This is a genomic window from Paenibacillus montaniterrae, assembly GCF_018403185.1.
Taxonomy (GTDB): Bacteria; Bacillota; Bacilli; order Paenibacillales; family Paenibacillaceae; genus Pristimantibacillus; species Pristimantibacillus montaniterrae.
Genome location: NZ_BOSE01000001.1, coordinates 54,994 through 170,336, shown reverse-complemented (window position 1 = coordinate 170,336; position 115,343 = coordinate 54,994). Strand labels below are relative to the sequence as shown.

General features: G+C 48.2%; 107 protein-coding genes, 1 riboswitch and 1 other annotated feature (2 of these 109 only partly in view). Of the genes, 16 read left to right on the top strand and 91 right to left on the bottom strand.

Annotated elements, in window-relative coordinates; genetic code table 11:
* The 3 genes from dprA to sucC all read right to left on the bottom strand — a co-directional run.
* Positions 1–722, bottom strand: partial view of a DNA-processing protein DprA gene (dprA, locus tag KJS52_RS00875; protein ID WP_213512753.1) — the 5' portion only. Its footprint begins 406 nt before the window's first position; only the first 722 of its 1,128 coding nucleotides appear in the window; its start codon is at positions 720–722; its stop codon lies beyond the left edge, outside the window.
* Between the two features lie 176 nt (positions 723–898).
* Positions 899–1,831 carry a succinate--CoA ligase subunit alpha gene (gene sucD / locus KJS52_RS00870; RefSeq protein ID WP_213512752.1) on the bottom strand — a complete coding sequence of 311 codons (933 nt, stop codon included), beginning with the start codon at positions 1,829–1,831 and terminating at the stop codon, positions 899–901.
* Positions 1,832–1,881: 50 nt separating this feature from the next.
* Positions 1,882–3,042 carry an ADP-forming succinate--CoA ligase subunit beta gene (sucC, locus tag KJS52_RS00865; RefSeq protein ID WP_213512751.1) on the bottom strand — a complete coding sequence of 387 codons (1,161 nt, stop codon included), beginning with the start codon at positions 3,040–3,042 and terminating at the stop codon, positions 1,882–1,884.
* Between the two features lie 379 nt (positions 3,043–3,421).
* Between sucC and KJS52_RS00860 the strand changes: the two genes are divergently transcribed.
* A complete protein-coding gene (locus tag KJS52_RS00860; RefSeq protein ID WP_213512750.1) occupies positions 3,422–4,948 on the top strand; it encodes a YifB family Mg chelatase-like AAA ATPase in 1,527 nt (508 codons plus the stop codon).
* A gap of 82 nt (positions 4,949–5,030) precedes the next feature.
* On the opposite strand, the gene KJS52_RS00855 is transcribed toward KJS52_RS00860, so the two are convergent.
* The 25 genes from KJS52_RS00855 to KJS52_RS00735 all read right to left on the bottom strand — a co-directional run bounded on the left by KJS52_RS00855 (position 5,031) and on the right by KJS52_RS00735 (position 28,255).
* On the bottom strand, positions 5,031–5,396 hold the full coding sequence (locus KJS52_RS00855) for a YraN family protein (protein WP_213512749.1): 366 nt from the start codon (positions 5,394–5,396) through the stop codon (positions 5,031–5,033).
* A complete protein-coding gene (locus KJS52_RS00850) occupies positions 5,393–5,683 on the bottom strand; it encodes an EscU/YscU/HrcU family type III secretion system export apparatus switch protein (RefSeq protein ID WP_213512748.1) in 291 nt (96 codons plus the stop codon). Before KJS52_RS00850 ends, KJS52_RS00855 begins: the two co-directional genes overlap by 4 nt.
* Positions 5,680–7,830 (bottom strand): TP0910 N-terminal domain-containing protein, encoded by a 2,151-nt coding sequence (locus KJS52_RS00845; RefSeq protein ID WP_213512747.1) that lies wholly within the window; start codon positions 7,828–7,830, stop codon positions 5,680–5,682. Before KJS52_RS00845 ends, KJS52_RS00850 begins: the two co-directional genes overlap by 4 nt.
* Before the next feature lie 140 nt (positions 7,831–7,970).
* Positions 7,971–8,630 (bottom strand): ribonuclease HII, encoded by a 660-nt coding sequence (rnhB, locus tag KJS52_RS00840; RefSeq protein ID WP_213512746.1) that lies wholly within the window; start codon positions 8,628–8,630, stop codon positions 7,971–7,973.
* On the bottom strand, positions 8,631–9,521 hold the full coding sequence (ylqF, locus tag KJS52_RS00835) for a ribosome biogenesis GTPase YlqF (RefSeq protein ID WP_213512745.1): 891 nt from the start codon (positions 9,519–9,521) through the stop codon (positions 8,631–8,633). It lies immediately after the preceding gene.
* A gap of 13 nt (positions 9,522–9,534) precedes the next feature.
* The gene (lepB, locus tag KJS52_RS00830; RefSeq protein WP_246563017.1) at positions 9,535–10,245 is read right to left on the bottom strand and encodes a signal peptidase I; all 711 of its coding nucleotides are present in this window, start codon (positions 10,243–10,245) and stop codon (positions 9,535–9,537) included.
* Positions 10,246–10,565: 320 nt separating this feature from the next.
* Positions 10,566–10,907 (bottom strand): 50S ribosomal protein L19, encoded by a 342-nt coding sequence (gene rplS / locus KJS52_RS00825; protein WP_213512744.1) that lies wholly within the window; start codon positions 10,905–10,907, stop codon positions 10,566–10,568.
* 153 nt (positions 10,908–11,060) lie between these two features.
* Positions 11,061–11,804: a tRNA (guanosine(37)-N1)-methyltransferase TrmD gene (trmD, locus tag KJS52_RS00820; RefSeq protein ID WP_213512743.1), complete on the bottom strand. Its 744-nt coding sequence runs from the start codon at positions 11,802–11,804 to the stop codon at positions 11,061–11,063.
* Position 11,805: 1 nt separating this feature from the next.
* Positions 11,806–12,330, bottom strand: a complete 525-nt coding sequence (rimM, locus tag KJS52_RS00815; protein WP_213512742.1) for a ribosome maturation factor RimM — start codon at positions 12,328–12,330, stop codon at positions 11,806–11,808.
* Positions 12,331–12,459: 129 nt separating this feature from the next.
* Positions 12,460–12,690, bottom strand: coding sequence for a KH domain-containing protein (locus tag KJS52_RS00810; RefSeq protein WP_213512741.1), 231 nt, complete (start codon positions 12,688–12,690; stop codon positions 12,460–12,462).
* Between the two features lie 42 nt (positions 12,691–12,732).
* Positions 12,733–13,005 carry a 30S ribosomal protein S16 gene (rpsP, locus tag KJS52_RS00805; protein WP_213512740.1) on the bottom strand — a complete coding sequence of 91 codons (273 nt, stop codon included), beginning with the start codon at positions 13,003–13,005 and terminating at the stop codon, positions 12,733–12,735.
* Between the two features lie 255 nt (positions 13,006–13,260).
* The gene (ffh, locus tag KJS52_RS00800) at positions 13,261–14,658 is read right to left on the bottom strand and encodes a signal recognition particle protein (RefSeq protein ID WP_213512739.1); all 1,398 of its coding nucleotides are present in this window, start codon (positions 14,656–14,658) and stop codon (positions 13,261–13,263) included.
* On the bottom strand, positions 14,645–15,046 hold the full coding sequence (gene ylxM, locus KJS52_RS00795; RefSeq protein WP_246563015.1) for a YlxM family DNA-binding protein: 402 nt from the start codon (positions 15,044–15,046) through the stop codon (positions 14,645–14,647). Before ylxM ends, ffh begins: the two co-directional genes overlap by 14 nt.
* A gap of 220 nt (positions 15,047–15,266) precedes the next feature.
* Entirely contained in the window at positions 15,267–16,265 is a 999-nt protein-coding gene (gene ftsY, locus KJS52_RS00790; RefSeq protein ID WP_213512738.1) for a signal recognition particle-docking protein FtsY, read from the bottom strand.
* A gap of 519 nt (positions 16,266–16,784) precedes the next feature.
* Positions 16,785–20,357, bottom strand: coding sequence for a chromosome segregation protein SMC (gene smc, locus KJS52_RS00785; protein WP_213512737.1), 3,573 nt, complete (start codon positions 20,355–20,357; stop codon positions 16,785–16,787).
* Between the two features lie 153 nt (positions 20,358–20,510).
* Complete coding sequence (rnc, locus tag KJS52_RS00780; RefSeq protein ID WP_213512736.1) at positions 20,511–21,224, bottom strand: ribonuclease III; 714 nt, start codon at positions 21,222–21,224, stop codon at positions 20,511–20,513.
* Entirely contained in the window at positions 21,214–22,455 is a 1,242-nt protein-coding gene (gene fabF / locus KJS52_RS00775; RefSeq protein ID WP_213512735.1) for a beta-ketoacyl-ACP synthase II, read from the bottom strand. The genes rnc and fabF overlap by 11 nt, the downstream gene beginning before the upstream one ends.
* A gap of 169 nt (positions 22,456–22,624) precedes the next feature.
* Entirely contained in the window at positions 22,625–22,858 is a 234-nt protein-coding gene (gene acpP / locus KJS52_RS00770; RefSeq protein ID WP_213512734.1) for an acyl carrier protein, read from the bottom strand.
* Positions 22,859–22,953: 95 nt separating this feature from the next.
* A complete protein-coding gene (fabG, locus tag KJS52_RS00765) occupies positions 22,954–23,703 on the bottom strand; it encodes a 3-oxoacyl-[acyl-carrier-protein] reductase (protein ID WP_213513751.1) in 750 nt (249 codons plus the stop codon).
* A gap of 39 nt (positions 23,704–23,742) precedes the next feature.
* Positions 23,743–24,681 (bottom strand): ACP S-malonyltransferase, encoded by a 939-nt coding sequence (gene fabD / locus KJS52_RS00760; RefSeq protein ID WP_213512733.1) that lies wholly within the window; start codon positions 24,679–24,681, stop codon positions 23,743–23,745.
* Between the two features lie 54 nt (positions 24,682–24,735).
* The gene (locus KJS52_RS00755) at positions 24,736–25,719 is read right to left on the bottom strand and encodes a beta-ketoacyl-ACP synthase III (protein WP_281425529.1); all 984 of its coding nucleotides are present in this window, start codon (positions 25,717–25,719) and stop codon (positions 24,736–24,738) included.
* A gap of 8 nt (positions 25,720–25,727) precedes the next feature.
* Complete coding sequence (gene plsX / locus KJS52_RS00750) at positions 25,728–26,717, bottom strand: phosphate acyltransferase PlsX (protein WP_213512732.1); 990 nt, start codon at positions 26,715–26,717, stop codon at positions 25,728–25,730.
* A 1-nt stretch (position 26,718) separates the two neighbouring features.
* On the bottom strand, positions 26,719–27,303 hold the full coding sequence (fapR, locus tag KJS52_RS00745; protein WP_213512731.1) for a transcription factor FapR: 585 nt from the start codon (positions 27,301–27,303) through the stop codon (positions 26,719–26,721).
* Between the two features lie 176 nt (positions 27,304–27,479).
* The gene (gene rpmF, locus KJS52_RS00740) at positions 27,480–27,653 is read right to left on the bottom strand and encodes a 50S ribosomal protein L32 (protein ID WP_015845071.1); all 174 of its coding nucleotides are present in this window, start codon (positions 27,651–27,653) and stop codon (positions 27,480–27,482) included.
* A gap of 62 nt (positions 27,654–27,715) precedes the next feature.
* Positions 27,716–28,255: a YceD family protein gene (locus KJS52_RS00735; protein WP_246563013.1), complete on the bottom strand. Its 540-nt coding sequence runs from the start codon at positions 28,253–28,255 to the stop codon at positions 27,716–27,718.
* A 135-nt stretch (positions 28,256–28,390) separates the two neighbouring features.
* On the opposite strand from KJS52_RS00735, the gene KJS52_RS00730 reads away from it, so the two are divergent.
* Positions 28,391–29,635, top strand: coding sequence for a nucleotidyltransferase (locus KJS52_RS00730; protein ID WP_213512730.1), 1,245 nt, complete (start codon positions 28,391–28,393; stop codon positions 29,633–29,635).
* Positions 29,636–29,720: 85 nt separating this feature from the next.
* Here the strand turns inward: KJS52_RS00730 and KJS52_RS00725 are convergent, their stop codons facing one another.
* Positions 29,721–30,812 carry a S16 family serine protease gene (locus KJS52_RS00725; RefSeq protein ID WP_213512729.1) on the bottom strand — a complete coding sequence of 364 codons (1,092 nt, stop codon included), beginning with the start codon at positions 30,810–30,812 and terminating at the stop codon, positions 29,721–29,723.
* 96 nt (positions 30,813–30,908) lie between these two features.
* Here KJS52_RS00725 and KJS52_RS00720 point away from each other — a divergent pair, with 96 nt between their 5' ends.
* A complete protein-coding gene (locus tag KJS52_RS00720; protein WP_213512728.1) occupies positions 30,909–32,069 on the top strand; it encodes a hypothetical protein in 1,161 nt (386 codons plus the stop codon).
* An 85-nt stretch (positions 32,070–32,154) separates the two neighbouring features.
* On the opposite strand, the gene coaD is transcribed toward KJS52_RS00720, so the two are convergent.
* The 9 genes from coaD to KJS52_RS00675 form a co-directional block, all read right to left on the bottom strand.
* A complete protein-coding gene (gene coaD / locus KJS52_RS00715) occupies positions 32,155–32,673 on the bottom strand; it encodes a pantetheine-phosphate adenylyltransferase (RefSeq protein ID WP_213512727.1) in 519 nt (172 codons plus the stop codon).
* A gap of 53 nt (positions 32,674–32,726) precedes the next feature.
* Entirely contained in the window at positions 32,727–33,281 is a 555-nt protein-coding gene (gene rsmD, locus KJS52_RS00710; protein ID WP_213512726.1) for a 16S rRNA (guanine(966)-N(2))-methyltransferase RsmD, read from the bottom strand.
* A 329-nt stretch (positions 33,282–33,610) separates the two neighbouring features.
* Complete coding sequence (locus KJS52_RS00705) at positions 33,611–34,345, bottom strand: peptidoglycan recognition protein family protein (RefSeq protein WP_213512725.1); 735 nt, start codon at positions 34,343–34,345, stop codon at positions 33,611–33,613.
* A 37-nt stretch (positions 34,346–34,382) separates the two neighbouring features.
* Positions 34,383–35,153 (bottom strand): glycoside hydrolase family 73 protein, encoded by a 771-nt coding sequence (locus KJS52_RS00700; RefSeq protein ID WP_213512724.1) that lies wholly within the window; start codon positions 35,151–35,153, stop codon positions 34,383–34,385.
* Positions 35,154–35,409: 256 nt separating this feature from the next.
* Positions 35,410–36,204, bottom strand: coding sequence for a TatD family hydrolase (locus tag KJS52_RS00695; RefSeq protein WP_213512723.1), 795 nt, complete (start codon positions 36,202–36,204; stop codon positions 35,410–35,412).
* Between the two features lie 250 nt (positions 36,205–36,454).
* Positions 36,455–37,201, bottom strand: a complete 747-nt coding sequence (locus KJS52_RS00690; protein ID WP_213512722.1) for an ABC transporter ATP-binding protein — start codon at positions 37,199–37,201, stop codon at positions 36,455–36,457.
* A complete protein-coding gene (locus tag KJS52_RS00685) occupies positions 37,201–37,974 on the bottom strand; it encodes an ABC transporter permease (protein ID WP_213512721.1) in 774 nt (257 codons plus the stop codon). Before KJS52_RS00685 ends, KJS52_RS00690 begins: the two co-directional genes overlap by 1 nt.
* Positions 37,964–38,263, bottom strand: coding sequence for a thiamine-binding protein (locus KJS52_RS00680; RefSeq protein ID WP_213512720.1), 300 nt, complete (start codon positions 38,261–38,263; stop codon positions 37,964–37,966). Before KJS52_RS00680 ends, KJS52_RS00685 begins: the two co-directional genes overlap by 11 nt.
* Positions 38,264–39,360: 1,097 nt before the next feature.
* On the bottom strand, positions 39,361–40,434 hold the full coding sequence (locus KJS52_RS00675; protein ID WP_213512719.1) for an ABC transporter substrate-binding protein: 1,074 nt from the start codon (positions 40,432–40,434) through the stop codon (positions 39,361–39,363).
* 236 nt (positions 40,435–40,670) lie between these two features.
* Positions 40,671–40,780: riboswitch (TPP riboswitch) on the bottom strand.
* Between the two features lie 238 nt (positions 40,781–41,018).
* Here KJS52_RS00675 and KJS52_RS00670 point away from each other — a divergent pair.
* Positions 41,019–42,071 carry a glycosyltransferase family 2 protein gene (locus KJS52_RS00670; RefSeq protein WP_373871315.1) on the top strand — a complete coding sequence of 351 codons (1,053 nt, stop codon included), beginning with the start codon at positions 41,019–41,021 and terminating at the stop codon, positions 42,069–42,071.
* A gap of 102 nt (positions 42,072–42,173) precedes the next feature.
* On the opposite strand, the gene KJS52_RS00665 is transcribed toward KJS52_RS00670, so the two are convergent.
* Positions 42,174–43,706, bottom strand: a complete 1,533-nt coding sequence (locus tag KJS52_RS00665) for a 2-isopropylmalate synthase (protein WP_213512717.1) — start codon at positions 43,704–43,706, stop codon at positions 42,174–42,176.
* Positions 43,707–43,809: 103 nt separating this feature from the next.
* Positions 43,810–44,044 (bottom strand) — a binding site (T-box leader).
* 168 nt (positions 44,045–44,212) lie between these two features.
* Between KJS52_RS00665 and KJS52_RS00660 the strand changes: the two genes are divergently transcribed.
* On the top strand, positions 44,213–45,547 hold the full coding sequence (locus KJS52_RS00660) for a stalk domain-containing protein (protein WP_213512716.1): 1,335 nt from the start codon (positions 44,213–44,215) through the stop codon (positions 45,545–45,547).
* Between the two features lie 206 nt (positions 45,548–45,753).
* Here the strand turns inward: KJS52_RS00660 and aroC are convergent, their stop codons facing one another.
* A complete protein-coding gene (gene aroC / locus KJS52_RS00655; protein ID WP_213512715.1) occupies positions 45,754–46,815 on the bottom strand; it encodes a chorismate synthase in 1,062 nt (353 codons plus the stop codon).
* Positions 46,816–46,921: 106 nt separating this feature from the next.
* Between aroC and KJS52_RS00650 the strand changes: the two genes are divergently transcribed.
* Positions 46,922–47,797, top strand: coding sequence for a LysR family transcriptional regulator (locus tag KJS52_RS00650; RefSeq protein ID WP_213512714.1), 876 nt, complete (start codon positions 46,922–46,924; stop codon positions 47,795–47,797).
* 111 nt (positions 47,798–47,908) lie between these two features.
* On the opposite strand, the gene KJS52_RS00645 is transcribed toward KJS52_RS00650, so the two are convergent.
* From KJS52_RS00645 to KJS52_RS00625, 5 genes are all read right to left on the bottom strand, one after another.
* Entirely contained in the window at positions 47,909–48,196 is a 288-nt protein-coding gene (locus tag KJS52_RS00645; protein ID WP_213512713.1) for a stage VI sporulation protein F, read from the bottom strand.
* Between the two features lie 66 nt (positions 48,197–48,262).
* Positions 48,263–50,320, bottom strand: coding sequence for an ATP-dependent DNA helicase RecG (recG, locus tag KJS52_RS00640; protein WP_213512712.1), 2,058 nt, complete (start codon positions 50,318–50,320; stop codon positions 48,263–48,265).
* 7 nt (positions 50,321–50,327) lie between these two features.
* Positions 50,328–51,185 carry a DegV family protein gene (fakB, locus tag KJS52_RS00635; RefSeq protein ID WP_213512711.1) on the bottom strand — a complete coding sequence of 286 codons (858 nt, stop codon included), beginning with the start codon at positions 51,183–51,185 and terminating at the stop codon, positions 50,328–50,330.
* A 38-nt stretch (positions 51,186–51,223) separates the two neighbouring features.
* On the bottom strand, positions 51,224–52,963 hold the full coding sequence (gene fakA / locus KJS52_RS00630) for a DAK2 domain-containing protein (RefSeq protein WP_213512710.1): 1,740 nt from the start codon (positions 52,961–52,963) through the stop codon (positions 51,224–51,226).
* 17 nt (positions 52,964–52,980) lie between these two features.
* Positions 52,981–53,340, bottom strand: coding sequence for an Asp23/Gls24 family envelope stress response protein (locus tag KJS52_RS00625; protein WP_213512709.1), 360 nt, complete (start codon positions 53,338–53,340; stop codon positions 52,981–52,983).
* Between the two features lie 244 nt (positions 53,341–53,584).
* On the opposite strand from KJS52_RS00625, the gene rpmB reads away from it, so the two are divergent.
* Positions 53,585–53,773: a 50S ribosomal protein L28 gene (rpmB, locus tag KJS52_RS00620; protein WP_213512708.1), complete on the top strand. Its 189-nt coding sequence runs from the start codon at positions 53,585–53,587 to the stop codon at positions 53,771–53,773.
* Positions 53,774–53,870: 97 nt separating this feature from the next.
* Here the strand turns inward: rpmB and spoVM are convergent, their stop codons facing one another.
* The 19 genes from spoVM to KJS52_RS00525 all read right to left on the bottom strand — a co-directional run bounded on the left by spoVM (position 53,871) and on the right by KJS52_RS00525 (position 76,526).
* Positions 53,871–53,951, bottom strand: coding sequence for a stage V sporulation protein SpoVM (gene spoVM / locus KJS52_RS00615; RefSeq protein ID WP_123039970.1), 81 nt, complete (start codon positions 53,949–53,951; stop codon positions 53,871–53,873).
* A 122-nt stretch (positions 53,952–54,073) separates the two neighbouring features.
* Positions 54,074–54,355: a hypothetical protein gene (locus KJS52_RS00610; RefSeq protein WP_213512707.1), complete on the bottom strand. Its 282-nt coding sequence runs from the start codon at positions 54,353–54,355 to the stop codon at positions 54,074–54,076.
* Positions 54,356–54,428: 73 nt separating this feature from the next.
* Positions 54,429–55,073: a ribulose-phosphate 3-epimerase gene (gene rpe / locus KJS52_RS00605; protein WP_213512706.1), complete on the bottom strand. Its 645-nt coding sequence runs from the start codon at positions 55,071–55,073 to the stop codon at positions 54,429–54,431.
* A 5-nt stretch (positions 55,074–55,078) separates the two neighbouring features.
* On the bottom strand, positions 55,079–56,071 hold the full coding sequence (gene rsgA / locus KJS52_RS00600) for a ribosome small subunit-dependent GTPase A (RefSeq protein ID WP_213512705.1): 993 nt from the start codon (positions 56,069–56,071) through the stop codon (positions 55,079–55,081).
* Entirely contained in the window at positions 56,031–58,190 is a 2,160-nt protein-coding gene (gene pknB / locus KJS52_RS00595) for a Stk1 family PASTA domain-containing Ser/Thr kinase (RefSeq protein WP_213512704.1), read from the bottom strand. The genes rsgA and pknB overlap by 41 nt, the downstream gene beginning before the upstream one ends.
* A complete protein-coding gene (locus KJS52_RS00590; RefSeq protein WP_213512703.1) occupies positions 58,190–58,948 on the bottom strand; it encodes a Stp1/IreP family PP2C-type Ser/Thr phosphatase in 759 nt (252 codons plus the stop codon). Before KJS52_RS00590 ends, pknB begins: the two co-directional genes overlap by 1 nt.
* A 12-nt stretch (positions 58,949–58,960) precedes the next feature.
* The gene (gene rlmN, locus KJS52_RS00585; protein ID WP_213512702.1) at positions 58,961–60,007 is read right to left on the bottom strand and encodes a dual-specificity RNA methyltransferase RlmN; all 1,047 of its coding nucleotides are present in this window, start codon (positions 60,005–60,007) and stop codon (positions 58,961–58,963) included.
* Between the two features lie 1,171 nt (positions 60,008–61,178).
* Positions 61,179–62,642, bottom strand: a complete 1,464-nt coding sequence (rsmB, locus tag KJS52_RS00580; protein WP_213512701.1) for a 16S rRNA (cytosine(967)-C(5))-methyltransferase RsmB — start codon at positions 62,640–62,642, stop codon at positions 61,179–61,181.
* Positions 62,639–63,583: a methionyl-tRNA formyltransferase gene (gene fmt, locus KJS52_RS00575; RefSeq protein WP_213512700.1), complete on the bottom strand. Its 945-nt coding sequence runs from the start codon at positions 63,581–63,583 to the stop codon at positions 62,639–62,641. Before fmt ends, rsmB begins: the two co-directional genes overlap by 4 nt.
* 2 nt (positions 63,584–63,585) lie before the next feature.
* Positions 63,586–64,074: a peptide deformylase gene (gene def, locus KJS52_RS00570; RefSeq protein ID WP_213512699.1), complete on the bottom strand. Its 489-nt coding sequence runs from the start codon at positions 64,072–64,074 to the stop codon at positions 63,586–63,588.
* A 444-nt stretch (positions 64,075–64,518) separates the two neighbouring features.
* Positions 64,519–67,008, bottom strand: coding sequence for a primosomal protein N' (gene priA, locus KJS52_RS00565; protein ID WP_246563161.1), 2,490 nt, complete (start codon positions 67,006–67,008; stop codon positions 64,519–64,521).
* Positions 67,009–67,021: 13 nt separating this feature from the next.
* Entirely contained in the window at positions 67,022–68,215 is a 1,194-nt protein-coding gene (gene coaBC / locus KJS52_RS00560; protein ID WP_213512698.1) for a bifunctional phosphopantothenoylcysteine decarboxylase/phosphopantothenate--cysteine ligase CoaBC, read from the bottom strand.
* Positions 68,216–68,258: 43 nt separating this feature from the next.
* Complete coding sequence (locus tag KJS52_RS00555; RefSeq protein ID WP_213512697.1) at positions 68,259–68,783, bottom strand: YfiT family bacillithiol transferase; 525 nt, start codon at positions 68,781–68,783, stop codon at positions 68,259–68,261.
* A gap of 228 nt (positions 68,784–69,011) precedes the next feature.
* Entirely contained in the window at positions 69,012–69,257 is a 246-nt protein-coding gene (gene rpoZ / locus KJS52_RS00550) for a DNA-directed RNA polymerase subunit omega (protein WP_213512696.1), read from the bottom strand.
* Positions 69,258–69,274: 17 nt separating this feature from the next.
* A complete protein-coding gene (gene gmk, locus KJS52_RS00545; protein WP_213512695.1) occupies positions 69,275–69,886 on the bottom strand; it encodes a guanylate kinase in 612 nt (203 codons plus the stop codon).
* A gap of 18 nt (positions 69,887–69,904) precedes the next feature.
* Positions 69,905–70,165: an extracellular matrix/biofilm regulator RemA gene (remA, locus tag KJS52_RS00540; RefSeq protein WP_005548256.1), complete on the bottom strand. Its 261-nt coding sequence runs from the start codon at positions 70,163–70,165 to the stop codon at positions 69,905–69,907.
* 775 nt (positions 70,166–70,940) lie between these two features.
* Positions 70,941–72,803 carry a bifunctional homocysteine S-methyltransferase/methylenetetrahydrofolate reductase gene (locus tag KJS52_RS00535; RefSeq protein ID WP_213512694.1) on the bottom strand — a complete coding sequence of 621 codons (1,863 nt, stop codon included), beginning with the start codon at positions 72,801–72,803 and terminating at the stop codon, positions 70,941–70,943.
* Positions 72,804–72,827: 24 nt separating this feature from the next.
* Positions 72,828–73,661 carry a diaminopimelate epimerase gene (gene dapF, locus KJS52_RS00530; protein WP_213512693.1) on the bottom strand — a complete coding sequence of 278 codons (834 nt, stop codon included), beginning with the start codon at positions 73,659–73,661 and terminating at the stop codon, positions 72,828–72,830.
* A gap of 108 nt (positions 73,662–73,769) precedes the next feature.
* Positions 73,770–76,526 carry a calcium-translocating P-type ATPase, SERCA-type gene (locus KJS52_RS00525; RefSeq protein WP_213512692.1) on the bottom strand — a complete coding sequence of 919 codons (2,757 nt, stop codon included), beginning with the start codon at positions 76,524–76,526 and terminating at the stop codon, positions 73,770–73,772.
* Between the two features lie 156 nt (positions 76,527–76,682).
* On the opposite strand from KJS52_RS00525, the gene KJS52_RS00520 reads away from it, so the two are divergent.
* Positions 76,683–78,479: an Rqc2 family fibronectin-binding protein gene (locus KJS52_RS00520; protein WP_213512691.1), complete on the top strand. Its 1,797-nt coding sequence runs from the start codon at positions 76,683–76,685 to the stop codon at positions 78,477–78,479.
* An 81-nt stretch (positions 78,480–78,560) separates the two neighbouring features.
* Here the strand turns inward: KJS52_RS00520 and KJS52_RS00515 are convergent, their stop codons facing one another.
* The 7 genes from KJS52_RS00515 to KJS52_RS00485 form a co-directional block, all read right to left on the bottom strand.
* Positions 78,561–79,418, bottom strand: coding sequence for a PHP domain-containing protein (locus KJS52_RS00515; protein ID WP_213512690.1), 858 nt, complete (start codon positions 79,416–79,418; stop codon positions 78,561–78,563).
* A complete protein-coding gene (locus tag KJS52_RS00510; protein ID WP_213513747.1) occupies positions 79,409–80,320 on the bottom strand; it encodes a selenium metabolism-associated LysR family transcriptional regulator in 912 nt (303 codons plus the stop codon). Before KJS52_RS00510 ends, KJS52_RS00515 begins: the two co-directional genes overlap by 10 nt.
* 52 nt (positions 80,321–80,372) lie before the next feature.
* A complete protein-coding gene (locus tag KJS52_RS00505; protein WP_213512689.1) occupies positions 80,373–80,810 on the bottom strand; it encodes a hypothetical protein in 438 nt (145 codons plus the stop codon).
* A gap of 187 nt (positions 80,811–80,997) precedes the next feature.
* Positions 80,998–81,261, bottom strand: a complete 264-nt coding sequence (locus tag KJS52_RS00500; RefSeq protein WP_213512688.1) for a YlbG family protein — start codon at positions 81,259–81,261, stop codon at positions 80,998–81,000.
* 32 nt (positions 81,262–81,293) lie between these two features.
* Positions 81,294–81,770, bottom strand: coding sequence for a YlbF/YmcA family competence regulator (locus KJS52_RS00495; RefSeq protein ID WP_213512687.1), 477 nt, complete (start codon positions 81,768–81,770; stop codon positions 81,294–81,296).
* Between the two features lie 67 nt (positions 81,771–81,837).
* Entirely contained in the window at positions 81,838–83,601 is a 1,764-nt protein-coding gene (locus tag KJS52_RS00490; protein ID WP_213512678.1) for a hypothetical protein, read from the bottom strand.
* Entirely contained in the window at positions 83,601–85,268 is a 1,668-nt protein-coding gene (locus tag KJS52_RS00485) for a DNA repair helicase XPB (RefSeq protein ID WP_213512676.1), read from the bottom strand. The genes KJS52_RS00490 and KJS52_RS00485 overlap by 1 nt, the downstream gene beginning before the upstream one ends.
* Before the next feature lie 179 nt (positions 85,269–85,447).
* Here KJS52_RS00485 and KJS52_RS00480 point away from each other — a divergent pair, with 179 nt between their 5' ends.
* Positions 85,448–86,278 (top strand): lamin tail domain-containing protein, encoded by an 831-nt coding sequence (locus tag KJS52_RS00480; protein ID WP_213512674.1) that lies wholly within the window; start codon positions 85,448–85,450, stop codon positions 86,276–86,278.
* A 45-nt stretch (positions 86,279–86,323) separates the two neighbouring features.
* On the opposite strand, the gene KJS52_RS00475 is transcribed toward KJS52_RS00480, so the two are convergent.
* Complete coding sequence (locus KJS52_RS00475; RefSeq protein WP_213512672.1) at positions 86,324–87,529, bottom strand: amidohydrolase; 1,206 nt, start codon at positions 87,527–87,529, stop codon at positions 86,324–86,326.
* Positions 87,530–87,799: 270 nt separating this feature from the next.
* Here KJS52_RS00475 and KJS52_RS00470 point away from each other — a divergent pair, with 270 nt between their 5' ends.
* Entirely contained in the window at positions 87,800–88,144 is a 345-nt protein-coding gene (locus tag KJS52_RS00470) for a YugN family protein (RefSeq protein ID WP_213512670.1), read from the top strand.
* Positions 88,145–88,160: 16 nt separating this feature from the next.
* On the top strand, positions 88,161–89,363 hold the full coding sequence (gene ftsW, locus KJS52_RS00465; protein ID WP_213512668.1) for a putative lipid II flippase FtsW: 1,203 nt from the start codon (positions 88,161–88,163) through the stop codon (positions 89,361–89,363).
* A gap of 33 nt (positions 89,364–89,396) precedes the next feature.
* On the opposite strand, the gene KJS52_RS00460 is transcribed toward ftsW, so the two are convergent.
* The 6 genes from KJS52_RS00460 to KJS52_RS00435 all read right to left on the bottom strand — a co-directional run bounded on the left by KJS52_RS00460 (position 89,397) and on the right by KJS52_RS00435 (position 94,563).
* The gene (locus KJS52_RS00460; RefSeq protein WP_213512666.1) at positions 89,397–89,777 is read right to left on the bottom strand and encodes an Asp23/Gls24 family envelope stress response protein; all 381 of its coding nucleotides are present in this window, start codon (positions 89,775–89,777) and stop codon (positions 89,397–89,399) included.
* 116 nt (positions 89,778–89,893) lie between these two features.
* Positions 89,894–90,190: an Fpa/YlaN family protein gene (locus KJS52_RS00455; RefSeq protein ID WP_213512664.1), complete on the bottom strand. Its 297-nt coding sequence runs from the start codon at positions 90,188–90,190 to the stop codon at positions 89,894–89,896.
* A gap of 138 nt (positions 90,191–90,328) precedes the next feature.
* Entirely contained in the window at positions 90,329–90,571 is a 243-nt protein-coding gene (locus KJS52_RS00450; RefSeq protein WP_213512662.1) for an HPr family phosphocarrier protein, read from the bottom strand.
* A 91-nt stretch (positions 90,572–90,662) separates the two neighbouring features.
* Positions 90,663–91,784 carry an aminopeptidase gene (locus KJS52_RS00445; RefSeq protein WP_213512655.1) on the bottom strand — a complete coding sequence of 374 codons (1,122 nt, stop codon included), beginning with the start codon at positions 91,782–91,784 and terminating at the stop codon, positions 90,663–90,665.
* A gap of 37 nt (positions 91,785–91,821) precedes the next feature.
* Positions 91,822–92,472: a hypothetical protein gene (locus tag KJS52_RS00440; RefSeq protein WP_213512653.1), complete on the bottom strand. Its 651-nt coding sequence runs from the start codon at positions 92,470–92,472 to the stop codon at positions 91,822–91,824.
* 195 nt (positions 92,473–92,667) lie between these two features.
* A complete protein-coding gene (locus tag KJS52_RS00435) occupies positions 92,668–94,563 on the bottom strand; it encodes a sensor domain-containing diguanylate cyclase (RefSeq protein WP_213512651.1) in 1,896 nt (631 codons plus the stop codon).
* Positions 94,564–94,934: 371 nt separating this feature from the next.
* Between KJS52_RS00435 and rpsD the strand changes: the two genes are divergently transcribed.
* Positions 94,935–95,534: a 30S ribosomal protein S4 gene (gene rpsD, locus KJS52_RS00430; protein WP_213512649.1), complete on the top strand. Its 600-nt coding sequence runs from the start codon at positions 94,935–94,937 to the stop codon at positions 95,532–95,534.
* Positions 95,535–95,641: 107 nt separating this feature from the next.
* On the opposite strand, the gene floT is transcribed toward rpsD, so the two are convergent.
* Positions 95,642–97,180, bottom strand: coding sequence for a flotillin lipid rafts scaffold protein FloT (gene floT / locus KJS52_RS00425; protein WP_281425528.1), 1,539 nt, complete (start codon positions 97,178–97,180; stop codon positions 95,642–95,644).
* Positions 97,181–97,194: 14 nt separating this feature from the next.
* On the bottom strand, positions 97,195–97,725 hold the full coding sequence (locus tag KJS52_RS00420; protein WP_213512642.1) for an NfeD family membrane protein: 531 nt from the start codon (positions 97,723–97,725) through the stop codon (positions 97,195–97,197).
* Positions 97,726–97,992: 267 nt separating this feature from the next.
* On the opposite strand from KJS52_RS00420, the gene KJS52_RS00415 reads away from it, so the two are divergent.
* Complete coding sequence (locus tag KJS52_RS00415) at positions 97,993–101,187, top strand: transglycosylase domain-containing protein (protein ID WP_246563010.1); 3,195 nt, start codon at positions 97,993–97,995, stop codon at positions 101,185–101,187.
* 112 nt (positions 101,188–101,299) lie between these two features.
* Here KJS52_RS00415 and KJS52_RS00410 read toward each other — a convergent pair whose 3' ends face one another.
* The gene (locus KJS52_RS00410; protein WP_213512640.1) at positions 101,300–101,815 is read right to left on the bottom strand and encodes a GNAT family N-acetyltransferase; all 516 of its coding nucleotides are present in this window, start codon (positions 101,813–101,815) and stop codon (positions 101,300–101,302) included.
* Between the two features lie 99 nt (positions 101,816–101,914).
* Positions 101,915–103,639, bottom strand: a complete 1,725-nt coding sequence (gene acsA, locus KJS52_RS00405) for an acetate--CoA ligase (RefSeq protein WP_213512638.1) — start codon at positions 103,637–103,639, stop codon at positions 101,915–101,917.
* A 153-nt stretch (positions 103,640–103,792) separates the two neighbouring features.
* Here acsA and KJS52_RS00400 point away from each other — a divergent pair, with 153 nt between their 5' ends.
* Positions 103,793–104,431 (top strand): GNAT family N-acetyltransferase, encoded by a 639-nt coding sequence (locus KJS52_RS00400; protein ID WP_213512636.1) that lies wholly within the window; start codon positions 103,793–103,795, stop codon positions 104,429–104,431.
* 36 nt (positions 104,432–104,467) lie between these two features.
* Positions 104,468–105,661, top strand: a complete 1,194-nt coding sequence (locus tag KJS52_RS00395) for an acetoin utilization protein AcuC (RefSeq protein WP_213512634.1) — start codon at positions 104,468–104,470, stop codon at positions 105,659–105,661.
* 90 nt (positions 105,662–105,751) lie between these two features.
* Here the strand turns inward: KJS52_RS00395 and KJS52_RS00390 are convergent, their stop codons facing one another.
* From KJS52_RS00390 to KJS52_RS00375, 4 genes are all read right to left on the bottom strand, one after another.
* Complete coding sequence (locus KJS52_RS00390; protein ID WP_213512632.1) at positions 105,752–106,459, bottom strand: 5'-methylthioadenosine/adenosylhomocysteine nucleosidase; 708 nt, start codon at positions 106,457–106,459, stop codon at positions 105,752–105,754.
* The gene (gene ccpA, locus KJS52_RS00385) at positions 106,456–107,466 is read right to left on the bottom strand and encodes a catabolite control protein A (protein WP_213512630.1); all 1,011 of its coding nucleotides are present in this window, start codon (positions 107,464–107,466) and stop codon (positions 106,456–106,458) included. Before ccpA ends, KJS52_RS00390 begins: the two co-directional genes overlap by 4 nt.
* Positions 107,467–107,608: 142 nt before the next feature.
* Complete coding sequence (locus KJS52_RS00380; RefSeq protein WP_246563008.1) at positions 107,609–107,890, bottom strand: cell division protein ZapD; 282 nt, start codon at positions 107,888–107,890, stop codon at positions 107,609–107,611.
* A 224-nt stretch (positions 107,891–108,114) separates the two neighbouring features.
* Positions 108,115–108,582 carry a VanZ family protein gene (locus KJS52_RS00375; protein ID WP_213512627.1) on the bottom strand — a complete coding sequence of 156 codons (468 nt, stop codon included), beginning with the start codon at positions 108,580–108,582 and terminating at the stop codon, positions 108,115–108,117.
* A 63-nt stretch (positions 108,583–108,645) separates the two neighbouring features.
* Between KJS52_RS00375 and KJS52_RS00370 the strand changes: the two genes are divergently transcribed.
* Positions 108,646–109,176, top strand: a complete 531-nt coding sequence (locus KJS52_RS00370; RefSeq protein ID WP_213512625.1) for a type 1 glutamine amidotransferase domain-containing protein — start codon at positions 108,646–108,648, stop codon at positions 109,174–109,176.
* Here the strand turns inward: KJS52_RS00370 and ptsP are convergent.
* The 5 genes from ptsP to KJS52_RS00345 form a co-directional block, all read right to left on the bottom strand.
* A complete protein-coding gene (gene ptsP, locus KJS52_RS00365) occupies positions 109,173–110,912 on the bottom strand; it encodes a phosphoenolpyruvate--protein phosphotransferase (protein ID WP_213512623.1) in 1,740 nt (579 codons plus the stop codon). The genes KJS52_RS00370 and ptsP overlap by 4 nt on opposite strands.
* Positions 110,909–112,795: a glucose PTS transporter subunit IIA gene (locus KJS52_RS00360; protein WP_213512621.1), complete on the bottom strand. Its 1,887-nt coding sequence runs from the start codon at positions 112,793–112,795 to the stop codon at positions 110,909–110,911. Before KJS52_RS00360 ends, ptsP begins: the two co-directional genes overlap by 4 nt.
* 171 nt (positions 112,796–112,966) lie before the next feature.
* A complete protein-coding gene (locus KJS52_RS00355) occupies positions 112,967–113,404 on the bottom strand; it encodes a CoA-binding protein (protein ID WP_213512619.1) in 438 nt (145 codons plus the stop codon).
* A 91-nt stretch (positions 113,405–113,495) separates the two neighbouring features.
* A complete protein-coding gene (gene aroA / locus KJS52_RS00350; RefSeq protein ID WP_213512617.1) occupies positions 113,496–114,791 on the bottom strand; it encodes a 3-phosphoshikimate 1-carboxyvinyltransferase in 1,296 nt (431 codons plus the stop codon).
* Between the two features lie 44 nt (positions 114,792–114,835).
* Positions 114,836–115,343: the 3' portion of a shikimate kinase gene (locus tag KJS52_RS00345; RefSeq protein WP_213512615.1), read on the bottom strand. 29 nt of this gene lie beyond the right edge of the window; the window shows 508 of its 537 coding nt (coding positions 30–537); its start codon lies beyond the right edge, outside the window; the stop codon is at positions 114,836–114,838.

Below are 115,343 nucleotides of genomic sequence, written 5' to 3'. Positions count from 1 at the left end.
ATTGATCCGCTTTTCCGCTCCCCTTCTATAATAACAGTGGCACGGCTTAAGCCTGCGATTATGCGATTGCGGGCATGAAACTGGCCTGGATGAACCGGCATCCACTGCGCGCTCTCAGACAGCAGCAGACCGTCGCTGGCAAGCCGCTCATACAGCGCGTAATTATTGGCGGGATAACAATGCGTAATCGCGCTCGGCAATACTGCAATCGTACTGGCCGGAAGCGCGACAGCCTCCTGATGGGCAATCGTGTCTACGCCATTGGCAAAGCCGCTCACGATCGTCAAGCCTTCGCCTGCAAAATGCTTGGCAAATTGCTTTGTGCATTGCTTGCCATAGCTCGTTGGATATCTTGTGCCAACAATCGCAACCGCATCTCGCTTCAGCAGCTCAAGCCTGCCGATCGCGAATAGTAACCACGGAGGCTGGGCAATTTGCTTCAACGGCTCCGGATACAGCTCATCCCAACAGGATATCGCTGTATAGCGGCTGCGATGTTCTCGCTCATATAACTCATCTAGCGTTGGATATGAATATTGATTATGAAACTGGCAAAGCTGCTGAGCTGTTTTCTTGGGAAAGCCCAGCTCCTGCAGCTGCTCCAGTGTCCACAGCCTTTGGCTGTACAGCTCATTGCTAATGATTCGATCAATACTATGCCAGCCAACGCCTAGGATGCTGGATGCTTCTATAATATAATGCTTTAATTGTAGCTTTTCCATTGATTCACCCCTAAAAAGAGCAAATCTTGCAAGCATACTCTTTCATTTTGCCTTATTTCTGCTGTTGTTTGCAAGTATTGCTCTTAAATTAGAAAATATTTAATGAGAAATTGATCGTTTATAATAAAAAAGAAGCCTTACCCTCCACATGGAAGATAAGGCTTCTTGCCCAACCATTACTTAATTGTTTTTACTTTTTCAAGCAATCCTTTTTCTTCAAGCAAGCTTACCAAGGTAGATCCCATTTCCGCAGGAGTAGGAGCTACGCGAATGCCGCATTTTTCCATTGTCGCGATTTTTTCTGCTGCAGTTCCTTTGCCGCCTGAAATGATCGCGCCCGCATGACCCATCCGTTTTCCTGGAGGCGCGGTAGCACCGCCAATGAAGCCTACGACAGGTTTTGTCATGTTCGCTTTAATCCATTCTGCTGCTTCTTCCTCCGCTGTACCGCCAATTTCACCGATCATAATGACAGCATACGTGTCCGGATCATCGTTAAAGCGACGCAAAATGTCAATGAATTCGGAGCCTTTTACAGGGTCTCCGCCAATTCCTACTGCAGTCGATTGACCGATGCCGCGAGTCGTCAATTGATGAACCGCTTCATAGGTCAATGTACCAGAGCGGGAAACAACGCCTACATGGCCTGGAGCATGGATATAGCCAGGCATAATGCCGATTTTGCACTCTCCTGGTGTAATAACGCCCGGACAGTTCGGACCGATCAATACAGAGTCCTTACCTTCCATATAGCGTTTTACTTTTACCATATCCAGTACTGGAATACCTTCTGTAATACAAATAACAAGCTCTATGCCTGCATCAACCGCTTCAATAATCGCTTCCGCAGCAAATGCTGGCGGTACGTAAATAACAGAAGCTGTTGCACCTGTTGCATCTACCGCCTGCTGAACGGTATTGAAAACTGGCAATGAAACGACTGAACCGTTTTCAAGTGTAATGTCGACATTAGTGCCGCCTTTGCCTGGTGTCACGCCACCAACCATTTGTGTGCCGTAGTCTAGTGCGCCTTTCGCGTGGAATAAGCCAGTAGCACCTGTAATTCCTTGCGTAATTACCTTTGTATCTTTATTAACCAAAATTGCCACTTATCTCACATCCTCTGAATGTTTTCGTGTATGAGCCATGTCTTTAGCAACTACTTCACTAATTGGACAATTTTCTGAGCACCGTCAGCCATTGAATCAGCCGCAACAATGTTAAGTCCAGATTCATTCAAAATTTGCTTTCCTAGCTCAACATTTGTTCCTTCCAAGCGAACTACAAGCGGACGATCCAGGCCAACCTGCTTAGCAGCCTCAACAACACCATTAGCGATTACGTCACAACGCATAATGCCGCCAAAGATGTTCACGAAAATCCCTTTAACTTTTTCATCAGATAGAATAATTTTGAACGCTTCAGTTACTTTCTCAGTTGTAGCGCCGCCCCCTACATCAAGGAAGTTAGCGGGCTCTCCACCGTAGTATTTAATAATATCCATCGTTGCCATTGCCAATCCGGCGCCATTAACCATACAGCCGATGTTGCCGTCAAGCGCAATATAGCTCAAATCGAATTTGGATGCTTCGATTTCTTTTGGATCCTCTTCGTCCAGGTCGCGCAGCTCCTGAATGTCTTTATGGCGATACAATGCATTTGAATCGAAATTCAATTTGGCATCAAGCGCCATAACTTGTCCATCGCCAGTTACTACAAGCGGGTTGATTTCTGCTACAGAGCAGTCCTTCTCGACAAATGCAGCATACAGGCTAAGGATGAATTTGGCAGCCTTATTAATCAATTCATTCGGAATGTTGATCGCATAGGCAAGCTTGCGCGCTTGATAAGCCTGCAAGCCGATTGCAGGATCAACCACTTCCTTGAAGATTTTTTCAGGTGTTGCTTCAGCAACCTCTTCAATTTCTGTGCCGCCTTCTTCAGACGCCATAATCGTTACACGACCAGTTGCACGGTCAAGCACGACCCCAATGTAGTATTCCTTCTTAATGTCGCAGCCTTGCTCGATAAGAAGGCGCTTTACTTCCTTGCCTTCTGGACCTGTTTGATGAGTAACTAGCGTTTTGCCCAAAATTTCAGAGGCATATGCGCGAACCTCATCAAGATTTTTTGCTACTTTAACTCCTCCGGCTTTACCTCGACCACCAGCATGAATTTGGGCTTTAACAACGACAACGCCTGAACCAAGCTCCTCTGCGGCCTTTACTGCTTCATCAACTGTAAATGCCACTTTGCCCTCCGGCACAACGACGCCGTATTGTTTTAGTACAGCCTTACCTTGATACTCATGGATGTTCATGTTGAAATCCTCCATTTCGCTGACTTATTGCAGTCATATGTACAAAGAAACTGCTTACATTGTATCATTTTTTGCTCACTTTATCTCCTCTTTTATCGAAAAATAGTGAGCTAACTTTGCTATCATACTAATCTCAAAATGAGATTGTATGCGCAATCCATTTCTTAGTATGACATATTTCACAGCCAATAACCAGATGTTAATTGAAGATCATGGCTGACGCAGCTTCCTGCTTCCTGCTCGCGACAGCCAGACGTTATTGCATTCATATTTAATGATGCCATGATATTCGCTTTATGGTAATATAATGGATATCAATATCTTTCATAATATTGAATCATGTGAGGAAGCACCTCCTGCAAAATGGAGGTGCTTTTTTGTGTTTGCTACAGTTCATAGTGCGATTGTCGTCGGAGTTGAAGGCACTGGCATAACGGTTGAGGTCGATATTACAAGCGGCATTCCGCAAATTTCAGTTGTCGGCCTACCCGATTCAGCCGTGCGCGAATCGGTGGAGCGAGTACGCTCCGCGATCCGCAACAGCGGCTTTCGCTTTCCGCTTGAACGGATTACGATCAATCTCGCGCCTGCTGCTCTGCGCAAGCAAGGCAGCGGTCTCGACCTGGCCATTGCAACTGGCTTGCTGCAGGCATCAGCTCAGCTCCAGCACGATTTCGAGCATACGCTGCTGGTGGGCGAACTGGCACTGGACGGTCATGTGCGGCCGATTAATGGCATGCTGGCACTGCTGCAATATGCCAAGCAGGCGGGCTGCAGCAAAGTAATTATCCCCCAGGACAACGCCGCTGAGGCCGGATTAATATCCGATCTGCACATTTATCCGATTGCTCATTTGAATCAGCTGCAGCAATTAAACTTTCAAGCGTCCGCACAATTCAGAAGTCTGTCTGCTCCTGCGCCTGCCGACAAGGAAGAGCTTGATCTTGCCGATATCGTCGGTCAGCAAGAGGCGAAGCGGGCGCTGCTCATTGCCGCCGCAGGCAGGCATAACATCATTGTGTGCGGACCGCCGGGCGTAGGCAAAACGATGCTGATGCGCCGCCTGCCCACACTGCTACCGCAATTGGCGGAAGCCGAGGCGCTAGAGGTAATGAAAATTTACAGCGTAGCGGGCAAGCTGCAGGCTGCTTCGTCTCAGCTGCAAAAAAATCCGCCGTTTCGCGCGCCGCATCATTCCATCTCTTATGCAGGGCTGATTGGCGGCGGTGGCATTCCGCAGCCCGGCGAAATTACACTCGCCCATCATGGCGTGCTGTTTCTGGATGAGCTGCCGGAGTTTTCCCGCCAAGTGCTTGAGCTGCTGCGCCAGCCGCTTGAGGAGCGCACCGTCACAATCTCTCGGGCGCGCAATCATATTACGTTCCCTGCTTCATTTATGCTTGCCGCTTCCTATAACCCTTGTCCGTGCGGCTATTACGGCTTTGAAACGGAGCATAACAGCTGCGGCTGCAGCCAGCTCATGATCCAGCGCTATCGCTCCAAGCTTTCGGGCCCGCTGCTTGACCGCATTGATATTCAGCTCGATATGGCTCGTCCGCTCACCCTTGCTGGCGAACCGAACGATATGCAATACGGCACAGAAAAGCTTAAAGCAAAGGTGCTGCAGGCTATTTCAGTCCAGCAGGAACGGTATCGCGAGCAGCGCTATCGCTATAATAGCGAGCTGCCCGCTTCAGCATTAAGCCGCTATGCAGCCATTCCGAAGGAGGCTGCCCAGCTGCTGGAGCATGCCTTTACGAAGCTTGGATTAAGCATGCGCGGCTATGAGCGGATTATTAAAATTGCCAGAACGATAGCGGATTTGGAGCTGTCCGAGCATATTCAGCTGGAGCATGTAGCCGAAGCGGTGCAATATCGCAAGCTTGATATGGCCTTCGCTCCGTAACGAGCCGCTCGTATTATCCATAAGTCGCTCATTCTCCATTAAGTCGCTCAGATATGCAAATAAGGCGGAGCCGCTGCTCCGCCTAAAACGCGTGGGGAATATGGGTGGCTTTCATTAAATCGTCTTCGCGTTCGATTAAAACAACATCAAAGCGAACAGCCTGATCAGCCAGCTTTTTTTGATATAAATAGATTTCCGCCAATTTTCTAATTTGCTGCTGCTTGTAAGGAGTAACCGCCTCCAGCACCGAGCCGTAACGTGCTTTATTATTCATATAAACCGTTCTTGTCCGCACCTCGACAAAAACAAGCACCTTTCGATCATACGCAATTAAATCCAGCTCACCCGAGGCACAGCGCCAATTGCGCGCGACGATGCGCATGCCCTGCTTCTGCAAGTAATCAGCAGCGAACTGTTCGCCCAGCTGTCCCAATTGCTTGCGGTTCATGGCAGCTCCAGCTTCTGAGCTCTGCTGTCCGCTCGATAGACTAAGCTCAATATTTCAGCAACAACTGCAAAAAGCTCTGGCGGAATTTCTTGATCAACATCAAGCTTTGACAGCACCTCTACCAATGATTGATCCTCTTGAATCGGTACGCCGCTTTCCTTGGCCTTCTCTAATATTTTTTCGGCAAGGTCTCCTTGTCCTTTCGCCACTACTACAGGAGCGGTATTGGTGAGCGGATCATATTTCATTGCAACTGCTTTTTTAAGCCTGGACATTTTCTCGCTCATATTTTGAAGTCAACTCCTTTGTAGCGGGTGGAGTTCAATTGTTCAATATCTGGCGGGATGATGACCGCCTTGCCTTCCTCCAGCTTGGCGGACTCTTCTTCCTTAAGCGGAATCGCGCTGGCACGCACTGAGGACAGCATATAACCATGACTATTCAGCGCCTCCTGCACCTCCGGCTTTAAAGTGTCAAGGATCGGTGCAATCGCGGGATGATCATTCCAAAGATTCAAGCTTACAATCTTATTGACAATATTCATATCAACCAAGGTTGGGCCAAGCGTCTTCATCTGCAGATCAAACACGATGCGGCAGTTGTCGGAATCCAGCTCACCCTTGCGGTTTCGTCTCGTTTGTACATGAACAGACGCAGTCTGGCCCTTTTCTCCGTCATGTATCGGGATAAATAGAGTGACATGCGAAAAAACGGAATGATTGCGCTCTGGCGACAGCATAAGCTGCTGGCCTGTAATCGCATGCAGCAGCTGCTGCGCCGTTTCTTTAACCTGACCAGTAACGTCAGCAGCTTGCAACAGCTGAATGATGCTCGCTTTCAAGCTTTCCTGAACGCTATGCTGCTGGCTTGCAGCATGGGATTGCAGCTGAGTATGCGACCCATCTGCCGCCGCTGACAACGCAGACTGTGACGTCGCCGTCGCAACAGCTGCTGGCAGACTCGGCGCTGCTTGGCCTTGCGCTGGCTGAGCTTGCCCATGTGTCTGGCCCTGTGCAGGCTGAGCCTGACCTTGTGCTGGCGCAGCAGCAGTTGTTGGCGAGCTGTTCGTCGTTGCCCCCATCTGAGCAGCACCATCCGCTAATTGCTGTGCAAAAGCAGTCTGCTGTGGCGTCGCTTGAATGTTGCTCGCTATAGATTGCGTTGACGCTCCACCACCAATATTGACCGCAGTTGCCTGCGATTGAGGCAGTACGCTCTGCTGAGCAGCTTGACTGGCGGCAGGCATTGCCGGCTGCGGCTGTCCGCCTTGAGCAGCTGACCTTGCTGCGGCTGCTGAATTGGCTTGCGCTTGCGCCGCAGCGTCGCTAGGTAGCGGCTGTGCAGACTGCTGCAGGGCAGTTGAGCCGTTGCTCTGCATTGCTGACGTGCCTGCTGCAGGCGCCCCGCTTAGCATATGCTTGGCGAACAACGCTTCATGACTAACGCCCAGCCACTTCATAAGCTGCGGCAGTAGACTGCTCGATGCCGCTCCTTGGCTGCCTTGGGCTGTTGCGGCCTGACTGGCAGCTGCAGAACTGGCTGCACCTGCTGCCGGCTGATGAGCTCCCCCTTGCTGCAAAGGGGCAGGGACAGTCGCCTGTACTGTCTGATTTGGCTGGCTCGAGCCTGCATTGGCAGCTTGTGAGGCCAGTGTCGCGGCAGCTTGAGCTAACGGATTAGCAATTGCTGCACCGGGTGCCGCCTGCGGCAAGCTGTTCGCTTGAGCCTGCTGCTGCATAGAACTGTTGCTGCCAGTCGTAGTTCCAGAAAGCAAGCGCAGCAACTCCGCCCCCTGCTCTAATTGCGCCATTAGCTGTGTAAGCAACTGCTTACTCTGCCCATTTCCCCCTTGCTGCAGCATTTGAGCAAGCTGACTATGGAGCTGGGAAATCAGGCTGTGAATCGGCGTGCCGCTTTGCAGCTGATGCATCGCTGAAATCGTCGCTTCCGTCATCGGCAAGCCTCTTTTAAAAGCAGCGGCAGCGGCATTCATCCACTGCTCCTGGCTAACTCCTGGAGGCTGCAGCTGCGCGGCGCGCTGAAACGCTGCCGCAGTCTCCTTATTAAGCGCAAACCCTTCACGTCTCAAATCTTTAATGATATCTTGCGCCCAGCTTTTATCCGGCAAATTGAGTGCCTTCAATATATCCTTCATCGGGTCCTGCATTCCAAGAGCTGCAGGATCGACCTGCTTTAAATGAATTTGTCCGTTTTTAGAATCTGGCTGCACCTGCAGCAGCGACGCTTGCCCTTCCATTAGCGGGATTTCAAGCTTCGCCCGTACCTGCACGCCATTGATCGAAACCGTAGCTTCATTGTTTGGGAATTGCTGCAGAACAACGCCACGGACAACTTGACCGACTCGCAGCTCTAACGTTCTTACTTCATTGCTGACCGCATCGCCAAACATACCTTTAATATTATTTATGTTCATGAACGTTGCTCCTCTCTTTCATTACTACTATTTTAATATCGGCTGAGCCAGCACCATAAATGAAGAGCGAATTTATATTTTTGAAGCGGAGCGGGCAAAGTTGAGCGCATAAAAAATAGCGATAAATAGGCTAATGCCTACTAATCGCTATACTTTAACGACATATTTTCCCATGCGGAGTCAAGCTGGTCTCCCAGCAGCTTGCGTAAAAATGTTTTTCGATGCATCGGCGACGGCCCATGCTGTAAAATCATTTCATTATGTAGCTTTGTAGCATAGCCTTTATGCTTCGCCAGCTCATATTGCGGGAAGCGCTCATGCCAATCGGTTTGACATAGGCGATCTCGCGTTACCTTGGCTAATATCGAGGCAGCACCAATTGACTGGCTTCTTGCATCGCCTTTAATAATCGCCTGCTGCGGCTGAGGCAGCTCCAATGTTTCTGCATCAACCAGAATATGTTTAGGCTGCTCGCTCAAGCCTTCGACAGCAAGCTTCATTGCCAGCCTCGCCGCCTGCTTAATATTGATCTGATCTATTACTTTAGCGGGGATCGCCGTAATATGGTAAGCCACCGCAGTTTCTGTTATATATTGAAACAGCTGCTCGCGTTTTTTCTCTGTCAGCTTTTTCGAATCATCAATTCCTTCAATCACACAGCCCCGCGGCAAAATTACAGCGGCGGCAACAACGTCGCCGAACAAGCAGCCGCGACCTACTTCATCCACACCTGCAACCAGCTCGACGCCTTGCTGCCACTGCTCTTTCTCAAAAGCAAGCTGATCGGTTACTTCATTCATCTATTCTACCTCTCTTACAGGCATATCATCGTACGGAGCCTCAAGCGTAATTCGCCCAAGCTTGCCGGCACGAAGATCACGCAAAATAATACTGGACGCTTTTTCAAGATCCACTCTGCCGCCGCTCATCAAGCAGCCGCGCTTGCGTCCAACTTCCTCCATAATGCGTACAATTTCCATATTGTCCTCGCAGTCAGCAGGCGGCTCGCTAAGCTCATAGCGTTCAGCAAGCGTCGTCCAATAGCGCTGGCAAAGCATTTTCATTGCATAATAACCGATATCATCCAAATTCAAAATTTGCTCGCGGATAGCGCCTGTTATCGCCAGTCGGTAACCAACCATCTGATCCTCGAATTTGGGCCATAATATGCCTGGCGTATCGAGCAGTTCGAAATCAGCTCCAGCTTTAATCCATTGCTGGCCTTTCGTGACTCCCGGCTTATCGCCCGTAATCGCTACACTTCTGCCAGCCAAACGATTGATCAGCGTCGATTTGCCTACATTGGGAATGCCGACAATTAAGCTTCGGATCGCTCTCGGGCGCATTCCTTTGGCAATTTGCTTATCTATTTTTTCCTTCAAAATCTCTTTGGCAAGCGTGGAGATGCTTTGCACACCTGTTCCTGTATTGGAATCGACAATTGCGCAGGTATGCCCTTCATGCTCAAAATATTGCTTCCACTGCTCGTTCATTCTTGGATCGGCAAGATCGGATTTATTTAGAATAATCAATCTCGGCTTGCCAAGCAAAATTTCATCAACCATTGGGTTGCGGCTGGAAATCGGCACTCGAGCATCCAGCAATTCGATAGCGATGTCGATTAATTTCAGCTTTTCTTGAATTTGGCGTTTCGCACGGGTCATATGCCCTGGAAACCATTGAATAGCCATTTGTTCACCTCATCTAGTTGTAATGCTTGATTAATTTCAACTCAGCTAATGGCCACATGACGATATCTGCGCGGCCAATAATCTCATCCTCTGATACATAGCCAATTGCGCGACTATCCTTACTGTCGCTTCGATTATCGCCCATTACAAAGTAATGTCCCTCAGGCACAACATTATCCTGGTAGTAGTCATTGGGAAAGCTGAAATAATCGCTTTGGCCATTATAGGTTTCGCCTCTTTCATGGCTTTCTGCAATAGCTTCCTCCAAATAAGGCTCTTCAATTCGCTCGCCATTTACATAAACATCATCGCCATGCACTTCGATCGTATCGCCCGGAACACCAATCACTCGCTTAATAAAGCGGCGGCCTTCCTCTGGAACATCAAATACGACGACATCCCCATAGCTTGGCTTGCTTATTTTATAAATGAGCAGATTGACAATAACGCGTTCTTTCGTATGAAAGTTCGGTTCCATTGACGCTCCATCTACAATAAAAGGCGAGAAAAGAAAGGTTCTTACAATAAAAACGAGCACCACGGCAATGGCAATCGCTTTAATCCACTCAACAGTTTCACGGTAGGCTTTTTTTTGTCGAGCGTCCTTACGGCTCGGAATAGGAGTAGAGTCAGCTAGTTCATTGGATTGAGCTTGATCTGCTTCTGATACATCATTGACCTCTGGATTAATCGTACTATTAGTCATTTTATCGTTAGGCTCCATTCCTATACCTCCTACAACTTTTCATATTACTTCCTGTTCTACTTCTCTGCATATGAAAAGTACCTCGGAAGCACGATCTTACTTTTCATATTACTCCCTATTCTACTTCTCTGCATATGAAAAGTAATTCGGAAGCATTGTGTATTGCTACATATCGTTAGACTTGCTTTCACTGCGAAAAGTTGCTTTGAAAGCATGCTCTATTACCTTTCATCTTACATCCTGTCTCGCCTCTCTGCATAGCAAAAATTTTGTGAGGCAAGCTTGTCCTAAAACACGAAAAGGAGCTTGATAAAACAAGCTCCTCCTGATAGTTCATTTTAGCGAATTTCCTTGATTCTTGCTGCTTTACCACGCAAGTTGCGAAGGTAGTACAATTTCGCGCGACGAACTTTACCGCGACGTGCTACTTCGATTCTATCAACCTTTGGCGAATGAAGCGGGAATGTTCTTTCCACGCCAACACCGTAAGAGATTTTACGAACTGTAAAAGTCTCACTAATTCCGCCACCGCGACGTTTAATTACAACGCCTTCGAATAGCTGAATACGTTCACGAGAACCCTCGATAACTTTTACATACACTTTCAATGTATCACCAGGACGGAAATTCGGTACGTCTTGACGAAGTTGCTCTTGAGTAATTGCTTGTACGATATTCATTACACTCAACTCCTTTCACCATAGATGTTCTTATAAGCTCCTTAATCCTCCAGATTAGCTCATCACTTATAGCGGACCATCCGTTATACGAAAAACAACATTATCAAATATATCATAAAACAAAAGATAATACAATGAGTCGTGAAGCAAATTTTACTCAATATTGTTCATTTTTTTGTAGTCGGCAAGCCATTTTCGTTCTGCTTCCGTCAACTCGGCCGTTTCCAGCAGATCAGGGCGGCGCTCCAGCGTACGAACAAGCGACTGCTGACGTCTCCATTTTTCAATATTGCCGTGATGTCCGGACAACAGCTCATCGGGCACCTTCATATCGCGAAATACGGCTGGACGGGTATAGTGCGGGTATTCAAGCAAGCCAGTGCTGTACGAATCCGTCACAGCGCTCGTCTCATTACCGAGCACGCCTGGCAGCAGGCGCACAACGCTGTCAATTACGGTCATTGCCGGCAGCTCTCCGCCCGTCAGCACATAATCGCCCACCGATATTTCATCTGTCACCAAATGCTTGCGAATCCGCTCATCATAGCCTTCATAATGCCCGCAAATGAAAACGAGATGCTTTGCAGCGCTCAGCTCCTCAGCTTTGCGCTGCGTATAGCGCTCGCCCTGGGGACACATTAAAATAACGCGCGGCGCCTCCTCAGCCTGCTCACAGAGCGCCTCAACAGCTGCAAACACTGGCTCCGGCTTAAGCACCATGCCTCCGCCGCCGCCATACGGGTAATCATCCACTGTATGATGCTTATTGTTGGCATAGCTGCGAAAGTTAATCGCTTGCAGCTTGACGATTCCTTTTTCCTGGGCTTTGCCCAAAATACTGCTATTAAACACGCCAGTAAACATTTCCGGAAACAACGTCAGTACATCAATTTTCATTTTAGATCAGCCCTTCAAGCAAATGAACGGTAATTCGGCGCTCAGCAATATCAACGTTAAGTATGACGGGATCGATCACCGGCAGCAAAATCGGCTTTGCTTTGCTGTTGGACGGTGCAACAACCCACACATCATTTGCCCCGGGCGATAATATTTCAGTTATCGATCCCAGCAGCTCGCCATCTTCCGTATAGACGCTGCAGCCAATAATTTGATGGTAAAAATATTCGCCTTCATCCAGCGTTCCCTGCTCCTCGCCAGCAACACGAATAACCCAGCCCTTATACTTTTCCACTTCATTAATATTGCTAAAGCCTTTCAGCTTAACAATGTACATCCCTTTATGTTCACGAGCCTGTTCGATTTCAATAGGCTGTGATTGTCCGGTAGCATCATCAAACATGGTCAGCTTGCTGCCTTTTGCAAAACGTTCTTCAGGGAAATCTGTTTTGGACAGCACCTTAATATCGCCACGAATGCCATGCGTATTGACAATAACACCTACATTAAACCAGTTTCCACTCATTGTATCATCCTTTGCTTGCATCTTAATTGTAATAAATCGAGACTTCTCTATTTACTTTGCCCAAGCGTTGCAGCTTAACAATGTTAAAAAAGGGGCAGGATTTTCATCCCAGCCCCTGATGTGCATGCATTACGATTGAATATCGACAATGACACGCTTATTCGATTTTGTAGCAGCCGAGTTCACCACTGTACGCATCGCTTTAGCAATACGTCCTTGCTTACCGATAATTTTACCGACATCAGATGGATGAACCGAAAGCTCATAAATCGTACTGCGCTCGTCTTCTCTTTCGTGAACGCGCACATCTTCCGGATGATCCACTAAAGCCTTCGCAATGACAAGAATTAACTCCTTCATGACAAAGCCCTCCGCTTCTCAACAGCAATCAGCAGCTGCCGATTACTTTTGTTGTTTAAGCTCATGGAATTTTTTCATTACACCCGCTTTAGATAGCAAGTCGCGCACAGTGTCAGATGCTTGAGCACCTGTTTGTAGCCATTTCAATGCTTTCTCTTCGTTGATAGACACTTGAGCTGGTTGCGCAACAGGATTATAAGTACCGATTTCTTCGATAAAACGTCCATCACGTGGAGAACGAGAATCAGATACAACGACACGGTAGAATGGAGCTTTGTGAGCACCCATGCGTTTCAAACGAATACGTACTGCCATAATCATTCACCTCCTTCAAAATAATACGGTATTTAGATCGAAGTTTAATCGTAGAGCTTTCAGCTCGGAGATTAAACATCCTTCTAAGATTTTAGACTTTCAGCACCGAAAAGATCGCATGAAGCTAGTGACGCGAAGCGCGCAGCGTACGTTATTTGGTACGTGAGCACCGCGGGCTTCCGATGAATGTCATATTCGATGTCGAATACGCTGCAACGCAATACTTCGTGATCAAAGCTCGGAGATTAAACATCCTTAAAATGGGAACTTCATGTTTTTGCCCATAAGCCCCTTTAACCCCTTCTTCCCGCCCTTAAGACCTTTCATCCCTTTCGGTCCGTTTGGTCCCATCATCGAGCTGAACTGCTTCATCATTTTGCGCATATCGTCAAATTGCTTAATAAGGCGGTTTACTTCAACGACGGTAACTCCGCTCCCCGCAGCAACGCGTTTGCGCCGGCTATGATTCAACAAATCAGGGTTTTGCTTTTCTTCCTTGGTCATCGACTTGACGATTGCCTCAACGCGTGCAAGCTGACGCTCATCAACCTTCATATCCTTCATATTGCCTTTAAGCTTGCCCATACCAGGCAACATGTCCATAATTTGATCAAGTGGGCCAAGCTTGCGTACTTGCTCCATTTGCTCGAGAAAATCGTCGAACGTAAACTCTGCATTGCGCATTTTACGTTCCATCTCGGCCGCTTTTTCCGCATCAATGCCAGCCTGAGCTTTCTCGATAAGCGAAAGCATATCGCCCATGCCAAGAATACGTGAAGCCATACGCTCTGGATGAAACGGCTCAAGCGAATCAATTTTCTCGCCCATTGCTGCAAATTTAATCGGCTTGCCTGTCACCGCTTTAACCGACAGCGCCGCACCACCGCGCGTATCGCCGTCAAGCTTGGTCAATACAACCCCGGTCAGCTCAAGCTGCTCATGGAAGCTTTGCGCAACATTAACAGCATCCTGACCTGTCATTGCGTCAACAACGAGCAGAACCTCGTCCGGATTGACAATTGCGTGAATTTGCTTCAATTCATCCATTAACGCTTCATCGATATGTAATCGACCCGCTGTATCAAAAATAATATAGTCATGTCCGTTGTCTTTGGCGAATTGCAAGCCATTGCGTGCAATTTCAACCGGAGAAACCTGATCTCCCATTGCAAATACCGGCGCCTTGATTTGCTCGCCAAGCACTTGCAGCTGCTTGATCGCTGCCGGGCGGTAAATATCGCAGGCTACCAGCAACGGTTTATGGTTGCTTTTTTGCAGCAGTCGCGCCAATTTACCGGAGGACGTCGTTTTACCTGCCCCCTGCAAGCCCACCATCATAATGACCGTTGGCGGCTTGTTGGCTTTGGCAAGCTTTGCTTGCGTGCCTCCCATCAGCTCGGTTAATTCCTTATTGACTATATCAATAATAACCATACCAGGTGTAAAGCTCTTTGAAACCTCTAAGCCAATTGCTTGCTCTTTAACCTTGGCTATAAAGTCCTTCACGACCTTGAAGTTAACATCGGCTTCAAGCAAAGCCAAGCGAACTTCGCGCATCGCTTCAGTGACATCATTTTCCGTGACCTTTCCTTTGCCCTTCAGCTTGCTGAAAACACTTTGCAGCCTGCTGGTCAAGCTTTCAAATGCTGCCATCCTTTATCGCCTCCATTCCTGCCATTATATCGATTGAACGCAATTTCTCAACAATCTCCTGAAGCTCTTGACGCTGATTCGTTTCAAGCTTCAACGTATTCAAGCTAGCTTCAAGCTGCTCAGTCAAGGCAAGAGTCTGCTCATGTCGCGCAAGCAGCTCCAGCTTCGCTTCATACATTTCCAGCGCCTGCTGAGCTCGTTTTATATTATCATACACTGCTTGACGACTAATGCCAAATTCAGAGGCAATTTCGCCAAGAGAAAAATCATCTCGGTAATAAAAAGTAAGTATCGTTCGCTGCTTTTCCGTCAATAGCTCTTCATAAAAATCAAGCAGCATATTGATGCGAGTCGTCTTGGTCAGGGCATCTGGCTCCATTCGATCCATACTAATCCCTCCCAGCCAGCGTTATGCTGTCAAGGTTTGAGCCTTTACATAACAGCAACATTAATCATCATATACGATCTCAAACAGTGTGTCAAGTATTTCACCTTGTCACATGAGTTAAAATTTCAAGGTACAACAGTCCACTATGTCTTGTCCCAGCTTTTAAAAAGAATAGCCGCCCAATAGTTATTTATGGAGCGGCTTACTTATATATGGATTGTTAATTATTTTCCGCCTGCTCTTCCTTCTGAATGAGGCCGGCAAATAGCGCATGAACGAATTGCTCGGAATCAAACTCCTGCAAATCTCCCATTTTCTCACCTAGTCCAACCAGCTTCACCGGCAAATTCAGCTCATTGCGGATCGCGATGACGATGCCGCCTTTCGCTGTGCCATCTAGCTTGGTGAGCACGAGTCCTGTAACACCGCTTTTCTCGCCAAACAGCTTCGCTTGACTTAGCGCATTTTGACCAGTAGTCGCATCTAGCACAAGCAGCACCTCATGCGGCGCAGAAGGGAGCTCGCGTTGAATGACGCGGAAGATTTTGTTCAATTCCTCCATCAAATTGGTCTTGTTCTGCAAGCGGCCGGCAGTATCGCATATCAACACATCGACCTTGCGCTGCTTTGCCGCCTGCACAGCATCATAAATGACTGCGGCCGGATCAGAGCCGGAAGACTGCTTAATAACATCGACGCCAACACGTTCGCCCCACACTTCAAGCTGCTCAATTGCACCGGCACGGAAGGTATCGCCAGCAGCAAGCAGTACATTTTTCCCTTCGCTTTTCAGCTTATGAGCCAGCTTGCCAATCGTCGTCGTTTTCCCGACGCCATTAACGCCAACGAACAAATAAACCGTAATTTCACCTTCCGGCGCATAAGCAAGCTTAGGATTATCTTCACCCTTAAGCATCGCAACCAGCTTCTCCGATAAAACAGGCTGCAGCTCAGCTGCATCTTCAATTTTGCGCTTCTTCACCTCATCACGCAGCTCATCAATCAGCTGCATAACCGTCGTAACCCCGACATCCGCGCCAATTAAAATTTCCTCAAGCTCCTCATAAAACTCCTCGTCGATTTTTTTACGGCGAGTAATGAGCTCCTCCACCTTTTCCACAAGAGCAGTTCTCGTTTTGGCCAAGCCTTCCTTAAACACATTCGTGACCGCTTCCGTCTTGGCCGCAATACTTTCCTTCAGCTTTTTAAAAAAACTCATACGCACCCTCCGCATAAAAAATTGCTAACTTTTAAACACACTTTTCAGCGCTCCGGAACAATGCATCCTCCAGTCGCTTTTTAAATCGTAATGCCCTCTTATTGGAATTTTTAAGGTTGCATTACGATGTTAAAGGCGACCCTCTTCGTTTTTCGGATGCTTTGCTCCTCCGCTGGAGTCCTCTTTGCGGCCATGCCCAAGAAGCATGCTCGCTAGTAGAAAACGAGGAGCGCAGCGTAGAGCAGAGCTACGTGAGCACCGCAGTTTTCGCTAGCGTTCAAGATTCGCCGCCGAATCCACTCCAACGCCCAGCATCGTCATCAAAGTCCAACTTTTTAAACCACCTATTCCAATGAGAGTTTAAAAATTGTGCTTTCAGGACCAAGAAGCTTGGACGCTAGTAGAAAACGAGGAGCGCAGCGTAGGCACTTGCTACGTGAGCACCGCAGTTTTCGCTAGCGTTCAAGATTCGCCGCCGACTACGCTACAACGCAATACATCGTCATCAAAGTCCAATTTTTAAACTACCTCTTCTTCTTCTTCGAGTCTTACTGATACCAGCTTTGACACCCCGCCCTCCTCCATCGTCACCCCGTACAGCACGTCTGCTTCCTCCATCGTCCCTTTACGGTGAGTAACAACGATAAACTGCGTAAGCGTAGAAAACTCGCGCAAATATTGCGCAAAGCGCGTTACATTCGCTTCATCCAGCGCGGCCTCTACCTCATCAAGCACGCAGAACGGCACCGGTTTAACCTGCAGAATCGCGAATAGCAGCGCGATTGCGGTCAAGGCTCGCTCACCACCAGAAAGCAGCTGCAGGTTTTGCAGCTTTTTGCCTGGCGGCTGCGCTACGATGTCTATGCCGGTTTCCAATATATTAGATGGCTCTACAAGAATAAGATCCGCTCGACCACCACCAAACAGCTTGCCGAATACGACGATAAAATGCTTGCGAATTTCTTCGAATGTCGTTTTAAAGCGCTTGGACATTTCCTCGTCCATCTCTCTAATGACTTCGTATAAAGTTGCCTTCGCTTCCATCAAATCGTTTTTCTGCTCAGTAAGGAAATCATAGCGTTCCTTTACTCGCTCATATTCCTCAATCGCGCCAAGATTAATTTCCCCAAGCGAGCTGATTTTGCGCTTCAGCTCACGCACATCAAGCTGGATCGCATTAATATCGTCCGCAGGCGGATATTGCTGCTTAGCCAGCTCAAAGCTGTAGCCATATTCCTCCGACAGCTTTTTAATCGTATGATCAAGCTCAACATCTTGACGGTTGAGTACAATTTCTGTTTGCCGCAGCTGCTCTTCAATGTTGCGCAGCGCGATTCTTTGCTCTTTAGTCTCGCTTTCGCCCTGTTCAAGGCCGCTAAGCTTTTCAACCCGCTTCAACCGGTACGCATCCGTACGATCGCTGCAAGCCTGCTTGCTTTCCCGCAGCTGCGCGAGACGAGTCGCCTGATCCGCAGCTTCCTGCGCAAGGCTCGCAGCTTGCTCCTGCAGCTGCTGTTCCTGCTGCTGCTGAGTTTTCAGCTCCTGCTTGGCACGATTGATGTCATCGCGCAGGCGGGCCGCTTGATCCTCATAATTGCTATATTCCTGGTCAAGCTTGGCTGCATTGATTTTCAAATCAGTCAGCTGTGTTTGCAGCTCTTCCTTTTCGCTTTCATTCGATTTGCGCCGCTGCTCCGCCAGCTTAATTGCTTCCTGCAAGGCTGCTTCTTTCTCGGCATGCTCCGCCAATTGAACCTCAGCATCGGCAATGCGTTTAGCTGCGGCCTGCTGCTCGGCAGCTTGAGCTTGCTTATCCGAGCTGGACAATGCCTGCTGCTCGTTGAGAAACTTCATTTCCTGCTGCAGCTGCTGCAGCTCGCCCTTCAGGCTCTGCTCCTCAATCCGCTTTTGCTCCAGCTTTTCCCGAGCCTGCTCGGCGTTTTGCGTGCGGATCGACACTTCCTTGCGCAAATCAGCCAGCTTCAAGCGCTCCTGCTCGATTTGCTGCCTGGAAGCAGCAATTACTTCGTCAAGCTGTTCAATTTGCCGATGGCGTCCCAGCAGGTTAGCTCCTTTTTTCTGCTGACTTCCGCCTGTCATTGAGCCGCCAGCGTTAACGATATCGCCTTCCAGCGTTACAACCCGGTAACGGTACTGGCAGCGGGCAGCAATCCGGTTGGCCTGCTCCAAATTTTCCGCCAATAGCACGTTGCCAAGCAAATTAAAAACGATTTCTTTATATTTGTCCTCAGTCTGCACCAGCTCGGCAGCAATTCCGACAAAGCCGTCAAGCTCGGACACAATGCGCTTGTCCATCTCGTTCAAACGGCGTCCGCGAATAACATCAAGCGGCAAAAAAGTCGCTCGACCAAGCTGACGCTGCTTTAAATAGCTAATTGCTGCACGGGAAGTGCGTTCATTCTCCATCACAATATGCTGCAGCGCTCCGCCAAGCGCTGTTTCAACGGCCAGCTCAATGCGCTGCGGCACTACAATCAGCTCAGCTACAGCGCCATGAACACCCTCAATGCCTGCTTGTGGACGGCGCGCTGCCTTCAAAATTTCTTTAACGCCCAGCATAAAGCCATCCATTGCATCCTGCATTTCCTTAAGCGTATCGCGTCTCGATAAATCGCTGTCCAGCTTTTGCTCATAACGGCGCAGCTGATTGGTCGTCTGCTCAATCACTCCATTAAGCTTGCGCGCTTCGTCAGCCTCCTGCAGCATTCTGGTGCGCAGCTTGTCATGCTCTTTGACCAGCTCGTTTAATTGCAGCTCAAGCCCATGCTTTTTCGCTTCAAGCGCCCGCTGCTGCTGCGTCCATTTCGCTTCTTCCTCATCAATTCGCTCCATGCGCCGCTGCAGCGCTTCCTGCTGCTGCTGCGTATAGCGAATCTCATTGCGCAGCTGGGCTGCCGAGCTTAATACGGTTAACAGCTCGCCTTTCAAGCGCTCTTCCTCATCCTGGGTGCTTCCAGTTGCAACGCCTTGCATGCGCTGCTCCTCAGCAGCTAATGTCAAGCGCAAGCTTTTTAAACGCTCTTCCAGCTCAGCCGCTTTGCTGCGTATCGCGACCTCTTCCTTGGACAAGCTCATGATCCGCTCATCAGTGGCCGCTATCGTCTGCTTTACAGCAAGCGAGGTTTCCTCATTATGGCGAATTCTTTCCTTGATGACCTCGCTATAGCCCTCGCATTTTTCAACCTCTTCACTTATTTGCAGCATCGATTGATGCAAGGAATCAAGCTCTTTTTCGATTTCGCGAAGCTGCAATCGATCGCTTTCCAGCAAAGCATCATGCTTGCTCACGACAGAAGACAGCTTCAGCTGCTCCTGATTCAGCGACTCAAGCTTGGCAGTCGATTCCGACCACGCTTTATGTAACGTTTCAATCTGGTGCACATAAAGGGATATTTCCTTCGATTTCAGCAGCTCTTTAAGCTCCTTGTAATGCAGCGCAACCTCGGATTGCTTGCGCAGCGGCTCAACCTGATCCTCAAGCTCTGTTACAAGGTCATGGATGCGCAGCAAATTTTGCTCGGTATCATCCAGCTTTCGTCTAGCTTCCTTTTTGCGAGATTTATATTTTACAATGCCGGACGCTTCTTCAAATATGCCGCGGCGGTCCTCTGAGCGCGTACTTAATATTTCCTCGATGCGGCCCTGACCGATAATCGAATACGCTTCTTTCCCGATCCCCGTATCCATAAACAGCTCAGTAATATCCTTTAGCCGGCACGACTGCTTGTTAATCATATATTCACTATCGCCACTTCGATGCACGCGACGTGTAACCGTAACTTCGTTGTACTCCAGTGGCAGGGAGCCGTCGGAATTATCCAGCGTCAGCGACACTTCGCCGTAGTTGACTGCACGACGCGCGTCACTTCCCGCAAAAATGACATCCTCCATTTTGCCACCACGCAGGCTTTTCGCACTTTGCTCGCCAAGAACCCAGCGAATGCCATCAGAAATATTGCTTTTGCCTGAGCCGTTCGGTCCAACAACAGCGGTAATGCCGTTGACAAATTCCAGCTCAGTTTTATCTGCAAAAGATTTGAAGCCTGCTAATTCAATTCTTTTTAAATACATAGTTTGGCTTTCACCTCACAAAACATTGTACCATAGATTGCCCAAGCTCGGCATGACTTCCTATTATCACACATACAAAAAGCATCTCTTTGGACAACTTGTCCACTGAAATGCTTTTTGTATGTTCGAGAGTAGGTCGCTAATCCTAATAAACTATATGTTTCTCAGCTCATGTCCTGCAAGCTTTCCCCAAGCTTCTGCAGCCGCACGCTGCTCAGCTTCTTTCTTCGAACGACCAATCCCAACACCATAACAGGTTTGATCCAGAACGACCTCGATCACAAACTCACGGTCATGGGCAGGGCCTCTTTCCTCGATTATGCGATATTCAATTGCGCCAAGTCCCGCATGCTGGGCTCGCTCCTGCAGCTTTGATTTGGCATCCTTCATTAGCAAGCCATAATTGTTGGAATCGATAAACGGGAACATATGCTGCTCCAGAAACTGACGAGTTTTTTCAACGCCTGCATCCAAATAAAGCGCGCCAACAAAGGATTCGAACAAATCTGCCAATAGTGCCTGACGATGCCGTCCGCCAAGCTGCTCTTCTCCGCGGCCGAGCAGTACATATTGACCAAACTCCAAGCGTTCTGCAAAATGAGCTAACGATGGCTCACATACAACAGAGGCGCGCATCCGCGTCAGCTCGCCTTCCGGACGCTTCGGATACGTTTTATACAAGTACTCCGATACGAGAAGCTGCAATACAGCATCTCCTAAAAATTCAAGACGCTCATTATCCTGTACAGAGCCGCGTTTATGCTCATTCACATAGGAAGTATGCGTAAACGCCTGGCGTAGAAGCTTTATCCTTGTAAAATTGAGCTGCAGCTTTTGCTGCAGCTCATCAAATGCCTCATGCTTCATATTTTCTCATCATGATGGACGCGTTGTGCCCACCAAAGCCAAATGAATTGGACAGAGCAACCTTGACATCTGCTTGACGCGCTTTATTTGGTACGTAATCAAGATCAAGCTCAGGATCTTGATTGTCAAGGTTAATCGTTGGAGCGATAACTCCATTTTTCAAGGTAAGCGCAAGGATTACAGCTTCTACACCACCAGCAGCACCTAACAGGTGGCCGGTCATTGATTTGGTCGAGCTAACCGCAAGCTTATAGGCATGCTCGCCGAATGTTTTCTTAATGGCAGTCGTTTCCGAAGCATCTCCCACAGGAGTAGATGTTCCGTGAGCATTAATATAATCAATCGCTGTCGGCTCCAGCCCGGAGTCCTTCAAGGCGCTGACCATGCAGCGAGCCGCTCCGTCAGGATCAGGATCCGTCATATGATGCGCATCGCCACTCATGCCGTAGCCGATTACTTCTGCATAAATTTTCGCACCGCGAGCTTTCGCATGCTCAAGCTCTTCCAAAATAAGCACGCCTGAGCCTTCGCCCATCACAAAGCCATCGCGAGCGATGTCAAACGGCCGACTTGCTTTTTCCGGCTCCTCGTTGTTGGTAGACATAGCACGCATCGAGCAGAAGCCAGCCATGCCAGTAGGACGAATTGTTGCTTCTGCGCCGCCGGCGATCATGACCTCAGCATCACCGCGCTGAATAATTTTGAAGGAATCACCAATCGAATGCGTTCCTGTCGCACAAGCGGTCACTGCAGTTGTGTTCGGCCCCTTTGCACCAGCAATCATGGACACTTGGCCGGAGGCCATATTGGCGATCATCATCGGAATAAAAAACGGACTGACGCGCTTCGGACCTTTCTCCAGCAAAATGCGATGCTGATCCTCCCATGTGCCAAGGCCGCCAATGCCTGAGCCTACCATTACGCCCGTGCGCTCAGCGGGTACATTTTCACCAATTTTCAAGCCGGAATCTTCAATTGCTTTCAGGCTTGCCGCTACAGCAAATTGAACGAAGCGATCCATGCGGCGCGATTCTTTTTTATCTATTCCATACGCTACAGGGTCAAAATCTTTTACTTCAGCAGCAATGCGCGTTGGAAATTCAGATACATCAAAGGCTTCAATTAGCGAAACACCGGATTTCCCTTCCAACAGATTGCCCCAAAATTGCTCAAGCTCCGAGCCAAGCGAAGTTAAAACGCCCATTCCCGTAACTACTACTCTGCGCTTCATACTGTTCACCCCTACTATGTTTCTTGTTTTATATCTATATCCAAAAGAATTGCTCGCCAATTCTTAACTCATCTTCATCATCGGCAGCATAGCTGCAATCTTGGCCTAAGCCAATGCAAGGAAAATAAGGAGTGAGTCCCGTTAGCTAGGCAACGGGACTCGACCATCTTTAGGTATGAGATTGTATGTAATTTACAACTTCTCCTACCGTAGAGATCTTTTCTGCATCTTCATCAGAAATTTCAAGGTTGAACTCGTCTTCAAGTTCCATGATAAGCTCAACAACATCAAGTGAGTCAGCGTTTAAATCTTCTTTGAAAGAAGCTTCAAGCGTCACCTTTTCTGCATCTACACCTAGGCGGTCAACAATAATACTTGTAACGCGTTCTAGTACATCGGACATCCGATTCACCTCCTCTACGTATTATACGAAAACGATAAAAAAATAGCTATCTTTCCTCTGCAACTTCTATCAAAAGTTTAACGATGAAAGTCCATTTACATGTACATGCCGCCATCGACATGAATCGTTTGGCCCGTCATATAGGCAGCAGCATCAGAAGCAAGGAAACGCACCGCATTGGCAATATCGGACGCTTCTCCAAGCTTGGCGAGCGGAATTTGTCCCGATAGCGAATCCTTAAGCTCGTCAGGAAGCTTGTCGGTCATTTCCGTCTGAATAAAGCCTGGCGCCACACAATTCACTGTAATATTGCGCGAAGCCAGCTCGCGCGCACTAGCCTTGGTCAAGCCAATCACACCAGCCTTGGCAGCTACGTAATTAGCTTGGCCCGGGTTCCCCAGCACACCTACCACTGAGGAAATATTGATGATTTTACCAGAGCGCTGCTTCATCATAGGACGAGTAACTGCCTTAATTCCGTTAAACACGCCCTTCAAATTCGTTTCGATGACCTGGTCAAATTCCTCTTCCTTCATGCGCATAATCAGATTATCTCGCGTGATGCCGGCATTGTTGACCAAAATATCAATCGCCCCAAGCTGTTCAACGACCTGCTTCACCATATCCTCAAACTCGGCTGCCTTGCCTACATTTGCTTTTATGATGATCGCCTCGCGCCCTAAAGCACGAATCGCATCAGCCGTTTCTGCGGCTGCCTGCTCACTGCCAGAGTAGTTTACCGCCACATCCGCTCCCGCTTCCGCCAATGCAATAGCAATCGCACGGCCAATGCCGCGGGAAGCACCAGTAACAAGCGCCTTTTTGCCTTCCAGGCTTGCGAACATATGCTTTACCTCCCCATTTTTTATATTCATAACGCTATACTAGACTTGAGTAGCTTCAGATAATGATTGCAAAGCGTCCAGCTTATTGATCGTAATCGTCGTCACCTGTTTGTCGATCTTTTTGATCAAGCCTGTCAGCACAGAGCCTGAACCAATTTCGACAAACGTATCGACTCCAAGCTCAATCAGCTTTTTGACGCTATCCTCCCAAAGAACCGGAGCGCATACTTGGCGCTCAAGCAGCTCTTTTATTTCGCTGGCGGAGGTTACTGGCTCAGCTGTTACATTGGCGATAACCGGAATTGCAGCATCCTGCATCGCAATATGCTGCAGCTCGCCGCCAAGTGCTGATGCAGCATTTCCCATTAAAGAGGAGTGGAATGGACCGCTCACCTCTAACGGTATAACGCGCTTGGCACCAATCTCCTTGCCGCGTGCCACGACCTCATTGACGCCAGCCACCGAGCCAGAAACGACAATTTGTCCCGGACAATTTACGTTAGCCAGCTCTACCACTGAGCCTTGACCACTAATTTCATCGCAAAGCTGCTGCAGCGCCTCTCGCTCCGCACCGAGCACAGCGGCCATTGAGCCTTGTCCATTCGGCACTGCCTGCTCCATAAACTGGCCACGCGCACGCACGGTGCGAACCGCATCCTCAAAGCTCAACACGTTAGCAGCAACAAGCGCGCTATATTCACCCAGGCTGTGACCAGCTACATAATCGGCCTTAATTCCAGCTTTTTCAACCAGCTTCAGAAATGCAACGCTTGCCGTTAATAGTGCCGGCTGTGTATTGACCGTTTGCTTAAGCGCATCGTCAGGTCCTTCAAACATAATCTCTGTCAGCGAAAAGCCGAGCGCTTCATTCGCCTGCTCAAAAATTGCGCGTGCATCGCTGTCATGCTTATAAATATCTTTGCCCATGCCTACAGCCTGAGCGCCTTGTCCAGGAAATACAAATGCAATTTTACCCACTGAATATGTCCTCCAAACGTTATAGCATATATTGTTGTCGAGCTTGCAAGCCTTCTACCACTTTAACACTGTCGAGCCCCAGGTTAGCCCGCCGCCAAAGCCGACAAGACAAAGTGCGTCGCCTTCCTTAACTCTTCCTTGCTCAACTGCCTCTGCCAATGCTACCGGGATGGAAGCTGCCGACATATTGCCGTACTGGTCAATATTAATGAGCGCTTTATCCTCAGTCAGCTCCAGACGGTTCAGTGCCGATTGAATGATGCGAATATTGGCTTGATGCGGAACGAGCAGATCAATATCCTTTTTGCTCAAGCCAGCCTTTTCAATTGCTTCCTCTGCAGCGCTGCCCATAATCCGCACTGCAAATTTAAATACTTCGTTGCCGGCCATATAGATCGAATGCTCGCGATTCGTTACCGTTTCAACCGTTGCCGGTTTGCGCGAGCCGCCGCCTGCAACCTTCAACAGCTCGCCGCCTTTTCCATCTGCGCCAAGCACAAAGGATTGGAAGCCGCGGCCAGCAGGCACCTCGCCGATTACGACAGCGCCAGCGCCGTCGCCAAACAATATGCATGTATTGCGATCTGTATAATCTGTAATGCGGGACAGCGTCTCAGCGCCGATTACGAGCGCATTTTTATACAGTCCGCTTTGAATAAGTCCATTCGCCGTTGCCAAGCTGTATATAAAGCCTGAGCATGCAGCGGACAGGTCAAAAGCAGGGCAGGTTGCTCCCAGCTTCTCCTGAACGATGCAGGCTGTCGAAGGGAACAGCATATCTGGCGTGATCGTCGCGACAATAATAAGCTCGATATCCTCTACTGTTAAGCCTGCATTGACAATCGCCTGCTGCGCTGCCTTATAGGCCAGATCAGAGGTTGCCTCCTCACTTGCCGCCAGCCTTCTTTCCTTAATTCCGGTTCGCGTTACAATCCACTCGTCGTTCGTGTCTACCATTTGCTCAAGCTGCTGATTTGTTAATACTCGCTCTGGTACATATTTGCCAGTACCTAAAATACCTACGGGAATGGCATTCATACGTTTGATCACTCCTTGTTGATTTCTGCTGTAATCGACTCAATTAATTTGCCTGATACGGCAGTCTTCGCTTGCTTCACTGCCGCCTGCACAGCACGTGCATCTGATGAACCATGTATTTTCAAAACGAGCCCATTGATTCCAAGCAATGGTGCTCCGCCAAATTCATTTGGATCAAGTGTCTTCTTCAAGCCCTTCAAATGAGGCAGCATAATGGCCGCTGCCAGCTTCGTCAAAATATTCAGCTTGAATGCCTTCTTAACTTCATTGAAGATGACAGATGCCGCGCCTTCATATGATTTAAGCATAATATTTCCCGAAAATCCATCGCAGACGAGCACGTCGCAAGGACGCTCCAGCACATGCTTGGACTCGACGTTGCCAATAAAGTTCAAGCCGCTTCCTTTCAGCAGCTCATATGCTGCCTTGGTTGCCTCGTTGCCCTTCATCTCCTCTGTGCCGACATTAAGCAGGGCTATTCTTGGCGCCTTCATGCCCTGCACCCGCTCGCGATAAATGCTGCCCATTACTGCATATTGCAGAAGCTGCTCAGGCGTTGCATCCATATTAGCGCCCAAGTCAAGTGCCAGCATGCCTGTCCCATCTAGCGATGGCAGCAGCGGCGCAAGCGCAGGCCGCTCAATGCCCGGAATCCGTCCGACAATGAGCAGACCTGTCGTCATCAGAGCGCCGGTGTTGCCCGCCGACAGCATCGCATCAGCCTGCTTGTCTTTAACAAGACGGCCAGCGACAACCATTGATGAATCCTTCTTGCGGCGAACCGCACGGACAGGCTCATCCTCCGACTCAATCACTTCAGCGGCATGCACAATCGAAACATTGCCTGGCAAAGCCTCCGCCAAATTGGCTTTGATCTGTTCTTCATGTCCGACGAGTAAAATTTGAATATCTCCATGCTCTTTGGCAGCAGCAATTGCTCCTGCTACGATTTCCTTCGGTGCGTAGTCTCCACCCATTGCATCAATTGCGATTCTCACGTTATTCTCCTCCCTGGGCGCTTGTAGCGTCAGAACGGTAGATGACGAAATTGCCCTGGAAGACAAGCTCATCTCCTACATATGTATTCAATTCTACTCGAGATTTATTCCGCTCTTCATCGTTGCTGCGAACATAAGCTTTCGCTATACATTTCTCTCCAAGCTGAACCGGTCTTATAAATCGGATGTCCGCACTGGCTGTTAACGCGATCGGACAATCAATGACAGCTACCGCCAAGGAATTAGCTTGCGCGAACAAGTGATGACCGCGTGCAATTCCAGTACGAGTAAAGACATGCTCCTCGCGAATTTCAAACAATGAAATGCCGCTATGATCAAGCTGCAAGTCAACGATTTCACCGATCACCTCATCCAGCTGCAAGGAGCGCACTGAATCGTAGGATCGTTCAGCCATTTCCTTCATCCGCTCGCGCAGCTCGGGAATGCCAAGCTCCATGCGGTCGAGCCTGATCGTCTGTATGCTCACCTTTAATGCTCGAGTCAGCTCGCGATCAGTAACGAATGGGTTGTCCTTAATATATTGGATCAGCAGCTGATGCCGCTCACGCTTAGTTAATTTCGCCATGTCGGCATCACTCTCCTGTTCAAGTCTAGAACCATTTTAAACTGATAGTTAGTATCTAAGATTAATACCTGGTACTAATTCAGTATAGTTGATATTGTCTGCTATCGCAATCTTTTATTATCGGATAAAAATAAAATAGCATCTTATCAGCTAGATAAGATGCTATACATGCGACATTATTGAGAAATAATCTCTTTAGTTTTGTAATATCCACAAACTTTGCATACGTGGTGACCTAGTTTAAGCTCTCCACATTGCTCACATTTCACCATGCCTGGAACTGCTAGCTTGAAATGCGTACGACGTTTGTCGCGGCGAGTCTTGGATGTTCTACGTTGAGGTACTGCCATGTTTCCCACCTCCTTCACATATTCAAGAAATAAAATTCCTTGAGAAACCTTGTTAAACATTCCTATTTGCTAAAAAAATCTTTCAGCGCTTCTAGGCGCGGATCAATCTTTTCATTACTGCACTGACAGGTTTGCTCATTGAGATTCGAGCCGCATTGCTGACAAAGACCTTTGCAATCTGCCTTGCAAAGCGGAGCAAAAGGCATAAATAATTGCACATACTCCTCCACGAAAGGTTTCAGATCCAAATGATCATCGGCAATCTCGATCAAATCATCTTCTTCTTCGTCTTCAGCCTCTTCTTCACGCACGGAATCAACAGGCTTGAATTGCTCAGCGAATGGAATGCTTGAGTGTACTTTAGTAGGCTCAAGACAACGAGAGCAGGCTAGTTCCATATCAACGTCAAGCGTACCCTCTACAGCTACGATTCCACCTTCAGGCTGTACCTTTAGCTGTATATGTACAGGAGTAGTGGAAATTACATCTTGACGACGTCGAAATAGCTCCGATACATCCAGTTGCTCATTCACGATCACTGTTTGACCTTTTGACAACAATTGTTGCAAACGAAATTGCATAGTATCACCCCAAACAGACAAAGTTTATTATATCCATCCTGCTCATGTTTTGTCAAGAATAATCACGAACGTTTTACAGCTGCAGCTCAGCTTTGTCCAGTCTGGCAGTGATATGCTATAGTGTTGACTAGAACCATGCAGAAAGGACGATAGATAATGAAAGCTGTCGGTCTTATTGTTGAATATAATCCTTTTCATAACGGGCATTTACATCATTTGCAGCAGTCGAAAGTGATAACCGGACGTGAAGCTGTTGTCGCCGTTATGAGCGGGCATTTTTTGCAGCGCGGCGAGCCTGCTCTGCTTGATAAATGGACAAGAACAGAAATGGCTCTGGCTGGAGGCTGCGATCTTGTGCTTGAGCTTCCGACCGCCTATGCCACCTCGTCAGCCGAATGGTTTGCGTACGGGGCTGCAGCAACTTTGCAGGCGACTGGCGTTGTCGATGCGATATGCTTCGGCACCGAAAGCGGCATGCTGGAGCCGCTGCAAGCCGCTGCCAAGCTTGTTGCCGGACAGCCGGATGAGCTGCGGCTGGAGCTTGGCAAGCAGCTGCAGCACGGCGACAGCTATCCTCGCGCCTTTAGCCGAGCTCTTGCCAATTTGCTGCAGCAAGATCCATTATGGCAGCAAAACCCGATTGCACTGGATCAGCCCAACCACACGCTTGGGCTGCACTATTTAATTGCGCTGGAACGCTTGAACAGCATGATCGTCCCGTACACCATTCCACGCCGCCAGGCACAATATCACGATGCTGCACCATCCCATCCTTCTATCGCAAGCGCAACCGCGATTCGCAAAATGCTGCAGACCGATCATCAGCTGGAGCATATTGCGTCTTATGTGCCTGACTCAACCTACTCGATTTTGCAGCGCTGCTTGTTACATGAGCAGCGTCAAGCGATGGATTGGGAGCAATTTGCCAAGCTGCTTTACTACCAGCTAGGCATGCAGCCGCCGGCGCAGCTCGCGCAATATCGTGAAATCGAGGAAGGGCTGGAGCATCGGCTCATCACTTGCGCAAATAATGTGGAGCATTACTCCATCAATGAACTGCTGGAAGCTGTAAAAACGAAGCGCTATACGAGAACAAAGCTGCAGCGGGCGTTGCTCGCCATTATGCTGCAGCATCGCAAGCAGGACTTTACAAGAGAAAAGCTCGCCAATGGAGTGGCCTACTTGCGTGTGCTTGGCTTTTCCGCGAAAGGACAACAGCTGCTGAAAGCGATGAAAAAGCGGGCAACGCTGCCGATCATCCATACGCCGGCGCAATATCAAGGCCATTCCGCTTACTTGCAGCTCGATATAGCAGCTACCAGCTGCTATATGTCGGCCCTAGCGCCAGCTGAGCCCAAGCTCCGGCTAGCAGATTTTCATAGAGCTCCGATTCGCGTATAATCGCTAAAGCACGCTTGTGCTGAGCAGCTTGTTGTTAGCGCCGTAGCTTTCTTGTCAGTGCTAGTATGCGCCATTGTATGTCAAACTATTGGAGGGAAGAGATGATCGCTATCGCTTCCTCCAGGCTTGACACTCCGGCTATTTCCATTTTGCTGCCGATTCGCTTCACCGTTCGCTTCGCCTCCTGTTCATTTCCTTTCGGAACAATGAACAGATGGGCACCCTGCTTGCTCGTTGCATATACCTTCTGCACTACTCCTCCGATCAAGCCTACCTTGCCCTCGGCATTAATCGTCCCAGTAACAGCAATCCTTTTGCCTTTTGTCAGATCGCCTTCGGTCAGCTTGTCAATTATGGTCAGTGCGAGCACCAGGCCTGCTGACGGCCCGCCAATATTATCGGTAGCAATTTCAAGCTTGTAGCGCTCGTCCTCTGGAATAACAGCACGCTGCTCAATAAAGCTTGCAACATCAAGCACTTCTGTAGCCAGCCGCTCATCAGACAGTGCTTTATCGAGCTTGGCAAGCGATATATCCAGCTGCCGCTCGGTTTGATCGCGCTCAATCACTAATGCTGCTTGGTTCTGGCCCTCCAGCAGCCTTAGCCACTGCGCCAGCTGCTCGATGCTGTTAATGCTTGTGCGTTCTCCATCTGCATGTACGCCCGCGACAATTTTATCTCCTGCCTTCAGTGCTGCCGTTGACAATATACGAGACTTGCTTTGCTGTACAATAACAGCCTGCGGTTCAATCGAATACGGAATATGCAAATAACGATAGGCTGCTTCCAATGCATTATGATGCGAGTTCTGCATAATAGTCGTAACATGCTCTACATATTCCTCCAGCGACGCCCCGCCTAGTACATCTCGCTTCAGCTTAACATCCTTGCTGGGAGCAAACAATGCCCCCAGACTTTTCCAAATGCTAGGTGTTTCCAGCATAACAGCCGTCAGCAGCAGCTCCCCTTCGCCATTAGCTCCTTGCTGCCCTTGCCCGAAGCTGCCGCTTGGCGGCTGACTGCTGGCAGCAAGCTGAATATAGCTATTCGTTGGGACAGCAATACCCGGCTTCGTAACAACGAAAGGAGAAGGAGCATATAGCAATACGAGCATAATTGCGAATGTAAGCAGAGACGTTATAATAACTGCGCGGTAATGTATATAGGAGCGTTTCATCCACCATTCCCCCCTGCTTGTTCTATTTTTTCCATTAGCTGCGTAACATTAAACGACGAGAGTTGTCCATCTTCATTCGCTAAAGGAGAGATTAAGTTGCACAAAACAATACTCATCGCTGTTACGATGCTATTTCTCGTGCTGTCTGTTGTGCTCTCCCCTGATGTTGCGCTGCAAGCCTCCTTGTCAGGCATCACGATATGGTGGGATCTTGTCTTTCCTGGACTGCTCCCATTTTTTATCCTGTATGAGTTTATGCTCGCCTTTGGACTTATTCACGGCTTCAATGCGCTGCTTGCGCCATTTATAACCCGCTTTCTCAAGCTGCCGCCAGATGCGGGCATCCCTTTGCTAATGAGCATGAGCAGCGGCTTTCCGACAGGTGTTGAGCCTGCAATCAAGCTGCTGCAGGATGGTCGACTGAGCCTGCAGCAAACTCAGCGTCTGCTCGCATACAGCCATTTGCCGAATCCAGTGTTCATTATTGTCATTATCGGTGCCGGCTTGTTTCATTTGCAGCATTACGGTTATATTATTTTGCTGGCGATTTGGCTTGCAGCCTTCGCTATTATGTTCGTTCATGCGCAGCTGAATTCCCACGACTCTGCCACAGGGAAATTCCAAGCGACGAACAGACCATATTTTATCGAAGCAATGAGACTAGGGCAGCAGCTTGATGGAAGAAGCTTCGGGCGAGTACTCGGCGACAGTGTTTACAGCAGTGTGCAAAAGCTGTTTATCGTTGGCGGCTTTATCATTTTTGCTTCTGTTATCGCAGCTTTCATCCATCCGTTAATTAACAAGCTGCTTCCCGGCTTGCCTTTTGTTGAACAAGCACTGCTGGAGCAGCATATCGGCAGCATTGCCATTGCCAACTGGGCAATCGAGCAGCATCATATCATTGCCGCGCTCGCTTTGATCGCTGCATGCTTAAGCTTTACAGGGGTGAGCGGCATGCTGCAGGTTAGTTATTACAGCTACAGTCACGGCATTCGCCTGGCGCCTTTTCTTCGCTACCGAATTGTTCATGCAGCGGCCAGCTTTGTTGTACTGCTTATTATATGGAAGCCGCTTTCCTGGATCTTTGGCCAGCTGCTCGGAATGCCGGAGGAAACCGCATTTGTCCAACGAACTGCTCATGCCCTGGCAGATGATCAACAGCTTAATCTTTGGCTGCCCAGCATCTTGCTTTGCTCGTCGGCCGCATTGCTTATCGCGCTTACCCATCTGTGGTATATGCGCCGTCACAAAAGCTAGCTGCATCACGCCACTAAATATAAAAAGGAACTGCCCGATTGCATAATAGCATGCAGCATAATGCGGGCAATTCCTTTTTCCACTTCTATTGCCTCAGCGGCCGCTCCGGGCCACATTTTTCACGCAGACGCTTCTCCACCTCTGGCGGCACCATTTGTGAAACATCGCCTTGAAAATTTGCAATTTCCTTTACAATGCTTGAGCTCAAATAAGAATATTTCGGATGCGTCATCATAAAAACGGTATCTATGCCTTCGTCCAGCATATGATTGGTTGACGCCAGCTGCAGCTCGTATTCAAAATCGGTCACCGAGCGAATTCCTCTAATGATGACGCTCGCATTTTTCATCCGCATAAAGCGCACGAGCAAGTCTCGAAAGCTCTCCACCTCTACGTTCGGAAAATCCTTTGTTACTTTATGCAATATATCCTTGCGCTCCTCCACAGAAAACATCGGATTTTTGCTTGTATTGTTCAGCACAGCTACAATAATCCGATCATACTGTCTTGCGGCGCGCTGGATAATATCCAAATGTCCGTATGTAACAGGGTCAAAGCTGCCAGGGTATACAGCTACTCGCTGCTGTTGGTTTGTACTGTTCATGAATATCTCTCCTAATCCTTTGCGCGTCAGCTGCTGGCAAATGCGTCCAGCTGTTAATTGATGTTCTTGTAGATCGTTACTGCAATTTCCCCATATTGGGCATGCCGCTGCTGTATCAATGCTCTGATAGACTCCGGATACTCGATTTTGGCGTCATGCTCGACTACGACAAGCGCCTCATCTGCTAAAAGCTTCAGCTCAAGCATTTGCTCAAGCCATTGATCCATGTCTTGCATGCGATAAGGCGGGTCCAAAAAAATCAAATTAAACGCCAGCTCCCGTTTGGCTAGCGCCTTTAATGCTCTGGCCGCATCATTTCGATAAATTTCAAACGCATCTTCAGCTCCAACTGTATGTACATTACTGCGAATGACGTCGATGCTGATTTTTTCCTTGTCTATGCAGATAACCTTCTCTATGCCGCGGCTCCACGCCTCTATGCCAAGTCCGCCTGTCCCGGCAAATAAATCAAGCGCAGCTCCCCCGTCAAAATAAGGTCCGATCATGCTAAATATAGCTTCCTTAACTTTATCGGTTGTCGGTCGCGTACCTTGTCCAGGTACAGCCTTCAAAGCTCTCCCCTTGGCTTTGCCTGCAATTACTCTCACACGATGCCTCCTAAAACAATTGATGTTACTTGGTTGACTGCGCTTCTATTGCACAGAGCTGCACATCAGAAGCATAAGCCGATACTCATCTTTTTAATCGTACCACACTACGTTTAGCGATGAAAGATTTCCTCCCGGCTCAACAGGGCAAAATATTTTTCAAGCGATGTATATTTGTTTGCAAATCCGACCACAATATGGTCATCGGCGTCTTTGATGTCGTAGAAAACCGTGTAGAGGACTTACGTTTCCCCATAAGCTCTTCATCCGGTTTCTCCTCTCCCATTTTTTTGGATAAGGGGTCCTTTAATTAGGACCCCGCTATTTTTTTACCCGACTATCGGGTCTTGCCCACTTGCTTTTCTCAGCTCATTTGCCAGCCGGTTAAACTCTTTGCGAGCTGCCTTATTGTTCGTCGCCATATAGGCAGCACTTAAAAAACGTATGATTTTATTTGCATCCTCAACCGTCATCGTAATCCCTCCATTTTCATCATCTGAGTGATCACCCTCCTGCTCGTCGTCATCAGGAAACGGCTCATCATCGTCTTCATCAGCCTGCAGCTCCCTCAATTTGGCAGCTACCTGCGCAACAAACGCATGCCAGCCCGACCATCTTCCATCCGTATTCATCAGACGCGGACAATTTTTGCCGCTCCAGTCGAAGTGTCTGCGCAAGCGGTCAGTGCTCCAGCCTCGCTCAAGCAGCAGTTCGGCCACCAGTTCTACAGCATTGCTGATCGTCTGCTCTTGATTGCCGCTTTCGCATAGTTCGATCGCGATCGAGGTGCGATTGCCGCTGGCTGTTCCACTTCCGTCTCCAGCGTGCCAGGCTACTTCATTTAATGGAATTACCTCAATCGCTTCTTTGTCGTCGATCACAATGTGAAAGGAAGCAGTTCTTGTATTAGCTGGATTCGTAAGCCACGCACGCTCATTTCGCGCAGTGCTCGATGGATTTCCCGTACTGTGAATCGTAATCGTTGTTGCATCCAGTCTTATGCCCGGCCTGCGGTTATTCGCTGTCGTCTTCGGGATATGATCAATATGGTAGTCAACCTCCATAGTCTCATCCTCCTCAAAGCTATGAAAATATACATAATTAATTGACAAAAAGAACTTTAGCATTGGAATCCCACTCTAGCGAAAGATTTAACAAGGAGGCCAGCTCGCTTGCTTTAGCGTAGCTAACAGAGCCCGCCATACGTACCTCGAGCTGTTCTCCATTAACATAAACCTCGTTATTTTTCCAAATGACATAAGCGTCAAAATGCTCTCCCAGCTTGCGCACAGGAACGTAATTGGTATACTGCTCATAGTAGGCCTCAGCAATAAAGAGCTGATCGGAATAGACCGGGACAAGCGAAGCGTTCTCGAATTGCTTGGGCGGAATGTGGACAGGCTTGACTGCATCGTAAACCTCTAAATTATTTTGCTTAATAATCGCAATAATTTTGCTGGCATAGGCCGGGTCAGTCGCATAGCCTGCCGCACTCATTTGCTCCGCTTGCTCGTGAGGGGTCTTCGCCGTTCTAACCTTGCGGTATCGCGTGCCCTTGAACAGCTCATCCTGATCCTTGAAGTAATGGTACAAGGTACGGTAAGCCCGGAATGCAGCTCGTTCTCTTACCTGCTCGCCGCTGTGGAACTCCCAGGTGTCCCGCGTAACGAAATCTCCTCTCCAATACGGTGTAAGCCTCCCGCTGCCTACCTTAATTCCGCCAAGGTTGTTCCAGGCATGAATTGTTCCGCCTGTTTCCAGCAAGCTTTGCGCTAATCGAACAGATGGTAGAATTGGAGAGCCCTGCTGACGAACAAACATGATGATTGGTGCAATCGCTGCAAAAAATTGCGATCTCGGTAAATTGACCATGCACTCCTCTCCTTTTTTTCCGGGCGTGTCTGAGAGCTTCGAAGCTACTGAGCAAGTTTTCAGACACGCCCTAAATATTAAAAACTATCTACTCTACTTTTTATGTTTTAAGACTTGTAATGGCAACGGCTAATATCCTTCAAGAAACTTTGCCGGACAAATCAAAAAAAGAGCTGTCCAGAAGTCAATAAAAACTGACTATTAAACAGCTCTATCAAATACTATGAAAATTTGCTGGCCAGACACACCCTAAACGCTATATTGCATAAAACGTTTTGCTGTTGTTATAAAGCTGCCGGACCACCTGCTCAAGCGGCATATTTTTAAGCTGGGCAATGGAAGCCGCAACCTCGACAACCATCGCAGACTGAGTTTCCTGCTGCTCAAATTTCCCTTCAAACGGCCAAGGCCCATCAGTTTCAATCATCATCAGCTCTAAAGGATACTGCTGGACCAGCGCTTGAATATCAGCTTCATAATCGACATCTGGCGTAATCGAGATAAAGTAGCCGTTTTCTATCATCCGCTTGATGGTCGCCTCGTCTCCTTTAAACCAATGAAAATGCGCGCGGCTATACTGATGCTTTTGCAGCAAATCACAGGCAAGCGCAGCATCTTCATATACCGCATGCAGCACAATCGGGCGATCGAGCTGCTTTGCCAGCACAATAAAGCGCTCCAGCAGCTCAGCATATGGCTGCTTATCAAACCGCTCGCCGCGCTCCTTCGCTTCTTCAGCGGTATAGTAGGGCAATCCCACCTCACCAATTGCAAACCGTTCATGTCGTGCTGCACGCTGTCTGATCCATGCCACCAGCTCCTGCTCCTCTTGAGCCGACAATATCGGCTGTTCTGGGTGGAAGCCGTAGGCAGGCATAATCATCCCGTCATATTGGCCGGAAAGCTCATATGTCGCTTTAGAGGATGCCAAGTCCATAGAAACTGCGACAACATGCGTAACTCCAGCTGCACGTGCGGTTGCCAAATGCTCGCTGCGCGCCTCCTCGCTGTATTGCTCCAAATGAATATGCGCATCAATATAGTTCAGCATCGAATCTTCCTTTCACTAAGTATTCCAGCTTGCTGTGAAAAAAGCAGCCAAGGCGCAGCCTTTAGGTAAGTGTACAAAAAGCCCGGCTTTCAGAACCAAGTAGATGGGGAAAAGCTTAGAAATGACGGAGCGCAGCGTAGATACCTACTACGTGAGCACCTAAATGTTTCCGCAGGAAACATACGTCGGAAGCATCATCCTTCGGCTGAACCCCATATTCGACACCGACTAAGCTCTAAGTAAGGCCGATTTATGCGTCAAGCTGCTCATAAATTCGTTGCTTCAATTCGTTAAACGTTGAATCGCTCCAAAGCTCGCCTTCCCGCGGTCTGGCAAACGGCACCTTAATCTCATCAATAACAGTAGCCGGATTCGCAGCAAAAACAATAATCCGATCAGATAGCAGCAGCGCTTCCTCTATACTGTGGGTAACGAGCAGCACCGAGCGGCGATGCTGCTCCCAAATCGACAGCAGCCAGCGCTGCATGTGCAGCCGTGTCAGCGCATCCAACGCTCCGAACGGCTCATCCAGCAGCATCAGCTTCTGCGGCGATAGCAAAGCGCGCAAAAAAGAGACGCGTTGGCTCATTCCGCCCGACAGCTTGTGCGGGTATTCATTGGCGTATTCAGCCAGCCCAACCTGCTGCAGCCATTGCTCAGCCTGCTTGAGAGCTGTTGACTTGGGCACATGTGATATTTGCAAAGCCAAAGCAATATTTTGCTTAACCGAATACCACGGAAGCAGAGATGCCTGCTGCGGCATATAAGCGATATGGCCCTTTTGTCCGGATATGTTAACACCGTCAAGCCATATTTCGCCAGCGTCAATTTGCTGCAAGCCGCCAATTAATTGAAACAGCGTTGTTTTGCCGCTTCCCGACGGTCCGATGATCGAGACAAATTCTCCATCCATCACGTTAAGATTGATGTCCCGCAGCACCTCGCGTACCGTACCGTTGCTTCTAAAGGATTTCTGAAGTCCTTTCAATTCCAGCATTAGCGAGCCTCCTTTCGCGGCCGCCAGCGCACAAGCAGCCTTTCAACTAAGGAAACAAGCCAGAACAGCAGCAGGCTTGTAAGCACGATCAGCAGTACAGCAGCGAATACGCGTTCAGGCATGTAGCCGCGCGACGATAATATCATATAGCCGCCCAATCCGACCTTTGGCGAGAGCCATTCCGCAACAACAGCACTTAATACACTGTAAGAGGCGGCGATTTTCAAGCCGCTAAACAAGCTGCCCAGCGAGCTTGGCAGCTCAAGATGAACAAATTGCTGCCATCTGCTGCTGCCGATCATCCCCATATAATTTCTCAAGCCTTGATCAACCTGTGCAAGGCCGCCGAGCATTGCGATACAAATCGGAAAAAAACATACGAGAATAATAAGCAGCACCTTGGGAAGCAAGCCAAAGCCAAGCAGCATCGTTAAAATCGGCGCAATAACAATGACCGGAATGTTCTGCGATAAAATCAACACCGGGTACATCGCTTGCCGGACAAGCGGCACAAAATGCAGCACCATACCGAGCAAAATGCCGCAAACCGCTCCACCCAAAAAGCCGAGCACGGTCAATTGCATCGTTGCCAGCCAATGCTCCAGCAGTCTCTCCCAGCCAATCGCCATTTCCTTCAGCACGCCAAGCGGAGAAGGAATAAGCCAGCTGTACACAAGCTCGAAGCGAACAATCAGCTCCCAAACCGTGAATATGACCGCGAGCATAATTACAGGCGGCAGCAAGCTCCGCCACAATGCTCGTTTATTTTCCATCTGGATACTTCTCCAGCAGCTTCTCCATCGAAGCCCCTTGCGGGTTATAGGATATTTTAATTTGCGAAAGCGCGCCAGGACAGCCCGCTTCAATCATAGCTTCATGCATGCGCTGCACAATTTGCAGCAGCTCGGCAAGATCGCCTTCCATTGTCGTTTCGAGCGGCGCTACACGGTATGGCAAGCCTGAATCCTTAATAATTGCAATAGCCTGATCGACGTAAGGTATAACACTTTCACCATGATTTGTTTTCGGGATCATTTGAATACTTAACAATGCATTTGCCATATATGACACTCCATTCAATATTATTTTTCAGCGCTCCGGAACAAAGCATCCTCCAGTCGCTTTTTAAATCAGCGCTCCGGAGCAAAGCATCCTCCAGTCGCTTTTTAAATCGTAATGCTTTCTTATTTGAATTTTTTATGGTTGCATTACGATGTTAAAGGCGACTCACTTCGTTTTTCGGATGCTTTGCTCCTCCGCTGTAGCTTTTTTTTCTGTTGAGTGCTCTTTGAAGCGAAAGTAGCAGCAGCAGCGCTGCGGAGCTAAGCATCCTTCAGTCGCTTTTTAAATCGTAATGCTTTCTTATTTGAATTTTTAAGGTTGCATTACGATGTTAAAGGCGACCCTCTTCGTTTTTCGGATGCTTTGCTCCTCCGCTGGTGCCCTCTTTGCAGCCAGAACAAAGAAGCTAAGTGCTACTAGAAAGCAAGGAGCGCAGCAGCGTAGCACTTGCTACGTAAGCACCGCAGTTTTCGCTAGCGTTCAAGATTCGCCGTCGACTACGCTACAACGCAACCGCATCGTCATCAAAGTCCATTTTTTAAACTACCTCTTACAATGAAAGTTTAAAAATTGGGCTTTCAGGACCAAGAAGATGGCACGATACTAGAGGGCGAGGAGCGCAGCGTAGGCACTTGCTACGTGAGCACCGGAGCACTCGGTAGCGTGACATATTCGCCGTCGACTACGCTACAACGCAATCGCATCGTCATCAAAGTCCAATTTTTAAACCACCTATTCCAATGAAAGTTTAAAAATTGGGCTTTCAGGACCAAGAAGCTTGGACGCTAGTAGAAAACGAGGAGCGCAGCGTAGGCACTTGCTACGTGAGCACCGCAGTTTTCGCTAGCGTTCAAGATTCGCCGACGAATAAGCTACGAAGCAACGCATCGTCATCAAAGTCCAATTTTTAAACCACCTATTCCAATGAAAGTTTAAAAATTGGGCTTTCAGGACCAAGAAGCTTGGACGCTAGTAGAAAACGAGGAGCGCAGCGTAGAGCAGAGCTACGTGAGCACCGCAGTTTTCGCTAGCGTTCAAGATTCGCCGTCGAATAAGCTATAACGCAACCGCATCGTCATCAAAGTCCAATTTTTAAACTACCGCGGAAGGAACTCATTTGTGAAGGCCTTCTCCGCCTCCAACTCCCCCTCCAGCAAGCCGTTGCTGAACATCCAGTCTGCATAGCCTTCCCATACTGAAAGCTTTTGCTCACCCCAGCGTGGCGCGTCATCCTGGTAGCGCGGGCTTAGCCATTGCTGACTTGCTTTTACAAGCTCGGGATTGAGATCCGGCTCGGCGGCAATCAGCACCTCTGCCGCTTGCTCAGGCTGTTCTATGCTGTATTGATAACCCTTGGCTACTGCCGCAACAAAGCTGCGTACAAGCTCAGGATCTTCGGCGATCAGCGATTCGCTCGTGACAAGCACCGGCGTGTAATAATCAAGATTTTCATTGTAATCCTTCATATAAATCATATTAAGATCGACGCCGCGCAGCTCGGCCTCTATGCCTGTCCACGCGTAAAAGATCCAGGCAAAATCAATATCGCGCTCTATAGCGGCGAAGAAATCACTATTGCCCATATTAATAATTTCCATTTTGTCATAATCAGCATCCGCAGCCAGCATTAGCGATTCAATGGTTGCTTGCTCGATTGGCGAGCCCCAGCCGCCATAGCGCATGCCTTCAAATTGCTTCGGCGTTTCAATCCCTTTATCCTTCGGAGAAGCAAAGCCTGAGGTATTGTGCTGAATCACCGCTGCAAGCGACACGACAGGCAAGCCTGCAATGCGCGACAACGTCACATTTTCCTGATAGCTTACCCCGAATTCAACATTTCCCGCAGCGACATGGGCATCTGCGCCACCATCAGCAGGAGCAATAATTTCTACCTCTAATCCCTGCTCAGCAAAATAGCCAAGATCACGTGCTACATAAATACCTGTATGGTTTGTATTTGGTGTATAGTCGAGCATCAGCTGAACTTTGCGCAGCTCATTTGGAGATTGTTCGCCATTTCCCTCTTGCTGACTATTCCCCTCTTGTTGGCCGTTTGGCGTGGCCTGGCTGTTGCCATTTCCTGCACCATTGCTGCCCGCATTATTGCCGCACGCCGTAACGATAGCAAGCAGCAGTACGAGAGCAAGCATCTTCCAAGCTTGAATCTTCATGTTGTTCTTCTCTCCAATCCTATGTTTTTAAATAGTATTGTCCAATTGGACACACTGACCGTCATAGGCATAAAAAAAGCATCCTTCGCGTACAGAAAGGATGCCTGCAACCAGCAGCTTCAGCAATACTTGTAACGAGCAAAGCTCATTTACGTTCATGCTTTTTCCATCATTTTACGCCGGTCTTGCTTTATCTGTTGTTGATAAAACAAAAACCGACATAGAAAATGACAGCCGGTTTATCAAGTGCACATTTCCTACGCTGGAATTATCCAGATCAGGTACGGTCGAGAACAGCCCAGTTCTCCTCTCAGCCAAGTAAATCTTAGCTCCCGAAGTGTTGTATTCAATTGGTCAATCTATTCGTCATTATAGCAAATCAGCTTCGCTTTGAATACCCCTTTCTGTTGTTCTATTTATCGCTAAAAATAAATATCTCTCTAATGGTATTCATATTCCGGAGAAGCAGATGAGTATATTTCTTAGGAATAGGCAAACGTGTCTAGCACTTTTGCATGAATCCGCTAATACACTATATGAGACTAAGTTAAAGGGTGATGATGTTGATAACAATTAGCTTGTGTATGATTGTAAAAAATGAAGAAGACGTTCTGGAACGCTGCCTGAGCAGTGTGAAGCCAGCCGTTGATGAAATGATCATCGTGGATACTGGTTCAACCGACCGTACGAAGGAAATTGCTGAAAAAATGGGCGCAAAGGTGTTTGATTTTGAATGGATTGACCATTTTGCCGAGGCGCGAAATTATAGCTTCAAGCAAGCAAGCAGCGAATATATTTTGTGGCTGGATGCCGATGATGTGTTGATGCCAGAGGATTTAAACCGCTTAATTGAACTGAAGCAGACTCCTGGCTTCAACTTTGATTATGTTTCGATGAAATATCATTTGTCATTTGACGAAAACGGCAATCCAACCTACAGCTTTCGTCGCAATCGGCTTGTAAAGCGAAGCAACAACTTTCAGTGGATCGGACCTGTTCATGAATATTTGGCTGTACAAGGCTATGGTTATCGTTCAGATATTGCAGTAACACACAAAAAGATTCGCTATGTCACGGGGAGAAATCTTAGAATTTACTTATCTCGCCTGGAGAAAGGAGAAGAATTCACTCCGCGTGATCAGTATTATTTTGCCAATGAGCTATGCGAGAATGGTCGCTTTGAAGAAGCTATTGAATGGTACGACAAATTTCTTGATGGCAAGCAGGGCTGGATAGAGGATAATATTTCAGCATGCTCACGCAAAGCAGCCTGCTATAACGCTTTAGATCGGAAAGAAGAGGCAATGCGCAGCCTGCTGCAAACATTAGAGCTTGCTCCGCCACGGCCAGATTTCTGCTGCCAGCTTGGCGATCTGTTCGTAGAATTGCAACGTTTTCCGGAAGCTATTTATTGGTATTCACAAGCTTTGTTAACGTCTGAAAACAATTCGGAGCTAGGCTTTCATAATCCTGCAACAGCAACTTGGCTGCCGCATGTGCAGCTAACACTTTGCTATGATCGTACCAATGAGAAAAAAAAGGCAGCAGAGCATCATAAAAAAGCCAAAGAAATTAATCCGCATCATCCAAGCGTAAAATTTAATGACGATTATTTTAAAGGTCTTGGTCTGATATAACATAATCTTGCAACACCGGATCAATCCGACTAGATAGAAAGCGTCGTGCTCTTGGAAGCACGACGCTTTCTTTATACTCTAATAGGATGTCTACGTCTCTACTTATTGCGGTTCGCGATCCAGCAATGCTGCGTTAATGCCATTCAAAAAGGCTAGCGCACTTGCTTTTACAATATCAGTATCCATCGCCCGTCCTACATAATGCTTGCCATTAGCTTCTAGCCCGATGCTGACTCGACCAATCGCTTCCTGACCGCGTGAAATGCTATTAATTTTGTAATGCTTGAGATCGGCATGAATGCCTGTCAATTGCTTGATTGCGCTATAAACTGCATCAACCGGGCCATCGCCAGTCGCGCTTCCCTTTAAGCTTTGCTCTCCCCGCTTCAGCTCGATCGTAGCTGAAGGCTGTACGCTGCCAGTTACAACATGAAAGGCTGCCAGCTCATACAGCACTGCGCTGCTTGCCGCTTGCTCGCGCTCTCCATTGACCAAATAGAACAGATCATGGTCATAGACCTCTTTTTTCAAATCTGCAAGTGCGAGAAATTTCTGGAACAGCGCTTCGAATTGCTCGCTATCCCCAGTTTCAAAGCCAAGCTTTTCAACCGCATGTCTGAAGGCGTGACGGCCAGAGCGCGCGGTTAGCACTAGCTCCATGCTTTCTGCGCCGACATCCCGCGGGTCCATAATTTCATATACATTTCTATCCTTCAGCAAGCCGTCCTGATGAATGCCTGAGGAATGAGCAAAGGCATTGTCGCCAGTAATTGCCTTATTGACCTGAACGTCCAGGCCTGTCAAGTAGGTAAGCAATCTGGCAGTGCGAATCAGCTCCTTTGTTTCTACGCGAGTGGAGCATTGATAGAAGTTTTCGCGTACCTTCAATGCCATAATGACCTCTTCCAAAGAAGTGTTTCCTGCACGTTCACCAAGCCCGTTAATGGTGCATTCAATTTTGTCGGCACCATTTTTAATCGCGCTGAGCGTATTGGCAGTGGCCAGCCCCAGATCGTTGTGACAGTGTACGCTTAGCACTACCTTGTCGTTTAAATTTTTCAAACGCTCATTAATTTTGCGAATCAACTCGCCAAATTCCTCCGGCACTGCATAGCCTACCGTATCAGGAATATTAATAATCGTCGCTCCTGCCTTTACGACTGCTTCAATTGTACGCCACAAATATTCAAAATCCGAGCGCGAAGCATCCTCGGTTGAATACTGCACCTGCGGCAGCAGCGTTTTCGCATATTTGACCGCATCAACACCCATTTGCAGCACAGCATCTTTGGAACGGTTGAACTTTTTCTCGACATGGACATTCGAGGTGCCCAGTACAATGTGAATGAACGGGTCTTGCGCCAGCTTGATGCTTTCATATACCGCATCAATATCAGCTTTTACAGCACGGGCAAGCGCAGTAATCGATACGCTGTCTCCTACCGTGCGGGCAATTTGCTGGACGGAATGAAAATCGCCTGCGGATGAAGCGGGAAAGCCCGCTTCAATTATATCGACATGGAGTCGCTTTAACTGCTGGGCAAACTCCAGCTTTTGATAAACATTCATTTTAGCGCCAGGCACTTGTTCTCCATCGCGCAGAGTCGTATCCAAAACAATAATGTTGCGAGTCATTAGCAACTCCTCCTTATGTGTACAAAATGATTAAGGTTAAGCATCTATATAAAGCGGGGTCAGCCAAACCCGGACTTTGACCAACAAAAAAACCTCGTCTCTATATAGAGACGAGGTTTAACCCGCGGTACCACTCTAATTTATTTTACGTAAAGTAAAACAATCTTTTTCGATGGCCATCACCATCTATCCTTTTAACGGCGGAATCCCGGCTTACCCTACTAATTCAGGCAGCTGTTCATAGACGAGTTCAAAGCAATCTCCACTACCGCTTCTCACCACCCAGCGGCTCTCTGAAAGGTCGATATGCTTCTACTATTTCTAATCGATACATTTGGAAATATATAAAAGTTAATCGTTATTATAAGAAATTGACTTTCCGTTGTCAACAGGCGAACAACAAAAATTTTTAATTGCCTGCGAAAATCACCGCATTCCATTTACCATTAATTGGTTAGACATCTCGCCCAATAACTTCTAATATAAATAATGACAATTGTGAAGGGATGGATGATATGAATAAAAAAAGCAAGTTTGTCTATAATCTGAAGGTTTTTCTGGTTTTGGCAATGATGCTGTCAATTTGGGGATGGTACGGTCACTCCAATGTTGATGCAGCGGATAAAGCAATCACTGCCGCAATTGATGACAAAAAGATAGCGTTCAGCACCCCGCCTTATCAAAAAGCAGGTACTACCTTGGTCCCTTTTCGCGCGATATTTGAAGCACTTGATTTGAAAGTTGGCTGGAATGCTGAGAAGCAGCAAGTTACCGGAACATCAGATACGTTGAATGTTACCCTTACGATCAACTCTAAAAATGCTTACGTAAATGGAGAAAAAGTGGTATTAGCACAAGCTCCTGTTGTCGTAAATGGAGCAACAATGGTGCCACTGCGCTTTGTTGCGGAAGCAAGCGGAGGCCTTGTCTACTGGGACGGCAAGAAGCAGCATATTGATATTGTTTTCAATGAAGCTTTGAAAGTGTTCAAAGCTGCGTATTACAATGATTCTGCGGCACTAAAGCATTGGCTGGAAAATGGATACACAGTGGATGAGATGTATAACGGATCAACACCATTGTTATATGCAGCAATGGGGAATGCATGGGATACAGTAAATTTATTGTTGAAGCAAGAGGCTAATCCTGATGTGAAGTCACCTACTAATTGGACACCATTACTTTGGGCAGCTTATCATCAAAACGATGACATGATAAAAAGATTGCTGGAATACGGCGCGACAGAAAAATTTGTCACCGATTCCAGTACCAATGACTTAAAGCTTGCTCAAACGCGCTTAGCCAATTACTTAAACAATGGCAGCTCCAAATTGGATAACAAAAAAACATACAATGATTCCTACTTTGTTGTACCTTTTGGCAGCAGCAGAGCTACGGTAAAATCAAAAATAAGCACGACATTAGTAGAGGATAAGCCAGAATTAATAACCTATAATAAGGCATTCATTAATGGCGATATTGGTTTGCAGTTTTACGAATTTAAAAATGGAAAATTAGCGAGTGTGCTTCATAGAGCAGACTATGAGCTTAATGACGCAACATCCGCTATGGAAGAGTTTTTAAGTCAAATGGAACGGATTGAAAAGGTATACGGTGTGGAAATGAAATATCAAGAAGCGTACACATCATCCTCCATTAAGTCCCTGTATGAAGCTGCGTATAGCAATGATCTTACTGACAGATATGCACATGCTATAAGGCAAGGCGATTTGCAATTGCAGAGCGCATACTATGGAGAAGACCATAAACTTGGGATCACTTTGGGATTCGACAAGAAATATAGCACCTACATGCTAGCCGTATTATATTTACCAAATTAAGCAAAGTAAGGCTGTCCAATTCAGGGCAGCCTTTTCACATCCCCTATCGTTAGCTTAGGGCGTGTCTGAAAACCCGCTCAGAGGCCCCTTTCACCGCCTTTTCGCCCCCTGCTTCGTTCCGTTTGCTTTGCGTACGCCCGGTACGCCTTCACAAACGCGCCTTGCATGGAACGAAAACTCGGCAAAATGGGCTGTCCTCAGAATTCTCAGACACGCCCTAGCATAGCCGCCTGGCGCTTATAATGATCCTCCAGCACAAGACAAGCCATCGCCTCGACAACCGGCACAATTCTTGGGCAAATGCACGGATCATGCCTGCCTATTGTTTGGATGACCGTCTCCTCGCCTGCCATATTGACCGTTTGCTGCGGCACGGAAATAGATGAGGTCGGCTTAACGGCAATTCGAAATACAATATCTGTTCCCGTGCTAATACCGCCAATAATGCCTCCGGCATGATTGGTAACAAATCCGTGCTGATTCATTGCATCGTTGTGCTGGCTACCCAGCATGCGCGCTGCTTGAAAGCCTTCACCAAACTCAATTCCTTTTACCGCACCGATAGACAGCATCGCTTTAGCCAAGTCAGCATCCAGCTTGTCAAAAGCAGGCTCGCCCAAGCCCGGGCTGACTCCGCGAATAACGCACTCTACAATACCGCCGCAGCTGTCTCCTTGCTGTGCAAGAGCTTCAATTTTTTCAATCATTTTAGCTGCAGCTTGCGGATCGCATGCTCTAACCGCATTTTTCTCAATCGATTCCTCATCAAATACTTCACATCGGATGCCGCCAATTTCCACTGCATAAGCTAGCACGGACACCCCTCTTTGCTCCAGCAGCTTGCGCGCAACAGCGCCCGCCGCTACTCTTGCTGCAGTTTCGCGCCCAGAAGCTCTGCCGCTGCCTCTGTAATCACGCAAGCCGTACTTCTGCTGGTACGTAAAATCTGCGTGACCAGGACGGAAGGAGTTTTTGATATCATCATACGCTTCAGGCCGCATGTCCGTGTTATACAGGATGATGCAAAGCGGCGTTCCCGTAGTTTTGCCCTGAAATGTTCCTGAAACAATGTTGATTTTATCATACTCCTTGCGCGGCGAAGTAACCGACGATTGACCTGGCTTTCTGCGGTCCATCTGCTGCTGAATATATTGCTCCTCGATTGCGACACCCGGCGTTACGCCGTCAATAATGACACCGACTGCTGTACCATGAGATTCGCCAAATGTAGATATTTTAAAGTTTTGTCCGAAAAAGTTTCCCGACATAGTTGCTCCCTCCAATTTCAATTGCTTTTTAGTAAAGTGTATCAGTATAATTGAAATAAATGAAATTGTTATTTAGCGAAATTGTCATAGAAAGGATTAATATCATATGTATATCAATACAGAATGGTATCGCATATTTCTAAGTGTATCTAAAACTAAAAATTTAACGAAGGCAGCAGAGCAGCTCCATATTACCCAGCCTTCGGTAAGCTACGCGATCAAGCAATTGGAGCAGAACCTCGGGGTTGTCCTGCTTACGAGATTGTCCAAAGGCGTACAATTAACACAGGAAGGACAAATGCTGGCTGAATATGTGGAGAAAGCATTCCATCATTTTCTCGCAGCAGAAAATTCCATCCACCTGCTTAAGCAATTTAAAATGGGCTGTGTCCGCATCGGCTCCAATGGCGCAATCATTAAAGATATCATTTTGCCAGTCCTGGATGAGTTTCATGTAGAATATCCGGACATTCGCATTCAGCTTCTGCAGGCACAAACGAGTGTAATCGTTGACCATATTAAAGAGGGCAAACTGGATGTTGGCTTTGTCTATCATACGATTAAAGATTCTGACATCGTTATTACCCCGTTAAAGCGGATTGAAAACTGCTTTGTTGCAGGCGGAAAATTTAAAAGCTATGCGAATGAGCAACTTACGATCCAGCAGCTGGCTAGCCTGCCATTGATTTTATTGTCCTCCGGCAGCACAACGAGAAGAATGCTCGATGGATGGTTCGCAGCAGAAAGCCAGACGGTTCGAGCTGATTTTGAGCTTAGCAGCGTCGATATGATGGTTGAATTTGCCAAGAGAGGATATGGCATCGCGTTTGTTATGAAATCAATGGTGCAAAATGAGCTTGCCAATGGAGAGCTCGTTGAATTGAATACGGCTCAGCCGCTTCCGATGCAGGAGCTTTGCATGGTCACCAGCCATAATAATAGCCTGATCGCCAATATTTTCACAAAAAAATTTGTAGATTGATCCTGTTCATCACAATTATCAATGCTATTCACAACGCAGCATGCAAATTAAAAAACGAAGCGCCAGCCAGCTTAAGCTAGCAGCGCTTCGTTTTTTCGTTTACCTGAGCAATTAACGGAACATCCCCCATAGCTTGAGCAGATGAAGCGTATTGTTCGGGTCAATTTTTTGTGCAAGCACAAAGTTAATAATTTGCTCCTCCTGCACCTCAGTCAGCTTCTCTTGCAAAATTACAGCCGCTGTACGTGTCAATTTGCGCACCTTGATCCGATCCTGCAAATCGTACTTGGTCACCTCGCCCAGCAGATTTTTCATTTTTTCCTTCACAGCAGGATTTTTCATTTTCAGCTTGACACGTTCAACCAGCTGCGGACTAATTCCATAGCGTTGATAACTCATTAAGCTTGACACCTCCAAAGGCTACTCTAATGAGTTAACTATATGCTGAAAAGCTTAAAATCTTGCCTAATCTATCTGTTCTCCTTGAAATAAAGGATCATTGCGCAGCCAATCTACTAATCTTGCATAGGCTGCATCCTTCCAGAAGCTTTCTGTTGCCACAAGTGCAGCCGCATCCTCGCGCGCCTGCTCCAGCAGCTCGTAATCGGCTACCATGTCAGCCAGCTTAAATTCCGGCAAGCCACTTTGCTTCGTGCCAAAAAATTCGCCCGGGCCGCGCAGCTCAAGGTCGCGGCGAGCAATTTCAAAGCCGTCATTGCTTTCTGTCATGACCTTCATCCGCTCCTGACCAACCTCTGACTTCGGATCAGCCAGCAGTATGCAGTAGGATTGATGCTCGCCGCGCCCGACTCGACCGCGCAGCTGATGCAATTGCGATAAGCCGAAGCGCTCTGCGTCCATAATCATAATGATCGTCGCGTTCGGCACATCGACGCCGACCTCGACAACCGTAGTCGCTACAAGCACCTGCGCTTCATTGGCAGCAAAGCTGCTCATCGACTGCTCCTTTTCCGCCGTGCTCATTCTGCCATGCAGCAAGCCGACAGTCAGATCGGGAAAAGCAGACTGAATCATCATATGGACATCAAGCGCATTTTGCACATCCAGCTTATCCGACTCTTCGATAAGCGGACAAATAACATAGGCTTGTCTGCCTTCAGCGATTTGCTTGCGAATAAATTGCAGCGCGCGCTCCAGCGATTGCGGCTTAAGCCAATACGTTTCGATAGGCTTGCGTCCTTGCGGCCGTTCGCGAATCGTTGACACATCCATATCGCCAAATGCCGTAATCGCCAAGGTGCGCGGAATCGGGGTAGCGGTCATCGTCAGTACATCAGGCTGGATGCCTTTGCGCCGCAAAATGCTGCGCTGATTGACGCCAAAGCGATGCTGCTCATCGACTACAACGAGTCCTAGCTTATTAAAAAATACATCCTCCTGAATAAGCGCATGCGTGCCAACTACAATATCAGCAAGCCCCATTTGCAGCTCGGCAAGCAGATCGCGCCGCTTGCGCTCGCCCAAGCTTCCTGTTAGCAAGCGAACCGTCATATTCGTATGCTCGAGCATGCGCGATAAGCTCTTCATATGCTGCTCTGCAAGAATTTCAGTCGGCACCATCAATGCCGCCTGAAAGCCTGCACGCACTGCGCTGTACATCGCAATCGCGGCTACCACCGTTTTACCTGAGCCAACATCGCCTTGCAGCAGACGGTTCATGCTGTATTTGCGGCGCATATCAACAGAAATCTCATTGATCGCCCGCTTCTGCCCATCGGTAAGCTCAAAGGGCAATGTGGCAGCGAACTCGCGAATCCATTCGCTTTGCAGCGGCATTGCGATGCCGGCCTGGCGGCGATGAGACAGCGCCCGATAGGCTTGCAGGCGAAGCTGGAACAGAAACAGCTCCTCATATACCATCCGTCTGCGTGCTTCCTGCCCCGATTTCACATCGCCCGGGCAATGAATAAGCCGAATCGCTTCAGCACGATTCATCAAACGATATTTCTCGATCAGCGCATACGGCAAAATTTCCTCTACCATCGCACCATACTGATCCAATGCAGCAGCAATCAGCTTTCGAATCCATGGCTGCGTAATTTTTCCGCCTACAGAGTAAACAGGCTGCAGCGTATCCATCTTGCCAGATGACTTCTGCTGATCCAAAAACTCCGATTCCGAAACCGTTAGCTGCAGCCGCGAAGGCTCCCATTTGCCTGTAAGCAGCACCTCGCGCTCAAGCGTAAGCTGCTCGCGCAAAAAATGGCGATTGAACCAGGTAGCCGTAATGAGCTGCAGCCCGACCTGCACCTTGCAGGTCAGCCTCGATTTTGACCTGCCATAGCGCTGCAAAATCGGCACGCCACGCACAATGCCAATCACGGTTGCTTTCTCGCCAGCCTTCACCTCTGTCAAATCACGAACGCGATAATCTTCATAACGAAAAGGAAAATACAATAACACATCATTCACAGTAAATAAGCCAAAGGCGTGGAGCTCTTTTTCCTTTAGAGCACTCACGCCTTTCAACTGCTTCACCGGAATTTGATCAAGCTTGATCATTCCTAGCTCACACCTTATATAAAAATACAGCAGAAGTACCAGGACCAGTATGAGTGCCGATTACTGTACCGACAGTCGTATAGCTGACTTCCTTTACATTCAGTTCTGCTTTAACACGCGCTTCCAGCTCGTCGCGAATAACCTCATCATCAGTACCCGCCACAATCAGTCCGACCGCTTGATTGCCAAAATGGTTTTTCAGCAGCTCCACGATTTTCGCCATCGCTTTCTTGCTGCCGCGTGCCTTATCGACGGATGTAACAGCTCCCGAAGGCTCAAGTGACAAGATCGGCTTAATATTAAGCAAGGAACCAATCATTGCAGCAGCCTTGCCGATTCTTCCACCTTTTTGCAAATAGTCCAGCGTATCAACAAGGAAATAAATTTGACAGCTTTCCTTGCGTTTGGCTACAGCGGCCAAAATGTCCTCAACTGAGGCTCCGGCCTCCGCCATTTCCGCTGCAAGCACAACCTGCATGCCATGACCGTAGGATGCCGAGCATGAGTCAATCACATGAATATGCTCTCCAGCCTCCTCCAGCATCGATTTGGCGATGGTAGCAGCCTGATAGGTACCACTTAGCACAGATGCAAGGTGAAAGCTCAGAATGGGCCCTTCCGGGTCCTCCTGAAGCAGCGACTCATACACCTCAACAAAATCAGCCGGCGAAGGCTGTGAGGTTGTAGGCATTACAGGCGATGTTTTGAGCCTGGCATAAAACTCCTCTGGTGTCAGATCAACAGCGTCGCTATAAACCTCCTCGCCAAAAAGCACCTTCAGCGAAATCATCGTGATGCCGTGCTTTTCGCGCAGCTCGGCAGGAATATCAGCAGTACTGTCAGTTACGATACGAATCTTTCCCATAGCGTACATTTCCTCCTTTTCGTATTGCACTTTATTTATTATTCAACGGCAAATACATACGGATAGAGAGGTTGACCACCATATTGCAGGTCTATTTCAAGCTCGGCATAATGCTCGCTTATCCAGGAGCAAAGGGCGGATGTCGTTTCCTCGGTCGCGCCTTCTCCTGTCAGAATCGTGACTATGTCGCCTTCATCCTCAAGCATGCTGGTCAAAAGAGCTTGACATGCTGCAAGCAAATCCGGCTCAGAGGTAACGATTGCTTTTTCCTTCAAGCCGATATAATGGCCTTCGGAAATTTCGACTCCGTCAATCGTCGTGTCTCGCACTGCTTTGGTCACTTGTCCGGACACAACCATGCTAGCAGCTGAAATCATCCATTCCTTGTTGCGCTCTGGTGTTTCGTCTTCCTTGAAGGCAAGGACAGCCGCGATTCCTTGGGGAATTGTTTTGGTCGGTATAACGGTTACCGCTCGCTCTGTCAGCTCGATCGCCTGCTCGGCTGCAAGAATTATGTTGCTGTTGTTAGGGAAAATGAAAATATGCTCCGCCGACAGCGATTCAATTGCGTTCACAAAGTCTTCGGTGCTTGGGTTCATCGTCTGACCGCCAGTCAGTACAATATCTACATCACTGCTGCGGAATAGCTCAGCTACACCATCGCCCAAAGCAACCGCGATCATTCCGTATGGCGCACGCTCGAAGCCATGCTCAGCTGGACGGTTGTCTATGGCCTGTCCTGCCAGCAGCTCAGCGGCTGCCAGATTGACCTCGCTGACTACGCCCTCCTCAGCCAGCAGCTCACGATGCTGCTCACGCATATTCAAAATATGAATATCCGTCAACTCGCCATACTGCATCGACAAATTGAACACATCGCCAGGCTTGCGGGAATGCACATGCACTTTAATAATATCATCATCTGTAATAACGAGAATCGAATCTCCATCCTTAGACAACGCTTTTTTGTAAGCGGATTCATCAAAAGATGCCACGGGTGTACCTGACACATTGCGCTTGATAAAAAATTCCATATCGTAAAAGAACTCAATATCTAGCGTCTCCAGCTTGGCTTGTGCAGAGGACGGCTCTACATGCTGCTGCGGAACGTAGACGTCCGCCGGAGCTGCTTCAGAGGCTAAAGCATCCACATCAAGCGCAGCGCCCGACAAATATTGAACGAAGCCTTCATAGATGTAGACAAGCCCTTGTCCACCTGAATCGACTACCCCTACCTGCTTCAGCACTGGCAGCTGCTCAGGCGTTTTTTGCAATGCCTCGTTCGCTCTGAAATACACTTCCTCCATCAGCTCAGGCACTTCAGTATTGCGTCTCGCATATTGCACAGCATAGCGCGCAGCTTCCTTCGCTACGGTCAAGATCGTACCCTCTACCGGCTTTACTACCGCCTTGTAGGCAAGATCTACACCGTGCTGCAATGCCGCAGCAATTTCAATCGCGGTTGCCTGCTCATGGTTAGCGAGCGACTTGGCAAAGCCGCGAAACAGCTGAGATAAAATAACACCCGAATTACCGCGCGCGCCCATCAGCAAGCCCTTCGACAATGCTTCAGCAGCCTTGCCAATATCAGCTGACGGCTTCTTTTTTAATTCAGTTATACCAGAGGTCATGGTCAGATTCATATTCGTTCCAGTATCGCCATCCGGCACTGGAAACACGTTGAGTGCGTTCACCTTTTCGGCATTACGCTTCAGTAAGTCGGCGCCTAATAATGCCATAGCCGCAAAATCAGATCCGTTAATTGCTCGCTTACCCAAAAAAATTCCCCTTCCTGCTAAGTAGATACCCTTACATCCTGGACAAAAATATTTACTTCGTTGACTTCCAGACCTATTACGTCATTTAATACATACTTCACTTTTGAACGAATGTTGCTAGCTACTTCAGAAATTTTCGTTCCATAGCTCACTACAATGTGCAGATCAATATTGATTCCGCCTTGTACTTGTCTTATTTCAACACCCTTGGTCAAATTGTCCCGGCCAAGAAGTACTGCAATCCCATCCTTCAATCCGTTCCGAGATGCCATTCCAACGAGTCCATAACACTCTAATGCGGCGAAGCCAGCAATTGTCGCTATACAACTATCTGAAACCTGAATATGACCTAAACCATTTTCTAATTGTATCGGCATACGTTTCACTCCTTGCCATTTATTATGGACTAGTTTCCATTGTACTATAAACTGCACCGTTATTGAAGAGAATTGTTAAATTTCATTGAAATAACGCTAGAATTAGGTTGAATGAGGACTGACTTTATGTTACGATATTTAGGCGTGTTTATGTTTGTAGATGTTATGAATCGAAAACAATTGTAGCATTCGTATTATGAACGGTTAAGCTGCTTAGGTGATAACTGGTGAAGGAGGTGTTTTTATGTCTCGCAAATGTTTCGTAACTGGCAAAGCGCCAAAAAGAGGAAATAGCGTATCTCATGCGAACAATGCAACTCGTCGTACTTGGGGAGTTAACGTTCAAAAGGTTCGCATCCTGGTAGATGGTAAACCAAAACGTGTTTACGTTAGCGCTCGCGCATTGAAATCTGGCAAAATTACTCGCGTATAGTTTGCCATAGACAAAAGCACCTGACAGTTCAGGTGCTTTTTTGTTGTCATCATCATGTTTTAGACAAGCAGTCAAATCTTGATTGGGAGTTATGATATTAATTTTTTTGAAATGTGTTAAGTAAAGCTTTGACAAACCCACCCAAAAACTTAGGCAGCTTAATCGTATAAAATTTCATGCTCATCCCTCCTCGAAACGCGCGGTGACCCTTGCCTGCTGAATCCCCACTCTTGTAAAACATATTATGCAGAAATGAGAAAACATAGACCACTACTGCCTAGAGAGATTAAACTTTATTGATTAAGCGACACTATTTTGAAACAGGTCTGGATTGTCCATTATAAATTGAATGGCGGTCACGATAATGACGAACAGGAAATACATAATAATCGACAGCACAATAAAGACGATTCGCAAGCCAATCGTTTCAAAGCGGCGGAAAAAACGTATCCCGATATAAATCGTTAGCAGCGAAAATATATATTTGATAAGCGATGGGATGAGCGAAAAAAGCGAGAGCGAGCCTCCAGCAAGAATCGCATAAAACAGCACCCACAATGCGGTTTTAAAATTAACGTTCATGCGCATCCTCCTCAAACTGTTGTAGCCTCCGCGAGTGCGCTTTCAGTAAGTAAGCACAGCGGAAGCCTGATCGCTAGCGCAGCTCGGCTATCGCTTTAGCGCGGTCAGGAGCTGTAAATACCGCGTTGCCTGCCACCAGCACATTCGCGCCAGCATCACGTACGAGCTGAGCTGTCTGGGCATTGATTCCACCATCTACCTGAACATCAACATGAGACAATCCACGCGCTTCCAGCATGCTGCGAAGCTCGCGCAGCTTCGTTGTTGAGTAGGGTATAAAGGACTGGCCGCCAAAGCCGGGATTCACGGTCATAATCAAAATCATATCTACATCGCCCAGCACTGGCTCCAGCACCGACACAGGAGTAGCCGGGTTGATGGCGACGCCAGCAGGCAGCCCCTGCTCTTTAATCGAGTATATCGTACGATGCAGATGAGTGCATGCTTCCTGATGAACGGTAATGCGGTCCGCTCCTGCATCGATGTAGCTTTGCAGAGAAAGCTCCGGACGCTCAATCATGAGATGCACATCAAACGTCAGCTTGGTGATGGAACGAACCGCGCTAATGACAGGCGGTCCGAAAGTCAGGTTAGGCACATAATGCCCGTCCATTACATCAATATGAACCCAGTCAGCCCCCGCTTCCTCAATGGATTTAATATCTGCGCCCAGTTGCGCAAAATTTGCTGATAAAATCGATGGTGCAACGATTGTCATCTTGGTTAGTACCTCCGTTTTTGATCTTTAAGCTCGGCAAGGAACGCTAAATAATGCTCATGTCTGCTCGTTTCAATTTCTCCTGCTTCAAGCGCATCCAACACCGCACAGCCGGGCTCCTGCACATGCATGCAGCCTCTAAATTTGCACGACGTGGACAGCTCGCGCATTTCAATAAAGCCATAGGCCAGATCGGAAATGCCCAGCTCGGCAAAATCAAGCTGGCTAAAGCCTGGCGTATCTGCCACGTAGCCGCCGCCTATATCGATCAGCTCAACATGCCGCGTCGTATGCTTGCCGCGTCCAAGCTTGTTGCTGATCTCATTGGTCTCTAGCTCAAGACCAGGAACTAGCGCATTGAGCAGTGATGACTTGCCTACACCAGATTGGCCGGCAAATACTGCGACATGCCCCTTCAAGCGTTCATGCAGCGCTTCTATGCCTTGACGCTCAAGCGAGCTTGTGCTGTAAATTTCATAGCCAAGCTTGCCATAAATGCGCTTTACGGTTTCCATGCTCGACAGCGCTTCATGCTGCAGCTCCTCTTGCTCGGAACGGTTCGCATTGGCAAAGTCCTGCTTGCTTAAGCAAAGCAACGGCTTTACCCCGGCATGCTCAATATGGACGAGGAACTTGTCCAGCAGCTGCAGGTTCAAGGAAGGCTCGACAACGGAAAATACAAGTACAGCCAAGTCTACATTGGCCACTGGCGGACGAATAAGCTCGGTACTGCGAGGCAGCAGCTCGACGACTGTTCCCTCTCCATTTTCCGTCAGCACATAATACACCTCATCGCCTACGAGCGGCGTAAGGCCTTTCTTCTTAAAGACTCCTCTAGCACGGCATTGCACCGTGCTAGAGGGAGAACGATCATCTTGCGGCTGTACATAATAATATCCGCTTAAAGCTTTCACAATCACTCCAGGCAGTGAAGCTGAAGAATCAGGCAGCACTTGCTCATTCTTCTGTTTGGTTCGCCTGTTGATCGCTTTGCTCATTATAATTCATTGCCTCCATATCCTGTTCTTGCTCAAAATGGTTAAACCCTTCCTCAAACGATGGCGTGGGAGTAGGTGTCGGATCAGGCTCTTGACCTGGAATAACCATTTCATGCGACCCGCCTTGAGCAACATCTTTATAGTAAATTGATCGAATGTCCATAAATGTACCGTCGCGATAAACTGAAACCTGCGCTACTGTATCAGGATCAAGCACAAGCGTTACCGGAATATCTACCGTGCTTGTAATGGTACGCGGATCAAGCTCCATGTTTTCTCCACGGGCATCAGAGTAATGAATTCTTATCTCGCTTGCTGTGCCTTGCAGCGCTGGAGATACGCGCACGTTGAATTGATAGCTTTTGGCGTCATCCGGATAGCCTGAGCTTACCGAAATCGTTACGTTGCTGCCTTTCTCAATCTGATCATGTGGCGTATTGCCTTGACTAATGACATGGTCCTTGTCGAACAGATAGCTTGGCTCATACTTTATATCTTTCTCCTCAAGCACAAGATTAAGCGACTTCAGCAGCACCTTGGCATCCTTTAAGCGCATATCTGTCAAGTCCGGCATTTCTACCGTCTCTGGACCAGCGCTTACAGTAAAGCTGATCTCCACCGTGTCCGGGTTTATTTCTTCACCGCCGCCAGGCGTTTGCTCCAAAATCGTGCCTGCTTCCGAATCATCGTGGACTTCAGAAAATTTTAGCTGGGTTTCCTGTACCCCTAGCTCCAACAAGCTGTTAATCGCTTGCTGCTTCGTCTGGCCAACATAGCTTTGCAGCTGCTTCATTTCAGGACCTTCACTTATCGTTAATTGAATAAATGCGCCTTCCTTTACCTTCACGTTCATTTTCGACTGGGCAATAACTTCGCCTTTAGGAACAAGCTTGCTCGTTTCACGCAGTACCGGCTCCTCGACTTTAAGACCCGCTTCCTCTATCTTCTTGCGCGCCTCCTCCTCAGTCAAGCTGACGACATACGGCACGTCAACATCCTCGGTTTTGAACGTATCGAGCAGCTTGAAAAAGCCCCACAGCAAAGCAGCTAAAAAAACAAGCGTTATCAGCACGACATATAATGGCTTTTTCCAGCCGCCTGTTGATTTTTCCAGCTCCTCCTCAGGCAATTGCCCGGTGTTCATGCTTACGGCCGCTGTTTCGCTATAACGTCCTGTCGCCCCGCTTTGAACCGCGGTTGCGCTCATGTCTGCCTGCGAGGACGAACGAATGGCAGGCATAACCTTCGTTTCCTGCATATCGATATCCTCGTTGAAGGCAATTTTAGGCTCGTTCAAGCGATGCGGCTGCAAGCAGGTTTCAAGATCAGTCAGCATTGCTCTTGCCGACTCATAGCGCTCATTAGGATTTTTGCGCATCGACTTTAAAATAACATTTTCAACCGACTGCGGTATATGCGGATTCACTGCCCGCGGCTCTTCAAAATGCTCTTGCAAATGCTTAAGCGCAATGCTGATAGGACTTTCTCCCAAAAACGGAAGCTTGCCCGTAAGCATTTGATAGAGCACAATACCCAAAGAGTACAAATCAGACTTTTCTCCTGTATTGACACCCTTGGCGTGCTCAGGAGAAAAATAGTGGACGGAGCCAACGACTGAGCCTGTTTGCGTTATTTTTGATGAAGTTGCAGCACGCGCAATTCCGAAATCCGTTACCTTCACTCGGCCGTTATTGCCAATTAAAATATTATGCGGCTTAATATCGCGATGAATAATATGATTGGCATGCGCATGATCAAGCGCATCGCAAATTTGCTGCGCGATATGAATCGCCTCTTCAATTTGCAGCGGTGCGCGCTCAACAATAATTTCATTCAAATTATGGCCTTCGACATACTCCATTACGATGTAATGGATATCCTCCTGCTGTCCGACATCATAGATGCTTACAACATTTGGATGAGACAGCGCCGCTGCATTTTGCGCTTCCCTGCGAAAGCGGCTAATAAATTCCTCATCATTGACAAATTGCTGACGCAGCACCTTAACCGCAACCTTGCGATTCAGCAACACGTCGTGCGCTTTATATACAAGTGCCATGCCTCCCCCGCCAATGCGGGAAATAATCTCATAGCGTCCTGCCAGATCATGTCCGATCATCATGCTTCCTCCCTTCTAACGGGATTTTGTGCCATATCACACAGTATAAGCGTAATGTTGTCATCTCCGCCAGCCTGCAGCGCCAACTCTATCAATTGATCTGCACGCTGTTCAAGAGGAAGCTCGGAAGCGGCGATTCGGTGCAGCTCCTCCTCGCTTACTCGATTGCTTAGCCCATCGCTGCACAGCAGCAGCAAATCCTGCTCATCCCATTCCATTACACGCACATCAACTTCAACATCATCGTCAGTGCCGATCGCGCGCGTCAATACATTTTTGCGCGGGTGATGCTCAGCTTCTTCAGCTGTCAGCTGACCGGATTGCACCAGCGCGTTGACGAGCGAATGATCCTCAGTCAGCTGCTCAAGCGTCTCGCTGTTAATGCGATAGGCTCTGCTGTCGCCAACATGTCCGATTACAACAAGCTGGTCGATTACTAACGCCGCGACGATTGTCGTACCCATATTGTGATACTGCGTCATATGCTTGGCTAAACTGTATATCTCGTCATTCGCTTGGCGAATCGCAATGCGCATTAGCCGCTTCGCATCCTCGACATTCCAGTTCGTAATGTCAACATGCTGCTGCAGGATGCGCTGGAATGCTTCCACCGCCACCTGGCTCGCCACATCGCCAGCCTGATGCCCGCCCATGCCATCTGCAACAATGGCAAAGGAAAGCTGATCATTAATTGAACCCGTCAAGGCTGAATCCTCATTCACTTGGCGAATTCTTCCTATGTCACTTCGATTAACCATTAACAAGTGTTATCACCTCGCCGTAGACTCCATATGCTTCGCACGCAATTGTCCGCACGCTGCTGCGATATCATGTCCTTGTTCTCTGCGAATCGTAACATTAATTCCATGCTTTTCAAGCACCTTGGCAAACGCGAAAATATCGTTTCGCGGAGTGCGCACATAGTTGCGCTCAGGCACATGGTTAACTGGAATCAGGTTGACGTGGCAGAGCATGTCTTTAATGACTGACGCCAGCTCTTCGGCATGCTCAACCTGATCGTTGACACCGCCAATCAACGCATATTCGAACGTAATGCGGCGACCTGTTTTGTCCAAATAATAGCGAATCGCCTGAATAACATCCTCAAATGGAAATCTGCGATTGACAGGCATAAGCTTGGAGCGCAGCTTGTCGTTCGGAGCATGGATCGAAAGCGCCAAGTTAATTTGCGTATTTTCATCGGCAAATTTATAAATGCTTGGCACAATGCCGCTCGTCGATACAGTAATATGGCGCTGTCCGATATTCAAGCCCTTCTCATGAATCATATTGCGCAGAAAGTCCATTGTTGCCTCATAATTTTCAAATGGCTCGCCAGAGCCCATAATGACAATGCTGGAAACTCGCTCATTCGTTGCATCAAGCATTTGCTGTGCCGTTACGACCTGAGCAACAATTTCACCTGCTGTCAGATTTCTTTTCAAGCCGCCCAGCGTAGAAGCACAAAATGTACATCCGATGCGGCAGCCAACCTGAGTCGTTACACAGACGCTGTTGCCGTAATTATGGCGCATAATAACCGTCTCGATTGCATGATTGTCATGCAGCCCGAACAGAAACTTCACCGTGCCATCGCGCGACTCGAATTTCGTAATTTCAGTTAACGTAACAAACTCGAATTGATCGGTTAATTTTTGGCGCAACCCTTTGGGAAGATTCGTCATCTCCTCAAAGCTTTTCACACGCTTCACATATAGCCAATCATAAACTTGATCAGCGCGAAACGAAGGCTCACCATTATCCTTCATCCACTGTAAAAGCTGATCATGTGTATAGTCATAAATAAAAGGTTTCATCATATCACACCTGTATTCAATTTTATGCTGCTTCATGCGTGCTTGTAAGCAACGCTGACATTATTTTATCACAAACAAGGATTGACAGCCATTATTGCGAAAAACAGCGCGGCACTTAAGCGGTTCAGCGCTCCGGAGCTAAGCATCCTACAGCCGCTTTTTAAATCGTAATGCTCTTATTTAAATTTTTTAAGGTGGCATTACGATGTTAAAGGCGGCTCTCTTCGTTTTTCGGATTCTTTGCTCCTCCGCTGGTGCTTTTTTCGTTTTGAGTATGCTACGATGCGACGTAGCGTCATCAAAGAAGTTAAGCTTTTTCAGAGCTACGGAGCTAAGCATCCTCCAGCCGCTTTTTAAATCGTAATGCTCTTTTTTAAATTTTAAAGGTGGCATTACGATGTTAAAGGCGGCTCTCTTCGTTTTTCGGATTCTTTGCTCCTCCGCTGTAGTTTTTTTGAGTGCGGGACCAAGAAGCTTGGACGCTAGTAGAAAATGAGGAGCGCAGCGTAGGCACTTGCTACGTGAGCACCGGAATTTTCGCTAGCGTTCAAGATTCGCCGTCGAGTAATCCCCAACGCAATCGCATCGTCATCAAAGTCGTGCTTTTAAACTACCGCTCTTCCAATGAAAGTTTAAAAATCCGGCTTTCAGGACCAAGAAGATGGCACGATACTAGAAGGCGAGGAGCGCAGCGTAGGCATAAGATACGTGAGCACCGAAGCACTCGGTAGCGTGACATATTCGCCGCCGACTCAACTACAACGAAACTGCATCGTCATCAAAGTTGGATTTTTAAACTACCTTTCTTCCAATGAAAGTTTAAAAGCTCGGCTTTCAGGACCAAGAAGCTTGGACGCTAGTAGAAAATGAGGAGCGCAGCGTAGGCATAAGCTACGTAAGCACCGGAATTTTCGCTAGCGTTCAAGATTCGACGTCGAGTAATCCCCAACGTAATCGCATCGTCATCAAAGTCGTGCTTTTAAACTACCGCTCTTCCAATGAAAGTTTAAAAATCCGGCTTTCAGGACCAAGAAGATGGCACGATACTAGAGGGCGAGGAGCGCAGCGTAGGCATAAGCTACGTGAGCACCGAAGCACTCGGTAGCGTGACATATTCGCCGCCGACTTAGCTACAACGAAACTGCATCGTCATCAAAGTTGGATTTTTAAACTACCGCTTCAAAAGGCGTGCTATGTAGAAGCCATCACTTTTATTGTCATCCGGCAACAGCTGTAGCTGTCCGTCGAACTGCTCGTCGATTATATTTAGCTGCTTTAAGCGAGACAGTACAGCTGGCGGCCAGTTGCGGTCAAGCGTATACTCGGGATGCTTGGCAAGGAATGATGCAATCTGCTGCTCATTCTCTTCGCGGGCAATTGTGCAGGTGCTGTACAGCAGCACTCCGCCCGGCTTAACGAGTCCGCTCATCGCTTCAAGCAATTTGCCCTGCAGCTCGGCAATTGCCGTTACATCCTCGCTGCTTTTCGTCCATTTGATTTCGGGCTTGCGGCGAATGACGCCGAAACCGCTGCATGGCGCGTCGAGCAGTACGGCATCAAAGCTGCCGGGAGCAAGCGTTCGGGCCAGCTCAATGGCATCGCCGCTCGTCGTCTCGATATGACTTAGCCCGAGCCGCTGCGCCTGCTCGGCAATCAACTTGCGCTTATGCTCATGCAAGTCGTTGGAAAGCAGTCTGCCTTTACCCTTCATAAGCTCGCCGATATGCATGCTTTTGCCGCCTGGCGCCGCGCAAGCATCTAATATGCTCATGCCGGGCTGAGGCTGCAGCACCTCGGCCACGAGCATCGAGCTTTCGTCTTGCATCGACCATTTGCCCGCAGCAAAGCCGGCATGGGCGGCAAGATGGCCAGCCTTGTCCACGATTACGCCAGCTGCTGCCAGCGGTGATGGCGAGGCTGAGATGCCCTCGGCCTGCAGTAGCTCGATCACGGCGTCAACCGATGTTTTCATCGTGTTGACACGTATGGAGCTGTGTGGTGCTGTATTGCTCGCAGCGAGCAGCTGCTCTGTTTTCTCGCTGCCGTATTCATTCAGCCAGCGCTCTACGAGCCAGCGAGGGAAGGAGTAACGAACGCTCAATGTTTCTGCTTCGTCAGACAGCACAATTCGTTCAATCAGCAGCTCATTTTGCCGACGCAGCACATTGCGCAGCACGCCGTTGACCATTCCTGCGATCCCTTGATGACCTTTTTTCTTGGCTATGTTAACAGCCTCATTAACGGCTGCATGGGCGGGAATACGATCCAGCCATATTATTTGATAAAGGCTTAGTCTCAGCAATTGATGCACCCAGGGCTGCAGCTTGGCAAGTCCTTTAGCGACAAGCTGTGACAGCCAATAATCCAGGGTCAGCTTGCGGCTGATTGTCCCGTACACCAGTTCGGTAACGAGCGCTGCATCCTGACGGGACAGCTCCTGCTGCTGCAGGCTGCGATTCAGCTGCAAATTGCTGTATGCCCCTGTTTCCTCTACCTTTACTAGTATGTCCAGCGCTACCAGGCGTGCAGACTTGCTTCGGCCAGCTTCTGCTGGCTTTCCCGCTACTGTCCGTTGCTTTTTATATGATTTGGCGGAGTTGCTTGTATTTTTCTGCTGCTCGTTCTGTCTGCTCATGCTTGCTCTTCTCCGTCAAAGCGAGCTCCAACAATTTCACGCGCGCCTTGTATCCAATCGCTAACCTGCATCATACGCTTGCCTGCTGGCTGTATCGTCGTAAGCAGCAGCTGCCCTTGCCCTGTCTGAACAATGATTCCTTCTGCTGATGCAGATACAATCGTGCCTGGCTGCGAGCTGCCTTCACGGTCTAACGGCTGACAGCCCCATACCTTGAAAACCTCGCCATTCAGCATCGTAAACGCGCCCGCCATTGGCGACAAGCCGCGCACCTGATTGTAAATCGATAGCGCCGCTTTATTCCAATCGATCCGCTCGTCCTCGCGCGTAAGATTAGGCGCATATGTCGCCAAAGACTCATCCTGCGGGACCGCTTTAAGCTCGCCACGCAAAAGTGGAGGCAGCGTATCCAGCAACAGCTTGGCTCCAGCAATGCTCAGCTTCTCAAACATCGTTCCAGCCGTATCATCATGCTCAATCGGCAGTGCCACCGAGCTGATCATATCGCCTGTATCGAGCCCTTCCGCCATGTACATGATCGTCACGCCTGTTTCAGCCTCGCCATTAATAATCGAACGCTGAATCGGCGCTCCACCGCGATATTTCGGCAACAGCGAGCCATGCACATTAATGCAGCCATGCGGCGGCAGCTCAAGCACTCCCTTGGGCAATATTTGCCCGTACGCTGCGGTTACAATTAAATCCGGTTTATATGTAGCAAGCTCAGCAATCGCTTCTTCATTTCTCATCCGCTCCGGCTGCAGCACAGGCAAGCCGAGCTCAAGCGCAGCCTCTTTTACAGGAGGAGGCGTAAGTACTTTTTTCCGTCCTTTTGGACGGTCGGGCTGAGATACAACTGCAGCGATCTCATAACCCGCTTCAACTAATGCACGCAGAGAAGGGACAGCGAAGCTCGGTGTCCCCATAAAAACAATACGCATCTTTATTTTTCGCCGCCTTTTCTCGCACGATCGGAAATATCGTACGTATTTAATGCAATATCGGTAAACAGCACACCGTTGAGATGATCGATTTCATGCTGAAATGCGCGAGCAAAAAAGCCCGTCGCTTCAACAGTAAATGATTCACCATCGCTATTTTGGCCTTGCACAACTACACGCTCAGCACGCAGCACCTCGCCATTCAAATTTGGAATGCTGAGACAGCCCTCAGGCCCGATTTGCTCGCCTTCGCGCTCAATAATAACAGGATTGACCATTTCTACAAGTCCATGCTCATCGCCAACATCAACAACGATGACACGCTTGGATATACCGATTTGCGGCGCTGCAAGCCCTACCCCGTCAGCATCATACATCGTTTCTGCCATATCCTTGAGCAGCTTTTTCAAATTAGAATTAAATTTTGTTACTTCCTTGGCTACTTCACGCAGCACCGGATCTGGATCTTTAACGATTAGTCGAATACTCATCTTTTTCCCTCGCTTATTTTCTATAAAGTGAGTGTTCAAAAAGCTCGGCTTTCAGGACCAAGAAGATGGGGTGAAGCTTAGAAATGACGGAGCGCAGCGTAGATCATGCCTACGTGAGCACCGTAAATTTCGGCTGAACCCCATATTCGACGTCGACTAAGCTACAACGCAATCACATCGTCATCAAAGCTGGGCTTTTTGAACTTCCTCTATTAGTGAGTGTTCAAAAAGCTCGGCTTTCAGGACCAAGAAGATGGGGAGAAGCTTAGAAATGACGGAGCGCAGCGTAGATACCTACTACGTGAGCACCGTACATTTCGGCTGAACCCCATATTCGACGTCGACTAAGCTACAACGCAATCACATCGTCATCAAAGCTGGGCTTTTTGAACTTCCTCTATAAAGTTGAACAAGTCCTTTTATTCAACTATTTACACTCATTTGCTATACAATAACCTGCGGATCAACATCAACACTGAACAGCACCTGCTTGCTTGTTTTACCTGCGACAAACGGCTCCATCGCGCGCTCAACCAACGTCGACGCATCAATGCTTCCACGATATTTTATCACACATTGATAACGGTAGCGATCCTTGATTCGCGCAAGCGGCGAGGCGACCGGGCCGAGAATCTCCATGGCGCGCGCCATTCTGCTCTGCAGCGGCACCAAAACTCCTTCATATTGCGCGATCTCCTTCAGCTCATTAACGAAGCGCGTGCTTACCTCGGCAAGCTGATCAAGCCGTTCGGCCGACATCGTAATGCAAATCAAGCGGCAATATGGCGGATACATCATTCCCATTCGAAGCTCCAGCTCCTGCTGTATAAACTGCTCGTAATGATGCTGCGCGGCCGCCTGAACCGCATAATGCTCGGGATTATAGGTTTGAATCATAACCTCTCCCTGCAGATGATGACGCCCCGCTCGGCCCGCTACTTGCGTTAACAGCTGGAAGGTGCGCTCTGCAGCGCGAAAATCCGGCAGGTTCAACGTTGTATCTGCGGCAATTACCCCTACTAATGTAACATATGGGAAATCGAGTCCTTTTGCAACCATTTGTGTTCCGAGCAAAACATCAGCCTTGCGCTCGCTAAATGTTTTGAGCAGCTTTTCATGCGCATTTTTCTCGGTTGTCGTGTCCACATCCATACGGATGACGCGTATGCCCGGAAACAGCTTGGCAAGCTCCTCCTCCACCTTCTGCGTGCCCGTTCCAAAAAAGCGGATATGCTCGGACTCGCATTGCGGGCATTGCTTTGGCTCCTGCTCTGCATGACCGCAGTAATGGCAGCGCAGCAAGCGTGTTTTCTGATGGTATGTAAGCGAAATGTCGCAATGAGGACAGCTTGCTGTGTAACCGCATGAGCGGCACATAACAAAGGTCGAATAACCGCGCCGGTTAAGCAGCAGCACCGTTTGCTCCTGGCGCTCAAGGCGCTGCTTGAGCGCCTCGTAGAGGGCGCTGCTGAACATCGAGCGATTGCCCTGTGTAAGCTCCTGGCGCATATCAATAATATGCACGGTCGGCATCGCCTGCCCGGCCACGCGCTCCGGCATCGAAAGCAAGGGCGCCTCTGCCGCTCCCTTCGGAATACGGCTTGCAGCAACAAAGGTTTCCAGCGAAGGCGTAGCAGAGCCAAGCAGTACGACTGCGCCATGCTGCTTGGCTCGACGCACAGCGACATCGCGTGCATGGTATTTCGGCGTTTCATCCTGCTTGTAGGAGGACTCATGCTCCTCATCAATAATAATAAGTCCAATACTGGAAAATGGGGCAAATATCGCTGAGCGCGCGCCTACGACGACTCGCGCTTGTCCATGGCGAATTTTGCGCCATTCATCATAGCGCTCTCCGTCGGACAAGCGGCTGTGCATAACAGCTACCGCGTCTCCGAATCTTGATTTGAAGCGTTCAACCATTTGCGGGGTCAGCGATATTTCCGGCACAAGCACAATCGCTTGTCTGTTTGAGTCGAGACATTGTGCAATGCTTTGCAAATACACCTCTGTTTTGCCACTTCCCGTAACCCCATGCAGCAGCATGGTTTGTCCAGACTTCCGCTCCATTTCTTTAACAATTCGCTCATACACATGCCGCTGCAGTTCGGTTAGCGGCAGCGGCGAGCTTGGTTCAAATTGCCGGTGGCGATAAGGATCTCGCTTCTGTTCGACATCCTCAATCCGTACCAGCTCCTTGCCAGCAAGGCCTTGCACAACGCTTGAGCTTGTGTTCAGCTTGGCAACAAGCTGCGCCAATGCAATTGGCTCGGGATGCTCCAGCAAATAGCTCAGAACCTCATACTGCTTGCGCGCTTGCTTCTTCAGTGCTGCAAGCTGTTCTCTTGCCGCCTCGGGATCGGCTGGTGGCAATACCATGCGCACCTGCTTAATTCCTGTTCGGTCCTTAACCTTGCCCGACAACGTCAGCAAGCCCTGCTGCAGCGCCTGCTTGATTGAGCGATGCTCCTCAGGAAACATCGCCATCAGCTTTTCCAGCTTAATAGCGCCATCCTCCTGACGCAGCGCCTGCAGCCAAGCGCTATTGGCATAGGCTTGCTCTTGTTCTGCACCCGACAGCGCAATATATTTAACTTCCTTGCCCTTCAAGGCTGACGGCAGCATTATTTGCAGGGCAGCGATCCGTGAGCAGCAATATTTTTCGCTCAGCCATTTTGATAGCTCGATCAAATCAGGCAGCAGCGGCGGCTCGGGATCAAGCAGCTCCTTAATCGGTTTAAGCTTGCTATGGTCATACTCCGACTCCTCAGCCAGTCCGACAACCACACCCTGCAGCACGCGCGGCCCAAATGGAACGCCTACGCGACTGCCGAGCTCAATCCAGGGCTGAAGCGATTTTGGTACTTTATAATCAAAAGGCCGATCCGTCTGACGGCTCGGCACATCGACAATAATATTAGCGATCACATTCATCATCCTTAGCCTTTCATCCATGCTGTGCAAGGATTTGCAATAGTCGTTCCGCAGCATCGCGCTTTGACATAAGCGGCAGCTGCTCGACAAGTCCATTGGTATTATAAATAGAAATTACATTTGTGTCATAGTTAAAGCCTGCTCCGTCCTGCGAAACGTCGTTGGCAACGAGATAGTCGCAGTTTTTGCGTTTAAGCTTATCCATTGCATACACGTCAAGCTGCTCTGTCTCTGCCGCAAAGCCGACGAGCAATTGATGCGTTTTGCGCTCTCCAAGCGTGGCCAAAATATCAGTCGTACGCTCCAGCTCCAGCACCAGCTGCTGTGCATCGCCTTTTTTCAGCTTTTGCTGATGCACTTGCTTCGGTCGATAGTCGGCAACAGCGGCTGATTTGATCACAATATCGCTGTCATCAAACTGCTCCAGCACTGCCTGCAGCATATCAGCGGCCGACTCGACCTTAATCAGCTTTACGCCTTGTGGAGCTGCCGCACTCGTTCGGCCCGCAACAACTGTGACATCTGCGCCCAGATCAAGCGCCGCTTCAGCGATAGCAAAGCCCATTTTTCCAGATGAATCATTTGTTAAATAACGAACGGGATCAATCCGTTCCATCGTTCCTCCTGCGGTAACAAGCACCTTTTTACCGCGCAGCAGCTTTGGCTTGTTCAGCCATTGCTGCAATGCCAGCACGATTTCCTCCGGCTCGGCAAGACGGCCTTTAGCTACATAGCCGCAAGCAAGCTGCCCTGTGCCAGGATCGATAAAGCGCACGCCGCGCTCAGCAAGCAGCTTGATGTTATCGACGACGGCCGGGTGCTCATACATATGCACATTCATCGCCGGCGCAACGACAATCGGGCATGTTGCTGCCAGCAGTGTTGTGCTCAGCATGTCATCGGCTATGCCGTGAGCAAGCTTGGCGATCATGTTGGCGGTCGCTGGCGCAAGCAGGATCAGATCAGCTCGATCAGCAAGATCGATATGGGTAACAACCTGTGGGTCCAGCTCCTCAAACGTATCAACATGCACCGCATGTCTGGACAATGTTTGCAAAGTAAGAGGCGTAATAAATTTCGTAGCCGATTTTGTCATGATGACATGCACCTCGGCACCCAGTCCGACCAGCCTGCTGCATATTGTTGCGGCCTTATAGGCCGCTATGCCGCCGCTAACGCCAACAATTATCGTCTTTCCTTTTAGCACGTTGCCATCTCCCAACCAAATCTGTATAGTCCATTAGGGGCGTTTACCAGTTTAAACGCTCCTTAGCTTGTTGAATATGAGCCAAATGATGATAGGAATGCCAGCGCGCGAAGCTTAAAAGCTGCTTCAAGGACATTTGGCTGCCTTTCTCAGGATGATAGAACTGACGCTCGAAATCGGCCATGCTCATCGATTTGAGTAATGCCGCCATTCTTGTATACGTTCCTTCTATCATCGACAGGCTTGCCTCAATTGGCATATCTTTGGAGTCGCTTAGCAATGCCCATTGATCCTCAAGGAAAGGCTTAATGGTTGGATTATTTTCAGTCAGCGCCAGCTTGAAACGGATGAATACGTTTATGGAGAAATCTGCGACATGATGAACAACCTGGCGAACCATCCAGCCCCCGGCGCGATACGGCGTGTTGAGCTGTTCCTCATTCAAGCCGGCTACAAGCGCCTTCAGCTTTTGAGGATAGTCTTGCAATTGCTGTGTCCATTCCTCTTTTTGTGCAGCGGTCATGCCTTCAAACACAAATCTTCCGATTGGGTAACTTAAATTTTCCATACATAATCCCTCCTAGAAAATGAATTGTCATCATTGCTTTAAGCTTGATAGAATACAGGTTTTATTCAATTTTCTTCTATCATATCATATTTTCCTATAAGCGTAGTAATTCAACACAAAGTATAAATTACCCTTCTTTTTGTGCAAATAAATTCTGTAATCATAGTTTTCTGCGATGGTAAAAAAAATGTGTGCAGCATGCTGCACACATTTTTACTACAGGGCGTATTACGCCTTTTCTTGCTGACGCTGATCCTTCTGCTCATCTTTTTCTTTGCCAGGAATATATTCAACCTTAATGAGATCAGCATAAATTTCTTCCAGTGCAAAGCCGACCGCTTTATGAGAGCGAGCATTGTTTAGCTCGGATTTCTCCCCGTTACGCAGCATTCTGGCACGTTTGGAAGCGGCTACGACAAGCGTATATTTGCTATCTACCTTTTGCACCAATTCGTCTATAGATGGATATAACATCGTTTCATTCTCCTTACCTATGCTTTCTCTGCAGCTGCAGCCATATGAAGTATATGGGCTGGCAAGCGCTCACGACGACAATTTTCTGCTATAATGATGCTGCGGATTTTGTCGCAAGCTCTTTCTATCTCATCATTCATAACAGCGTAATCGTAATGACTAAGCAAGCTCATCTCCTGGGCGGCAACATTCATACGTGTATTGATCGTATCCATTGACTCGGTTCCGCGGCCTGTAATTCTCGCCTTCAGCTCGTCAAATGACGGTGGCAGCAAAAACACCATAATCGCTCCAGGGAATTTCTCTTTCACCTTTACAGCGCCCTGTACCTCGATTTCAAGAATGACATTTTTGCCAGCAGCAAGCGTCTCCTCGACAAAGCTGCGCGGTGTCCCATAATAGTTGCCAACATATTCGGCATACTCCAGCATTTCATCGGCTTCAATCAGCTTTAGAAATTGCTCCTTCGTTTTGAAAAAATAATTTACGCCATCAATTTCGCCTGGTCGCGGCTGTCTAGTCGTAGCAGATACGGAGTAAACAAGCTCAGGCATGCGCTTGCGCAAGGCAGTGCACACCGTTCCTTTCCCTACTCCAGCAGGACCCGACAAAACAATTAACAATCCCATTATTCTAAACCCCTCGTACTATTCATCATTATCGTCATCCTTCGTGGACAAGCGGTGTGCAACAGTTTCCGGCTGCACAGCAGATAAAATGACATGGTCGCTATCGGTAATAATGACAGCACGCGTGCGACGACCATATGTAGCATCGATCAGCATATGACGATCACGTGCCTCTTGAATAATGCGTTTAATTGGAGCCGACTCAGGACTCACGATAGAAATAATACGATTCGCAGAAACAATGTTACCGAACCCAATATTAATTAGCTTAATAGCCACGCCAGATCCCCCTCCGCATGCATCCCTTCATCCAATTAGGATAAAATTGCAACAAACCAAAATTTAACTTTAAAAATAATACCTGTTTTGCTAGTGTTGACGAAAACATTTCTTTGCATACAATATTTAACTGCATCATAGCATGAATTTCATTTTAATTGATTTTCTCCAGCAGAACAAGCTTTATCGCAAAATTTCTCGCCAAGGCTGCCTGAAATACCATTTTATAATATAAAGTTTAAAAAGCTGGGCTTTCAGGACCTAGAAGATAGCATGAAGCTAGGGAATGAGGAGCACAGCGTACGGGTTTTGGTACGTGAGCACCGCAGGCTCCCGATGAATGCTAGTTTCGACGTCGAATACGCTACGAAGCAACGCATCGTCATCAAAGTCCTGCTTTTTAAATACCACTTTTAAGATAAAGTTTAAAAAGCTGGGCTTTCAGGACCTAGAAGATAGCATAAAGCTAGGGAATGAGGAGCGCAGCGTACAGGTTTTGGTACGTGAGCACCGTAGGCTCCCGATGAATGCTAGTTTCGACGTCGAATCCGCTACGAAGCAATGCATCGTCATCAAAGTCCTGCTTTTTAAATCACCACTTTTAAGATAAAGTTTAAAAAGCTGGGCTTTCAGGACCTAGAAGATAGCATAAAGCTAGGGAATGAGGAGCGTAGCGTACGGGTTTGGTACGTGAGCACCGCAGGCTCCCGATGAATGCTATATTCGACGCCGACTAATCTACGAAGCAACACATCGTCATCAAAGTCCTGTCTTTTTAAACATCCTCTCGAGCGAGAGTTTTTTCATGTACGTATTGAGTAAGTTGCACCGCCATACTGTAATGAAGAAATGGCGTCATAATATAAATGCCCTTGAAATGCTTGATCGCACAATCGATTAGCTCCTTCGCGATCGTTACCCCTTCCGCTCGGCCCGCTTCGCCTTCCAGCCCTGCCATACGCGCACGCACCGCATCCGACAACTGAATGCCAGGCACTTCATTGTGCAAATATTCTGCGTTGCGTCCGTTTGCCAGCGGCATAATGCCAATAAAGATTGGCACCTCCAAATGCTTCGTCGCTTCCGCGATCCGTTCGATAAGCGCTGGATCGTACACCGGCTGCGTCATAATATAGTCCGCTCCTGCAGCAATTTTCCGCTCCAGACGCTGCACAGCTTTATCCAGATGCTTCACATTCGGGTTAAAGGCGCCGCCAACAATGAAATCTGCCTTTTGCTTAAGCGGCTTTCCGGAAAATGCGATCCCTTCGTTCAACTGCTTCGTCATGCGGATCAGCTCAAAGGATGTCAAATCATACACTGAGCTGGAATCCGGTAAATCGCCGAAGCGTGCCGGGTCTCCTGTTACAGCAAGCACATGATTAATGCCAAGCGCATCAAGCCCCATCAAATGAGATTGCGTTCCGATCAAATTGCGATCGCGGCAGGCAACGTGGATAAGCGGAGTCAATCCAATATGCTCCTGCACCAAGGCTGCCAGCGCCAAATTGCTCATTCTCGTTACAGCAAGCGAGTTGTCGGCCATCGTCACAGCATCGGCTCCACAATCCTTAAGTGCTTGTGCGCCTGCCATAAACTTGGATATATCCAAATCACGCGGCGGGTCGAGCTCTACGATTACGGTGTGTCGATCCTTCACCTTCTGCAAAATGTTTGGTCCGCTATGCCGTCCTTTATCCCATTTGTCATAGACCACAGCCGGCTGCTGGGCAGCAACCGCGTTTTGCTTTAGAGCAGGCTCAGGCTCAACAGGCGTATAGCCAGCCAGCGCCTTGGCCATTGCCTCGATATGCTGCGGCGTCGTTCCGCAACATCCGCCAATCAAGTGAGCGCCGCGATCCGCAAATTTTTGCGCCATCGTTGCAAAATAATCGGGGCCTGCCGAATATTCATACTTGCCATCCACGAAGCTGGCCGCTCCCGCATTTGGAAATACGGAATACGTCAGCTTATCTACAGCAAGTCCGTCAATCAGCTTGAGAATGCCGTTGGGACCTGTTCTGCAGTTAAAGCCTACGATGTCTGCTCCATCCTCAAGCAGCTGCTTGAAGGCGTCCTCAAGCGTAAAGCCGTCAACAGTTCGGCCTGAATCCTCTGCCGCAAACTGGCAAATGACCGGGATGTTAGTTTCCTCGCGGGCAATGCGCAAGGCAAGCTTCATTTCGTCAAGATCGTAAAATGTTTCAAATAGCAGGCCGTCAACATTTTCGCTTAGCAGCGCATGAATTTGCCGATGAAGCGCATCGGTTAGCGCCAGCGTTCGTACGTTGCCGCGCTTGCCATCGCGTACGGAGCCAACAGTGCCCACTACATAGGCTTGCTGGCCTGCCGCCTGTCTTGCCAGGCGTACAGCGGCGCGATTGATTTCTTCCACTTGATCCTCAGCACCGTAGCGTGAAAATTTAACTGCGTTCGCTTGATATGTGTTCGTTTGAATGACTTGCGCTCCTGCAGCGACGTACTGCCGATGAACATCGAGTACAGCCTCAGGCTTTACAATGTTGTATTGCTCGTATGGAACGCCAATAGGGAACCCCTGTTTAAACAAGAAGGTTCCCATCGCTCCGTCACCAACTAAGATGCGCTCTTTCAGCGCATCTCTGAAATTCAATTCCATTCCTGCAACGCCACCTATATCACTCTACTCGAACCTGCCGCGAAACACCTCTTGTGCAGGTCCTGTCATATATACATGATTATCGCTTGAATTCCACTCAATGTAAAGATCTCCTCCCTGCAAAGAGATGGTTGCTTCGCGATCTGTAGCACCGCGAAGCACCGAAGCGACCAAGGTAGCGCATGCCCCAGTACCGCAAGCAAGCGTTGGCCCCGCGCCGCGCTCCCATACACGCATCTCCACATGGTTGCGATTATATACAGTAACAAATTCTACATTTATTTTTTTCGGAAACAGCTCATGCTTCTCCAGCAGCGGTCCGATTACAGAATAGTCGAAGCTGGCTGCATCCGCTACCGGGATGACACAATGCGGATTGCCCATTGACACAGCAGTAAAGCTGAATGTCTGGCCGTTCGCCTCGATGGGATGCTCCACAACCTGCGCCGCATCAATCGTCGTTGGAACCTGCAAGCCGTTCAAGATCGGCTCGCCCATATCAACGCGCACTTTTGCTACTTTTCCGTTATCCGTAGTTAGTTGCACTTTTTGTACACCCGCTCCAAGCGTTTCGATCGTAATTTCCTCACGATCAATATAGCCGTTGTCGTATACGTATTTGGAGACACAGCGAATCGCATTGCCGCATTGCTCTGCTTCCGTTCCATCTGAGTTCATAATTCTCATGCGAAAATCTGCTTTTTCCGAAGGCAAAATATATACAAGGCCGTCTGCTCCAATGCCAAAGTTGCGGTTGCATACTTGCAGCGCAAGCTCTGCCGCATTTGCGGGCAGCTCCTGCTCGCCGTATACAACTACAAAATCATTGCCAAGTCCGTGCATTTTAGTAAATTCCATCTCGATCTCTCTCCTCGCCTATCGTTACATCTATGTGTAGATAAGCATAATAAAAGGCGAGGAGGATGAGAATTGAGCAAATGCACGATTATTTGCACTAATTATCAGCTACGCAGCGTTCGTGGCAGAGCTCCATTTCTTTTTGCTCTTTGATTTTCCGCCGCTCATCACGCTGCCGATGCCAAAAAATACCGTTGGGAGGGCTGCGGCCACGAGCACCAGGCACCACTCCCGCAAGCCGATCGCGACCGTGTTGAAAATTGGCTGCAGCGGTTCAATGTACATGACGCCAAGCATAAGGACAAGCGAGGAAACGACAGCCAGCACCAAATATTTGTTTTGCAGCATATTGCGATGAAAAATTGAGCGCGAGCTGCGGCAATCAAATACATGAATGAGCTGCGCCATTACGAGAGTTGCAAAGGCGACTGTTTGCGCCTTGACCAAATCCCCCTCCAGCAGCGTCAACCAAAAGGCTGCAAGCGTGCAGACGCCGATCGAGACGCCGCGGCTAATGATTTTCCAGCCGAGCCTGCGGGCAAATATGTTTTCCTTCGCTTTGCGCGGCTTATGCTTCATCAGATCGTTTTCCGCCTGATCAACGCCAAGCGCCATCGCAGGCAATCCATCCGTTACAAGATTGACCCACAAAATTTGAATCGGTACAAGCGGCAGCGGCAAGCCTGCCATCATCGCCAGAAACATCACAAGTATTTCGCCAACATTGGAGGCGAGCAGGTAGCGAATAAACTTTCTTATATTTTCATATATTCCTCTGCCTTCCTCAATCGCAGCTACAATCGTAGAGAAGTTGTCATCGCTTAGAATGAGTGCAGAGGCTTCCTTGGATACATCTGTGCCATTAATGCCCATCGCAATCCCGATATCCGCCGCTTTTATCGCAGGCGCATCATTAACGCCATCACCTGTCATGGCGACGACATGCCCTTTTCGCTGCAGCGAGCGCACAATACGCAGCTTGTGCTCAGGCGAGACGCGGGCGTATACGTAAACATTTTCAACGCGATTATCAAGCTCATCATCGCTTAACTGGTCAAGCTGCTTGCCGGACATCGTTTCGCCGCCGCGCGGTATAATGCCGAGCGAGGCTGCAATCGCTTCAGCAGTCAGCTGATGATCACCTGTAATCATAACGGTTTTAATGCCGGCTGCCCGACAAGTGGCAATGGCGTCCTTCACCTCGGCGCGAGGCGGATCGATCATTCCTGTAAGACCGACGAAAATCAGATTTCGCTCAGCCTCGGCAGGCAAGTCGCAGCGCTCGCTTACACTAAGATCGCGGTAGGCAACCGCCAGCACGCGCAACGCCGACTGAGCCATTTTTTCATTGGCAGACTGGCATTTCGCTTTAAGCGCTGGCGTCATGCTCAGTACCTTGCCTTGCCATAAAATATGACTGCATTGCTCTAGCAGCACGTCCGGCGCGCCTTTCACGCCGATCAGCTGGCCACCTTGATGCTCCAGCACGACTGACATCAGCTTGCGCTCTGAGTCAAACGGAAATTCTTTAATCCGCCGATATTGCGCTTCAAGCAGCTTCGCTGGAGAGCCCAGCTTGGTGGCGAGTACAGCAAGCGCTCCCTCCGTCGGATCACCATTCAACACCCATTCATCCTGTCCTACCATGACTTTGCCTTTGCGGTGTACGGTTTCCTGCTTTTCCAGCTTGGCATTGTTGCACAGTGCGCTAATTTGCAGCAGACGCTTGATGGAGTTGTCATGCCTAATGTCGATTTCCCGGCTATTCTCCAGTACCTTGCCAACCGGCTCATAGCCTTCACCCGTCACATTCAATGTCCGATCGCTCAGCCACATGGTAGTAACGGTCATTTTGTTCTGAGTCAAGGTGCCTGTTTTATCGGAGCAAATGACCGAGGCGCAGCCCAGCGTCTCTACTGAAGGCAGCTTGCGCACAATGGCTTTACGCTTGATCATCCGCTGCACGCCAAGTGCAAGCGCCACGGTAACAATCGCCGGCAATCCTTCAGGAATGGCGGCAACAGCGAGACTGACTCCAGCCAGGAACATGCCATAGGCAGGCTGACCATGCATAATGCCTGCTACAATGACCATAATGGTCAAGGCAATCGCGACCGCGATCAATATTTTGCCAAGCTGCTCAAGTCGATGCTGCAGCGGCGTTTGCATTTCCTCTGTCGCTTGAATCAAATTGGCGATGTTGCCCATCTCAGTTGCCATGCCGGTACGGATTACTACGCCTTTCGCTGTCCCGCGTGTAACAAGCGTTCCCATAAAGCCGATGTTGCGCTGATCGCCAAGCGGCAGCTCCTGCTCATGCAGCACCGATTGATGCTTGGAAACGGGAATTGACTCTCCGGTTAAAGCAGATTCCTCGACATAGCAATTGTTTGCTTCAAGAAAGCGAATATCGGCAGGAACGCGATCGCCGCTTTCAATAAGTACGATATCGCCAATGACCAGCTCCTTGGCGGTTACTGTATGCTGCTTGCCGTCCCGCAGCACTTTGGCTGTAGGAGCAGACAGCTCCTTCAAGGCAAGCAAGGAGCGCTCTGCTCGAAACTCCTGAATAAAACCAAGCACTGCATTAATGACAAGAATAGCGAGAATGGTAATGGCGTCCAAATATTCTCCCAGCAGTCCGGAAATTAACGTTGCTCCCATTAATACAATGACCATAAAATCCTTGAACTGATTGAGAAACAAGGTTAACGGCGAGAGCTTCTTCGTCTCGGCAAGCTCATTCCAGCCATGCTCTGCCAGCCGCTCATTTACCGTTTCTAGGCTAAGTCCGCTCGTCTCAGAGCTGTTCAATGTCTCCAAGAGCTCCTCTTTGTTCAATTGATGCCACATGATTTGACTCATCGTCTGCTTCCCTCCTGTATTTGTCCAGTTACCTAGACAACCTTATCTACGGTAAATGTATTCGGACAAACAATAAAATATCACCTAAAGCTCTTAAGTTTTTGCTGCGAGTATGGCATGATAAGAATATGAACTTTATGAAAAGAGGATCTTACTATGGCTTTAGACGGAATTGTAATTAAAGGAATGGTCGATGAGCTGCAAAGCTGCATTGGCGCTCGCATACATAAAATCCACCAGCCTGCCAGCTATGAGCTTGTTTTTAGCGTGCGCGGCAATGGCATAAACGGGAAGCTGCTGCTGTCCGCCAACCCGACCTATCCGCGTGTCCATTTTACGAAGGCAAACTATACGAACCCGCTGGAAGCGCCGATGTTCTGCATGCTGCTCAGAAAGTATTGCGAGGGCGGCGTTATTGAAAAAATCGCTCAGGTTGGGCGCGAACGAATTATTCATCTTGATATTCGCCACCGCGATGAGGTCGGCGATACGACGGTCAAGCGCATTATTATCGAAATAATGGGACGTCACTCCAATATTATTCTTGTAGACCCTGTTAGTGAAATCATTCATGACGGCATTCATCATGTTACGCCAGCGCTAAGCAGCTATCGCATCGTTATGCCTGGCAGCAAATACACTGCGCCGCCGGAGCAGCATAAGCAGGACCCGCTAACGATCGAAAGCAAGCCGCAATTGCTTGCAGCGCTGCAGGTTGATGAGCAGGCAGCAGTTAACAGCAAAACGCTGGTGAGCGGCTTGAGCGGCTTCAGTCCGCTGCTGGCAACGGAAACGATTTATCGGGGTTTGACCGGTCAGCATGATCAGTGGCTTGATACTGCCGAGCGTCCTATGCAGCTGGGCGGCTCACTGGAGATCGATGAGCTGGATTCACTGTGGAGCAGCTTTAGCGTGCTAATCGATAGCGTCAAGCAGTCCAACTATCGCCCGATGATTGTAACGGACAAAAATAGCGGCAAGCCGTTTTTCTCGGTCGTCGCGTTGACCCATATTGACGGAGCTGTAGCGGAATATTCCAGTGTCAGTGAAATGCTGGAGGCGTTTTATGGCGATAAAGCGGAGCGGGATGCAGTCAAGCAGCGAGCCAGTGATTTGATCCGTTTCGTCAACAATGAAATCGCCAAAAACGAGCAAAAGCAGAAAAAGCTGCAGGCTACGCTGGAGGAAGCGAAGGATGCGGAGCAATACCGTGTAATGGGTGAGCTGATTACAGCCTATATGCACCAAATCAAGCGCGGCGATCAGCAAGTTGAGCTCGTTAACTACTACGACGAGCAAGCGGCGACGATTACGATTCAGCTTGACCCTCAGCTTTCTCCATCTGAAAATGCGCAGCGTTATTTCAAGCGGTATACGAAGAGCAAAAACTCTCAGGTAAGCGTGATGGAGCAAATGAAGCTAAGCAGCGAGGAGCTGGCTTATTTCAACGCGCTGCTGCAGCAGCTAGAGCATGCTTCCTTGAATGATATTGAAGAAATTCGCGAGGAATTGGTCGCTGGAGGCTATTTGCGCGAGCGCGTACGCAAAGGAGCAAAGCGCAAAAAAAGCAGCAAGCCGCTGCTGCTTTGCTATACGTCCTCTGAAGGAATTGACATCTATGTTGGCAAAAACAATTTGCAAAACGAGTATGTAACGAACCGTCTGGCAAGCAGCAGCGATACATGGCTGCATACGAAGGATATCCCTGGCTCGCATGTTGTCATTCGCAGTACAACGTTTGGCGATTCAACACTGGAGGAAGCCGCGATGCTTGCCGCTTATTACTCGCAGGCTAAATCCTCCAGCCTGGTGCCGGTCGATTATACGCTCATTCGCCATGTGAAGAAGCCAAGCGGCGCCAAGCCTGGCTTTGTCATCTATGATCATCAGAAAACCGTATTTATTACGCCTGATGAGCAGCGGATTAAGTCGCTGCCGGCAGTAGTGAAGTAAATAAAAGCCCGATTCTTCGATTAATATTCACCGAAGAATCGGGCTTTTTTGAAGCTGCCGCTCCATTTGTCTCATGTCGGACTAGCTCTTTGCTGTCCGCTCCATGTGCAGGCTATGCAGCTGCTCATATACATCAAGGCTGGCCGTAACTGAGCCTAATCCGCCATGAAAGCTGTGTCCTTCCTCATAGTACCCATGAAAATCAGAGCCTGCCGTTGCAATCAGGCCATACCGCTCAGCCAGTTCCATGTAGTATGCAATCTGCTCTGGCGTGTGATCGCTGTGCTTAACTTCCACTCCATCAGGCCCGGACTGCAACAGCTGCTCAACAAGCGAATCATCTCCATAAATGCCTGGATGCGCAAGCACACATACGCCGCCTGCCTCTCTAATCCATTGAAACGCCTCTGTTGGATGAATGCGCGGCCGCTTAATAAACGCCTTGCCTCCTTCACCCAAATATTGCTCGAAGGCTTGCTGCTTCGTCGCAACGATGCCGCGGCGTACAAGTGCTTCAGCAAAATGAGGACGCCCGACTGAGCCCAGCTCGCCGCTTATTTCGCGCACCTCGTCCATTGTCAGCGGAATGCCCAGCTCATTAAGCCTTTGGACAAGCAGCTCATTCCTGCCTTCGCGCGTCGCTCCCAGCCTGGCAATGCGCTGCTGCCATTGCTTATTCTGATTATTTGTAAAATAACCCAGCACATGGATATCCTTGCCTTCGGCTACGGTGCTCATTTCAATACCTGGCAAAAGCTTGATGCCGGCTTGCTCGGCAGCAGCTTGCGCTTCAGCAATTCCCGCAACGGTATCATGATCGGTAACGGCAACGCCGCCAAGCCCAAGCTCAGCTGCCATTGCTACAATTTGCGCAGGGGCAAATTGACCGTCAGAAGCGGTCGTATGTACATGCATGTCGATAAGCTTGGTTACAGCCATTGGCGCAAATCCCTCTCTCGCAAAAAATTTAAAAAGGTAACAGCCGCAATCGGCAGCAGTGTAGATTTTAAGTAAACAGAGTAAAATTGCCGCTTAAAGGTAACGTTCTCGATCGGCAAAGTCCGAATCAAGCCAAGCGCCGCTTCATGCTTGACCGAGGATAAGGAGAGGAAGGAAATGCCCAGACCTGCCTCGACTGCGGATTTAATCGCTCCAGTGCTGCCAAGCTCCATCACGATTTTTAGCTGCTGCGGGTTATACCCGTTCTCCATCAGCTTTTCCTCCATGACCTGGCGGGTGCCCGAGCCTTGCTCACGCAATATAAACGGATACTCCAATACATCCTCCAGCTGCAAATTCGTTTTTTCGGTCAGCGGATGATCAGCAGGCGTCACCAGCATCAGCTCATCCTCCATAACGGCTTCAATGTGCAGATCGGGATGCTCGATCAACGCTTCAATAATCGCAAATTGCAGCTGATGCGTTTCAAGCTCCTCGATAAGATGCGACGTGTTCATCACTTTCATGCTAATCCCGATATTCGGATATTCCTTGCCGAAAGGTCCTAGCCAGCGCGGCAAAATCGATTCGCCGATCGTCAGGCTTGCTCCCAAGGTAAGCCTTCCCTTCTGCTGTTGAGTAAAGCTTGTCATTGCCTGATCGGTTTCGCGTATTAGCTCAATGCTGCGCTTGGCATACGGCAACAGCACCTTGCCTGCCTCGGTCAATTCTATTTTCTTGCTTGAGCGCATAAACAGCTTGCTGCCAAAGTACTCCTCAAGCGATTGCACCTGCATCGTTACAGCAGGCTGAGTCATATATAAAGCTTGCGCCGCAGCAGAGAAGCTTCCGCGCTCGGCAACAGTGTGAAAGATATGTAGCTGATGAAAATTTAACGGCATAATTGCATATTCACCCTTTCTGCTGATGCCATTATACAACAAAAAGAAGCTGCTATTTCGTTGTGCGTGCATTTTTTTTCAAATTCATGCGGCGAGTATGCCGCAGCCAGGCATAATAGCGCTTTATGTCCTGCAGCTCAACTACCTCGGAAAGCCTGCCGAGAAAAGTAATGACTGTCATCCGGTCAAGTGGTTCACCCAGCAGATTTCTATCCTTCTGAGACTGCTCAAACTGTGCGACAAATACCAAATCTTCATCAACAATATAGAGGTCATCCTCAGCTCGATAATAAAGCTGAACGGCCTCTTGCTTTAATCGATCCCAAAGAAAGGAAGCAATGGAGGAATAGCTGGCCTGCTCCTGACTTACCCGTTCCTTCCAGCGCTCCAGCGCATGCTTTGTAATATGAATATCAGCAACTTTATAATTGCCAAGCTCTACATAAAAGGCTTCGTATGTATTCCATCGTCTCGTCCGCTTCTCCTTCATATTACACCTCCACATATAGGTCTGTAAGACTAAATCGTTATACCCATTTTATCATGTGGAGCACTATTTTCAAAACGAATGATGAAAGGTTTAAGCAAGCCTTCACCCCCATTGCGATATCGAAACCGAGCGAGCGCATTAAAAAACGCCTTGAAGATGGCTTCACCAGCTTCAAGGCGTTAGTAAACTAAATGCTGTATGCTCTTGTCTTGTCCTCTACATCCTTGCTGTACTCCGTTTTAATCTCATTGCGGTAGGAACGCTCCACCTTCCGCACATAGGAGAGACGATGCAGCTGCTTCAGGTTCTCTTCTACCTTGTCAGCATTCATGTACAACACTACATAATGCAGCTTGCGGGACATATAATGCACCGTACCTAGACGCTCTAAACCACGTGCTGCTTTCAAATCACTTACCCACACAATATAACCTGTTCGCTCAGGTAACATAAAAATGACTACTCCTCCCAGTCATTGAAAAATTAACCACAGCCTCCGCTGCCACAACTGCATGAGCCTCCACTGCCGCAACCTCCGCCAGCGCCTTTTTCATTGCTTGGAACCTTTATTGTATCCGATACAGAGCGGGCAATCATCGTCGCTACCTCATGAAGCAGCTCGTCCAGCTGAGCTTCATGCTGCTTGAACGCCTGCACGCAAGGAATCGCATTCAGCTTGGCTTCGATCGCTTTCACACGGTCTTTAGCCTCGTGATAGTTGGGATGAAAGCGCCCAAATCGCTGCGTCTCCTCAAACAGCTCCTTCGCGCGCTGAAACTCGCGCTGAATGGATTTAACCTCTGTATTTTTAGCAACCTCTGCCTGCCAATACAAATAATTGGCAACCGGGGCCGATGCAATAATTGTGTCTCCAAGCTCATAGGCTTTAAGAAGCAAGGACGCCATGTCGATTGACGCAGTTCCAGGTTCGGTGGCAACAGCTTGTCCATACTCGTACATTTTACCACCTCATTATTTACTTGCTACATTTATACGTTATCATACTACGGCAACTCTGCCAATAGCTTTATGCACCTTTCCCCTTATCAACATCGAGCTGTATCGCTTCGATGCTGGACAGCTCAATTTCCAATGGATGATGCATCGGCCGTGCATAAATGGCCGCTGTCATATACCATTTCCCGTTTCTCTCTTCCAGAAATTGAGGCACAATATGCCTTAACTGCCCGTCCAATCGCACGTACAGGCCAAATCCGAATTTTATTGCAGCTTCTACAATTTGCAAAATTGTCGAGCCATGATAGCGGCGCAGCTCTTGCTGCCAGCTTCTGGTCAGCAGCGCAACATCTTCACAGCGCAAATGCTCGCACACAGTATGAGGGTCAAGCAGCTCTGCTTGCAGCAGCAGCCCAAGAGGATTGCCGCAATAGCTGCCCCAAGCGCGCAGCGGACGCAGCTCATAGTAGCTGTCCAGCCCTTCTGGCTCGGCTTCTGTTAACGGAATAAGCGGGAGCTGACGCTTGTCTGGCTCGACTTGCTCTGAGGCTATCGCAGCGGCAGCAGTTTGAAGCAGCTGCTGGACAAGAACAGGCAGCTCTGCCTGTCCATGCCCTTGTAGCCAGCTGCGAATTTCGTCAATTGAATGTCCTCTCGCAATACAGCCTTGCAAGGAAACGGGCGTTAAACGCAGCAGCAGCACCTCCTGCAGCGATATGACTTCCGCTGCATCCAGCGCATTCCATATAAGCAATGGCCTTGTACCAGGCAGCAACAGCAGCTCTGCATTCGCCTCCACATGCAGCGCGTCATAGGAAGGAGCAGCAAATTCGCGTCGGGCATAGAGCTGCTTCGCCTGCTCGCCATTTCCCTGAGCGTAGGACATCAGACCGCAAAAGCTGAATAATTGCAGCAATGCAACAGTGTTTTGCCGCTGTTCAGGCTGTTCCAGCTGAAGCTGGATCCAGCTGCCGTTGCTGTGCAGCATATCATTGAACGGCAGCAGAGTTGAACGGTCGCACAGCTGGAGCAGCTGCTGCAGTAGCCACTGCCAAATTAAATCATCCTGCGCCTGCTGGCTTTGCTTTAGCCAACTTCCCAGCTGTGCCTGATTGAGCTTTATTCCTTGTTTATTCATCTCGACTAATCCCAAATCGCCAGCCAGCTCCAGCATAAATGCCTCTACTCCGCATGAAGAGCCGGCAAACCAATGCTTCCAGGCTTGCTCCAGCGGGCGCACATCACCCAGCTTTTCTTGCTCCTTCAGCAGCTGCTTGATCGTCGTTTTGCTTAACGAGCCCTGCTTCGTAAAGCTTGGCGGCTGTGAAGAAAGCTGATGCACAAAAAGCAGCAGCCTGAGCCGCAGCGGTACGGAAGCCGCATAACTGCAATGCTGCAGCAGCTCTTCCGGCAGCTCAGCTAATACATGCTTATCCAGTGGACGCAGCAATGCAGCGCGCCAGCTATGAAAGATCGGCAGCGGCATGAGCCAATGGTTGCCTTGCCAAGGGTGTCTGAACAGCATAATCAGGCCAGCCTCAGCAAAGCTTTGCAATACAGCAGTGCACTGCTGCCTCGGACGGCCAAGCCGCTGCGACAGCTCGGCAATTAGCGCGGATTCATTTAGCGGCTTCAACAGATGACCTTTCAGCAGCTCCTGCAGCACCTTCTGCTCACATTCCGTCATATGCTCATAAGCCTGCTCAATCAAGCTCATATCAACAACCGCGAGCTCCCAGACCCATTCCTCTTTATATCGTTCCCACAGGCCGCTCTGCATAAATTTTTGCTTCAGCTCATTCGCAAACATCGAGCGCCATCCTTGTAAGGTCATCATACCAACACCTCTTGTTCATTCACACAACGGTACAAATAGCCTTGCTCCAGCATAAACATGCCTCGCTTCAATGCAAATTCTGTTTCCTTGCTCTGATCTGTTACTAATGTATAAAACCACGCTTCATTTCGGCCTTGCTTCGGCCGCAGCAGTCTGCCAATCCGCTGTGCTTCCTCTTGGCGCGAGCCAAAGCTGCCGGATACCTGGATCGCCACGCAAGCATCAGGCAAATCAACTGCCAAATTCGCTATGCGCGACACAACGAGCGCTTTAATTTCTCCATTGCGAAACTGTTTAAATATCGCTTCCCGCTGCTCATAGCTTGTGCTTCCCGTCAGCAGCGGCAGCTTCAGCGTCGTTGCCAGCTGTCGCAGCTGCTCGATGTATTGACCTATTATTAAAGTGGGAAGCCCGGCATGCTGCTGCATAATAGCAGAGACAACCTTCGTCTTGCTGCTGTTTTCCGCAGCAATTCGCAATCGCTGCCGGGCAGCCGACGCAGCATACAACTGCTGCTCATGCTGCGGCAGTGCAACACGCACCTCGGTACAATGCACCTTAGCAATATACGACTGATCCTCCGCTTTTTTCCAGTTCATATCGTAAAGCTTCGGCCCGACTAAGGAAAACACATCGTTGGCACAGCCGTCCTCACGGATTAATGTCGCAGTCAGTCCTAATCTTCTTGTCGCTTGAATCATAGCCGTCATGCGAAAAATTGGCGCAGGCAGCAGTTGTACCTCATCATAAATGATTAAGCCCCAATCCCGTTCGGAAAACAGCTTCATATGCTCATATTCCCCTGTTTTGCTGTGGCGATGCGTCAAAATCGTGTAGGTAGCAATGGTCACTTTTCCAACAACGCGCTCCTTTCCGCAATAAATGCCAATTTCTTGCGCGCTTATCGTCGTCTTGTCGAGCAGCTCTGCCTGCCATTGCTTTGCTGAGGTAACGCTTGAGGTAACAATTAGCGCAGCTGTTTGAAGACTGGCCAGCACGCCGATTCCGGTTACGGTTTTACCAGTGCCGCAAGGCAACACAATGACACCGCTGCCGCCTAAGCGATCTCGGTGAAATGCGGCAATTGCCTTGCGCTGGTAATCGCGAAGCTGAAAGCTTTTGCCGCCGCGCGTTGCTGTGCCAAGCTCGATTGCCAAATTTTCACCATCATGGTAACCAACCTCGTCTTGCACAGGATAGCCGGCACGAGCAAGCTCTTGCTTGACAAATCCGCGCCCCTCGCGTTTAATCAGCCATATTTCTGCGCTCCTGCGCTGCAAAACCCAGCTGTCTGCTATATGATTCGCTTCTATCTCTTGCATTAACCCAGCATCGCCAACCAGTTGAAGCTCCTCTTCTATTAATTGCAGCTTTAATTTTCCGTAGCGCGACATCCACAGCTTGATTTGAGCTTCACAAGCGCTCGGCAGGCCACCTCGGCAATAGATATGTAATATATTCAGCATGCGCTCGCTTTTTACTCCAAGCGCAAGCGCATTCCAAATGGTTAACGGAGTACATTCGTACACCTCAAATTGGCCCAGCACCTTAAGCAGCTCCGTAAATGGTGAGATAGCAAGTCGTGCTTCTGATGCTGTCGGTGCATGGCGGTCTAGCAGCAGCGTCATATCCCGCTGCATAATAATAACTCCTTTATGCTGCATAACTTTCCCCTTTTCTCATGTTGTCTCTATCGTTAAGTATTGAGGTTTAAGCTCGCTTTTATGCTCGCAATCGCTTGCTTTTATGCGAAATCTATATTTTTCTTTCAGAACTATGATATAATACCTATAAATATCGTTATTTTTTTGCAATTTTCGACATTTTGGAGGATATTCTTTACATGAAAAATTTGATCTCTGTCGCTTGTCTGTTTGCGTTCCTCTTATTGGCTGCATGCTCCAGCTTGTCTACAGCGACATCAAATGTAATTAAAGAGAATACCTGGTATCCAATTGGTAAAGTTATCAGCAATGACAGCTTTGAAATCGTTGTAGGCGACCATATAGAGCAAGTAACCTTTCTATCATTAGATGTTGTTGATATTAATCACGAAGTGCTGGGCGATCGCGTTCATGAATTTCTTACATCACAGCTTACGGCCTCTGAGGAGGTATCATTAAGCTTCGATCAGGAGGTTCGCAATGAAAGCGGCCAATTGCAAGCCATCGTGCAGCTGAAGGACGGCACTAAGCTCAATGAAGTGCTGCTGGAAGCCGGGTATGCCAAGGTGCTTATTGTTGAACCAAATATTAAAATGGAGAACATTTATAAAAAGCATGAGCAGCTGGCCAAAAGCAGCAAAACGGGCATTTGGTATGATGAGCACGAAACAAGCAATGAGGACGTAGCTTTGAAGGAAACGACCTATAAAGGGATTCGGCTTTCTGTCGTAAAAGAGGATCAAAAAGCAATCATATCAAATTATACTTCACAGGACTTGGACCTAAGCGATTGGAAGCTTGTTAGTGTGACAGGCAATCAAATCTACATATTTGAAGATTTGATTTTGGAGCCAGGAGAAACGGCCATTATTTATTCTAAAAATATTGATCATACCTCAGAGAAAAACGCCCTGTATTGGGGAAATGATTTTATTTGGTCACTCTCGGAGAAAGAAAGCGCCGAGCTGTATAATACCAATAACGAGCTGATTGCCGAATGGACGGAATAAGTCCGTTCGGTATCAGCTCTTTTTTTATTCATTTTATGAAGCGCATCAAGGCGTTGCCTGTTCGTTGCTCGCTTCCCCCACATATTGCTCTGCTGTTGCAACAAGCATGCGCAGCGCAACCTGCATCGAGCGCTCATCAATATCAAAGCGTGGATGATGATGGGCGTAGGAAGCGCCAAGCTCGCGATTGCCCGCGCCAACAAACATAAAGCAGCCTGGAACCTTCTGCAAGTAATACGCGAAATCCTCAGCGATCATAATAGGAGAGGCCAGCTCTGCATGCTCTTCCCCTACAAGACTTGCAGCGACCTGCAGGACGCGCTCGGCTTCCGCAGCATCATTGACTACTGCTGGATAGCCTTTTTTGAGCTCATAGCGGCAGGACGCGCCATGCAGCTCGCAAATTTGCCGAACTGTTTTTTCCACTCGCTGCTGAGCCAGCTCTCGGCTTTCTTCATCAAATGTGCGAATCGTTCCTTTAAGCAAGCAGCGTTCGGCGATCACGTTATTAGCCTGCCCTGCCTGAAAGGTGCCGACTGTTACGACGGCGGGTGAAAGCGGATTGATGCTGCGGCTTACGATCGTTTGCAGACTTTGCACAATTTGCGAGCCTACGATGATGGCATCAATCGTATGATGCGGCATACCGCCATGTCCGCCAAGCCCTTGAATCTCAATCGCAAAATCATCAACCGCGCTCATAAAGTTTCCGCCCTTTGTAGCAACCTTGCCATAAGCAAGCGGCGCCCATAAATGCACGCCATAGATGACATCGACGCCATCGAGTGCGCCTTCGGCGATCATCGGTGCAGCTCCTCCAGGCGCTAATTCCTCCGCCGGCTGGAACAACAAGCGGCGCTCTCCCTGCAGCAAACGACGATTTTGCATATAAAACTCAGCAATCGCCAGCAGCGTTGCAGTATGAGCGTCATGACCACAAGCATGCATCGCATTGGGCACCTTGGACGCGTATTCAACCTGCTTCTCATCCTGTATTGGCAAGCCGTCCATATCTGCACGCAGCGCAATTGTCGGTCCGGCTGCTTCGCCTTTAATTGAAACGATCAGACCATAATTTTGCTGGCAGCGCTTCACCTGGCAGCCGATTTGCTCAAGCTGCTGCTGAATCCATGCCGATGTTTGCTGCTCATGAAAGGAAAGCTCAGGATGCTGATGAAGATAACGACGCCATGACACCATCTTGTCATAAGCCTGCTCGATGTACTGTTCCAATTGTGTCATTATGTTCATGTGGTTACCTCCTAAACGCAGATGGATATATGCCTATATTCCTAATTTCTCAAAAAATCTTATTCTAGTTTAACAGAAAATAGAGAATAACGGTAACTTTACTACTAGCTGCATTCATTTTCATCTTATTTAATCAGCTTCAAGCCAACCAATTATCCTAGCAATCTAGTTTTTTTGTCTAGCAGTAAAGCTTGCACAAGAGGTTGAAACATACTATCATTATGAAAGAATAGCTAGACACTCATCATATTGTATTTAGGGGGAAATGGAATGATTATCGAAAATTCCGGACTGAACGGCTTGAAAAGTGAGCTAGGCTACCTTGACGAGGTAACTGAAAAAGCTGGCTTTTTCCGTGGACAATGGGAATACTACCGCGCTACATATGATCTGAAAATTGAAGATCAACAATCTGATAATATTTATTATCTTCGCATCAATACACGTGCTGTTGAAGGAAAGCTTGAACAGTCGCATGCTGTGCTTGTTATTGAACATGTTTATATCGGTCGTGCCACTTTCCCGCATGGCTTGGAATATGAATCTCCAATACCTAAACAAGTAATGGATGTTGCTAACAAAGCCATTCAATCGCTGCATGCTGCCTTGAGCTAATGACGAGGTATATATTATGAAGGCTCCGCAAAAAGCAAGTAAGGGCAGACCTGATTTTTTACTGCTGATCATGACTTTAATGCTGGTCGGATTTGGACTTGTAATGGTATTTAGCGCGAGCTCAGGCGTCGCTGTTGTGTCGGAAATCCACAACCACGACGCCCTTTACTTTACGAAGCGCCAGTTCATATGGGCAGGCATTGGCTTGTTTGTTATGTTCTTTACGATGAATATTCCATTCCGCAGATTCAAGAAGCTGCAAATACTGTTCTTTTTGCCCGTAATTATTATGCTCCTTCTCGTACCTTTTATTGGGCAGGAAATTCATGGTGCAAAAAGCTGGTTCGGATTTGGAGGTCTCGGAATACAACCAACAGAGCCTGCCAAGCTGGCGCTTATTTTGTACTTGGCTGCGCTTATTGCCAAAAAGGGTGAAAAGTTTCGCGATTTCAAGCGCGGACTGCTGCCTGTGCTCATCATCGTTGCTTTCATATGCGGGCTAATAATGATGCAGCCCGATCTCGGTGCGGTCATCATTATCGCGGGCTGTGCGGCAATGATCATATGGGCGGCTGGCGCAAAGCTCAAGCATTTGCTGCTGACGCTGCTTACAAGCGTTGCAGTGATTACCCCGATTGTCCTGATTTCAATGGAGCTTAATCCGAAAGCGTGGAATTACCGGATTGCCCGTTTCACGGCATTTCTTGATCCGGCAGCTCATGCGCAAGGCGATGCCTGGCAGCTCGTATCTTCCCTGCAAGCACTAGGTCACGGCGGTCTGACTGGAGCAGGCTTTGGTGAAAGTGTACAGAAGCTGCACTATTTGAAGTATGCGTATAATGATTTTATTTTTGCGATTATTGCCGAGGAGTTCGGCTTTATCGGCTCGGCACTGTTTATTTTGTTTATGATCGTATTTATATGGCGCGGATTTATTGTAGCTGTGCGCTGCCCGGACACCTTTGGCATGCTGACTGGCATTGGCATTGTTTCACTGCTTGCTTTTCAAACCTTCATCAATATTGGCGGTGTTACAGGCGCAATCCCGTTGACAGGCGTTACGCTGCCATTTATTAGCTACGGCGGTTCGTCGCTACTATTTATACTTATGAGTATGGGCGTGTTATTAAGCATCTCACGCGAATATTATCGCGTCATGAACAAAACAACGGTCACTTCTGTTACAACGAAAAAAACGACTGCCTTTCCCTCAGACTAACAAGGGCGGCAGTCGTTTTTACTGTTTTACTTCTTATTTTAGTCGCATTACTACTTCTTCAGGCTCTTCTTCCTTGAATACTACACCTTCAACCTTTACATTCACTTCTACAACCTGAAGCCCTGTCATATTAGAAACAGCTTCGCGTACATTCAGCTGCAGTTGACGGCAAACTTCTTGGATTGGAATTCCGTAATGTACAATAATACGAAGGTCAATTGCTGCTTCAAGCTGACCTACCTCAACAGTTACACCTTTTTGTACGTTTTTCCCACTAAGGCGCTTAGCAAGCCCTTCGGATATTCCTCCAGACATTGCTGCTATTCCAGGCGTTTCGAGTGCTGCAAGTCCCGCTATTGTAGCTACTACATCATCAGAGATACGAATTACACCAGTTTGAAGTTCCTCGGTCATGTCATTCACTCCTCAATATGCCATATATGTACATTGTATAGGATATTATTACCTTAATCAAGTTGAAGCCAAAAATAAACCCAGCTCCAGACATTTATGCAAAAAAAGGACAATCTCTATTGAGACCGTCCCTTTTGATCTAGTGCTTCATATAGTACAGCCAGATTGCGCTCAAGTCGGCTTAAAATATCTTTCCCTTCGGCATCTGATACAAGTCCGATTCGGATGGCAAAATCGACTTCACGCGAGAATCCATACATTTGAGTATCTAGTACTTCTTCGTATAGTGGACACTGACGGGTTGTAAGATTCGCCATCTGGACTTCAATAAGCTTTTCTATTTTAGCTGCATCTTCCTGCAGAAGACGTAGTGCTCGTTCAGTTAACAACTCCGTGCGCTCTAGTGCAGACATCGAATCCCTCCTTCGCTGCTTCTCCAACAACTTATACTCTCTTTATATTAGACGAAAATCACGTTTAGTACAAGGATAAACTGCAAATTAGAACATATATTAAAAAAGCGCCTCTCCATCAGGAGAAGCGCTTTCTTGTTACTCGGAAATCATTTTTACATTCAGGTTATACTTCGCAAATACTTCAGACATCGCTTTTTTCGCTTCTTCTGCGTCTGGGCCATGAACATGCAGCTCATACGCTTGACCGCCCACTAGCGTTGTGAATAGACCAAGAATACTTTTCACATCAATGTATTTGCTATCTGCCTGTAGCACAATTGAGGAAGTAAACTTGCTCGCAGTTTGAGAAATTTCTACGATTGCCGCGTTATTAGACATGGGAGATCCCTCCATCGAAAAATAAGTATTATCAGATACATCATACCTTGAAAACAGGTATCCTTCAAGCATTTTCCAAACAAAATTGCAGCTAAGCTTTCAATTGCTCCGGATTCAATGCCTGCAAATCATCAACGACAAATTGTCCATCCTTGCGAATTAGCTCATCGTCGAAATAAATTTCTCCTCCGCCATACTCCGGACGCTGAATCAACACGAGATCCCAATGAATGGCACTGCTATTGCCGTTGTTGCATGCTTCATAGCATTGTCCCGGTGTAAAATGCAAGCTGCCTGCAATCTTCTCATCAAATAGTATATCATTCATTGGATGTAAAATATATGGATTAAAGCCGATAGCAAATTCACCTATATAACGAGCACCCTCGTCAGTATCCAAAATTTGATTGAGCTTTTCCGTTTGGTCTCCTGCGTCCGCCTCAACGATTTTACCATTTTTGAAGGTTAGCTTTATGTTTTGGAAGGTCGTGCCGGAATATACGGTCGGCGTATTGTATTGAATCGTCCCCTCAACGGAATCACGGATTGGAGCCGAATAGACTTCCCCGTCCGGAATATTGCGATGACCCGAGCATTTTTTCGCGCCAATGCCTTTAATTGAGAAGCTCAAATCTGTACCAGGGGAAACAATTTTTACGCGATCAGCCTTGCTCATCCGCTGATAGAGTGCTTCCATAGCCCGCTCCATCTTGGCGTAATCAAGATTGCACACATTAAAATAAAAGTTTTCAAACGCTTCCGTACTCATTCCAGCAAGCTGCGCCATCGACGGATTCGGATAGCGCAAAATGACCCACTTCGTATGGTTAACACGCTGCTCCATATGTACCTTTGTACGATGAATCGATTCAAACCATTTGATCGCTTGCTCGGGAACATCGCTCAGTTCATTGACATTGTCGCCAGCTCGAATCCCGATATATCCTTGCATCTGCTTCATGCGAGCAAGATCCAGCTCGGCCCACAGCTCGATCTGCTCCTTGCTGGCATTCATAAGCAGACTGCGCGTAAGCGTGCGTGGATTCAGCTCGACGAATGGTCTGCCGCCTCTATGGCTAATCTCCTCAATCAGCGCTTTAACAAGCTCAACCTCCTCGCCGATCATTTCAATCAAGATGTTCTCGCCAGGCTGCACATCGATCGAGTATTGCACCAAATTTTCCGCCAGACGTTGAATTCTAGGATCACGCATACCATTTCTCCTTTCTATCGCTGAGCATATTGCTTATTCATCGTACCACTTGATCTGGAGTCAGATCAAATGTGATGTTGCTTTTGCGGTATTCCTTAATCATTGCGCCATCTTTCATATAATTCATATTTACGAGTTCTTTCATTTCCAGTTCTACAGCCCGCACAGTGTCGATTGTAATTTCATATTGCGCAGACACCTTCAGCTGTTGAAGCATCTGCTCAAGCTCCCGCTGCGCATGATCAGCCTCCTGCTGGACAAGCGCCAAATGCTTGCCCTCTTCCTTGGCTGATGCTATCGCCTGAAGCGAAACATTGTTAAGCTCCTGCTGTAATTGGTCCTTCCAGCGCTCTGTAACGGCCTGCTCATTCAGCTTCACATTTAATACGACGATATTACGCTCCTTGGACTCATCAAGCCCGTTATATACAATCTCTGACTGCTCAGCATGATCGGCAATAAACTCCAGCTCATTGACAGGATTGTGCACAAAGCTGCTGCTTTGCTCAGCATGCAGCGCAATTTGCTTATGCGCTTCTATCTCACCTTGAAATGCAAACGGAGCAAGCGCAACCCCATCCTCGAAGCCCATCACAACAGAGCCGCTGAAGCGGAAGTTGTCCTCAGCGATCATCCCCGAGCGAACAAGGCTTAACCATTGCTCAGCTGAACGGTTGCCTGTCACCATGCTGCAAGCAGCGACAATGACACAGCATATAAGCATTCCTGCAAGACTGCTATTTTTGCGCATATTCCACCTCAATTATTCGTTATATCATAGAATAGGGTAACTCAATTGCAATATCGTTATGCGCAAAATGGGCAAATAAAAAAGGAGTGCCAGAAAGCCAGTTAAAACTGACCTCCTGAACACTCCTTAAGGCTAACCGATATTTATCCGGTTGCGGCCGTTCTTTTTCGATTCGTACAGCGCCATGTCTGCGCGGTAAAACAACGATTCAACACTGATTTTGTCATGAGAAGCTTCCCACTCGCTAATGCCGCAGGAAACCGTCACCTTCGGGTCTGTCTCGCTTTCCACTCTGATCCGTATCCGTTCAGCAATTTGCACGGCACGCGATGCAGGCACATTTGGCAAATAGATCGCAAGCTCTTCTCCGCCCCAACGCGCCGCTATATCTCCGTTGCGAATCGAGGAGCGGACAATTGCACTCACCTGAATCAGTATCCGATCTCCTACTTGATGGCCGTACGTGTCATTGACGGTTTTGAAGAAATCAATATCGACCAGTATAAGCGAGCCCTGTGCATCAACACGCTGCTTGCGCTGTATCTCTTCATCCAAATAATGACGCACATGCAAATTCGTTAAATTATCGGTAATGATCATTTTGCGCATTTCTGCATGCAGCGAAGCGTTGGTCACGGCAAGCCCGATATGAGTGCTGACGACTTGCAGCAGCTTGTAATTATCATAAGAAAAATAGTTCGCATCACGATGGGTAACGAGTATGACTCCTGCAACCTCGCCATCAACAAAAATAGGCGCTCCAATCAATGAACGGGAATTGGTATCCTCCATCAGCTCGGAGGAAACCGATTTCGTATTTTTATAGTCGGACGTTATTAGCGCTTCCTTTGTGCGGTATACAACCCCGGTGAAGCCATAATCATTGGCATAGGTTTTGCCGACCAGCACTTCCAAATTGCTCGCTCTCACCTTAAACTCATTGCTTTTGCGATCCAGTTGCAGCACACAGCAATAATCAGCAGCAAAAATTTTTAACAGCTCGGCAGTTGCGTATTGGAATATTTCCCGCGAACGAAGCGACTGATTAAGCCGCTTGGTCATTTCGTTAATAATTCGCAGCTCATTGATCAGCAAATTCGATTGTTCATACAGCTTGGCGTTTTCAAACGCAGAGCCTGCTGTATCAGCAATCAGCATAAAGGCAGGCAGATCCGACTCGTCCCAATGCACCATATTGATTTCAATGCAAAGCACGCCGTATGCAGCCTGCTTGCCGTTCATTGGAATCGCCAGCCGAATATAGCCGGGCTGCTCGCGATCAATGCAGCATTTGCCTTCAAGAAATGCTTCTGTCACGATATCATTGGCTGAATTGCGAAATTCCAGCGGTCGTACGCGGCTATCGCCTTCCAAATGATCCTGCGACAAATAAAGGTAGATTTCAGAATCCTGATACAGCTCTTCCAGGCTGTGCAGCATTTCTCTCACTACGCTTTCAGCATCGATCTGATCATACAAGCGCTTGGAAATTAAAAAAAGACGCTCGCGATGGGTCGCTTCCTTGTCAATTAAATTCTTTTGCAGCATTATCTCTTTTACAAAGACGCTTTCAAAGACGCGATAGAAATGGACGCGATAATGCTTCATATAGCCTTCGAGCTCCGGCTTGCTAATCGCAAGGCGCTCATTGACGGCATAAATAAAAGCAGCAAATACTTTGCGGTCCTTGCGTCTTGTAACAGGAATTGCGCTATATTGTACACCTTGCTCCAGCAAGACGGAATAAGCTTCACTTTGAATACATTGCATGGCCAGCCTATTCATAGTTTCATCCCAATCGGATGCGTTCAGCTTATGCTGTTCAGGCATATCAGTACTATAAATAGATGCTGATCTTGAATACAGGCGGAACATTCCATATTGGCATGCCTCCATATCTCGCGCATCCTCATACCACGCATGAAAGCTTTCCTTATATAGCTCTGGCAAGTATGGTTCATCTGCATCATGGAAATCTTCATCTGCAAACCAGATCGTTGGCTTATTTACTCCAATAGTTCCGTCCATCATCATATACCCAACCCTTTCCTTCACTACCCTAAGGAGATGAGCTTTCTCTTCCATATCATACTCTATTTTTAAGAATTTTGCACTATTATCCTGCAAAATATTAGGACTTTAGGCGGTATAAATTACTTGGGATTTATGAGTCAAAAAGTTTAGCGCTTTCATTTCTTGACTTTTACCTGGGAGACTTTATAATATTATTGATGGTATTATGGGCGTACGGTTTTGTGTCACCCTCAGGATATGCAAGGGCTGTCGGGCCTGCGGCTGATGTGTCTGACAGTGTAGTATATGAGTTAACTACACCTTCATGTCCGCGAAACACAACCCCATCCTCAATAATTTCATTTGATGAAGGAGTTAATCGACACATGTCACGTTACACTGGTCCAAAATTCAAACTAAGCCGCCGTCTAGGAATTTCACTAAGCGGTACTGGTAAAGATCTTAAAAGACCGTTCCCTCCAGGACAACACGGTCCAAACTCTCGCCGCAAAGTGAGCGGTTACGGCTTGCAGCTTATGGAAAAGCAAAAGCTTCGTCATATGTACGGCTTGGGCGAAAAGCAATTCCACAACCTTTACACTAGAGCAACTAAAATGAAAGGTATCGCGGGTGAAAACTTCATGGTGCTTCTTGAAAGCCGCCTTGATAACCTTGTATACCGTCTAGGCTTTGCCAACTCTCGTGCAGGTGCTCGTCAGCTTGTTGCTCACGGTCACGTTACAGTTAACGGCAAAAAGGTTGATATTGCTTCCTACGCTGTTTCAGTAGGCGATGTAATTGGTCTACGCGAGCGCAGCCGCAGTTTGAAATCTGTTAAAGAAGCTCTTGAAAATCGTGTTCATTTGCCAAACTACCTTGAGTTCAACGATCAAGCTGTTGAAGGCAAATACGTTCGCTTGCCAGAGCGCTCTGAGCTTTCTCAAGAAATCGACGAAAAGCAAATTGTCGAGTTCTACTCTCGTTAATTTATTTACAAAAAGGACTGCATCGACATGCAGTCCTTTTTCTTATTTCTATGCACTTTCTACATGAATCATGCTATAGGTGAAAGCTGCTCATAGCAACCCCTGCGTTATTCCTTCTCCTTCAATTCGAGGCTTGCTTGAATTGCTTGTTCAATTTGCTTACTTGCCTCATTCGAGCTTCCCGCGCTGCTGCCTTTGCCGTTAGCGAGACGAGAAATCATTTGATTAATGTCCAGCCCCGTTACATTTTCCAGCATTTCAGGCGCGGTAGCCATTAGCGAGGTAACATAGTTGCTAACTCTTGCAGCCCCTTCGCCATTGCCTGTATCGACAACAGACAGCTTATCAATATTGCCAATCGGCTCAGCAATTTTGCCTGCAAGCTCAGGCAGCATTTTCAGCACGATATCCAGCACCGCAGCCTCGCCGAATTTCTCGAACGCCACAGCAAGCTTTTCCTTCGCTTCGGCTTCCGCCAAACCTTTCAAGCGAATAACCTCCGCTGTCGCCGTACCTTGAGCACGCTCAACCTCGGCAATCGCCATACCTTCAAGCCGCTTTTGTTCAGCACTCGCCTTCGCTTCTGCTTCAATCCGATATTGCAGCGCATCTGCCTCGCGAAGCTGTCTTGCCTTGTTTGCTTCAGCCGCTTGCTCAACCGCATAGCGGTCAGCGTCCGCTTTTTTCTTCACTTCTGCATCATACTGCTTCTCGCGTTTGGAAATTTCCATTGCTTCAAGGTCGATTTCCCGTTCCTTGCGGACGAGCTCAATTTTCATTTGCTCCTCAACGACGACCTGCTTCGCTTTTGCTTCCTGGATCGCATAGGCTTGATCCGCTTCTGCTTTTGCCGTATCCTGATCCTTTTTAAATGAAGCGATTTTCATCTCTTTGTCGCGCTCTGCCTCAGAGATATTCGTATCCTTTAACAGCTCTGCCTTTTGCGCTGCTTCTGTAGCAAGAGCCTTTTGAATCGTTGCATCGCGCTCCGCTTCTGCCTCTGCTATTTCCGCATCGCGCTTGACCGCAGCAATTCTCGGTTTTCCGAGCGCATCTAAGTATCCGTGCTTGTCGCGCACATCCTTAATGGTGAAGGAAACGATTTGCAAGCCCATTTTTTTTAAATCACGCGCCGCTACGCCTTGCACCTCTTGCGCAAATTTGTCGCGATTGCGGTAAATTTCCTCTACGGTCATCGTACCCAAAATCGCCCGCAAATGGCCCTCAAGCACTTCCTGCGCCTCGCTTTTCAACGCTTCAGTCGGCTTGCCGAGAAACTGCTCAGCCGCTGTAGCAATATCCTCAATCGAGCCGCCAACCTTAATAATCGCTACCCCGTTTGAAAACACTGGCACGCCTTGTGCTGAGTACACCTCAGGCGTCGCAATATCAAGCTTGTGGGATAATAAAGAAAGAAATTGTGATTGCTGGAAGATTGGAATAATAAAGGCGCCGCCGCCGCGAATAATTTTTACTTTTCTACCTGACTCATCGACCATTGTGTTGCGGGTACCGAGAAATGACCCGGTTACGAGCATCGCTTCATCAGGGCTCACCGTCTTATATCTGGCCCAGAACGCCAACCCGAGTACTACGATAACACCAACTACAATAAAGGTAATAGTCATAGCAAATGTGTTTTCCATGAAAAATCTCCTCTCTATTCTAAATCTACTTCGGATACTAGCAGTACGCCATCATCTAAGTCGATGACAACAACGGTAGCCTCGCTGCCGATTGCAATTTGATCAAAGCTCGCCGCCGTATGGTTGACGATGCCGCCCGCAGTTTTTACAATAACCTCGCCATAGCCCTCTGCGGGAATTGGCACAGTAACCTGAGCCTGCTTGCCGATCAATTCTACAATAGAGTAGCTTAAAGACATTTCTGCATTGGACATTGGCTTCACATAAAAATAGTAAATGAACACTACGCCAATTGCAGCGGCTGCCAGCGCAATAGCCGCTATTGCCAACATCGCTAGAGACGTAAATCTGCTCATTAATATGCCTGCTCCGCCAAATATGGTAAGTCCGCCGATCAATGTTGTAGGCTGCAAAATGGGCAGATGGCTTACCTGCAGCCACTCTGTTGAAGCATCTACAGCTCCTGATAAAGCGTCGCCGAAAATGATGACGATCAGCGTGTACAATACGCCGATCAAAAAGCATACCCAAAATAAAGTTTCCATTCTCCCTCCTCCTCTTAAGCTGTCCTCGGAGTTCTCAAACACACCCTAATTGTTTACTCCATTGGCAACATTTTTATCTACTTCATTATACTTCATTTTCGCCCAATCCGTTGCACTTATTTGACTGAAGCAGCAAAAACGCAACTTTTGCCATTTTTATCGCGTTAAACGTATAGATCAAAAGATGCGATATTTCAGCAAAATATGCGAATCCATCGAAATTTATGGTATAATACGAATGTTATGCTGGAGGAGGAATGTGAACTTATGGAAGAGGAACAAAAGCCACAGAGTCGGCCATACGGCGCTTTTCGGTGGTTTAGCCTTATTAGCTTTTTAACCTTGAAATGGGTTATTCTCTTTCTTATTTTTGGTGGTTTGCTGGCCGGCGGAGCGATTACAGGCTACGTAGCTGCAAACGTCAAGGATGAGGAAATTCGCCCTCAATCCTATATCCAAAGCAAGGTCGAAGAATACTCCATGACGGGATATGTCTATTTCAACGATGGCACATTAGTTGGTCAGTTGCGAACAGACGAAGATCGGATTGTCGTTACATACGATGAAATTCCACAAAACGTGCTGGACGCACTTGTCGCTACAGAGGATCAAAACTTCTGGGAGCATATCGGAATCGATGCTCATGGCCTCGGCCGAGCTGTTAAGGAAAGATTATTCAATGAGGATACGCAAACTGGCGGCAGTACTTTGACGCAGCAATTGGCGAGACGCGTATTTTTAAGTCTGGATCGTACAGAAAGTCGTAAAATTAAAGAAATCTTTTTGTCGATTCGCATGGAGCGCTATTTGAATAAGGAAGAAATTATAACTGCATATTTGAATAAAATGCCGTTTGGCAATGGCTCTAACGGATATCAAGTCTTTGGCATCAAGGCTGCTGCCAAAGGAATATTCGGAATCGAGGATCTTAGCAAGCTTAATATCGCACAAGCAGCTTACTTGGCAGGCTTGCCGCAGCTCCCTTCCAGATATACTGCGTTTACTGGAACTGGCGAGTACAATGAGGAAGGCATCCAAAATGCAATTAAGCGACAGCATACGGTACTAAAGCGAATGAAGGAAACAGGAAAAATTACTGAAGAAGAATACGAGCAGGCGCTTAACTTCAACATCCGCGAGTCTATTGCCGAGCCTACGGAAAGAGCGTACAATACGTACCCATTCCTTATGCTGGAGGCTGAGCGCGAAGCAGCTAAAATGCTGCTGCTTCAGGAAAACAAGGAGCTTACGCTTGAAGACCTGAATAAGGAAGAAAATGCTCATCTTGTTGAAGATGCTCGCGATGCATTGCTTCGTGGCGGCTATCATGTCTATACGACGATCGATAAAGAAGTATACAATATTATGCGCGAGATCGGCAGCAATCCTGACAACTTCACGCCTGATAGTGCTGAAAAAGGCATTGAGCAAGTCGGCGCAATGCTGATCGATCACTCCACCGGCGCTATTCTTGGCATGCTGGAAGGTCGCGACTTCTATAAAGAGCAGCTGAATCACGCTACGCAAATGATTCGTCAGCCAGGTTCGACAATGAAAACGTTGGCCGCATATTTGCCAGCTATCGAAAAAGGAATTGTTCAGCCAGCCAGTATTATTGATGATTCTCCGCTTATTTTGCAGGATGGTCAGAAGGGCTTTCATATTCCGATGAACTCGAATCGCAAATTTGCAGGGCTGGTTACAGCTCGGAACGCGTTGAACCGCTCTCTTAATATTCCAGCGCTTAAAATTTACAATGAGGATTTGACAATTCCTGTCGCGCTGGACTTTGTTAAAGAGCTGGGCATTACGACGATAACGGAATCCGACTACTATGCCAAAACTGGCGTAATCGGCGGTCTGGAGCGCGGTGTAACCGTTGAGGAAATGACCAATGCTTACGGTGCGATTCCGAACAACGGCGAATTAAACGACGCATATATGATTGAAAAAATTACAGATCCAAACGGCAAAATCATTTATGAGCACAAAACTACGCCAAAACGCGTATTCTCTGAGCAAACTGCATTTTTAATGACTGACATGCTGCGTACAGTTATTGCCGATGGTGCAGGTACCGGTGCAGCGCTGCGCAATCAGCTTAAAGCTTACGGCTCGATTGACTTTGCAGGTAAAACAGGGTCAACGCAAAGCTATGGCGATGTATGGTTTGTCGGCTTTACGCCAGATGTTACGCTAGGAGTATGGGCAGGCTATGAGAAGCCAATTCATACATTGTCTACGAATGGCCGCACTAGAGCTCGTAATGTATGGGGATTAATTATGAATGAATTGACGGAAAAACGTCCGGATTTATTCGAAAACAAGAAATTTACGCAGCCGGACAATATCGTTAAGGCTACCGTGTCTTCAACAAGCGGCTTGCTTCCTTCCAGCTTGAATAGAGCTGAAGGGCTGCTCGTAACCGACTGGTTCAACAAAGCATATTTGCCTACCAAGGTTGACGACACACTGGTCAAAATGAAGGTTATAGAATATAACGGCATCAACTATAAGCCTAATGAGCTAACACCGGAGGATATGCTCGTCGAGAAGACGGTAATTGTCCGCAAGTCGCCTTTGGATCAGCTTATGCTTGATCTGCAAGCGGCACAATCGAAGCTGCCTGCGAGCAGCCGCCGTGATCTATCTGTCTATGTTCCTGCCGATGCTGGCAGAGATGCGCCTTCGGTTGTAGATCCTCGCAAGGATGATGGAGCAAATCCGGATTATCCGCCGAACGTGAGATTGAACAGCGGTGGAAATGGCCAGTTCGTGTTAAGCTTCGAGAATAGCGGCTCAACAGATGTTGTCGGCTATCGCGTTTATCGTTCGATAAATGGCGGTGAGTACGAAAAATATGGCGACTCAATTCGCTACAGCAAAGGTAATTATTCCGTACCAGTTGCTGTTGATCCGTCGCAATTTACTAGATTCTATGTCGTAGCAGTTGATGTTGTCGGCAAGCAATCCGAGCCAAGCTTGACCGTTGAATACGGCAACTATAATCCGATCCCGGATATTGACATTCCTGGCTTGCCTGGCGAAGGCCAAAGTGGCGGCAATGGCAACAATGGGAATGGGAACGGCAATAACGGAAACAACGGCAACAACGGCAACAACGGCAACGGAAATGGTAATGGCAACAATGGACAGCATGGCGGGGGCAACAATGGCAATGGGCAGGCTGAATTAGCTGCTCCGTCAGCCCCTGTTGGTCTAGGCTCCGAATATGTTGGGATGAATCTTGTGCTAAGCTGGTCTGATAATCCGGTTACCGAGCAGGTAACAGAGTATCATGTCTACTACAGTGCGAATAACGATAACAATTATGTGAAGCTTGGTATGACCAATTCAGCAGTTTTCGAGCATAGCGGCGCACAGTCTGGCGGCGCCTATCTTGTAACGGCTGTCAATGATGCAGGCGAATCGGCTTATTCAGCCAAGCTGATCGCACCATAAAATGCTTAAAGGGGAAGCAAGAAAGTCAGTGTATACTGAAACTTTCTTGCTTCCCCTTTCTTGTTTGCAGTCATTCAACGTTTCGGGCTTTCACAGTCCTTTTCAGAATAGCTTACTCCTTCAATGCTGCTTTTAAGGCAAGCTCCATAACATAATCATCCATTACAAAGCCATTGCCGATATCCGCTGCCTGTTCTCTCACGATAACAAAGCCTTTATGCTTGTACATCTCAATGGCAGGTGAGTTGTGTCGGTTCACCGTTAGCCACATCGAGATCAAGCCGAGTTGTTCAGCCATTGTCTTCAGCTCCTCAAGCGCTGCCCCGCCATAGCCTTTTCCCCGCTGCTGCTTTAACAGGTACAGCTTGCTTATGAACAGCTTGCCTGCTTCCTGCTTAACTCCTGTATAGCCAACCGTTTCCTGATCATGCACAATAAAATAGTATTGATAGCTCTGCTGCTCAATTTGCTGCTTTAACGCAGTGAATGATTGAAAGCGATCGAGCATATAATCAATTTGCTGCTGCGAAATAATCGCGATAAAATACTCATTCCATATTTGTGCGGCAAGCTTTGCGAGCTGCTGCAGCTGCTCAGTTGATGTCGCCGGCTCCAGCCTGATACTCATATTTCTTCTCTCCTCTCGACAATACAGCCTGTCATGCATCGCTAGAATGCATGACAGGCTGTTTAATCGTTCAAGCATATAATAATGATAATAGCAGATTTAGTCTTCGATTGTCGATAAGTCGCCTGTAGGCAGGTTAAGCTCCCAAGCCTTGAGCACGCGTCTCATAATTTTTCCGCTGCGTGTTTTCGGCAGCTTATCCTTAAACTCTATTTCACGCGGCGCTGCATGCGCAGACAGGCCTACCTTTACAAATTGCTTAATCTCCTGCTCCAGCTCATCTGATGGCGAATAGCCTTCTCTCAACGCTATAAACGCTTTAATAATTTCACCGCGAACAGGGTCAGGCTTGCCTATTACCCCCGCCTCCGCCACTGCAGGATGCTCGACCAGCTTTGATTCTACCTCGAAAGGTCCTACACGCTCGCCTGCTGTATTAATAACATCATCGACTCTGCCCTGGAACCAGAAGTAGCCATCTTCATCCCGATACGCAGAATCTCCGGAAATATACCAGCCTGCTATGCGGAAATATTCAGCATACTTCGCATCATTGTTCCACACCTTGCGCATCATGGAAGGCCAGCCTGCACGGATAGCTAGATTGCCCATGCGGTATGGCGGCAGTTCATTGCCCTGATCATCCAAAATTGTCGCTTCAACGCCGGGAATTGGCTTGCCCATCGAGCCTGGTTTAATATCCATGGATGGATAATTGCAAATTAATTGCGCGCCTGTCTCGGTCATCCACCACGTATCGTGAATGCGCTGCTTGTAAACCTTCATTCCCCAGCGCACAACCTCTGGATTCAACGGCTCGCCAACGCTAAGCACATGACGCAGGCTGCTCAAATTGTACTGCTGTACAACATCATCGCCAGCCCCCATCAGCATGCGAAATGCGGTTGGTGCACTGTACCAGACGGTAACGCCGAATTTCTCAATTACACTGTACCAATCCGCAGGGCTAAAGCGGCCGCCACGCACTACGTTCGTTACGCCATTGAGCCAAGGCGCAAATATGCCGTATGCTGTACCCGTTACCCAGCCTGGATCAGCTGTACACCAGTAAACATCATCTTGCTTTAAATCGAGCACAATTTGCCCTGTATAAAGCTGCTGCACCATCACATTATGCACATGGTAAATCCCTTTCGGCTTGCCTGTTGATCCGGATGTGTAGTGCAGAATCAAGCCATCCTCGCGATCCATCCATTCGATTGCTGCTTGCTCGCTCTGCTCGCTCATCAGCTCATGATAGCTCGTTATTCCTTCACCTGACTCCACTTCATCGCCAAATACAATAATATGCTTCAGCTCAGGCAGCTCATCCCGTTTAATGCGCGGCAGCAAGGCTGGCGTCGTAACAATCGCTACTGCACCGCTATCCTGTAAGCGATCCTTTACCGCGGTTTCCATAAACGCCTCGAATAATGGACCAATAATCGCGCCTACCTTAATACTCCCCAGCACGCTAATATATAGTTCAGGAGTACGCGGCATAAAGATGAACACCCGATCTCCCTTGCCGATTCCAAGCTTGCGAATCCCGTTGGCAAAGCGATTGCTTGCCCTGCTTAGCTCCTCAAACGTATAGCGCTCTTCACGCTGCTGATCGCTGTAAATTAATGCAGTTTTGCTGCCGCGTCCCTGCTCTACATGACGATCTATCGCTTCATAGGCCATATTGACCTTGCCTGTTGTAGCCCAACTGAATTGAGCTTCTATCTGCTCCCAGGAAAATTGCTGACGTGCATTTTCATAACTTTGAAGATTTCCATCTGTGACAGTCGCTGGTATACGCTCTTGATGTAGGTCGATCATCGTTTCACTCTCCTAACTATTCGATAAAATCCAAAGTATGCGCTTACAATGAACTTATTATACCATATATCCAAATGTTTGCACTATTCTTTCCCTATTACAATTATTAATGTATAGTAAGAAGTAGTACAATTAAAGAAAGAGGAGCAGCATATGGAGCATAGAAAGCGTTTCCAGTGCAAGGAATATTACATCTCTTCCCTGGAGCAAACGATTTTGATTGAAGGCCCCCTCCCGCCTGAGCGTCTGCAGCAGATGGAGCTGGACGTAACGCTTGACGCTTTTCGCAGGCCAAAGGAGCAGCACGAGGCTTTGGTTGAAATTGCCGGCTTGCCGGAAGGAAGAATTATCGCGGCCCACTTGGACGGACATATTGTCGGTTACGTTACCTTTCACTACCCGGATGAATATGAGCGCTGGTCTGAAGGCAATATGGAGGATTTAATAGAGCTTGGCGCGGTTGAAGTAGCAGATCAATACCGCGGCGTCGGGCTGGGTAAGGCGATGATCATAACAGCCTTTGCCGAGCAGCAGCTCGATAATGTCATTGTATATACAACTGAGTATTACTGGCATTGGGACCTTGAGGGCAGCGGACTTAACGTGTGGGATTATCGAAAAATGATGGAGAAGCTGATGCAAGCCGTTGATATGATCTGGTACGCAACGGATGATCCGGAGATATGCTCTCATCCCGCTAACTGTCTTATGGTGAAAATCGGACCTGAGGTTGCGCTTTCCTCGATCGAGCAGTTTGACCGCGTTCGTTTCCGCAATCGTTTTATGTATTAGTGTTCTGTATTGATAGAAAGGAATGAATGTCTCGAAATGACAACGTCATCCGTTAGCTTTATCCATTCCAATGCGGCAAATACATATCAGTTTCAGCAGGATCATCCCTTTCATCCGATTCGCTACGAGCTAACCATTTCCTTGCTGCAGCATGTAAACGCATTGGCTGTTGAACATATTGTGCAGCCGCCCGAATATGAAATGGACGAGCTGCTTCTGCTAGCCCATCAGCCCCAATATATTGAAGCGATTAAAGGGCTCAGTGCCGAAAATCCGCCAGCTGCGCTGATGGATAGCGCTGAGCAGTACGGGCTGCATGGCGATGATACCCCATTTTTTCAAGGCATGCACGAAGCGGCTTGCGCCATTGTAGCTGGTACGGTGTATGCTGTTGAGCAGGTGGCTAGCGGACAGCTGCAGCATGCTTACCATATGGCGGGTGGCTTGCATCACGCCATGCCCAATCGAGCTGCCGGCTTTTGTCTTTATAATGATGCGGTCATCGCGATCCGTGCCGCTCAGCAAAAGCATCATTTGCGCGTGCTCTACATCGATACCGACGTCCATCACGGCGACGGCGTTCAGCTCTCCTTTTACGCTGATCCGTCCGTTTGCACCTATTCGATTCATGAAACCGGAAAGTTTCTGTTTCCCGGCACGGGCTATCAATATGAGCGAGGCATTGAGCAAGGCTATGGAGCGTGCGTCAACGTGCCGCTAGAGCCTTATACAGAGGATGACTCCTGGCTTAATAGCTTTGAATATACGCTGAAACGCACGATTGCTCACTACCAGCCCGATCTTATCGTCAGTCAGCATGGCTGTGATGCTCATGCCTATGATCCGCTATCGCATTTGCACTGCTCGATGAAAATTTATGAGCGAATTCCGCAGCTTATCCATGAACTGGCGCATCAATACTGCGGCGGCAAATGGGTGGCAATTGGCGGAGGGGGCTATGATATATGGCGTGTTGTACCGCGCGCCTGGTCATTAGTATGGCTGGAAATGAGCGAGCATCCGCTGCGCGCTGAGCTGCATAAGGCTTCACAACATGGTGAGCGTATTCCGCTACCGTCACAATGGCTTGCACAATGGAGCCCGCTATGTCAGGAAAAGCTGCCGAACCATTGGCAGGATGAAGCGGGAGAGATCGAGGAAATTCCGCGCCGGGCGGAAATTACAGCGCGCAATCAGCATATTGCGGCGGTTGCTGTGCAAGATTTTTAATCATCCGGAATAAAAAACAGGAACAAAAAAGACTGATGGCTCGCGCGTGCTTATCACGACAAGCTGTCAGTCTATTTATTATGATCTGCTTTATTTGCTGCTTAGCTGAGAAATCATATGATCAATAATAGCGTAGGAATGGTTTGCCGCTGTGACAACAAACTCCTGATAGGTAACATCTGCTGAACCATCGGCTTTGTCCGACATTGACCGGATAATGACAAATGGCACTTCATTGGCCGCGCATACTTGCGCTACCGCAGAGCCTTCCATCTCGGCGCATGCTCCGCCAAATTGCTCGTGCAGCTCCTTCACCTTCTCTACGCTTGCAATAAATTGATCACCGGATACAATTTTGCCTACAAGCGTACGATTGGGGAACAGCGCTTCGCCTGCCTGCTTAGCGAGCTCGATTAAGGCAGCGTCCGCCGGAAAATCGGACACTTCCTGAAACGGAATGACGCCTTTAGCAAAGCCAAGTGCGGTCACATCCATATCATGCTGCAGCGCGCTGCTCGAAATAACAATATCACCAACATCAAGCGATGGGTCAAGCGCTCCCGCTACGCCCGTGAACCAAACTGCATCGACGCCGAAGGAAAGCAGCACCTGCGTGCAAATCGCGGCATTGACTTTGCCAACGCCCGATTTGCAGTAAATAACCTCAATATCGTGAAGCGTGCCCGAGTAGTAGCTCACGCCCGCTTTTCTCACTTCTTCAACTTGCTGGACATTTTGATGCAGCAGCTCGATCTCCTCAAGCATAGCGCCAATAATGCCGATTTTCTTCAAAGTCATGCGTTGCTGCCTCCTACAGATTGACGAACAACAAGCTCGTGAGGCAAAACAACCTGTGCTTGCTCAACATTTTCCTTCTTCATCAGCTTTGTAAGCAAACGCATCGATACCGCTCCGATATCATACATTGGCTGAGCGACCGTTGTAAGCTGCGGACGCACCATCGAAGCCATGCGGCTGTTGTCAACGCTAATGACCGAAATATCGCCTGGAACCTGCAAGCCGCGATCCTGGATCGCATGAATCGCTCCAATTGCCATTTCATCAGTTGCAGAAAATACCGCTGTCGGGCGCTGATCAAGCTCGATAAAATAGCGCATAGCCTCTGCACCAGACTCGTAGCGGTAATTGCCGATGCGCACCAGCGTCTCATCATAGGCAATGCCAGCTTCAATCAATGCTTTCTTGTAGCCGCTAAAGCGAGCGAAGCCATTGGACGGATCCTCAAGCGTGCCGCTAATCATCGCAATGCGCTTATGACCTTGCTTGATCAAAGCTTGTACCGCATCATAAGCTGCAGCCTCATGATCAATATCAACCGATGCAATGTTGCCAGACTCGTCCGAGGTTGCACAAAGCACAATCGGTACATTCGCTGTACGGAAAGCTTGCTGGTGATCCTCTGTAACGGCGCCGCCCATAAACAGCAAGCCATCTACTTGCTTCTCTAGCAGCGTGTTGATTACGCGGATTTCCTTCTCTTTCTTCTTGTCAGCATTGCACAAAATAATGTTGTAGTGATACATATTGGCGATATCTTCAATTCCACGGGCAACCTCTGCGAAAATTGCATTGGAAATATCAGGAATTACAACACCAACCGTTGTCGTTTTTTTGCTGGCCAAGCCGCGAGCTACCGCATTTGGACGGTAGCCTAAACGCTCGATCGCTTCATAAACCTTTTTGCGTGTTGCAGGCTTAACGTTCGGATTATTGTTCACTACACGTGATACTGTTGCCATTGACACTCCTGCTTCTCTTGCTACATCATATATCGTTACCGTCACGAGCACTCTCTCCATTTACTATAAAATTATTGATACGTTCGACACATATTGGAATTATAATACTGTAAAAAAACAATTTTCGCAATGTTTCTCCTATCCTAATTACAGCACGGCCATTGTCGTTATGTATGTATAAGCCTTATCAATATTTCATCTGCGCGCCAATTTGCTGCAATCTTTTGCGAATCGATTCCAACCAAGCGTCATCCTGCAAGCTTTGAGCCAGCAAATACAGATCCAGCAAATCATTGGTGCGCTGCTCCACCATTTGCTCCAGCTTGTATTGCGCGGATTGGGCTGTTTTTTGTGTCAATTTATACTCTACTAATATATTTGCCCATTCATTGCACTCGTTAAACAAATAGCTCTGCTTTTCTGGACAAGCCCCAAGCTCCTGAATCAGACCCGACAGATCCTTCTTCACTTCAGGAATTACTTCACTGTGGCTGCATGCATTGCATGTATAAATAGGAACGTTATCAATTTCGACCCTTCCAGAAAAAATAACAGTTCTTAGCTTTAAATTCATGATCTCACCACAATTACATTGCTTTTGCATGAGATTTCACTCCCTCACACGATCTCACATCAGCGTAAAATACACATTATGTCACGTAAGAGATTCGACATTTTTTGATTCTTTTCCTGCTAAGCTGCAAAACTTAATTTTTTCCAAAGCGCTCGTACAAATGGTATCCGCTCAAGCAGCACCCAGCAGGCTGCGCCGATGCAATCATTACGCACGTCATAAATATCCATCATTCTGCCGCCAACAAAGTATTGATGGATTTCATCCGTTACACCATAAAGCGTACAGATCGCCACGATCAACAGCTTTGTTTTCCAGCTTCGCGCCTTGGCGCCAAAGCCGTAGTCAACCGTGATCGCTAACACAAAATAGCTGACATAATGCCCCCAATTGAAATCTTCGATAAACGGAAAATATTTTTGGATAAACGGGAGCACTGTATTAATTTCATCGCCTGTTCGCGAGGATAAATAAAAAATAACGCCCATCCATATAATGGCCGGCAGCCAGCGCAGCTTGCGCTGCCATTTGATTCGTGCTGTGTAGCCTGGAGCGGCAGCTTCTTTCGTTGGTTCAATAGTTTTCATTTGCTTCAACCTTTCAGCTTCGTTACAATAAACTAAACTTATAAAAATTTTAGGAGGCTCGCTATGACTTTGCAACATGCAACTGTAATTTGTCTGTTGGATGATGAATTTGAGGATTTGGAGCTATGGTATCCAGTATACCGTACTCGCGAGGCTGGTGCGACTGTGCTGTTTGCAGGTCCGAAAAAAGGAGCGACGCATATTGGCAAATACGGCGTGCCTGCTGTAGCCGATCTTTCATTCGATGAGCTGCAAGCCGAGCAAATAGACGGCTTGCTCGTGCCGGGAGGCTGGGCTCCTGATAAGCTGAGACGCTATCCGAAGGTGCTGGAAATTGTCCAGCAATTGAACGCGCAGCATAAACCGATCGGGCAAATTTGCCATGCAGGCTGGGTGCTGATCTCCGCAAAAATATTGCAAGGACGCACCGTTACCTCAACGCCTGGCATACGCGATGATATGGAAAATGCCGGCGCAACCTGGCTGGACGAGCCTGTTGTCGTCGATGGAAATCTGATTTCCGCACGCCGTCCGCCAGATTTGCCGCCTTATGCGCTTGCCTTTGTACAAGCATTAGAACAGCGACTGGGTTAACCATTCGCTGTCAAATCAAAAATCTCCATATATTGATCAAGCGCCGCTTTAATTTCCTCGCTTGTCGTACAGTCCAGAACCTCTGCAAAAATATCCTTGCACTCTTCCTGTGACGCATAGATCAATCTTGACTTCAATTGTAAAATCGAATGGGCCGACATGCTTAACGAATCTACGCCAAGGCTAAGCCAAATTGGCAAGGCTCTTATATCGCCAGCCAGCTCGCCACACACGCTAATAGGCAAATGATTGCGTTTGGCTGCCTCAACGATTGAGCAAAGCATGCGAATAATAGCCGGATGATACGGATCATACATTTGCGAGATTCGATCATTCATTCGATCAACGGCTAATGTAAATTGAATAAGATCATTGGTGCCAATGCTGAAGAAATCGACCTCCTTGGCGAGTGCATCAGCAATCATGACCGCTGCTGGCACCTCAATCATAATGCCGACCGGAATGTTTTCGGCATAGGCAATATTTTGCAGACGCAGCTCCTGCTTTGCTTCCTCCAGCAGTGCCTTTGCCGCCCTCACCTCGCTGACTGAGGTAATGAACGGAAACATAATTTTAATGCTGCCATGCACGCTGGCGCGCAAAATCGCTCTCAGCTGAGTTTTGAACAGCTGCGGCTGATCAAGCGATATCCGAATCGCGCGATAGCCCATAAACGGATTTTGCTCTTCGTGTATTTCGTAATAATCAAGCTGCTTATCTCCACCGATATCAAGCGTGCGAATGACAACAGTATCCTCCTGCAGCTTTTCAGCTACGCTGGCATAAACGGCATACTGCTCCTCCTCGCTTGGAAATTGATGGCGATCCATATAAAGAAATTCGGTACGGAACAAGCCTACTCCTTGAGCGCCGCCTCTCAGCGCTATTTCGAGCTCCTTCAGCGAGCTGATATTGGCCTCCAGCCTGACGTATTTGCCATCCGCAGTGACGGAGCGGTAGCCGGCAAGATGCTGCAGCATTTCCTTCGCTTCCCGCTGCTGCTCCTGCAATTGCCTATAAAGCTCTACAATGTGCTCTGTAGGCTCAATATAGATCGACCCGTCACTTCCATCCATCACCATGCTTTGGCCGGTTACAAGCGATTCTGTGAGCTTTCCTTCTACCCCTACGACAAGCGGAATGCCAAGCGCTCTTGCCATAATCGCGGCATGTGAGCTTGGGCTTCCGGTCAGCGTCACAATGCCAAGCACGTTTTCAGGGTTAAGGTGAGCAAGCTGTGACGGTGAAAGCTCCTTGGCAATAAGAATAAAGGGCTGGTTGTCGCTCGGCAGCTGAATTTCCGGAACGCCCAGCAAATGCTTGAGCAGCCGATTGCCGACATCGCGAATGTCGAGCGCTCGCTCCTTCATATACTCATCCTCGAGCAGATCGAACATCGTAACAAAATGATCCACTGCTTCCTTCACCGCGACCTCTGCTGCTTTGTATTGCCGCTGAATGATGCCCTGTATCTCATTCATAAAAACCGGATCATCAAGAATTGCCAGATGCGCATCAAAAATTTGCTTTTCCTGCTCTCCTACTGTATCCTTCAGCTCATCCTTGATCTGATTGATTTCATCCTTCGAGGTTCTAATGCCTTCGTATACTCGTTCAAACTCTTTGGCGAAATCCGCCACATCAATTCGCTGCTCTGGAATTTCCAGCTCCCAATTCGGCAATACGAAAGCTTTGCCAATAGCAATGCCTGATGAAGCGCCAATACCTTGAATCATCGTACTTCCCCCTCACTCTTGCTTTCCTCAAGTACGACCGACATAATGGAGGACTGCCCCTTCTTAACCGCCATAAACGGAGCAAATCGCCAAGCCTTCACGCGATCAGAATTCGTAATCACCATAGGTGTAGCAAGAGACTTACTGTCTTTTTTAACCTTTTGCAAATTAAAGCGAATTAGCAGTTGTCCAGGCTCAACCTGTTCTCCCTCTTTTACAACAGCCGTAAAATAATCTTTGCCAACGAGCTTCGACGTGTCGATGCCGATATGAAGCAGCACTTCCAGCCCTTCCTCTGTCAGCAGGCCAATCGCATGCATCGTTGGATAAATGTGTATTACCTTGCCGCGCACAGGCGACACAAGCTCTCCGCGATCTGGGATAAAAGCGACCCCGTTGCCCACTAATTGCCCAGAAAAAATCGGATCCGGCACTTCCGCCAGCGGAATCATTCGCCCTTGCATTGGCGAATGGAACGATACCTGCTGCTGATCGCGATGGATCGTCTTCAGCATTTCCTCACGAATCAGCTCGGAATAGGTGCCGAATACCACCTGCACATGACCACCGCCAAGCCGAATGACGCCTGCAGCTCCCAGGTTGCGCAGCGCATTGACATCCATATCCTTCTCGGAGTGCACCTTAAGTCTAAGCCTTGTAATACAGGATTCCATCTGCACAATATTTTTTTTGCCGCCGATTGCCTGCAAAATAAGCGGCGCTCGGTACGGAATATCACCTACCCATTCATCAAGCTGCGAGCCCTCCTCTCGTCCAGGCGTTGGAATTTGGAAGCGGCGAATAGCCCAGCGAAACAAAAAGTAATAGACGACTCCGGTTACGATGCCTATCGGAATAATAAGCCAGCCATTAGTAGCCAGATGCATATTAATAATATAGTCGATAGCCCCTGCAGAAAATGAAAATCCGTGCAAAATTCCTAGCTCATTGGTTAGCCACATAATTAAGCCTGAAAGCAAGGCATGGACGACATACAAATAAGGCGCGACAAATAGAAACGCAAACTCGACCGGCTCGGTTACGCCAGTTAAAAAAGAGGAAAGCGCCGCCAGTGTAAAGGTTCTTCTAATTTGCGGCTTTAAATCCTCGCGCGCTTCATGAATAATCGCCAGCGCAATCGCAGGCAGCGCAAACATCATAGTAGGATAAAGCCCTGCCATAAATGAGCCGGCTGTCGGATCACCTGCAAAAAAGCGCGGCAAATCGCCGTACACCATATAGCCTGCTTCCGTCTCATAGCCGCCAACCTGAAACCAGAACAGATGGCTGACTAAATGATGCAAGCCGAAAATAACGAGAATGCGATGCACGAAGCCGTATAGAAAAACGCCAAAGCCGCCTGCAAGCGACACAACCTCGCCAAGCTCGATCAGCAGCCATTCAAGCTGCTCTGATAAATTGACGATAAACATCGAAAAAATAAGCGTAAAAAAGCTGACGAACAACGGGACAAAGCGTGGTCCGCCAAAAAATTGAATATACTCAGGCAAGCGCAAATCTTTAAATCGCAAATGCGATATGCCCGCCACAATGCCAATAAATGTTCCAATCAGCACAGTTGGTTCTGTACCTGGAGCATAGTGCGCGGTAATACCGCTATAAATAAACATTCCGACCAGAGCTGCCATTCCCGCTCCCAGCCCGTTGCTAGTCAAGCCAAGTGCAATGCCAAGTGCGAAAATGTACGGTAAAAATTGAAAAATAGCTGCTGCTGCAAGCTGCAAATATACTTCCATCTGCGGCAGTCCCAAATGCTGCCACGGCAGCTGGGCCAGGCTTTGAAACACAGCTGCTGCAGGCAAAATAATCATTGGAAGCATGATCGCTCGACCTAGCTGCTGTAGGTTTCCAATAAACGGCATCGCTGACCTCCATCCTTTATCTGCTGAAACGGTTTCATATAAATTTACTGGTTCGACGACTGATGTAAAAGTCCTATAACGATGTTAAGGGTAACTTGGCAATTTGTCAAAACTAAAAAGCCGCACCCTTCCCTAAGGAAAAGATGCAGCCTCGTTGAAGCTTTGCGCCAGCTACGCCTGATCAGCTTTACCATGCGGCAGCAGAATCGAATCCTCCACTTTAATGCAGCGATCCATTACAACAGTTAAGCCGCCGGCCTCAGCAATTTGCGCCGCTTCCTCAGAATAAATGCCGAGCTGCAGCCACAGCGCTTTGGCGCCAATTTTAACGGCTTCTTCCGCCACCTCAGGCGTATACTCGCTGCGGCGAAACACATTGACAAGATCAACTGGAAATGGAATGTCTGACAGACTCGCATAGCATGTTTCATCCAAAATTTCCGCAGCATTTGGATTGACAGGGATGATGCGGTAGCCTTTTTTCTTCATCGCTTCCGATACCATATACGATACCCGATCGCGCGATGCAGACAAGCCTACGACCGCAATAACCTCTGTTTTTTCGAGCAAAGCCTTCAGCTCTTCACGACTTGGATTGTTAAATCCCATTTCGATCACCTCATGTCATAGTATGCACGGGATACGGATATATATGAAGCAAGCGCATTTCACATCCACGTTTATCCGCCTCAGGCTGCGATTACGCTTCCACCCATTCTACCTGTGCACCTAAAGCTTGCAAATGGTCAAAATAGTTCGGATATGACTTCGCAACATGATGTGCGTCCTTAATGCGAATCGGCTGCTCACAGCGCAGGCCGACAATCGTTAACGCCATAATGACGCGATGATCGTAATGTGCGTTAATTTCTACACCGCCAGGCAATCCCTCTGGACGACCGTGTACAATAATTTCGGCTTGCCGCTCCTCTACCTCGGCTCCTGCCTTGCGCAGCTCTGCCAGGTAGTCTGTAATGCGGTCGCATTCCTTGTAGCGCAAGTTTTCTACGTTATAGAAGCGTGAGGTGCCTTCAGCGAACACCGCAGCTGCAACCATCGCAAGCACGGCATCCGTAGCATGGTCGCCATCAAATTCGACAGCCTTAAGCTGAGTATTGCCTTTTACATGCACGATGTTGTTTTCATGGGTTAACGGCACATTCATCATTTTCAAAACATCGACAATTGCCCGCTCTCCCTGCTTACTATTTTCCATTAAACGGTGTACAATGACATTAGAGTTCGTTACCGCAGCAGCAGCAAGAATTGCCGCAGAGCCGGGATAATCACCTTGGACTGTATATTCACGCGCTTGATAGGATTGATTGCCTGGAACCTTGAAGTGCATATAGTCTTCGCTCGCATGAATAACAATTCCAGCCTGCTCAAGCACTTCAAGTGTTTGGCCGATGACCACCTTTGATTTCAAATCATGCAGCACTTCAATTTCACTATCCTCTTCAAGGAGCGGGGTAAGAAACAGCAGCGCGCTTAAAAATTGCGAGCTTATATTGCCTGATACTTGAATATGGCCGCCACGAGGCTTTCCACCCTTGATTCGGATTGGAAGCTTGCCTTCATTATGCTCAATTTCTACCCCCATCGCAGTCAAGGAATCGATCAAATCACCATGCGGGCGCTTGCCTAAAGAGTCTGGGTAACGATTAATAAACGTAACATCTGGACATAAAGAAGCTATCGCCATTAAAAAACGAAGCACGGCGCCAGCGTTGCCAACATCAAGCTCCTTCACATCTTTCGGTTGGCGGCCGAAGCCAGTCACGACGATTTTCTCGTCATCTTCTTGCAAAATGGCGCCAAGATCGCGAATGCAACGACGCATCGCATCGCTATCCTCGCTATGTGCCGGATAGTAAATGGTGCTTGTCCCTTCTGCTAATGCAGCGACAAGCAAATAGCGCGTCGTATAGTTTTTGGAGGAAAGCGCCCCGATTTCGCCTTGCAAATTCGGAGTTGGGGTTACAATTACATCCATGTTACAATCTCCTTTTCTAAGCTATCAATATTTTAATAAGTTCGTTATGGACTGGTTTTTCGAGCAGCCTCTATGTGCCATGCTTCAACGATTTCTGACACAACTTGCGGGATCGAAAGGGCTGACGTATCGAGTGACATATGCGCAAAATCATACGCTTTCGCACGTGTCTGCATTAAAGTGCGAACGCGCTCTGCTACATCACCTTGCAGCAACGGTCGTCCAGTATCCTGCTGCACGCGCGAAATAATGACCTGCTCGCTTGCCTGCAGCGCAACGACAAAGCCATGCTGCAGCATAAGCTCGCAATTGTAAGGCTTCAGCACCGCTCCGCCGCCAGTAGCAATAATCGCTTGATCTGGAGCCAGCAACAATTTCTCCAGCACTTTCGTTTCTATTGTACGGAAGGCCTGCTCGCCTTGCTGCGCAAAAATTTCAGGTATGCTTAAGCCGGCAGAGCTTACAATTTCAGCATCCATATCAAGATGCGGTATGCCGAGCGCTTCTGACAAGCCTGCAGCTACACTTGATTTGCCAGTGCCCATGAAACCA

What these genes read in the sequence shown, in the direction of transcription:
- sucC (WP_213512751.1), bottom strand. Translation starts at nt 3,042, where the DNA reads ATGAACATCCATGAGTATCAAGGTAAGGCTGTACTAAAACAATACGGC.
- KJS52_RS00855 (WP_213512749.1), bottom strand. Translation starts at nt 5,396, where the DNA reads ATGAACCGCAAGCAATTGGGACAGCTGGGCGAACAGTTCGCTGCTGAT.
- KJS52_RS00850 (WP_213512748.1), bottom strand. Translation starts at nt 5,683, where the DNA reads ATGAGCGAGAAAATGTCCAGGCTTAAAAAAGCAGTTGCAATGAAATAT.
- KJS52_RS00845 (WP_213512747.1), bottom strand. Translation starts at nt 7,830, where the DNA reads ATGAACATAAATAATATTAAAGGTATGTTTGGCGATGCGGTCAGCAAT.
- rnhB (WP_213512746.1), bottom strand. Translation starts at nt 8,630, where the DNA reads ATGAATGAAGTAACCGATCAGCTTGCTTTTGAGAAAGAGCAGTGGCAG.
- ylqF (WP_213512745.1), bottom strand. Translation starts at nt 9,521, where the DNA reads ATGGCTATTCAATGGTTTCCAGGGCATATGACCCGTGCGAAACGCCAA.
- lepB (WP_246563017.1), bottom strand. Translation starts at nt 10,245, where the DNA reads ATGGAGCCTAACGATAAAATGACTAATAGTACGATTAATCCAGAGGTC.
- rplS (WP_213512744.1), bottom strand. Translation starts at nt 10,907, where the DNA reads ATGAATATCGTACAAGCAATTACTCAAGAGCAACTTCGTCAAGACGTA.
- trmD (WP_213512743.1), bottom strand. Translation starts at nt 11,804, where the DNA reads ATGAAAATTGATGTACTGACGTTGTTTCCGGAAATGTTTACTGGCGTG.
- rimM (WP_213512742.1), bottom strand. Translation starts at nt 12,330, where the DNA reads ATGAGTGGAAACTGGTTTAATGTAGGTGTTATTGTCAATACGCATGGC.
- KJS52_RS00810 (WP_213512741.1), bottom strand. Translation starts at nt 12,690, where the DNA reads ATGAAGGAGTTAATTCTTGTCATTGCGAAGGCTTTAGTGGATCATCCG.
- rpsP (WP_213512740.1), bottom strand. Translation starts at nt 13,005, where the DNA reads ATGGCAGTACGTATTCGTTTGAAACGCATGGGTGCTCACAAAGCTCCA.
- ffh (WP_213512739.1), bottom strand. Translation starts at nt 14,658, where the DNA reads ATGGCAGCATTTGAAAGCTTGACCAGCAGGCTGCAAAGTGTTTTCAGC.
- ylxM (WP_246563015.1), bottom strand. Translation starts at nt 15,046, where the DNA reads ATGGATCGAATGGAGCCAGATGCCCTGACCAAGACGACTCGCATCAAT.
- ftsY (WP_213512738.1), bottom strand. Translation starts at nt 16,265, where the DNA reads ATGAGTTTTTTTAAAAAGCTGAAGGAAAGTATTGCGGCCAAGACGGAA.
- smc (WP_213512737.1), bottom strand. Translation starts at nt 20,357, where the DNA reads ATGTATTTAAAAAGAATTGAATTAGCAGGCTTCAAATCTTTTGCAGAT.
- rnc (WP_213512736.1), bottom strand. Translation starts at nt 21,224, where the DNA reads ATGAAGCATGAGGCATTTGATGAGCTGCAGCAAAAGCTGCAGCTCAAT.
- fabF (WP_213512735.1), bottom strand. Translation starts at nt 22,455, where the DNA reads ATGAAGCGCAGAGTAGTAGTTACGGGAATGGGCGTTTTAACTTCGCTT.
- acpP (WP_213512734.1), bottom strand. Translation starts at nt 22,858, where the DNA reads ATGTCCGATGTACTAGAACGCGTTACAAGTATTATTGTTGACCGCCTA.
- fabG (WP_213513751.1), bottom strand. Translation starts at nt 23,703, where the DNA reads ATGTTCGCAAGCCTGGAAGGCAAAAAGGCGCTTGTTACTGGTGCTTCC.
- KJS52_RS00755 (WP_281425529.1), bottom strand. Translation starts at nt 25,719, where the DNA reads ATGAATGCCATTCCCGTAGGTATTTTAGGTACTGGCAAATATGTACCA.
- fapR (WP_213512731.1), bottom strand. Translation starts at nt 27,303, where the DNA reads ATGGCGAAATTAACTAAGCGTGAGCGGCATCAGCTGCTGATCCAATAT.
- rpmF (WP_015845071.1), bottom strand. Translation starts at nt 27,653, where the DNA reads ATGGCAGTACCTCAACGTAGAACATCCAAGACTCGCCGCGACAAACGT.
- KJS52_RS00730 (WP_213512730.1), top strand. Translation starts at nt 28,391, where the DNA reads ATGAAAGCTGTCGGTCTTATTGTTGAATATAATCCTTTTCATAACGGG.
- KJS52_RS00725 (WP_213512729.1), bottom strand. Translation starts at nt 30,812, where the DNA reads ATGAAACGCTCCTATATACATTACCGCGCAGTTATTATAACGTCTCTG.
- coaD (WP_213512727.1), bottom strand. Translation starts at nt 32,673, where the DNA reads ATGAACAGTACAAACCAACAGCAGCGAGTAGCTGTATACCCTGGCAGC.
- KJS52_RS00705 (WP_213512725.1), bottom strand. Translation starts at nt 34,345, where the DNA reads ATGGAGGTTGACTACCATATTGATCATATCCCGAAGACGACAGCGAAT.
- KJS52_RS00700 (WP_213512724.1), bottom strand. Translation starts at nt 35,153, where the DNA reads ATGGTCAATTTACCGAGATCGCAATTTTTTGCAGCGATTGCACCAATC.
- KJS52_RS00695 (WP_213512723.1), bottom strand. Translation starts at nt 36,204, where the DNA reads ATGCTGAACTATATTGATGCGCATATTCATTTGGAGCAATACAGCGAG.
- KJS52_RS00690 (WP_213512722.1), bottom strand. Translation starts at nt 37,201, where the DNA reads ATGCTGGAATTGAAAGGACTTCAGAAATCCTTTAGAAGCAACGGTACG.
- KJS52_RS00685 (WP_213512721.1), bottom strand. Translation starts at nt 37,974, where the DNA reads ATGGAAAATAAACGAGCATTGTGGCGGAGCTTGCTGCCGCCTGTAATT.
- KJS52_RS00680 (WP_213512720.1), bottom strand. Translation starts at nt 38,263, where the DNA reads ATGGCAAATGCATTGTTAAGTATTCAAATGATCCCGAAAACAAATCAT.
- KJS52_RS00675 (WP_213512719.1), bottom strand. Translation starts at nt 40,434, where the DNA reads ATGAAGATTCAAGCTTGGAAGATGCTTGCTCTCGTACTGCTGCTTGCT.
- KJS52_RS00670 (WP_373871315.1), top strand. Translation starts at nt 41,019, where the DNA reads ATGATTGTAAAAAATGAAGAAGACGTTCTGGAACGCTGCCTGAGCAGT.
- KJS52_RS00665 (WP_213512717.1), bottom strand. Translation starts at nt 43,706, where the DNA reads ATGACTCGCAACATTATTGTTTTGGATACGACTCTGCGCGATGGAGAA.
- KJS52_RS00660 (WP_213512716.1), top strand. Translation starts at nt 44,213, where the DNA reads ATGGATGATATGAATAAAAAAAGCAAGTTTGTCTATAATCTGAAGGTT.
- aroC (WP_213512715.1), bottom strand. Translation starts at nt 46,815, where the DNA reads ATGTCGGGAAACTTTTTCGGACAAAACTTTAAAATATCTACATTTGGC.
- KJS52_RS00650 (WP_213512714.1), top strand. Translation starts at nt 46,922, where the DNA reads ATGTATATCAATACAGAATGGTATCGCATATTTCTAAGTGTATCTAAA.
- KJS52_RS00645 (WP_213512713.1), bottom strand. Translation starts at nt 48,196, where the DNA reads ATGAGTTATCAACGCTATGGAATTAGTCCGCAGCTGGTTGAACGTGTC.
- recG (WP_213512712.1), bottom strand. Translation starts at nt 50,320, where the DNA reads ATGATCAAGCTTGATCAAATTCCGGTGAAGCAGTTGAAAGGCGTGAGT.
- fakB (WP_213512711.1), bottom strand. Translation starts at nt 51,185, where the DNA reads ATGGGAAAGATTCGTATCGTAACTGACAGTACTGCTGATATTCCTGCC.
- KJS52_RS00625 (WP_213512709.1), bottom strand. Translation starts at nt 53,340, where the DNA reads ATGCCGATACAATTAGAAAATGGTTTAGGTCATATTCAGGTTTCAGAT.
- rpmB (WP_213512708.1), top strand. Translation starts at nt 53,585, where the DNA reads ATGTCTCGCAAATGTTTCGTAACTGGCAAAGCGCCAAAAAGAGGAAAT.
- spoVM (WP_123039970.1), bottom strand. Translation starts at nt 53,951, where the DNA reads ATGAAATTTTATACGATTAAGCTGCCTAAGTTTTTGGGTGGGTTTGTC.
- KJS52_RS00610 (WP_213512707.1), bottom strand. Translation starts at nt 54,355, where the DNA reads ATGAACGTTAATTTTAAAACCGCATTGTGGGTGCTGTTTTATGCGATT.
- rpe (WP_213512706.1), bottom strand. Translation starts at nt 55,073, where the DNA reads ATGACAATCGTTGCACCATCGATTTTATCAGCAAATTTTGCGCAACTG.
- rsgA (WP_213512705.1), bottom strand. Translation starts at nt 56,071, where the DNA reads ATGAGCAAAGCGATCAACAGGCGAACCAAACAGAAGAATGAGCAAGTG.
- pknB (WP_213512704.1), bottom strand. Translation starts at nt 58,190, where the DNA reads ATGATCGGACATGATCTGGCAGGACGCTATGAGATTATTTCCCGCATT.
- KJS52_RS00590 (WP_213512703.1), bottom strand. Translation starts at nt 58,948, where the DNA reads ATGGTTAATCGAAGTGACATAGGAAGAATTCGCCAAGTGAATGAGGAT.
- rlmN (WP_213512702.1), bottom strand. Translation starts at nt 60,007, where the DNA reads ATGAAACCTTTTATTTATGACTATACACATGATCAGCTTTTACAGTGG.
- rsmB (WP_213512701.1), bottom strand. Translation starts at nt 62,642, where the DNA reads ATGAGCAGACAGAACGAGCAGCAGAAAAATACAAGCAACTCCGCCAAA.
- fmt (WP_213512700.1), bottom strand. Translation starts at nt 63,583, where the DNA reads ATGCGTATTGTTTTTATGGGGACACCGAGCTTCGCTGTCCCTTCTCTG.
- def (WP_213512699.1), bottom strand. Translation starts at nt 64,074, where the DNA reads ATGAGTATTCGACTAATCGTTAAAGATCCAGATCCGGTGCTGCGTGAA.
- priA (WP_246563161.1), bottom strand. Translation starts at nt 67,008, where the DNA reads ATGAATGTGATCGCTAATATTATTGTCGATGTGCCGAGCCGTCAGACG.
- KJS52_RS00555 (WP_213512697.1), bottom strand. Translation starts at nt 68,783, where the DNA reads ATGGAAAATTTAAGTTACCCAATCGGAAGATTTGTGTTTGAAGGCATG.
- rpoZ (WP_213512696.1), bottom strand. Translation starts at nt 69,257, where the DNA reads ATGTTATATCCATCTATAGACGAATTGGTGCAAAAGGTAGATAGCAAA.
- gmk (WP_213512695.1), bottom strand. Translation starts at nt 69,886, where the DNA reads ATGGGATTGTTAATTGTTTTGTCGGGTCCTGCTGGAGTAGGGAAAGGA.
- KJS52_RS00535 (WP_213512694.1), bottom strand. Translation starts at nt 72,803, where the DNA reads ATGGAATTGAATTTCAGAGATGCGCTGAAAGAGCGCATCTTAGTTGGT.
- dapF (WP_213512693.1), bottom strand. Translation starts at nt 73,661, where the DNA reads ATGGAATTTACTAAAATGCACGGACTTGGCAATGATTTTGTAGTTGTA.
- KJS52_RS00525 (WP_213512692.1), bottom strand. Translation starts at nt 76,526, where the DNA reads ATGAGTCAAATCATGTGGCATCAATTGAACAAAGAGGAGCTCTTGGAG.
- KJS52_RS00520 (WP_213512691.1), top strand. Translation starts at nt 76,683, where the DNA reads ATGGCTTTAGACGGAATTGTAATTAAAGGAATGGTCGATGAGCTGCAA.
- KJS52_RS00515 (WP_213512690.1), bottom strand. Translation starts at nt 79,418, where the DNA reads ATGGCTGTAACCAAGCTTATCGACATGCATGTACATACGACCGCTTCT.
- KJS52_RS00510 (WP_213513747.1), bottom strand. Translation starts at nt 80,320, where the DNA reads ATGCCGTTAAATTTTCATCAGCTACATATCTTTCACACTGTTGCCGAG.
- KJS52_RS00505 (WP_213512689.1), bottom strand. Translation starts at nt 80,810, where the DNA reads ATGAAGGAGAAGCGGACGAGACGATGGAATACATACGAAGCCTTTTAT.
- KJS52_RS00500 (WP_213512688.1), bottom strand. Translation starts at nt 81,261, where the DNA reads ATGTTACCTGAGCGAACAGGTTATATTGTGTGGGTAAGTGATTTGAAA.
- KJS52_RS00495 (WP_213512687.1), bottom strand. Translation starts at nt 81,770, where the DNA reads ATGTACGAGTATGGACAAGCTGTTGCCACCGAACCTGGAACTGCGTCA.
- KJS52_RS00490 (WP_213512678.1), bottom strand. Translation starts at nt 83,601, where the DNA reads ATGACCTTACAAGGATGGCGCTCGATGTTTGCGAATGAGCTGAAGCAA.
- KJS52_RS00485 (WP_213512676.1), bottom strand. Translation starts at nt 85,268, where the DNA reads ATGCAGCATAAAGGAGTTATTATTATGCAGCGGGATATGACGCTGCTG.
- KJS52_RS00480 (WP_213512674.1), top strand. Translation starts at nt 85,448, where the DNA reads ATGAAAAATTTGATCTCTGTCGCTTGTCTGTTTGCGTTCCTCTTATTG.
- KJS52_RS00475 (WP_213512672.1), bottom strand. Translation starts at nt 87,529, where the DNA reads ATGAACATAATGACACAATTGGAACAGTACATCGAGCAGGCTTATGAC.
- KJS52_RS00470 (WP_213512670.1), top strand. Translation starts at nt 87,800, where the DNA reads ATGATTATCGAAAATTCCGGACTGAACGGCTTGAAAAGTGAGCTAGGC.
- ftsW (WP_213512668.1), top strand. Translation starts at nt 88,161, where the DNA reads ATGAAGGCTCCGCAAAAAGCAAGTAAGGGCAGACCTGATTTTTTACTG.
- KJS52_RS00460 (WP_213512666.1), bottom strand. Translation starts at nt 89,777, where the DNA reads ATGACCGAGGAACTTCAAACTGGTGTAATTCGTATCTCTGATGATGTA.
- KJS52_RS00455 (WP_213512664.1), bottom strand. Translation starts at nt 90,190, where the DNA reads ATGTCTGCACTAGAGCGCACGGAGTTGTTAACTGAACGAGCACTACGT.
- KJS52_RS00450 (WP_213512662.1), bottom strand. Translation starts at nt 90,571, where the DNA reads ATGTCTAATAACGCGGCAATCGTAGAAATTTCTCAAACTGCGAGCAAG.
- KJS52_RS00445 (WP_213512655.1), bottom strand. Translation starts at nt 91,784, where the DNA reads ATGCGTGATCCTAGAATTCAACGTCTGGCGGAAAATTTGGTGCAATAC.
- KJS52_RS00440 (WP_213512653.1), bottom strand. Translation starts at nt 92,472, where the DNA reads ATGGTGACAGGCAACCGTTCAGCTGAGCAATGGTTAAGCCTTGTTCGC.
- KJS52_RS00435 (WP_213512651.1), bottom strand. Translation starts at nt 94,563, where the DNA reads ATGGACGGAACTATTGGAGTAAATAAGCCAACGATCTGGTTTGCAGAT.
- rpsD (WP_213512649.1), top strand. Translation starts at nt 94,935, where the DNA reads ATGTCACGTTACACTGGTCCAAAATTCAAACTAAGCCGCCGTCTAGGA.
- floT (WP_281425528.1), bottom strand. Translation starts at nt 97,180, where the DNA reads ATGGAAAACACATTTGCTATGACTATTACCTTTATTGTAGTTGGTGTT.
- KJS52_RS00420 (WP_213512642.1), bottom strand. Translation starts at nt 97,725, where the DNA reads ATGGAAACTTTATTTTGGGTATGCTTTTTGATCGGCGTATTGTACACG.
- KJS52_RS00415 (WP_246563010.1), top strand. Translation starts at nt 97,993, where the DNA reads ATGGAAGAGGAACAAAAGCCACAGAGTCGGCCATACGGCGCTTTTCGG.
- KJS52_RS00410 (WP_213512640.1), bottom strand. Translation starts at nt 101,815, where the DNA reads ATGAGTATCAGGCTGGAGCCGGCGACATCAACTGAGCAGCTGCAGCAG.
- acsA (WP_213512638.1), bottom strand. Translation starts at nt 103,639, where the DNA reads ATGATCGACCTACATCAAGAGCGTATACCAGCGACTGTCACAGATGGA.
- KJS52_RS00400 (WP_213512636.1), top strand. Translation starts at nt 103,793, where the DNA reads ATGGAGCATAGAAAGCGTTTCCAGTGCAAGGAATATTACATCTCTTCC.
- KJS52_RS00395 (WP_213512634.1), top strand. Translation starts at nt 104,468, where the DNA reads ATGACAACGTCATCCGTTAGCTTTATCCATTCCAATGCGGCAAATACA.
- KJS52_RS00390 (WP_213512632.1), bottom strand. Translation starts at nt 106,459, where the DNA reads ATGACTTTGAAGAAAATCGGCATTATTGGCGCTATGCTTGAGGAGATC.
- KJS52_RS00375 (WP_213512627.1), bottom strand. Translation starts at nt 108,582, where the DNA reads ATGAAAACTATTGAACCAACGAAAGAAGCTGCCGCTCCAGGCTACACA.
- KJS52_RS00370 (WP_213512625.1), top strand. Translation starts at nt 108,646, where the DNA reads ATGACTTTGCAACATGCAACTGTAATTTGTCTGTTGGATGATGAATTT.
- ptsP (WP_213512623.1), bottom strand. Translation starts at nt 110,912, where the DNA reads ATGATTCAAGGTATTGGCGCTTCATCAGGCATTGCTATTGGCAAAGCT.
- KJS52_RS00360 (WP_213512621.1), bottom strand. Translation starts at nt 112,795, where the DNA reads ATGCCGTTTATTGGAAACCTACAGCAGCTAGGTCGAGCGATCATGCTT.
- KJS52_RS00355 (WP_213512619.1), bottom strand. Translation starts at nt 113,404, where the DNA reads ATGGGATTTAACAATCCAAGTCGTGAAGAGCTGAAGGCTTTGCTCGAA.
- aroA (WP_213512617.1), bottom strand. Translation starts at nt 114,791, where the DNA reads ATGGATGTAATTGTAACCCCAACTCCGAATTTGCAAGGCGAAATCGGG.